This window comes from Micromonospora sp. WMMC250 (assembly GCF_027460215.1).
Classification (GTDB): Bacteria; Actinomycetota; Actinomycetes; order Mycobacteriales; family Micromonosporaceae; genus Micromonospora; species Micromonospora taraxaci.
Genome location: NZ_JAPZBJ010000002.1, coordinates 6,462,564 through 6,575,720, shown reverse-complemented (window position 1 = coordinate 6,575,720; position 113,157 = coordinate 6,462,564). Strand labels below are relative to the sequence as shown.

The following is a 113,157-nucleotide window of genomic DNA, read 5'->3' as shown; positions in this document are numbered from 1 at the left end:
GGTGGCCGACCCGGAGCGGATCGCGTACCTGGACGGACACCTACGGGCGGTACGGGCCGCCATCGCCGACGGAGTCGACGTGCGCGGATACTTCGTCTGGTCGCTGCTGGACAACTGGGAGTGGGCCGAGGGGTTCACCAAACGCTTCGGTCTCGTGCACGTCGACTACGCCACCCAGACCCGTACGCCGAAGTCGTCGTACACCTGGCTGCGGGACGTCATCGCGGCCAGCCGGCCGGGGTCGGCGCGGTGACCACCCTCGACCCGACGCCGGCGTCGCTGCCGGCGGCGCTCGCCGAGCCGACAGTGCCGGTGCGGCGCGGCTGGATCGGGCTGATCTTCGCCGCCAACCTCGGCGTCTGGATGGCGTTCTTCACGCCGATCCAGGTGCTGCTGCCCCAGCAGATCGAGCAGATCGCGCCCGGCGACAAGGAGAACATGCTGGCCGTGGTCACCGGCCTCGGCGCCCTGGCGGCGGTGCTCGCCAACCCCCTGGCCGGCGCGCTCTCCGACCGGACCTGTCTGCGCGTGGCCGGCCGCGAGTTCGGTCGCCGGCACGTCTGGACCGCTGGCGGAGCCGTGCTCGGCGCGGCAGCCCTGGTGCTGCTGGCCCAGCAGCGGACCATCCTGGGGGTCGCCCTCGGCTGGGTCGCCGCCCAGGTCTGCTTCAACGCGATGCTGGCCAGCCTCACCGCCGCCATCCCGGACCGGGTGCCGGTGGCGCAGCGTGGCGGCGTCTCGGGATGGGTGGGCATCCCGCAGGCGCTGGGGTTGGTGCTCGGCGCGGTGCTGGTCACCGCCCTGGTCACCGGCAACGCGGCCGGCTACCTGGCCATCGCCGTGGCCATCCTGCTGCTGTCGCTGCCGTTCGCGCTGCTCACCCCCGACGAGCCGCTGCCGCGTACGCATCAACCGGCGCTGCGCGCACGGGCGCTGCTGGCCTCGATGTGGATCGACCCGCGTCGGCACCCGGACTTCGCCTGGGCCTGGATCACCCGGTTCCTGGTCCAGCTCGGCAACGCCCTGGGCACCCTCTACCTGCTGTACTTCCTCACCGACGGGGTACGCCACCCCGACCCCGAGGGCTCCCTGCTGGTGCTGATCCTGCTCTACACGCTCGGCATGATGCTGACGGCGGTGGTCGCCGGCCGGATGTCGGACCGCTCCGGGCGCCGCAAGATCTACGTCATCGCGTCCGGGCTGATCATGGCGGTGGCAGCGCTGCTGCTCGCTGTCGCGCCAACCTGGCCGATGGCGATCGTCGCGGCGTTGCTGCTCGGCGCGGGCTACGGCGTCTACCTCTCGGTGGACGCCGCGTTGATCACGCAGGTGCTGCCCCGGGCCACCGACCGGGCCAAGGACCTGGGCGTCATCAACATCGCGAACTCGGCGCCGCAGGTGCTCGGCCCGGCGCTCTCCGCACCGCTCGTGGTGTACCTGGGCGGTTACCCCACGCTCTACGCGGTCACCGCCGTGGTCACCCTGATCGGCAGCGTGCTGGTGGTCAAGATCCGCTCGGTGCCCTGAGTCAGGGGGCCGTGGCGGAATCCCGTCGACGGTCGCCGTAGGCTGGAGGCGTGACGGTACGTGTGCGCTTCGCCCCTTCCCCGACCGGTATGTTCCACGTCGGCGGCGCCCGCTCGGCGCTGCAGAACTGGATCTACGCCAAGCAGCAGGGCGGGGTGTTCGTGCTGCGTATCGAGGACACCGACGCGGCGCGCAACAAGCCCGAGTGGACCGAGGGCATCCTCTCCGCGCTGGACTGGATCGGCATCTCCCGGGGCAGCTACGAGGGCCCGTACTTCCAGTCGGAGAACGCCGGCGAGCACCGGGCCGCCGCGGCCCGCCTCTACGAGTCGGGTCGCGCCTACTACTGCGACTGCACCCGTGAGGACGTGCAGGCGCGCACCGGCTCGCAGTACCAGGGCTACGACGGCTACCACCGCGACCGTGGCCTCGGGCCGGGCCCGGGGCACGCCCTGCGCTTCCGTACGCCCGACGAGGGCGCCACGGTGGTGGTCGACCTGATCCGCGGCGAGCCCACCTTCGAGAACAAGCTCATCGAGGACTTCGTGATCGCCCGGGGCGACGGGTCGCCGGTCTTCCTGCTGGCCAACGTCGTCGACGACATGACCATGGGGATCACCCACGTGATCCGGGCCGAGGAGCACCTGCCCAACACCCCCAAGCAGCAGCTGCTCTGGGACGCCCTCGGGGTCAAGCCGCCGGTCTGGGCGCACGTGCCGGTGGTGGTCAACGAGAAGCGGCAGAAGCTCTCCAAGCGGCGCGACAAGGTCGCCCTTGAGGCGTACCGCGAGGAGGGCTACCTCGCCGGCGCGATGCGCAACTACCTGATGCTGCTCGGCTGGGCGCCCTCCGGGGATCGGGAGATCGTCCCATGGTCGGTCATCGAAGACGAGTTCCGGCTGGACGAGGTCAACCCCTCCCCCGCGTTCTTCGACGAGAAGAAGCTGCGCGCGTTCAACGGCGAATACATCCGCGCCCTGCCGGTTGCCGAGTTCGTCGACGCCTGCCAGCCGTGGCTGACCGGCACCGGGACGATCGCGCCACCGCCGTGGCAGCCCGAGGAGTTCGACGCCGACGCGTTCGCAGCGGTCGCCCCGCTGGCCCAGACGCGCATCGCGGTGCTCAGCGAGATCGTGTCGAACGTCGACTTCCTCTTCCTCGCCTCGCCGTTGATCGACGAGGCCGCGTGGACCAAGACGATGAAGGACGGCTCCGCCGAACTGCTGGACGACGCCGTCGCGGCCTTCGAGGCGTTGGAGTCCTGGGATGCAGAGTCGCTGAAGTCGACGCTGGAGGCGGTCGGTGCCGAGCGGGGCCTCAAGCTCGGCAAGACGCAGGCACCCGTTCGGGTCGCGGTCACCGGCCGCACCGTGGGTCTGCCGCTGTTCGAGTCGCTGGAGGTGCTCGGCCGCGAGCGCACCCTGACCCGAATCCGCGCCGCCCGCCTACGCCTGGTCTAACCCCGCGAGCCTCTCAGTCCCGCAGCCCGCAGCCCGCAGCCCCCGCAGCCCTGTCGATCATGGAGTTGTGGTGCCCGGACCGACCCCCTCCGGGGGCTTTGTCCGCCGCCACAAGTCCATGATCGACTCGGCGCTAGGCGCTGCGGCGTCGGCGGAACATCAGGCCGGCGGCGAGCGCACCGATCAGCACCAGACCGCCGAGCGCCCAGAGCCACCAGCGGCCCCCGGAGTCGGACGTCTCCGACGCCGCCGGCACCGCGGACGCCGTCGGGCTGCCGGGTGTGGCCGAAGCCGGCGCGGCCGACGCTGAGGCCGTGGCGACAGTTGACGGGTCCGCCGAGGGCGCTCCGGCCGACGGAGACGCGGACGGGTTGGCGGCGGTGCCGGTCGTGAGGGTGAACCGCACTTCGCCCTTGACCGGGTGCCCGTCGGAGGACGCGAGCTGGTAGCCCACGATGTAGAGACCCGCAGCCGCCGGCTTGAACGGCACCCGCACCCGGCTGCCGTCGAAGACCGGTGGGCCGCCGGCGACCACATTGTCCGGCCCGGTTATTGTGATCTTCGTCGTTGCCGGTGCCGGCTTGGCGAGGAAGCGCAGCTCGATCCGGGCAGGCGCCGTCGCGACTCGGGCACCGTCACGCGGATCGCTGCCGGTCAACGAGTTGTGCGCGACCGCTGGCGTCGGTGGCGCCAGAAACGACACACCGAACGCCACGCCGAGCACCACTGGCACTACCCGCGCCGCACGTGTAACCCTGCCCCCCATGAACCCCTCCGTAAGGGTACGATCCGCCCGCTGATCAAACGGCTCCTCATTAGTCGAGCCGAGATCGCAAATAGTTCCAATTACTGTTCCACAAGCTGCAACTCATCGACGTTCCCCGGAGTCTGTAAGGGTGACGCCGACCATCCGGTCGGTGTCGGCACCGGCAGACCGGTCCGGACGTCACAGCGATGCACTCCATCGAACGGGGCGAGGAGGCGGGATGGTCCGACAGATGAGGCGGTTGGCCGCCGTGCTGGCGGGCACGCTGGCGACGGCGCTGCTGTCACTCGGCACCACGGGCCCGGCTTCGGCCGCGCCGAAGCCCCCACCCCCCGGAGTGGACATCACCGGCGTGGGGCTGGCCGCACCGCTGCAGTTGCGCGCGGAGACGCAGCCCGCTCACGTGGGCGCGGTCATCGACCAGGTCAACTTCCTCGGCCGCACCGGCATGGCCAGCGGCCCGAAGCCCGCCGACCTCGGTCCGAAGTACACGGTCGTGGTGCTCGCCGGGGACACCCCGAAGCAGACGTACGACCTCTACCCGAAGGCGGTCGGAGGCCCTCGGGTCTTCCGGCCGGCCAAGCAGCCGGACGGCCGCAAGACCAGCGCCGGCTGGTTCCTGGGTCGACTCAGCATGTCCGAGACCCTGCGCACCGCGGGCGTGCCGCTGGAGCGGCAGTTCGACACGGTCAGCGGCGGCGTGGGTGGCGGGGAGCGGGTGCTCCCGGAAGACACTCTCGACCCCGCCAAGGATCTCGACGAGGCGCTCGGCGACCTGCAACGGCTGCTGCTGCTCAACGTCGGGGTGATGCTCACCATCACTGTGGGCCTCGCCGGGATCGCCCTGCTGATCCGCCGCCGTACGCGCTGAACGACCGCACCCGCCGGTCAGCGGCGGGTGGTGATCAGCACCAGCGGCGGGGTGGGCGTTCGCGGCGGGTGGCCCGCGGACGCGGCCGGACCGGGCCGTGCCGATGTGCCCCGGCCCAGCCGGGAAGTTCGCTGAGGCAACCAGCCGGGACGTCGACGTCGGGCTCACCGAGGGCGGTGGGCTCGCCGGAGCGCTGACGCGGAAGAGGGGTCTCGTCGTCGGCCCGACCGGCGAGCGGCTCCCCCGGGTGCGACGGCGCGCCGCCGACCGACCGGCGGTGCTTGGCGGGCGTCTGCGGGTCGTGGTGCCCCGGCCGGCCGGGCTCACCCTGGGCGCAGCCGTACTCGGCCTCCCCGTGCGCCATCCCCGGTCTCCTCACGTTCGTCTACCCCCGGGTGCTCCCCGACGTGCCCTGTCACCGTACTGGCCGGGACCGGCGGGCCGTGCACGGCGTACCCGGCCGCACGACCGGGCGGCCCACGACGACGACGGTGAGCGCGGGAACCGGTTGCGCAGTTCACAGCATCTTTTCGCACCGTTCACCCGAGGGCCGCGACCGGGCGGCACGGCGGTCAGTGGCGGTGACGGGCCTCCTCCAGGTCGGCCCGGGTGAAGAGCGCCCGCAGCGTCACACCGTGACCGGCGAGCGCCTGCGCCCCACCCTCGGCCCGGTCGATGACGCAGAGCGCGTGCTCCACCCGGGCACCCAGTTCGCGTAGGTGGCCTGTCGAGATGACCGCCTGACCGCCGGAGGTGACCACGTCGTTCGCTCATCGGGGCGCTGTCCGCGTACCCCTTTCGGCGCATGCCGGGGGCGGCGGCGTCCTCCCCCGGTCGGAGTCCGACCGGGTGCGGCTGTGGTGGGATCGGGGCATGCGTCTGCCACCGTGGCTCGGCTCCGGCACCCGCGGCCGGGATCTGGCGCTGGCCGGCGTCTCGTTGGCCGGCGGCCTGGTGCTGTGGACCCTCGGTTGGCAACCGCAGATCCGTCCGCACCCGGACGTGCCTGCGGTCCTGTTCCTGCCGCCGCTGCTGGCGATGTGCGTCGCCGTGGGCCTGCGCCTCGTCGCCCCGCGCGCCAGCCTCGCCGTCGGCACCGCGGCGGTGGTGGTGGACATCGCCCTCGGTGGGTCACTGGGAGCGATCCTGATCTACACCCAGGTGCTCTACGACGCGTGCGTCTACGGCCCGCCCCGGCTGTGGCGGTGGCTGCTGCGGGCGACCGTCGGGCTGAGCGTGGTCGGTGCGATCGTCGGCGTGGTCCTCACCGACCGGTGGAGCGGGGTGGCCATCGGGGTGCTGGTGGTGCTCGTCGGCCTGCTGCCGGTCCTGACCGGGATCAGCGTGCGGCAGTACCGCGACCAGGCTGCCGCCGAACGGGCCCGGGCCGAGCAGACCGCCCGTCTGGTCGAGTTGGATCGGCGGCAGGCGGTCAGCGCGGAGCGGGCCCGGATGGCCCGGGAGCTGCACGACGTGGTCGCCAACCATCTCAGCGCGGTGGCCATCCACGCCACCGCCGTGTTGTCCGTGCCCGGGCTGGATCGCGGCCAGGTCGAGTCGGCGTTGCGGGTGATCCGGGAGAGCAGCGTGCAGGGCCTGGCCGAGATGCGTCAGTTGATCGAGGTGCTCCGCGAGCCGGGGGGCGACGGCACGGCGGTGCCGGAGTTGGTCAGCGCGCGGCTCGCCGAGACGGACGAGCTGGTCGAGCGGGTCCGGGCCGCCGGCCTCGCGGTGCGGGTACGCACCGACGGCGCGCCCGGGCCGCTGCCGGTGGGGGTGGACCTCGCCGCGTACCGGATCGTGCAGGAGTCCCTCACCAACGCGCTCAAGCACGGCACTGGTGAGGCGGACCTGACGATCGCGTACCGACCGGCGGAGGTGGTGCTGACGGTGGAGAACCCGGTGCGCCGGGACGGGGCCGGGCTCGCCGGCGCCGGCGCCGGGCTGATCGGGATGCGGGAGCGGGCCACCCTGCTGGCCGGTCGGTTCAGCGCCGGACCGCACGACGGCCGCTGGCAGGTCCGCGCCGCACTGCCCATCGGGGAGGGCCGGTGAGCAGCACGGCGGGGGCGGCGACGGTGCGGGTGGTGCTCGCGGACGACCAGCCGGCGGTACGGGCCGGCCTGGTCCTGATCCTCGACGGGTCCCCGGGCGTGGAGGTGGTCGGCGAGGCGGCCGACGGCGAGGAAGCGGTGCGGTTGTGCCGGGAACTGCGCCCGGACGTGGCGGTGCTGGACGTCCGCATGCCTCGCCGGGACGGGATCTCCGCGACCCGGGAGATCGTCACCGACGCGCTCGCCGACGTGCTGGTGCTCACCACCTTCGACCTCGACGAGTACGTCTTCGGCGCGTTGCGGGCCGGAGCGGCCGGGTTTCTGCTCAAGGACACCGACGCTGACGGTCTGGTGGACGCGGTACGGACGGTGGCGCGTGGCGACGGGTTCATCGCTCCCGCCGTGACGCGCCGGTTGATCACCGCTTTCGCGGCCACCGCGCCGACGGCGTCGGCCGCCACCCGGGCCGCGCTGGGCACCCTCACCCCGCGTGAGCGGGACGTGCTGGCCTGCCTCGGCCTGGGTCTGTCCAACCAGCAGATCGCCGAGCGGCTGGTGCTGGCGGAGAGCACGGCCAAGACGCACGTGAGCCGGATCCTGGCGAAGCTGGACCTGCGCAGCCGGGTGCAGGCCGCGATCGTGGCCCAGGAGCTGGGCCTGCCCCCTCCCCCGCACGCGTGAGCGCGGGAGTCCACCCGGCACAGCCCCGAAGGGGCGCTGACGACGTCGGTCGAGGGTGCCGGCCGGAACGTCCTCGCCGCCACGGGCCGACCGGTGCCGACGTGGATGGCCTGCTCAGAACATGTCAGGCTAGGGCGGTGAGCACGCCGGGCGGTGGAGAGCTGTCGGCCACGCTGCGCCGGATCGAACGTTCGGCGGGGGCGCTGGCCACCTCCAGCGTGGCCCGGATGGACGAGACCCTGCCCTGGTTCCGGGCGCTGCCGGCCGACCAGCGCTCCTGGGTGATGTTGGTGGCCCAGGCCGGCGCGCGGTCGCTGGTGCAGTGGTTGCAGGACGGCGGCGGCACGGCGGACAGCACCCAGGAGGTCTCGGACGAGGTCTTCGCCGCCGCCCCGCAGGCGCTGGCCCGGTCTATCACCCTCCAGCAGACCGTGGCGTTGATCAAGGTGACCATCGACGTGGTCGAGGAGCAGGTGTCGCACCTGGCCGCCGAGGGCGAGGAGCAGCAACTACGCGAGGCGGTGCTGCGCTTCTCCCGGGAGATCGCGTTCGCCGCCGCCCGGGTGTACGCGCGGGCCGCCGAGTCCCGTGGCGCCTGGGACGCCCGGTTGCAGGCCCTGCTGGTCGACGCGCTGCTGCGCGGTGACTCGCCGGACGTGCTGGCCAGTCGGGCCGCCGCACTCGGCTGGGCGGACGCGCCGCCGGTGGCGGTGGCTGTCGGCCGGTCGCCCGGCGGGGAGGTCTCCGCGGTGCTGCACGTGGTCTACCGGCAGGCCCGCCGGATCGGCGTGGAGGTGATCGGTGGTGTCCACGGCGACCGGTTGGTGATCGTGCTGGGTGGCGCGGCGGACCCGATGACCGCCACGGCCAAGTTGCTGAGCGCGTTCGGGGACGGCCCGGTGGTGGTCGGGCCGGCGGTGCCGAGCCTGGACGAGGCGACCGAGTCGGCACGGGCGGCATTGTCCGGTTTCCGGGCGGCGCCGGCCTGGCCGAGCGCCCCACGGCCGGTGCCGGCCGCCGACCTGTTGCCGGAGCGGGCTCTCGCGGGCGACGCCGAGGCCCGCCGGCGGTTGCGGCACGACGTGTACGCGACGTTGGTGCGCGCCGGTGGGGAGCTGTTGGCGACCCTGGACGCGTTCCTGGCCGCCGGCGGCACGCTGGAGAGCGCGGCGCGGGCGTTGTTCGTGCACCCGAACACGGTGCGGTACCGGTTGCGGCGGATCGCCGAGGTGACCGGCTTCTCGCCGTTGTCTCCCCGGGACGCGTTCGCCCTGCAGGTCGCGCTGACCGTGGGCCGGTTGGATCCGGTCGCCCCGATCACCTCACCCGTCCCGACTCAGACAATGACCCCGGCCGCCCGGAAAACCGCCCAAAACGAGGATGATCTCCGCCGATCTTTGTAGGAAACCTCTAAAGGTCCTAGTGCGGTTTGGTCGGGGGCGGCACAGCGTTACCCGCGCGTATCCGGGAGAGTCATAGGCGTGCTCGCCGTACTTAGTCCCGGCCAGGGTTCTCAGAAACCCGGCTTCCTGACCCCCTGGCTCGACCTGACCGGCACTGAGGCGCGTCTGCGCGAGTGGTCGGCGCTGGCCGGGGTCGACCTCATGCATCTGGGCACCGACGCCGACGCCGACGAGATCAAGGACACCGCCCGCACCCAGCCGCTGCTGGTCGCCGCGGCGCTGCTCGCCGGCGAACACCTGCCGTTGGACGACGTCGCGCTCACCGCCGGTCACAGCGTCGGCGAGCTGGGTGCCGCCGTCCTGGCCGGCGTGCTGTCGGCCGAGGCCGCGATCAGCCTCGCCGGGGTTCGCGGCCGGGAGATGGCCGCCGCGTGCGCGCTGGAGCCGACCGGCATGGCCGCGGTGCTCGGCGGTGACCCCGACGAGGTGCTCGCCGCGATCGAGGCCAACGGGCTGTACCCGGGCAACCGCAACGGCGCCGGGCAGATCGTCGCCGCCGGTTCGCTGGACGGGCTCGACAAGCTCGCCGCCGAGCCGCCCGCGCGGGCGCGGATCATCCGACTCAAGGTGGCCGGCGCGTTCCACACCCCGTACATGGCCCCGGCCGAGGCCGCGCTCGCCGCGGTCGCCGCCGAGATCACCCCCGCCGACCCGGCCCGCCTCCTGCTGTCGAACCTCGACGGCACGGCGGTCGACAACGGTGCCGAGATGGTGCAGCGCCTCGTGCGTCAGGTCACCGCGCCGGTGCGGTGGGATCTGTGCATGCGTACGCTGGCCGACCTCGGGGTCACCGGCGTGATCGAGTTGCCACCGGCCGGCACTCTCGCCGGGTTGGTGAAGCGGGACCTCAAGGGCGACGGCGCCCCGGAGATCGTCACCCTGAACACCCCGGACGACCTGCCGGCCGCACGGGACCTGATCGCCCGCATCGGAGGTCGCTCATGACTGGCAGTCGCATCGTCTCGATGGGGCACTACCAACCCTCCCGGGTGGTGACCAACGACGACATCGCGCAGCTCGTCGACACCAACGACGAGTGGATCCGGGACCGGGTCGGCATCGTCAGCCGGCGGATCGCCGACAGTGAGACGGTGGCCGACATGGCCGCCGCCGCCGCCGGTAAGGCGCTGGCCAACTCGGGCCTGACCGCCGCCGACATCGACCTGGTCGTGGTGGCCACCTGCACCTCCATCGACCGCAGCCCGAACGTGGCCTGCCGGGTCGCCGCCAAGCTGGGCATCACCGCCCCGGGCGCGTTCGACGTCAACACCGCCTGCTCCGGCTTCGCGTACGCGCTGGGCACCGTCGACCACGCCATCCGGGCCGGCGCGTCCCGCAACGCGATCGTCATCGGCGCGGAGAAGTTGTCCGACTTCACCGACTGGACCGACCGCTCCACCTGCATCATCTTCGCCGACGGCGCCGGCGCCGCGGTGGTCTCCGCCACCGCCGACGACGAGCCGGCCGGGATCGGGCCGGTGGTCTGGGGCTCGGTGCCGGAGAAGAGCGACGCGGTACGCATCGAAGGCTGGCGCCCGTACGTCCAGCAGGAGGGGCAGGCGGTGTTCCGCTGGGCCACCACCGCGATCGCGCCACTCGCCCTGCAGGCCTGCGAGCGGGCCGGGGTCGACCCGTCGGAGCTGGCCGCGTTCGTGCCGCACCAGGCCAACGCCCGGATCATCGACGGCATCGCCAAGCGCCTCAACATCCCCAACGCGATCATCGCGAAGGACATCGTCGAGTCCGGCAACACGTCCGCGGCGAGCGTGCCGCTGGCCCTGTCCAAGCTGGTCGAGCGCCGGGAGGTGCCCTCGGGCGCGCCGGTGCTGCTGTTCGGTTTCGGCGGTGGCCTGACCTACGCCGGTCAGGTCGTCCGCTGCCCCTGATGCCCCCTCGGGCGCGTACGCGTCCAGGAGTGGCGGTCGGCGACGCCGTCCGCCGGAAACCCCGATGAAAGGAACCAACAGCAATGACCCGTGACGAGATCACCACCGGCCTCGCCGAGATCCTCGAAGAGGTTGCCGGGGTGAACCCGGACGACGTGGCCGAGGGGAAGTCCTTCACCGACGACCTCGACGTCGACTCGCTCTCCATGGTGGAGGTCGTGGTTGCCGCCGAGGAGAAGTTCGGCGTCAAGATCCCGGACAACGAGGTGCAGAACCTCAAGACCGTCGGTGACGCCGTCAGCTACATCGCGGCGCAGTCCTGATCATGAGTCGTCCTGACGTCGTCGTCACCGGGCTCGGCGCGACGACCCCGCTCGGCGGGGACGTCGCGTCGACCTGGGACGCCATGCTCGCCGGCCGCTCCGGGGTGAGTGCCCTCACCCAGGAGTGGGCCGCGCAACTGCCGGTCCGGATCGCCGCCCAGCTGGCCGTGGAGCCGTCCGAGGTGCTGGACCGGGTCCGACTGCGCCGACTGGACCGCTCCGAGGCGATCGCGATCATCGCGGCGCAGCAGGCCTGGGCGGACGCCGGCCTCGCCGGCTCCGACCTCGACGGGGAGCGGCTGGCCGTCAGCGTCGGCTCCGGTATCGGTGGCGCCACCACCCTGCTCGCCCAGGACGACATCCTGGAGGCTTCCGGGCCACGGCGGGTCTCCCCGCACACCATCCCGATGTTGATGCCGAACGGTCCGGCCGCATGGGTCGGTCTGGAGCTGGGCGCGAAGGCCGGTGTGCACTCGGTGGCCAGCGCCTGCGCCACCGGCGCCGAGGCGATCGCCCTCGGTCTGGACATCATCCGCTCCGGCCGGGCCGATGTGGTGGTGGCCGGTGGCACCGAGGCGGTCATCCACCCGCTGCCGATCGCCGGCTTCAGCTCGATGCGGGCCATGTCGACCCGCAACGACGAGCCGGAGCGCGCCTCCCGCCCGTGGGACCGGGGCCGTGACGGCTTCGTCCTCGGCGAGGGCGCCGGCATCGTGGTGCTGGAGCGGGCCGAGCACGCGGCCGCCCGGGGCGCCCGGGTGTACGCGCGCCTCGCCGGCGCAGGTATCACCTCCGACGCGTACGACATCGTGCAGCCGCACGCCGAGGGCGAGGGCGCCATCCGGGCCATCGCCAAGGCGATCGCGGACGCGGACGTGGCGAAGCAGGACATCGTGCACGTCAACGCGCACGCCACCTCGACCCCGGTCGGGGACATGCTGGAGATCAGCGGGCTGCACAAGGCGCTCGGTGACCATCCGGTGCTGTCCGCGACGAAGTCGATGACCGGTCACCTGCTCGGTGCGGCCGGCGCGCTGGAGTCGATCGCCACCATCCTGGCCATCCGCGACGGTGTCGTCCCTCCGACGATCAACCTCGACGACCCGGAGCCCGGCCTCACTCTGGACGTCGCCGCGCACAAGGCCCGCCACATGGAGATCCCGGCCGCGTTGAACAACGCGTTCGGTTTCGGCGGCCACAACGTGGCGTTGGTCTTCGCCCGGCCCTGAGCCTGCCCGTGGAACGGGCCACCTCCGATCGGAGGTGGCCCGTTCCGCTCGTTCAGCCCCGGTTACGGGGGTGCTGCTTGGCGGTGCGCTCGTTGCCGTGGCGGTAGTTGCCGGTCCAGCGGGCCATCACCAACTGTGGGTCGTCGTCGACCTCGGCGAGGAACTCCGCGGCCCGGCCGCCGCGCAGCGTGCCGGCCACCCGCCCGTGGTGGGTGATCACCACGGTGCCGTCGGCCCGTCGCACGTACCGAAATCCTTCTGCCGCTCCCATGCCTGGAGACTGTCAGGCACTCCGGGCCGGGGCGAGCCGTTTTCGCCGCCGAACTGTCCGCGCGAGGTTCAGGTGCCGCAGGTGGTGGCGGGTAGGCCCGGCACGGCCACCGGGGACCGGCCGCTCGGCTTGGCCTTGCCGGTCAGCACGGCGGCCAACGCGGTCATCGACGCCCGGCTGGACGAGTAGGTGGCCAGCAGCGTCGGCGACTTCGCGCCGCCCAGCACGTACGGGGTGTCCATGGCGACGGTGACGGCCGCGTCGGGCCGCAGGTCCTTGGCGCCGTCGCCGTAGCCGACCAGGTGCACGATCGTCCCGCCGCTGGGCTTCACCTGCGCTCCGGCGGCCGTCAGCGCGGCGGCGAGCGCGGCCCGGGTGCCGTCCCGACCGCCGGAGGAGGTGACGGTGATCGGCCCGGCCACCGTCTTGCCGCAGGTGCCCCGCAGCACGGTGACGGCGGCGGCGGCCAGCGCGTCGGCCGCCGCGCGGTGCTCCGGGGAGTTGAGCGTGGACATCTGCGCGGCCGGGGTCTCCGCGAGACGGAACTTCATGGTCAGCACGCGGGTGACCGCTTCGACCAGCCGGGTCCGGGGCAGTGAGCCGCCGCGCAGCGCGGCGAGCAGCCCGTCGTACGCCTGACCGACGTTCGGGGTCATCAGGATGAGGTCGTTACCGGCGTTCAACGCGCGGACCGCCGCCTCGCCGGGCGCCCAGCGCTTCGCGGGTGGCATGTTCATGCCGTCGGTGATCACCACGCCCTTGAAGCCGAGCTGACCGCGCAGGACGTCGGTGAGCAGCTTGTGCGAGAACGTCGCCGGGGTCCCCGGGTCGATCGCCTGCGCGTCCAGGTGGCCGGACATCACGGCCATCGCCCCGGCGTCCATGCCCGCGGTGAACGGCGGCCAGGCGCCGTTCCGCAACGCCTCGGCGGACTGGGTGAGCACCGGCAGATCCTGGTGCGAGTCGTCGGCGCTGTGACCGTGCCCGGGGAAGTGCTTCAGGGTGGCCGCGACCCCGACCGCCTGTAGGCCACGGACGGCGCCGCCCACCTGCGCGGCGGCCTGCTTGGGGTCGGAGCCGTACGACCGGGACCCGATCACGGTGCTGCGGGTGGCCAGCACGTCGGCCACCGGGGCGAAGTCGACGTTGATTCCCATCGCCGCGAGCTCGGCGCCGGCGGCCCGCCAGGCGGCCTCGGTCAGCTTCGGGTCGCCGGCCGCGCCCGCCGCGAGCGCGCTGGGCAGCAGTGTGACCCCGTCGGTCACGCGGGTGACGACGCCGTACTCCTGGTCGGTGCCGATCAGCAGGGGCGCGGGACCGGCGGCGAGCCGACCGGCGGCGGCGCGCAGCCCGGTGGTGAGGTCGTGCACCTGCTTGGGGTTGTCGACGTTCGTGGTCTCCTGGTTGCCCTTGGTCGGGTCGTCGGCGCTGAAGCCGACCAGGATCAGGCCACCGAGCCGGTACTTGCTGATCATGTCGGCCGGGGTGTCGACTCCGGCGAGGGCCTGGTTGCCGGCGGCCGAGCCGGCCGAGACTTTCGTCGCCGAGTCGCCGTAGGCGTACGGCATCAGCACCTGGCCGACCAGGTCTTCGTCGGACAGCGTCGCGACCAGCGCGGCGGCGCGGGCGGCGGGGTCGCTGGCCGGTGGCGCGGCGGAGGTGCTCGGCGCCGCCGAGGTGTCGGCCGGATTCGGCGTCGGGGCCGGGCGTTCGGCGGCACCCGAGCAGCCGGAGACGAGCAGGGCGGTCAGGGCGGTGGCTGCGACGGTGGCCCGCCACGGGCGATTCGACACGCGGCCTATCCCATCAGTTCCCCCTTATCGGGGCAACTTGACCTTTCCGCCCGCAGGTCTCACTGACCACGTGCGTGCAGGTTGCCCGACCCGCACGCGGTCGAGTCAGCCGACCCGGGTGAGCAACGTCACCGGCGCACCGTCTCCGGCGTAGCGGTAGGGCTCCAGGTCAGCGTCCCACGCGGTGCCCAGCGCCTTGTCCAGCGCGTGCGCCAACGCCTCCGGAGCCCGGGACGCGGCCATCAGCGTCCGTAGCCGGTCCTCGCCGAGCTGGATGTCACCGGCCACGCCGACGGTGGCTCGGAACAGGCCACGGGCCGGCACGTACATGAAGCGTTCACCGTCGGCGCCGGGACTCGGCTCCTCGGTGACCTCGAAACGGATCATGGGCCACTGCCGTAGGGCAGCAGCCAGCTCGGCGCCCGTCCCCGGACGACCGGTCCACCCGCACTCTGCCCGGCGTGCGCCGGGGTCGACGGGCTGAGCCGTCCACTGCAGGTTGACCGGCGCGGCTAGGACGCGCGCGATCGCCCACTCGACGTGTGAGCACACGGCGAGCGGGGTCGAGTGGACGTATACGACGCCACGCGTTGGCACGGTGACCTCCCGGAGAGCGAGGTGCGTCTTCCCCTACGACCTCGACCACCCAGGTGGCTCGTGCACCACATGATGACTCCTGTGACGCGTGGTGCGCCAGGGAATCGGAAAAAACGCCGGGTGGAATAGCCGGACGGGTGGCTGCCGTTGCCTCTCAGGACACCGCGACGACCAGCATGATGTCGTGGTCCTGTACAGTTCCACCGGCGGCTTATGCCGCGTTACACCTACGCGAGCCGGAGTCACGATCGGCCCGCACACAGCCCCCGGACGTTCAAGTCCTCCCGTACGTCTTGCAAGGAGTACCTCCGTGGCGAGCAACACCTCTAAGACCGCGCGCGCGTCAGTCCGGGCCGGCCAGGCTGGCCAGGGTGGCGCCCTCAGCGTGCTGGGCGAGTTCAAGTACCTCATCCCGCTCAACGGCGGCAAGCACGCCTACGTGCGGAACCTGACCAACGGCAAGACCGCGCACCTGCGCACCGACTCGGACGCCTTCGTCGAGGAGATCCGCGTGCTGGCCGCCGCCGGCCACGCCGCCAAGATCCGGGCGGAGATCAACAACCTGGCTGCCACCCACCCGGGTGACGGCTGGGAGGCCACCGAGAAGCGCCTCGTCGCTGCCGGTGTCTTCGAGGGCTGAGCCCCTCCCCCACCGCATCATCTGAAACCGCCCGCCGGGAGTTCCCGGCGGGCGGTTTCGCGTCCGGGCCCGGTCAGCCTGGGTCGAGTAGGGCTACCTCGCCGGTGGCCAGGTCGTAGAGGCCGCCGGTCACCGCCACCCGCCCGGTGGCCACCGGCCCGGCCAGCAGGTCGTCGTCGCGCAGCGTGCGCACCGTCCGCCGGACGTGCCGGCGAATCGCCAGCGGGTGCACCGCCGGGTCGTCGAGCCCGATCTCGGTCACCGCCGGGGCGATCTCATCCACCAGGTACGCAAGCGACCCCCCGGGACGCTCCCCGGTGCGCAGCGCGTCCACCGCCGCACCCACCGCGCCGCACCGCTCGTGGCCCAGAACCATCACCAGCGGTACGCCGAGCTGCCCGACCACGTACTCGATGGAGCCGCACACCGCCCGGTCGAGCACGTGCCCGCCGGTACGGATCACACAGATCGCCCCGAACGTCTGGTCGAAGATCGCCTCCAGCGGCACCCGCGAGTCGATGCAGCCGAGCACCACCGCGTACGGCTGCTGGTCGCCGGAGGCGGCTGCGGCGGCCGTGACGTCGTGCCCGTGGATCGGCTGGCCGCTGACGAACCGCCGGTTCCCGGCGAGCAGGTCGGCGAGCGCGGCGCGGGGCGTACCGCCGGCCTGCCGTCCCTGCCCCGGCGTACCACCCATGGGCGCTCCCGAGGACCCCATGCCGTTCAGCTTGGTCTCCCGCCGACGACCACGGGCGAGGTCGGGAATGTTCGCCCCGACGCGATTGGCGTGGTCTCATGACGGGTAGCCGGTGTTACCGCCGGGTATCCCGGTGCTGGTGGTGCTGGGCGGCCCTGGGGAGGTGGCGATGCCGGAGCGGTTCGAGGTGAGAATGCCGGACGGCGTACGGCTCAACGTCGAGGTGACGGGGCCGGCGGACGCCCAGGTGACAGTCGTCCTGCTGCACGGCTGGACGCTGGACGGGCGCGCCTGGCACCGGCAGGTGGCCGCACTCGGCACGGCGCCGGTCGGCGGGGCGGTGCGGGTGGTCACCTACGACGCGCGGGGGCACGGCCATTCCAGCTGCATGGCGCTGCCCACCGCCACAGTGGCCCAGCTCGGCGACGACCTGGCCACGGTGATCGACACGGTGGCGCCGACCGGGCCCGTCGTCCTGGTCGGGCACTCGATGGGCGGCATGACGATCATGGAGTACGCCCACCGCCACCCCGCGCACTTCGCCGCCCGTACCTGCGGGCTGGTCTTCGTCTCGACCACCGCGGAGGGGCACACGCACACCGTCTACGGCCTCTCGCCGCGGATCGCCCGACTGATCCGGCTGGCCGAGACGACGGGTGCCGGGGTGTTGGCCCGATGCGGCTCCTGGCGTGCGCCCCGGGCTCTGCTGAACGCGTTGCGACCGAGCATCCGCTGGATGCTCTTCGGCGACCGCTGCGACCCGTCCGATCTCCGCCTGGTGACCTCGGCGGTGGCTCGTGCCTCGCTGCGCTCGATCGGCGGGTTCCGCGCCTCCATCGGCGCCCAGCACCGCCTGGACACCCTCGCCGCGCTGGCTCACCTGCCGGCCGCCGCTCTGGTCGGCGACCGGGACCGGCTGACCCCACCGCCGTGCGCCGAGTCGATCGCGGCGGCCCTGCCGGCCACCGAGCTGACCATCTGCCCTGGTGCCGGGCACATGCTGATGATGGAGCGCCCGGACGAGGTCACCGCCGCGCTCACCGGTGTCCTGCGTCGGGTGCTCGCCGAACCGCCGCCCCACAGCCTCGACGCGACCCCCGCCGGGACCGGCGTCTGACCACGTTCTCGCACCTCGGGCGCGGCGGGCCGGGCGCGGGGCCGTACCCTTCTGCGGTTGGCCTGCGCGGTTCCCGCCGCCTGCCGGCGACAGTCGAAGGAGCGTGCGTTGACCGACCAGACCGGCCTGGAGCAGGAGATCGCCGTCGAGCAACGCCACCTCGACCGGGTGTACGCCCGGTTGGCCGAACTGCGGCGGTCGGCGGTCCGCGCCGAGCGCGACGGCTACCGGATGGCTCGGGTGGGCACGCACGGCGCGCTGGTGGAGCGCGACGCGATGGTCTTCCACGCGGCACAGCGGCGGCACACGCTGGACGCCGAGCACGAGGGGCTCGTCTTCGGCCGACTGGACCTACGCGACCGTCAGGTGCTGCACGTCGGGCGGCTCGGCATCCGGGACGAGGACGCCACCACGCTGGTCGTGGACTGGCGGGCGCCGGCGGCCGCCGCCTTCTACCAGGCCACCCCGGCGCAGCCGCTGGACGTGGTGCGTCGCCGCACGATCCAGTCCCGCGCCGAACGGGTCACCCGCATCGAGGACGACCTGCTGGATCCGACCGCCGCCCCGGAGGGGATGACGGTCGTCGGCGACGGAGCGCTGCTGGCCACCCTGTCCAAGGCCACCGGCCGGGGCATGCGGGACATCGTGGCGACCATCCAGCGCGAGCAGGACGAGGCGATCCGTTCGCCCGGTTCCGGGGTGACGATCGTCGCCGGCGGCCCCGGCACCGGCAAGACCGCCGTCGCCCTGCACCGAGCCGCGTTCCTGCTCTACTCCGACCGCAGCCGGTACGCGGGCGGCGGCATCCTGGTGGTGGGCCCGTCGTCGGTGTTCGTGGAGTACATCGGCTCGGTGCTGCCGTCGCTCGGCGAGGACACCGCGACCCTGCACTCGTTGGGCACCCTCTTCCCGGGGATGAGCGCCACCCGCACCGACCCACCCCAGGTGGCGGCGGTGAAGGGTTCGCTGCGGATGCGTCGGGTGCTGGAGCGGGCGGCCCGCGACGCGGTGCCGGGCGGCCCGGGTGAGCTGCGGCTGCTGTACCGGGGCACGCTGCTGCGGCTGGACCGGACGACGCTGGACCGGATCCGGGACCGCGCGCTGCACCGGGGCGCCCGACGCAACGAGGTGCGCCGGGCCGGCTTCGACGGGGTGTTCGCCGCGCTCTGGGCGCAGGCCCGAGAGGTGGGCGTCACCCGACTGCCGGAACAGCGGGCCTTCGAGGCGGAGATCGCCGAGCGGTCGGAGTTCCGGGAGTTCCTCAAGGCGTGGTGGCCTCGTCTGCACCCTCGGCACGTGCTCGGCTGGCTGGCTCAGCCGGACCGGCTGCGCCGGTACGCCGGGGGGATCCTCTCCAACGCGGAGATCCGGCTGCTCACCACCGCGTACCGGGATCTGGACTCGACCGGGCTGACCATCGCCGACATCGCGCTGCTGGACGAGTTGGACGCGCTGCTCGGCAAGCCGGTGCAGCCGGCCCGGGCCCGTCGCGACCCGTTCCAGCTGGCTGGCGGCGTACGCGAGCTGAGCACCGCCGCCGACCGGCAGCGGGCCGCCCGCGCGGCGGCCCGGGAGCGCCCGGAGGACTACCGGGACTACGCGCACGTGGTGGTCGACGAGGCGCAGGACGTCTCGCCGATGCAGTGGCGGATGATCGGCCGTCGTGGTCGGCTGGCCTCCTGGACGGTGGTGGGTGACCCGGCGCAGACCGCGTGGACCGGCGATCCCGACGAGTTGGACCGGGCCCGGGACCAGGCGTTGGGCCGGCGCAAGCGGCACGACTTCACGCTCACCACCAACTACCGCAACTCCTCGGAGATCTTCGCGGTGGCGGCGGCGGAGATCCGTCGGCTCTACCCGGACCTGCCGCTGCCGACCGCCGTCCGGTCCACCGGCGTCGATCCGGTCGAGCTGGTGGTGCCGGCGACGGGGTTGGAGACCGCGACCGTGAAGGCCGCCGCCGACCTGCTGGCCGAGGTGGAGGGCACGGTCGGCGTGATCACGCCGGTGCCGCGTCGCGACGAGGTCGCCGGCTGGCTGGACGCGCTGGACGCGCCGAGGTTGCAGGTGGTCACCAGCCTGGAGGCCAAGGGCATGGAGTACGACGGAGTCGTGCTGGTCGCCCCGAGCGAGATCCGGGCGGATCCGGGTGCCGGGGTACGCACCCTGTACGTGGCGCTGTCCCGGGCCACCCAGCGACTCACCACCATCGACCCGACCGGCTGATCTGCGCGAGCGACCGCCGGCGGGAGGCGCGACCCGCACACTTGCACACATTGCGATGTGAACATACATTGGACCGGACCTCGGACGGCGGCGGAAGGTAGTTCACGTGGGCGCAGGTCATGACCACCACCACGGATCCGTCGCCAATGCCGCACACCAACACCGGGGTCGACTCTGGGCGGCATTCGGGCTGCTCGCCACCCTGATGGTGGTCGAGGCGGTCACCGCCCTGCACACCGGGTCACTCGCCCTGCTCTCCGACGCCGGACACATGTTCACCGACGTGCTCGGCATCGGCATGGCGCTCGCCGCGATCACCGCGACCCGGCGCGCCACCGGCGACCCGCAGCGCACCTTCGGGCTCTACCGACTCGAGGTGCTCGCCGCACTGGCCAACGCCGTCCTGCTCTCCGGCGTCGCGGTCTACGTGGTGATCGAGGCGATCCGCCGCTTCGGCGACCCGCACGAGGTCATCACCGGTCCGATGCTCGTGGTGGCCGTCCTCGGCCTGCTCGCCAACATCGTCGCCTTCGCCCTCCTGCGCGCCGGCGCGCGGGAGAGCATCAACATCCAGGGTGCCTACCTGGAGGTCCTCGGCGACCTGCTCGGCTCGGTCGGCGTGATCGGCGCGGCACTGCTCATCACCGTCACCGACTGGTGGTGGGCCGACCCGCTGGTCGCCGTCGCCATCGGTGTGTTCATCCTGCCGCGCACCTGGCGGCTGGCCCGGGCAGCCATCCGCATCCTGGTGCAGGCCGCACCGGAACACCTCCAGGTGACCGCCGTGCACGACCGGCTGGCTGCGGTCCCCGGCGTGGTCGAGGTGCACGACCTGCACGTCTGGACGCTCACCTCGGGCATGGACGTGGCCTCCGCACACCTCACCATGGAGCCGGGCGCAGAGGTCGGCGCGGTGCTCACCGCCGCGCGTACGGCCCTGCACGACGACTTCCGGATCGAGCACGCGACGTTGCAGATCGAGCCGGGCGCCGCCTCCGGGGCGTGCGGCTCGATCGAGTGGTGAGGGTGAGTTCCCCGTGCTGACGTACTCACCGTCCGTCACATTCGCTGCAGCCGCCCCACCGGTACCGGTAGGCTCTGTCCCGGCCGCCACCAGGCGGCGCCTCCCGGCGCCGGTGGTGGTCGTCGCCTAATCGCCCACACGGGCGAACCGGGGAACCACGTTCCTGGGGTGCATCCGCGTCAGCGGTAGGGATCTTCCGTCCCGAACCCGTCAGCTAACCCGGTCGGCGGCTGACGGAAGGAATGCGCAGTGGCACCAGCACGACCACCTGCCGCCCGACTGGCGGCCCTGATCGTCGCGATGCTCGCTCTCGGCGTCGCGCTCCCGGCCGGCACCGCCTCGGCCGCTCCCCCAACCGGCCAGCGGGCCGCCGCACCCGACTCCGACGAAGAGGGCGGCACCCCGGCACTCCGCGCCCAGCTCGAGGCCGCCAGCAAGGGCTACCTGGACGCGAAACGCGCCCTGGACACCTCCGTGCAGCGGCAGCAGCAGCTCACCACCCAACTGAAGACCATCGAGGTCGAACTCGACCAGCGCAGCGGCAAGGTCGGCGAGATCGCCGGCGTCGCGTACCGCACCGGCCGCCTCAGCACCATCTCGGCGCTGCTCAACAGCAACACCCCGGAAGGCTTCATGGACCGGGCCGCCTCCCTGGACGCGGTGGCCGCCAACGAGGACCGGGTGCTGCGCGACCTCCTCACCACCAAGGACCAGGCCAACCGCACCCGCGCCGCCCTGGACGGTGAGATCAACGAGCAACGCAAACAGGTCGCGGTGATGGCCAAGCGCAAGGAGCAGGCCGAGCGGGCCCTGGCCGTCGCCACCACCCCGAAACCACAGACCACCGCCGACACGGGCTCCAACCGGGGCACCTCCACCAGCAACGCGAAGGCCGCGCCGCGCAACTCCGACGGCTCCTGGCCGAAGGAGTCGTGCAGCGTCGACGACCCCACGCCGGCCAGCGGCTGCATCACCCCGCGCACCCTGCACGCGCTCAACCAGGCCAAGGCCGCGGGCTTCACCCGGTACGTCTCCTGCCACCGCAACGGCGGCTCGGGCGAACACCCGAAGGGCCGAGCCTGCGACTTCGCCGCGCAGAAGGGCGGCTTCGGCGGGGACGCCACCGGCGGGGACAAGACGTACGGCAACAACCTGGCGGCGTACTTCATCCGCAACGCCGACCGGCTCGCCGTGCTGTACGTGATCTGGTACCGGCAGATCTGGCTGCCCAGCAGCGGGTGGAAGTCGTACAGCGGGGCGGGCGGCGACCCGTCCAGCGACCACACCAACCACGTACACCTGTCGGTCTACTGACCGCTCGTGGCCGGCGCCCCCGTCGAGGGGCACCGGCCACGGCTACGTCGCGGGACGTACACCCGATGTCGCCGGTCGTCGGACGACCCGGCAACGAGCGGCGGGCAGCATCGCGGTATGCCTCGGATCCCACCCACCGCCCGCAAGGCACTGCTCACCCTGCACCTGATCACCTCGCTGGGCTGGCTCGGCACGGACCTGGTGCTGCTCACCCTCGGCATCGCCGTACAGCGGGGCGCCGACCCGGCCGTCTTCTACCCGGTCGGCGCGCTGGTCGGCACCGTCCTGTTCGCACCGCTGAGCGTCCTGGTCTGGCTGATCGGTGTCGTCAGCGCGCTGCTCACCCCGTGGGGCCTCCTGCGCTACCGGTGGGTGCTGGTCAAACTCGTGATCACCACGGTGATGGTCGGGCTGGTGCTGTTCCTGCTCACCCCGAATCTGCGGCACGCCGGAGCGCTGGGCACCGCCCTGCCCGCACGCGATCGCGCCGACCTGGTGATCGCGCCCGCGGTGTCGACCACCCTCATGATCATCGCGACGGTGCTGTCCACCTACAAGCCGTGGGGCCGCCGGCAGGCCGCCCGAACGACCACCGCGAGCAGAGCGCGCACGTCGGTGCCCACGCCGCCATGATCGTCGCCCCCGGCCGGGACGACGCCCAACGGCGGCCACGCCGCCCATGATCGCGCTGCAACCACGATGTAGTGGTCTCCTGCGCGCCGTCAGACCACTACATCCATGATCGAGCGTGACCTTGCGAGCTCTGGGCGCGGCGCGGGGTGCCGGGTCAGGCGGCGGGTGGGGGGTCGTCGGCGCGTTCCAGGGCCGGCCCCAGTCGGGTGGCCAGGGCGAGGTGGGCGGCACGGGCCTGACGGAACGCGTAGCGGAACAGGGGGGCCGGCGCGGTCAGGGTGATCTCGACGTCGATCCGGACCAGGCCGTCCGGCTCGGGGCGCAGTCGGGTGTGGTTTCGCACGGTGGTGGCCGGCCACTGACGGGCCACCATGACGATCTCGTCATCCTCGTTGATCAGCACGTCCGCGTGGTACGTGGTCGTGAAGCGCAGCGGGCCGACCGCCAGACGGTCGTTGATCGTGTAACTCGCCTGCGCACCAGGTCGGGGCGGCAGTCGACGGACCTGGACGATCAGCGGGTGCAGTTCGCCCTGCCGGGTCAGGTCGCTGAGCATCGCCGCCGCGTGGGCCGGTGAACACCGGGCCTGGACGGTGTAGCTGAAGGTATCGCTCTTGAGCACACCGTCTCCCGCCGTCGATGGTCGCACGATCGTCCCGTACCGATGTCTGGCTGGCAACGCCCGGCGGAGGAACCCGGGGACGACAGGACAGGAGGCTACTATTTGTCGCATTAGTGATGAATTACCCAAACATGTTGGGGGCGGACATCATGAACGGCGACGATCCGGTGAACGGGCACGTGATGGTCTTCGCGCCCACACCACAGCTGACTGTGACCCTGGACCAGCCCAACGAGCACCCCGAGTTGCACCTGCACCCCGGCGGGCAGGGCGTCTGGCAGGCCCGGATGGTGATGTCGCTCGGTGTCGACGTGGTGCTCTGCGCCGCCCTCGGCGGCGAGATCGGCCAGGTGCTGGAGCCCCTGCTGGTCAGTGAGGGCGTCGACCTGAAGGTGGTGGTCCGTGACTCCGGCAACGGCGGGTACGTGCACGACCGCCGGGGCGGGTCCCGGCAGGAGATCGCCGACGTACCCGGGCAGCCGTTGAGCCGACACGAGCTCGACGAGCTGTACAACCTGGCCCTCGGCGAGGGCCTGAGGGCCGCTGTGAGCATTCTGAGCGGGCCGAACGCGCCGTGGCTCGTCCCCGCCGACCTGTACCGGCGTTTCGCGGCGGACCTTGGCGCCAACGGTGGTCGGGTCGTGGTCGACCTCTCCGGCGATCATCTCGGCGCGGTGCTGGAGAGCGGCGTGTTCTTCCTCAAGGTGAGCCACGAGGAGTTGATCCGCGACGGCCGCGCGCGCACCGACGATAGCGTCGAACTGACCCGGGCCATGTACGAGCTGCACGCGGCCGGCGCAGAGACGGTGGTGGTGAGCCGGGCCGACCAGCCGGCGCTCGCGCTCATCGACGGAGAGTTGTTCGAGGTCGAGATGCCCCGACTGGAGGCCGCCGACCCGCGTGGCGCGGGCGACTCGATGACCGCCGGGGTGGCCGCCATCGTGGCCGGCGGCGGAGACATCCGGACCGCCATCCGGACCGGTGCCGCGGCCGGCGCGCTCAACGTGACCCGGCACGGCCTGGGCACCGGACGGCTCGACTCGATCACCGGCCTGGTGGACCGGGTCCGACTGGTGCCTGCGGACAGCCGGCCACAGGAGCGGACCACCCCCGACGAACTGGCCGACCGGGTGGTCGACCGATGACAGTGCGGGTCTTGATCACCAACGACGACGGGATAGCCGCGCCCGGCATCCAGGCCCTGGCCTGGGAGGCCGTGCAGCGGGGCCTGGACGTGGTGGTCGCCGCGCCGCTGGAGGAGGCGAGCGGCACGAGCGCCGCGATGAGTGCCATGGAACGGGACGGGAGGGTCGTCGTGAACGACCACCCGCTACCGGACCTGGCGGGAGTGCCGGCGTACGGAGTCGGCGGCTCCCCCGGCTTCATCACGCTGATCGCCCTGCACGGCGCGTTCGGCCCACCGCCGTCGGTGGTGCTCTCCGGCATCAACAGGGGCGCCAACGCCGGCCGGGCCGTGCTGCACTCGGGGACGGTGGGGGCCGCGTTCACCGCCGCCACGAACGGGTGCCGCGCGATGGCGGTCTCCCTCGACGTGCTCTCCGCTGGTGAGGCGACGGCGGCGAGCGGCGGCGCCGCAGTGGATGCCGCAGCCCGGGTACGGGATGCCGAGCGGCACTGGAGCACCGCCGCGCGGGTCGCCCTTGATCTTCTTCCCCGGTTGCGATCGGCGCCGTTGGAGAGCGTGCTGAACGTGAACGCGCCGGACCTGCCGCACGGGCGGTTGCGCGGAGTGCGTCGCGGCGCGCTGGCCAGCTTCGGCCAGGTGCAGATGACGGTGGCCGAATCCGGTCACGGCTTCGTGCGTACCTCGTTGGAGGAGCCGGGGCAGGCCGCGCAGCCCGGCACGGACGTGGCGTTACTGGCCGCCGGGTACGCGTCGGTGACGGCCATCCGGGCGGTCACCGAAGCGACCGACGTCGACCTGACCGGGCTGGACGAGCAGACCTGACGTGGTGTCGGGCCCGCTCAGGCGCCGGGCAGCACCTCGGGGGTGGCGGCACCGGCGAAGTAGGGCTCGGGGGCACCGAACAGGCCGAGCAGGCCGGTCACCCACAGCTGCCGGTGCACGAACCGGCTCGGCTCGGTGACCACCAGCTTGACGTCGCTGACCTCGGCCGTCTGGAAGCCGGCGACCATGGCGCTGATGCCGACGGAGTCGATGAAGGTGACCAGCCTCATGTTGAGCTCGATGCGCAGGGGCCGACCTTTGGCCAGCACCTCCGCGATCGCTTCGCGCACCTCGTACGCTGTGTCGACGTCGATCTCGCCCCGCGGGGCGATCTCCACGACACCACCGGACAGAACCGACTTCACGATCGACAGGCTCACGCGAGCACCTCCACCCGCCCGTCCCCCGGGCGCCTCATCAGTACGCGGGCCGCGACCGAGAGTATTCCTCCAACGGCCTCGGTCGCCACCCCTCGGGATGAGCAATTCGCGGATCCGAGCCAACAAAGCGGCCCATATCCGTACTTTTCAGTATCTGATTACTCAACACTTTTCGTTATCTGCGCCTCGTTGATCAGTCATGACCGACGCGTCGCCGGACCAGGGTAGCCGTCCGGGCCCGGCACGCCGGACAACCGCCCCATGACGTACGCCCGTCCCGCGTGCCACCGGCGTGTCGTCCGCACCCGACCACCCCGATCGGCGCCCGTGGTTGCCGTTCCGTCCTAGCATCAGGCCGGGACACCCACCGTGACGGAGAGGACCTTCAATGATCAAGCGGCTTGCGGGGTTGGCCGGCGTCGGCATACTGCTCGCCCTCGTACTGGCCTGCGGTTTCGGCGGAGGCGACGACGATGACGACGATGACGACGACTTCGCGCGGGGCGTTGCCGCAGTGGCGGTGCGATGAGGTTCCGGTGTGCCGGGTTTGCGCTCGGACGACCGTGGGCACTGGCGGTGTAGGCGAACCGTGACGCGCTGAACAGACGCCGAAGTCCGAAGTGGCCGGCGGCTTCGGCACCCGAGGAGGTAACCACGATGTTCGGAACCAACCTGCTGGACCGCCGCAGCAAGCCGGAGCGAATCGCGGACCAGGCCTGGGAGCACCTGCTCTCGGCCGTCAGCTCCGCCGGAGACAGTGTGCGGGACACCGCACGGTCGGCCCGTCGCAACAGCGGCGACCTCGCCGACGGTGCCGGTGACCTGGTGGGCTCCGCCGCCGAAGAGGCGCGACGCCGCGCCTCGCTGGCCTTCGACGCGCTGGCCGGTCGCCAGCCGGCTCTGCCCTGGACACTGCTGATCGGCGCAGCGCTCGTCGGCGCGGCGGTCGGCTGGGCCGTGGGTTCCGCCGCGCGGGCCGCCGGCAGCCGGGACAACTCATCCGTCGACGACGTGGAGTTCGTCGACGTCGACCGTCCCAACTCGCCTGCGGTCTGAGCACACGCTTCCGTACCCCCGGGCCCCGTTCGACGTCTGTCGAACGGGGCCCGTACCGCTGGGGCGGTACGGGGTGGGGCCGGTCCGCCGGGTGCCGGACCCCTCAGGCGGCCCGGCGGACCGGTGCTCGGGTGGTGGTGATGGTGGTGGTGGGGCATACCCCGGGGGACGGGGTCGACCGGCCGGGAGCGTCGTGGCCCGGGGGACGAGCACGACGACGGGGACGGAGCTGCCCTGGCTCCACCACCCGACGCGACGGCTTCCGCGATCGAGGAACGCGATTACCGTAACCGAAATGCACTCGTGATGGAAGCGCTCCCACGGATGAAACAGTCATCATGTCACCCCGTCCGGGCGAGGACGGTTCACCCGGAGCTGCGGCAGGTTCGACGTCGGCGGGCCTCCGGCTGCACGTCGCCGCCCGGTTAGTCACCGAAGCGCTGCACGTCGCCGCCCGGTTCGCCACCGGAGCACGGGAGGAGGACAGATGGCCATCGCGGAGATCAGCCGCACCGACCAGGACATCCAGTCCGCCGTACTCGACGAGCTGACCTGGGAACCGCGGGTGCAGCCGCACGAGATCGGCGTGACCGTCGCCGAAGGCGTCGTCACGCTGACCGGCCGGGTGGACAGCTACGCGAAGAAGTGGGCCGCCGAACGCGCCGCGCACCGGGTCGCCCAGGTTCGGGCTGTCGCCAACGACGTGGCCGTGCAACTGGCCACCGGCGCGGAGCGCACCGACCCCGACCTGGCCGCCGCCGCCAGCCACGCCTTGGAGTGGGACGCGTTCGTACCCGTCGAGAAACTCCAGGTCACCGTCTCGAGCGGCTGGGTGACGCTGCACGGCGACGTCGAGTGGGAGTACCAGCGCCGCGCTGCCGAACGGGCGGTCGGCCGACTGACCGGCGTACGCGGGGTGAGCAACGGCATCGCCGTCCAACCGGCCGCCGCGCCGGACGGTCGGAACCTGGCCGACCGGATCGTCGACGCCCTCGCCCGAGCCGGGGCGACCGAAGCCGAACGGATCACCGTCCGGGTGCACGGCGACACGGCGGTGCTCGCCGGGTTGGTGCACTCGATGCCCGAGCGGGCCGAGGTCGAGCAGGTGGCGTGGTCCGCACCAGGTATCCGTGAGGTGCAGAACCACATCGCCGTCGCCCCGGGGCTGCGGTGAGCGAGCGCCACGCGCGGCGCTGAGCACGCTGCCTCAGCGCCGCGCCGAGCGGACACGGAACCACCCGGGGCGGGTGAGTCCGCCTCACCCACCCCGGGAGCAGGCTGGGGGCATGAGTGATCCGAACGGGCTGATCCAACCGGGGCACGCCGCGCCCGACTTCACCCTTCCGGCCACCCCGGCCGGGGACCCGACGGGGCCCGAGCAGTTCCGCGGCCGACCGGTGGTGCTCGCCTTCTACCCCGCCGACTGGAGCCCGGTCTGCGGTGACCAGATGTCGCTCTACCAGTCGGCGGCACCCGTCTTCGCGCAGTACGAGGCTGTCGTGCTCGGCATCTCGGTGGACAGCATCTGGTCGCACCGAGCTTTCGCGGAGAGCCGGGGCATCGAGTTCCCCCTGCTGGCCGACTTCGAGCCCAAGGGCGAGGTGGCCCGTGCCTACGGCGCGTACCAACCGCGCGGCGAGGCCGCCCGCGCGCTCGTGGTGCTCGACCCGGCCGGCACGGTGACCTGGAGCCACCTCTCGCCGCCCGACGTGAACCCGGGCGCGGACGGCATCTTCGACGCGCTGGACCAACTCGCCGCCGACCGGAAGGTGACGACCGGATGACCACGCCACTGCAGGTCACCGCCCGACTTCGGGACCCGGTGACCACCGAGGACCACATCCGCGGGCCGGCCGACGCGGCGGTCACCGTCGTCGAGTACGGCGACTTCCAGTGCCAGTTCTGCGGTGCCGCGTACCCGAACCTGCACGAGTTGCTGCGGCAACGGGCCGACACCGTCCGGCTGGTCTACCGGTACTTCCCGATCGCCAACGTGCACCCGTACGCCGAACGGGCCGCCGAGACGGCCGAGGCCGCCGGGGTGCGGGGCCGGTTCTGGGAGATGCACGACTGGCTCTACGAGCACCAGGACCAGCTCGACCCGGTGCACCTCTCGCTCGGTGTCGAGCAGGTCGGGTTGCCACCGGACGAGTTGAACGCCGAGGTGGAGAGCCGTGCGCACGCGGACCGTGTACGCCGCGACTTCGTGGGCGGCATCCGGAGCGGGGTGAACGGCACCCCGACCCTGTTCGTCAACGGTGTCCGACACGACGGCGGCTACGACCTGGCCGACCTGTTGACGGCCGTGGACTCCGCCGGCGACGCCTGACCACCGAACCGCTCAGATCAGCCGCAGCTCGCGCGCCCGCCGGACCGCTTCACGCCGGCGGGTCGCGTCGAGTTTGCGGTAGATGTTGCGGACGTGGGTCTTCACCGTATTGACGGAGAGCGACAGTTCGCTGGCGATCTCCACGTTGGACAGGATGCTCTGTAGATAGCGCAGGATGGTCAGCTCACGCTCGGTGAGCGGCTCGTCGAGAACGCCCCGGGGGGCCGCGCTCGGCCGGGCAATGCTCGTGTTGGCCCCCCGGACCAGGTCGCTGACCAGCGTGAAGTGCGCGGTGCCCGCGTCCAGGTGGGCGGCGAGCAGGTCCCGTACGGGTGGTGCGGCGCGGGTGAAGACCCGCCGGCAGCCCTGGGGGCCGGCGAGGTCCAGCACCTGTTCCAGGATCCGGCCGGCCCGACGCCCGTCCCCGGCCCGCTCGGCGAGCACCGCGTCCAGCAGCCCCGCGTCCAGGCGTACCGGAAGGGGCCAGGCCGTGGCCGTCGGCGACTGCCAATCCGGCAGGGCCCGCCCGGCGTCGGCGGTGTCGCCGGCCAGCAGTTCCACCTTCGCCACCGTCACCGCCAGCACCGGATCGGTCCCGTCGTCGGTGTTTCCGGCCAGCAGGTCACGGGCGGCGTCGAGGTCGCCCCTATCGGCGCGTAGTTCGGCCTCGGCGGCCCGCAGGAGGCTGGTCAGTTCGGTGGCGGAGGGACGGTCGGCCAGTGCCGCACCGGCCCGGACGAGCAGCCGCTGGCCGGCCGCCGGGTCGCCGGCGTCGCGGTGCAACTGCGCCCGGCAGAGGGCCGCCACCGCCGCCGCCACCGGTTCGCCGGGAGCGGCGGCGAGCCAGTCCTCACCGGTACCGGCCTCGGCGCCCCACCCGTCCGCGACCCCGAACGCCGGGCCGGCGAGGGCGAGGTTCGCAGCTGCCTCCTCCGGCTGGTCACGCAGCAGCGCCACCAGGGCCAACGCCAGGTACGCGTAGGCGCAGTCGAGCCGACCCGACCAACCCCGGCAGGGCGGCATGCCCAGCGCGTCCCGGGCCGCCTGCTCGGCCGCCCGCAACTCACCGCGGACCGCGAGCAGCAGTGCGGCACGGCTGGCACCGACCAACTCGGTACGCGGCCGACCGGCCTCCCGGGCCGCCGCCCGGGCCCGGACGAAACGGGCGGCCGGCAACGCGCCGTCAGCCAACTCGACCAGCCCCAGGGCGGTGCCGGTGAACGCCCTCAGGTCCGCGTCGTCGGCCGCGGCGCCCCCACCAGTGGTGGGAGCGGAGCTGGACGGTGCGGTCGGCGCGGAGTCCGGCAGCCGGGTCGGTGTGGCGCCCTCTGGGCGGGTTCGCAGCAGTCGGGCGGCGGCGGCGCGCACCTCCGTCTGGTCGTCGGCGAGTCGGGCCACGCTCACCTCCAACGCGGTGACCAACCGCAGGAACCGGTCGCGTCGGGGCACGGGAAGGCCCGCGGCGTGTTCGGCCGCCACGCCCAGGTGGGCACTCGCGGCGGGCAGGTCACCGGCGCACACGCGCTCGGCGGCACAGGCCAACGCCACCTCCGGGTCGGCGCGCACCACCTCCGCCGGTGGGGCCACGGGGGCCGGGGCGTGCACCGGTTCGCGGTCGTAGCGGGTCAGCTCCGGCCAGTGGGCGACGAACAGGTCGCCGGCCAGGTCCCACCGGCCGGCGGCCAACGCGTGCCGCAGGCCGTCGGTCGGCCGTCCGTCGCCCGCGTACCAGTCGGCGGCCCGGGCGTGCAGCCCGCGCAGCTCGTCTGCGGGCAACCGGGCCAGGTCGGCGCGGAGCAGGTCGGCGAGCAGGGGCTCGCACCGGTACCAGGCTGGGCGGGTGTCCTCCCGGTGCAGCAGACCACCGGCCCCGGCCAGGTCGGCGAGCGCCTGCCCGGCGTCGGCGCGCCCGGTCAGCGCCTCGGCCAGGTCGGCGCACACCGTGTCGACGACTGCGGTACGACGCAGCAGGTCCTCCTCGGCCCTGTCGAGCGTCGCGAGCACCTCCTCGTGCAGGTAACCGGCGATCTCCGGTTGGTCACCGCCGAACTGTCCCGCCCAGCGCTCCGGGTCGGCCTGACCGCGTACCGCAAGGGCCGCGATGCGCAGTGCGGCCGGCCACCCGCCGGTCCGCTCCCGCAGGCGGTGCACGGCAGCCGCCGGCAGCGCGGCGCCGTGCGCGGTGAGCAGGTCGGCAACCTCGTCGTCGGTGAACGCCAACTCGTCCGGACCGATCTCGGTCAGCTCGCCGGCGAGGCGGAGCCGGTGCAGCGGCAGGTGCAGCCCGGCCCGCGCGCCGATCACCAGACGCAACCGCTGCTCGGCGTGGCGCAGCAGGAACTCCAACCCGGTCAACGCGGCCGGGTCGGCGACCCGGTGCAGGTCGTCCAGGATCAGCAGCACCGGCCGGTCCGCGGCGGCGAGCGACGCGGCCAGCGCCTCCAGGTGCTCGGGGCGCGGCGACCGTTCCGGCACCCGCCCACTCTCCGTCGAGCCGGTGGCCGCCCGCAGCGCCGCCGCGAGGTACGACCAGAGGCGGTCACCGTCGTCGCCGACCTCCACGGACACCCACGCCGGAACCGGGCCGGACTCGGGCGGGGCCGCCAGTTCGCCGGAGTCGGGCACGACAGCACCCGGCTCGACCTCGGCCGGGGCACCACCCAGCCGTACCCAGGACGCGAGCAACGTGGTCTTACCCCAGCCGGCCGGAGCAGCGATCCGGGTGACCGGCCCCGCGCTGCCCTCGTCCAACCGGCGCAGCAGTCGGGGTCGGGCCACCACCGGTTCCGGCGGCACCGCCGGAGTCAGCCGGGACGCCAGCAGCGGCGGCCCCGCTGTCGACTCGACCCGCACGCGATCCTGTTCCGACACCCAGCCCCACCCCCACCGCACGTTCCGCCCCCGGTCGGCGAGCGGTTACCCGGCGGAAGGCGGTTCACCCCTTCCGGGCGAGCCCGCTTCACCCGACCGGGACCGAGGATCGGGGGACGTGGCAGCCGCCCTGGTGGCGGCGACCGCGGTGTACGGACGGAGAGGCGGGTGGGACCGATGGGACGGCTGGCGCGGGCGGGACCCGCCCTCGGCAGCGGTGCGCTGGCCCGGGCGGTGCGCCTGCTGCGCGTACCCCGGTGGGTGGGTGGGCCGGGCGCGGGCGGCGCTGCGACCACGCGGGGTTGGCCGGGCGCGGACGGCCATGCCGTCGCGCGGGGCCGGACCGGCGCGGACGGCGACCCTGGCGCGTCGGCCCGGTGGGAGGTGGTGACTGTCGACCGACCGCCCGAGCAGGTGCTTCCGGACGGGCGCTGGCCCGAGCCACTGCACCGGCTGGGTGGCGCGATCGAGGTACGGGTACGGCCGGCGCCCGGCGACCGGGGCACGGAGCTGGCCGCCCGGCCACTCGCCGGCGGACCACCGCCCGTCGGGTTGGCCGCGCACCTGGTCGGCGACGACCCGGCACTGCTGGTGCGCCGGACGTTACGCCAGGTCAAGCAGCGCGTGGAGGCCGGTGAGGTGCTGCGCGCGGACCGGTCCGCGCTGGACCGCACCGAGGTGCGCGGGTGAGGGCCCTGTGCTGGGTGGCGGCCGACGAGGTGGCGGTACGCGAGGTGCCCGACCCGGAGCTGCGCAACGAGCGGGACGTCATCGTCCGGGTTCGGCGCAGCGCCACCTGCGGCGGTGACCTGCCGCTGCTGGCCGGCCGGGACCCGTTGCTGCGGGCCGGTGACGTGCTCGGGGCCGAGTTCCTGGGTGAGGTGGTCGAGGTCGGGCCCGCGGTCCGCCGGCACCGCACCGGCGACCGGGTGGTCGTCGGCGCCAGCGTCGCCTGCGGGGGCTGCTGGTACTGCCGGCAGGGCCTGCACTCCTGCTGCGACAACGGCAGCGCCGAGCTGGCGAGCGCGGACCCCGACTGCTGGCGCTCCGACGCCGGCTGCTTCGGCCGGCCCCGGGCGGCGGGCGGGTTCGCCGGCGGTCACGCCGAGTACGTGCGGGTGCCGTACGCCGACGTGGGCGCGTTCGGAGTGCCGGACGGGGTCGACGACGACCGGGCGGTGTTCGCCGCCGACGCGGCACCGACCGGGTGGCTGGCGGCGGAGTTGGGGGCGGTACGTGCCGGCGACGTGGTGGCGATCTGGGGCGCCGGGGCGGTGGGCCAGCTGACCGCCCGGGCGGCGGTGCTGCGCGGCGCCGCCCGGGTGCTGGTGGTCGACCGCCACGAGGAGCGGTTGCGGATGGCCGAGCGGCACTGCGGCGCGGAGCCGCTGGACTACCGTCGCACCGACGTCGCGGCGGAGCTGCGCGACCGCAGCGGTGGACGTGGCCCGGACGTGTGCGTGGTGGCGGTCGGCACGCCGCCGGCCCGATCGCTGATCGACCGGTTCGGTGGCCACACCGCCGACCGGCCGGACGCGCTGCGGGAGGCCGTGCACGCCTGCCGCAAGGGCGGTGTGGTGGTGGTGCTCGGCGCGACCGACGGCTTCGTCGACGCGTTCCCGCTGGGCACGGTGACCGACCGGCGGCTCACGCTGCACGGGGTACGTCGCCCGGACCTACGTGACGTGCCGATGCTGCTGGACCGGATGGCCCGCGACGATCTGCGTACCGAGCATCTGGCCACCCACCGGCTCCCGTTGGAGCAGGCCGCCCACGGGTACGCGTTGTTCCGGGACCGGGCCGACGGTTGTGTACGGGCCGTGTTCACGCCCTGACGGCCTCGTCGTGATCTGCCATCGGGGGCCACGAATGGCAGACTCCGGGGATGACTGGGGAGCGGACGTACGACGTGGTGCTGTTCGGGGCGACCGGGTTCACCGGCGGTCTGACCGCTGAGTACCTGGCCCGGCACGCGCCGGCCGGGCTGCGCTGGGCGCTGGCCGGGCGCAACCAGCAGCGTCTCGCCGCTGTCCGGGACCGGCTCGCCGCGATCGACCCGACACTGGCCGAGCTGCCGTTACTGACCGCCGACGTGACCGACGCGGACTCGCTGCGCGCGGTGGCGGAGAGCACCCGGGTGGTGGCCAGCACGGTCGGCCCGTACATCCATCACGGGGAGCCGCTGGTCGGGGCCTGCGCCCGGGCCGGCACCGACTACCTGGACATCACCGGCGAGCCGGAGTTCGTCGACCTGATGTACGTGCGCCACCACGACGAGGCGACCCGCACCGGGGCCCGGCTGGTGCACGCCTGCGGGTTCGACTCGATCCCGCACGACCTGGGGGCCTGGTTCACCGTCAAACACCTGCCCGCCGACGTGCCGATCAGCGTGGACGGTTACGTGCGCGCCGGTGGTCGGTTCTCCGCCGGCACGTACCATTCCGCGCTCACCGCGTTCTCCCGCACGGCGCAGGCCAGCCGGGCTGCCCGGGACCGCCGTGCGGTCGAGCCGCGCCCCACCGACCGCCGGGTCCGGGCGGTACCCGGCCGGCTGGCCCGCTCCGCCGAGCTGGGCATCTGGACCGTCCCGCTGCCGACCATCGACCCGCAGGTCGTCCGCCGAACGGCCGCGGCCCGTCCGGAGTACGGCCCGGACTTCCGTTACCGGCACTTCGCGGCGGTGAAGCGGCTGCCCACCGTGCTGGCCGGCGCGGCCGGGCTCGGCGCGCTGATCGGGCTGGTGAAGCTGCCGCCCAGTCGACGGTGGCTGCTCGGTCGACTCGCCTCCGGGCAGGGGCCGACCGCCCAGCAGCGGGCCGCGTCCTGGTTCCGGGTGCGGTTCGTCGGCACCGGAGGTGGGCAGCGGGTGGTCACCGAGGTGGCCGGCGGCGACCCGGGCTACGACGAGACGGCGAAGATGCTCGGTGAGTCGGCGCTCTGCCTGGCGCTCGACGACCTGCCGCCGACCGCCGGTCAGGTCACCCCCGTCGCCGCGATGGGTGACGCGCTGCTCGACCGGCTCGTCCGGGCCGGGCTCACCTTCCGGGTGTTGGACCGCTCGGCTTGACCCTCGACCGGGTCGAGGGGGCAGGATGCCCAGCGTGAGCGACCTGCACAGCATCGGTGAGCTGGCCCGGGCCAGTGGCCTGACCGTCAGCGCCCTGCGCTTCTACGACTCGGCCGGAGTGCTGGAACCGGCCCTGGTCGACCCGGTGACCGGCTACCGCTGGTACACCGACGAGCAGATCGCGCCAGCCCGCCTGGTGGCCGGGCTGCGCCGGATCGGCATGCCGGTGCCGGAGATCGCCGCCGCGGTACGCGCCGAGCCGGCCGCCGTGCACCTGTTGCTCGACGCGCACCTGCGTCGGCTGGTCGACGGGCTCGCCGACGCCCGCCGTGAGGTGACCCGGCTCCGGACGCTCGTCGAGCCGGCCCCGGAGACCAGCACGACTGTGCTCCTCTCCCCCGCCGACCTGGCCGCCGCGCTCGACGCGGTGCGCTTCGCCGTCGGCGCCGACCCGGAGCTGCCGATGCTCTCCGGCGTGCTGCTCGACGTGGAGTCCGACGGCGTGCGGCTGGTCGCCACCGACCGGTACCGGCTCGCGCTGGCCCGGGCCCGGGCCGACGTCGACGGTCCCCCGGTGCGGGTGTTCGCACCCGTCGACCTCGTCGACCGAATCCGGGCGCTGCTCACCGCCGCCGACGCCCGGCCGGTGCGGCTGACCGTGGCGGGCACGGCCCTGCGGGTGCTGGTGGCCGGGCGGACCCTGACCGGCAGCGCCCTGCCGTACGACTTCCCGGACTACCGCAGGCTGGTCCGCAAGGCCGTCGGCGAGCGGCCCACCGCCCGTCGCATCCCGGTGGACGTGGCGGCGCTGCGCGCCGCGCTGGCCGACCCGGCGGCGCCCACTGTCGCCCGCGACCACGACGGCACGCCCCGGGCGGTCACCGTGCTGGGTGTGGACGACACCGGCGACCTGCGGCTGCTCCCGGACACCGAGCTGACCTCGGAGGCGCTGCTGGTCGGGGTGGACGGCGGCTACCTGCTGGACGCGTTGAACGCGGCTGGCGGGCCGCAACTGGTGCTGGAGTTGGACGGGCCGATCGGCCCGCTGGCCGTACGCCGTCCGGACGACGCGGACACCTACTCGGTGCTGATGCCGATCCGGCTGTAGACCAGCTGTCATCACTCCCCGTCCCGGGCCGAGGGGGTCGCGACGGTAGCATCTGGTGGTTCACCTGTGACCCCGGACGGAGGCGTACGGAGCAGCATGCTCGACATGGAGTTGATCCGGAAGGATCGCGAGGCGGTAGCGACCGCGTTGGCGAAGCGACTGGATCCCGCCGAGGTCACCCGATCCCTGGACGAGATCCAGCGGCTCGACCAGGAACGACGCGCGCTGATCACGGAGATCGACGCCGAGCGGCAGCGCCGTAAGGCGGAGGCCCGGGCGTACGCGCTGGCGTTGCGTGCCGGCGAGGAGCCGCAGGTCGTCGCGCCCGACGCCGAGCGTCGACAGCTCGCCGACCTGGAGTCCCAGCTGGACGAGGTGCAGGCCCGGCTGCGCGACGCGATGAGCGAGCTGCCCAACCTGCCCAGCGACGACGTCGTGGCCGGCGGCAAGGAAGCCAACCGGGTCGTGAAGACCTTCGGCGAGCCGCCGGTGATCGAGAAGGTCCGCGACCACGTGGAGCTGAGCCGGGCGCTGGGCCTGGTCGACTACGAGCGCGGAGTCAAGCTCGGTGGGTCCGGTTTCTGGATCTACACCGGCATCGGCGCCCGGCTGGAGTGGGCGCTGCTCAACTACTTCGTCGACCAGCACATCAGGGCCGGCTACGAGTTCCTGCTCCCGCCGCACCTGTTGCTGGACTCGGCCGGCTTCGCCGCCGGGCAGTTCCCCAAGTTCTACGACGACGTCTACCACCTCGACCCGGCGTCCGCCCCGCGCGGGCAGTTCCTGCTGCCGACGTCGGAGACGGCGATCCTCGGCGCGTACCAGGACGAGATCCTGGAGACGCCGAAGCTGCCGTTGAAGGCGTTCGCGTACACCCCCTGCTACCGGCGGGAGTCGGCCGGCTCGCACTCGGACGAGCGCGGCACCGTGCGCGGGCACCAGTTCAACAAGGTGGAGATCTTCCAGTTCACTCTCCCGGAGCAGGCCGACGCCGCTCTGGAGGAGATGCTCGCCCACGCGGAGAGCCTGGTCGAGGGGTTGGGCCTGCACTACCAGCGCACCCTGCTCTCGGCCGGTGACGCCAGCGCCTCGATGAAGAAGACCCTCGACATCGAGGTGTGGATGCCGAGCACCGGCAAGTACAAGGAGGTGTCGTCGGTCTCCTGGGCCGGCGACTACCAGGCGCGTCGGGCCGCCATCCGCTATCGCGAGCCGGGCGGCAAGCAGACCCGTTTCGTGCACACGCTCAACGGCTCGGCGTTGGCCACCAGCCGGCTCTTCCCGGCCATCCTGGAGCAGTACCAGCAGGCCGACGGCAGTGTCCTGGTCCCGAAGGTCCTCCAGGAGCGCCTGGGCACCGACCGTCTGACCCCCCGCTGACCGACCCGTTCGACGGCGGCGGGCCCGGTGCTGACGCACCAGGCCCGCCGCCGTCTGTTCGCGCCACGGGTGTCAGTCCGCGGTCAGTCCCGACGGTTCAGGCACCGAACACCTCCACGGAGGTCAGCCGGGCGTCACCGGGCTGCCAGTCGGCGACCGCGATCGCCACGTACCGCCCGGAGGCCCTGGCCGGGACGGTGGTCTCGGGTTTCGGCTTCGGCACCGAGGCGATCGCCGCGTAGCCGAGTCCGTCGGCCGAGGTGGATACGCTGATCGGTCGCCGACGACCGGGAGTCCAGGTCAGGCGGACCGATGCGAACTCCCGCAGCGATCCGAGGTCGATCACCATTCGGCCGCTCGGGCCGGGTTGCCAGGCGGTCCCCGGGTCGCCGTCGACGGCGGCCGACGGGTCGGTCATGCCGGCCGGGAGCGGTGACGTCGGGTAGGTCGTCCGGGACCGGGCCAGGTCGCTGGTCGGCGTCACCGTCCCACCCGCGAACGCGACGTCCTTGCGGTGTCCGGCGGGAACCGTCACGCGCTGCCGGGCGCCGCCGGCCGCGGACTCCACCTGCACCTTCACGATGTGCCCAGCGGGCGCGGTGATTCGGAGGTGGTGCGAGTCGGTGACGTCGAACCGGGTACCGGCGGGAATCGCCTTCTCCGGCTGCGCGGCGGCGACGGTGAACCGGGGCGGCTCGACGCGTGCGGTGGCGGCGGCAAGGTCGACCTGGTAGCTGGTGGTGTCCGAACCGGTGACCTGGCTTCCGCGGTACAGCCGCAGCGTGGCGCGCTGCGACAGCGTGACGGTCGCCGTCGTGACGTCGCCGTCGGACAGGTTGAACAGGCTCAGGTATCCGTCCGCGTCACTCACCCGCAACGCCTCCGGACCGCCGCTGGGCAGGGTTCGCGACGCGGCGGCGGCCAGGGCAGACCTGCTCGCGCCCGCGTACCCCTCGATGATCAGCCGGGTGCTGCCGGTGGCCGGTCCGCTGGACAGGGTGACGGTGGTGGCGGTCACGGTGATCGGGTTCTGGGCGTTGTGGACCACCAGGCCCGCTCGTCCGTCGACGTCCAGCCAGGAGCCGGCGATGGTCGGGCTGTCCGGCACGACCGCCGCGTCGCTCCAGTCGGTGCCGTCGAGCGAGGTCTGGATGACGTAGCGGGTGCCGTACGCGGCCTCCCAGTCCAGGCGTACGCCGCTGATGTCGACGGCCTCGCCGAGGTCGACGGCGAGCCAACTGTCCGCGCGGGCGCGTTCCTCACGGGCGACCGCCCAGCGGGTGGAGGGGTTGCCGTCGGTCGCGCGGGCCGCCGGGTAGGCGGGGTCGGCGGACGAGGCAGTGGTGGGCCGGCCGGTGGCGCGGTCGACCCCGCTGGCATCGAGCACGGCGAAGGCGAACAGCGAGTAGCCGTACTGGGTGGCGGCGGAACGGCCGAGCATCCGTACGTGCCTGGCCGCACGCGGCGCGAAGCTGATCTGGTCGGTCCCGCCGTCGCCGATGCCCGACTGTCCGGCCAGGGTGACGGACCCCTGTTCGCCGGTGAAGGTGCGGGTGCCGGTGAGCCCGGGTACGCCGGGCATGTTCAGGTTGAACAGTGTGAACACGCCCTCGTCGGCGCCGGTGCCGGTGGTGGCGTACACGACAGTGCCGGTGGGCAGCGTGACGAATCCGGCGGTGCCGCCGGCGACGCGCAGAACGGTCGCCGTGGCGTCGACACCGTCCCGGGCCACTGTGTACGCGGCGGAGGCGCGGCCGAGGACCGGCGCGGACTGCCTCGGCAGCAGCGAGGCCGCCCGGGTGTCGAACAACCAGTTGTCGTGGGCGGGGGCCCACTGGAACGACACGAATCCGGTCTTGCTGACCGCCGCGGCGAAGGCGGCCGGGGTTTGGTGGGCGGTCAGCCCGGCCTGCTCCCCGAAGTCCCGGGTGCCCGCCGCCGCCGTGAAGAACGTGGTGCTGGCGACCGGCTGGACCACGCCGCCGTGGGCCGCCCGCCAGGCATGGAAGAGGTAACTGATGGCGATCTCGGCCCGGGCTTCGGGCTCGTACTTCGGCTCGCCGCTGAACTTGGTGAGCCGATTCTCCGGCGGGTAGTTCAGGTAAGGCATGAGCCGCTCGGCGAGGTCCGCCTCGGCCCGGGCGGCGTGCCGGTCGCCCTGGACCTGCGCGAGGAAGGCGAGCGGCAGGACGTCCCGGCCGTACAGGTGGTAGCGGTCCGCGACCATCGGCATGAAGGGCTCGCCGGCATCGCTGGCCAGCAGCCGCATGGTCCGCCACAGTTGGTCGCCGTTGGGCTGCCGGGAAAGCGCCTCGGGGAGCGGTTGTCCGGCGGTCAGGAAGTGCGCCGCGGTACGACCCGCGGTGCGCCACAGTTCTTCCTGGTAGTGCGGGCCGAAGGAGCCGTGGTTCTCCACGAGGAACGTGTCGTGGATGTTGTGGGCGGTGTTCCAGTCGGCGACCGCCCGCCCGTCGACGAGGGCGGGGTTGGCCCGGTCGGCCGCCGGTAGTCCACTTGCGTTGAGCGTCCACATCGAGAACCGCTCGCGCCACGCCACGGCGGCGGGGTCGTCCGACGCCCAGGCCAGGCCGGGCGCGATCGCCTGGGCGTAGACGCCCATCTCCTCGAGCTTGGTGTCACCGATCCAGCCACCGGTGCGGCCGTTCGGCGTCCAACTGCCGCTCAGCGGGTCGTTACCGGTGCCGAGGGAATGGGCGTACGCGGCCTGCCCGCGGGCGATGCGGTCGACGTTGGTGCGGGTCACCTCGTCCAGGTCGGACCAGAGCAGTCGGGCGGCCAGGACGAAGTACAGCTCGAAGGTGCTGTCCCAGAACAGCTGTCGGCCCCACTCGGTGCCGCCGGTGAGTCGGTTGGTGGCCGCGAACCGGCGGATGGTGGCGATGGTACGGGCGTGCAGCGTGTCCCGGTCGACACCGGCTGCCGCCGGGTCGTACCCGGGCGAGGTGAGCAGGACCGCGTTACCGAGGACGACAGCGAACCTGAAGTCCGCGAGGCGGTACGCGTTGATCGCCGGATCCCACTGCTCCTCGGCCCATCGGGTGTGGGCGAGCAGCAGCGCGTGGTACGTCTTGGCAACCGGGCCGGTGGCCGCGGTCGGTGACGTGGTGGCGGCCGGCGCGGCCTGTGCGGCGGCGGGTCGAGCGATGGCGAGTCCGGCGCCGACGGCGCTGCCCAGGATGAGGAGCCGCCGCCTGCTCAACTCGAATTCGGATATACGCATGGTGGTCCTTCGGTGTGACAACGTTGTCAGACAGACTCCGACGATCTTTTCCCGATGTCAAGACCATCATCGCCACCCCGGGCCGCCGCGCCCCGGGCAGTTGATCATGGGGTTAACGACCCTGTCCCGGGCGCGTCGGGACGACAACGTCATGATCAACGGAGGCTGGGGTGGGGCGGTGGGCGCGCTTGAGCAGGAGCGCGGTTACGAGGAGCAGGGCCAGGGCGGCCAGCAGCAGCACCGGGCCGGCCCGATCCACAGTGTCGGCCAGGGCTCGCTGGACCTGGGCGGCCGCTCGGATGATCGGGTCGTGCAGGGCGTCGCGGCGTCCGGCGGCCAGCCGTAGCTCGTACCAGCCGTACCAGGCGACGTAACCCCCGGCCACCAGCAGCATCAGACCGCTGAGGCGGGGAACCAGCGCGCCGGCGACGCGCAGTCGGGCCACCAGCCCGTCGCGCAGCAGCGCCACACCGAGCGCGGCGACCGCGACCACCAGACCCATCCCGAGCGCGTACGCCCCGAACAGCGCCAGCCCACGCCCGGTCGAGCCGGCCTGGAGGCTGGTCACCACGATCGCCAGGAACGGGGCGATCGCGCAGCCGAGCGACGCCAACGCGTACGCCGCGCCGAACAGGACCATCGACGGCCAGGAACGGGTCAGCCGGGGCGCTCGCGCCGACCAGCCGGGGCTGGGCAGTCGCCGTCCGGCGAGCAGCCAACAACCGACCAGCGCCAGCAGCACACCGAGCGTCACCGTCAGCCACGGCAGGCGGGGCCGCAGCCAGCCGGCCAGCGGCGCGAGCGCCAGGCCGAACGCGCCGAAGACCACCACGTACCCCACTGTCAGCCCGGCCGCCGCGGTGAGCGCGCGGCCGACCGCGCCGCGGGTGTCCGACGCTCCGGCCACCAACAGCGAGAGGTACGCGGGCAGCAACGCGAAGCCGCACGGGTTGACCGCGCCGAGCATGCCGGCGGTCAGCGCGAGCAGCAGCGCGGCGGTCACGCCCCGGCCAGGGCGGCGACGCGGGCGCTGAGCGCCTCACCGTCCAGGAATCCCCGGTGGACCACGGCGCCGGTCCGGTCGATGATCACGAAGATGCTCTGTTCGGTGACCTTGAACCGCTTCCAGAGCGCGCCCTTGCGGTCGTCGACCTGGGTCGTCCCGGCCAGCTCGAACTCGGTGACGAAGTCCTTCATGGCCCGCTGCTCGCCCAGCCCGGCGACGCCGACGATCGGCACCGTGTCCCGGTACTTCGGCGCGATCTCGGCCACCGTCCACGCCTGACTGGCGCAGGTGGCGCACCACGGTGCCCAGAACCACAGCACCACCGGCTTGCCGGCGAACCGCGCCGCGTCGAACGCGGCGCCGGTGAGGGTGGTCCCGGTGAAGCGTAGGACGTCCGGGACCTGCGCCGGAGCGGCGGGTGGTCCGCCGCTCGGCGTGGCCAGCGTCGCGGTCGGCGTGCCTGGTGTGGCCGGCGAACCGGCCGAGGCCGGAGGCGAGCCGGCGGCGGCGGGCCCACCCGGCGCGGTGCCGGTACAGGCGGCGACGCCGAACAGCGCCGTGACGAGCGCGCCGGCGGTGACGGCGCGGCGCAGCTGCCCGGCCCCTGCCCGGCGACGCACACGCCCGACCGTTCCCCACGCCATGCCGATCCGCATCCGCTTCTCCGTTCTCGTCCGCAAGGGACCTTCCGGTGCCGGCGGCTGCCCTACTCGGCCTTGGCCAGGCGCAGAGCCAGCTCCGGACACACCTTGACCGCCTTCAGCGCGCCCTCCCGCAACCAGGTCGGCACGGGGGTGGCCGGGAAGGCCGGGAATCCGTTCGCGTCCAGCCGGATGAAGTCCGGTACGACGTGCGCGCACAGGCCATGCCCGTCACAGCGCGACCAGTCCAGGGTGAGCTTCTGCGGGTTCGCGTCCGGCGCGCCCGGCAGCCCCATCACGCCCTTGACCCGTCGGCCACAGCCGTCGCCGGTGCTGTGCAGCCGCAGATCCTCGGCGAAGACCTCGATCGCGGAGAGCGCGAAGCGGGCGGTGCCGTCCGGGTGGCTGCACGCGCCCCGGCCCCTCACCTCGCCCGCGGCGGCCCGCACCACGTCCGCCGGTTGGCTGCCGGCCACTGCCAGGTCCACCGCGCGGGCGAGGTCCGGCAGGCCCATCTTGCAGGGTCCGCACTGACCGGCGGACTCCCCGGCCAGGTAACGCACCACCTGCGCGGCCTCACCGAGCGGGCAGGTGTCGACCCCGACCGGGACGATGATGCCCGCGCCGAGGGTGCCGCCGACCGCGGCCAGACCCTTGCGGGACACCTCGGCCTTCTCCGCCGCCTCCGGGGTGATCCACTTGCCGTGGTAGCCGCCCATCAGGATGCCCTGCACGTCCGGGACCTCGCACAGGTCGAGGACGTCACGCAGCGGCATCCCGGCGGTGCACTCCACCACGGCCGGTCGGCCGGCCGCGCCGGTCACGGTGAGCAGCACGGTGCCCGGCTCGTCGTCGGTGCCGAGCGCCGCGTACTCGTACGGGCCCAGTCGGGCGCCGACAGCGAGTTGGGCGTAGGTCTCGGCGTTGGACAGCAGGGTGGGCAGGCCGCTGACCCCGGAGTCGCTGGAGCGCTTCTTGGTGCCGGGCGGGATGTGCGGCAGCCCGTTGATTCCGTTGACGAGCGCACCGCCCTCACCGGAGATGAACCGGTGCGGCACCGTGACGATCGTCGTCATCACCGGCATCCGGCGCTCTTCGAGGGCCTCCATCAGCGAGTCCTTGCCGACCCCGTCGTCGGCCACGCCGATGACGATCTCGTCGGCGTCCAGCGCGTACGCGGCCAGCGCCGCGCCGTCCAGGATCAGGTGCGGTGCGCGGGTCAGCAGCACCTTGTCCTTCCAACTGGCCGGCTCACCCTCGGTGGCATTGACCACCACGACGGCGGCGAGGTCCTGCCGTTCGCAGGACTCCAGCACCGCGCGCATCTTGCGGGCGAACGGGAAGCCGGCACCGCCCTTGCCCTTGAGCTGCATGCCTTCGGCGAGCCGGAGCAGTTGCGCCGGCTCCATCGGCCCGATCGGCCCGTGCACCTCCTCGTGCGCCGCCAGGTCGAGTCGTCCGTACTCGGCGAAGCCCGCGGTGAGCCGCGGCTCGCCCACACAGGCGACCGGTGGCACAGCCGTCCGCATCACTTGGCCTCACCCCGCAGTCCCGCCCAGTACGCCCCGTCCACCGCGTCGGCGCTGGCCTTGCGGCGCTTGGCCGAGCGGCCCTCGCCGGCGGCGCGCTTGGCGCGGCGCGAGGCCAGGTCGACAAGGGTCGGCGTGTCGTCGACCGGTGGTGCCTCGTCCGGCACGTACCGGGCCGGCGGACGCCAGTAGTCCGGCTCCTCCGGCAGGTCGTCCTCCGCGCTGTGCCGGCCGCTGCCGCTGCGCGGCGTCGCCGAGATCGGGCTGCTGGAGATCGGTTCGGCGGAGACCGGGCCGGCGGAGATCGGCTCGGCGGCCTGCCACCGGCGCGGGCTGTCCCACGGCTCCTCGGGCTCGGCCGTCGGCAGCGGCGGGGCCGAGTACCTGCTGTCCTCGTCCTCGCGGCGGGAGCGGCGGCTGGGCCGCTCGGCGTCCGACTCCTCGGCGCGGCGCCGGCCGGTCGGAACCTCCTCGTCCCGGGTACGCGAGCCGCGCCGCCGGGCCACCGGCTCCAACTCCTCCTCGTCGCGTCGGCGGGTGGCGGTCTCCTCCACGGTGCGGCGGGTCGACCGGCGGGTGGTGGGCTCCGCCTCGTCGCGCCGGCTGCGGGACGACCGTTCGGTGTCGCGGCGGGCGGCCGGTTCCTCTTCGCGTCGACGTCGGCTGGGCCGGGTGGGCTCCACGAGGGAGCCGGGCTCGGGCACCACCGGGACGGTGAACCGTTCGGGGTCACGCCGCGCCGCCGGCGCGGCCCAGGTGGCGGTGGTGGTGTCCGCCCAGGCGGGACGCTTGTCGGCGGGCTTGCTGCGGCGCCCCAACCCGGCGAGCAGCGTTCGGGCGGTCTTCGCCTCCTCGGCCCGCCCGGCCATCACCGCGTTGCGCACCGCCGCCTGGTGCTGTTCGCGGCTGCGCCGACCGATGTTGACCGAGAGCCGCACGAGCAGGGCCAGCACCACCAGCAGGATGCAGCCCAGGTAGCTGAACATCACCCAGGGCGCCGCGGCCCGACCGGCGTTGAGGCCGTGCAGCACGGCGAAGGGCCAGGCCAGGTACGCGACGGAGTGCAGGGCGCGCCACAGCCACTTCGGACCGACGTCGGCGAAGCGGGCCCGGATGATTCCGGTCCAGATCACGCTGACCATGAGCAGCGCGGCCACCGTGCCGAGGCCGACGTAGAGCCCTCGGCCACCGACGAACGGCACCATCGCGTCGGTCGCCGCCGCCCGACCTGTGGCGATCTTGGTGAGAACGTGGAATCCGAGCCCGGCCACGCCGAGCACGCCGGTGGCGCGGTGCGCGGACTGCATCAGCACCCGGTGCGGGATGCGCAGCACCAGCCGGTCGGTGGCGAGCAGACCGAGCATCACGGTCAGGCTCAACGCCACCAGGGAGATCACCCCGGCGAAGAACTCGGTGAAGAAGAAGCCGTACGCGTACGCCTTCTGTCCGGCGCCGGTCAGCATGATCGCCGCCCAGAGCGCGGCGAGCGCCGACGCGATCAGCATGCCGACCGCCGGCCGCGAGGGGGTTCGCACCCCCCGACTGCTGGCGCTGGTCCGGACGGTCGCCGCCTTCTTGTCCTGCTGTGCCCGGGCCATCTGCTCCTCGATCGTCTCGCGGCGGCGTACCACCGGCCGACCCCTGCTCCCCCATCCAGTACGGACTGACGGGGCGCGCGGATCACCCGCTGCGGAAAATTTCTGGGTCGGGATCGAACCGAGTGGTGCCGCCGTGCGTTGCGGCCCTCCATCGACCGACCATGAACAGCGACGATCATCCATGCATAGACAGCGCCCGCAACAGGCTTGTAACCTTTCAGCAAATTTCAGTGATACCTGCAAGATTCGAGCAGGCCGGCTTCCTCGCCCCACCACCCCCACCCCGCGCTCGTCAGGAGTCCCGATGCACCGACGTCGACGCCTCTCGGCGGTCCTCGCCCTCGGCCTGGTCGCCACACTGCTGTCCCCCGCCACCGCACCCCCGGCCGCCGCCGCCCCCTCCGGCGCCAAGAAGGTCATCGTCCAGCTCTTCGAGTGGAACTGGCCCTCGGTGGCCGCGGAGTGTCAGAGCACCCTCGGCCCGAAGGGCTACGGCTTCGTCCAGGTGTCGCCCCCGCAGGAACACGTGCGGGGCAACCAGTGGTGGCTGGCGTACCAGCCGGTCAGCTACCGGATCGAGTCCCGCAAGGGCACCCGGGCCCAGTTCCAGGCCATGGTGAACACCTGCCACGCGGCCGGGGTCAAGGTGATCGTCGACGCGGTGGTCAACCACATGTCCGGTCAGGCCAACGGGGGCACGGGCTGGGCCGGATCGTCCTACTCGCACTACGACTACCCGGGCATCTACCAGACCCAGGACTTCCACCACTGTGGGCGCAACAACGGCGACGACATCGTCAACTACAACGACCGGTGGGAGGTGCAGAACTGCGAGTTGGTCAACCTCTCGGACCTGAAGACCGAGTCCGACTACGTCCGTACGAAGATCGCCTCGTACCTCAACGACCTGCTCTCGCTCGGTGTGGACGGCTTCCGGCTGGACGCCAGCAAGCACATGCCGGCCGCCGACATCGCCGCGATCAGGGGCAAGCTCTCCCACTCGGCGTACGTGGTGCAGGAGGTCATCTACGGCGCGGGCGAGCCCATCCAGCCGACCGAGTACACCGGCAACGGCGATGTGCACGAGTTCCGCTACGGCAAGGACCTGGCCCGGGTGTTCCGTTCGGAGCGCCTGGCCTACCTGCGCAACTTCGGCGAGGGGTGGGGGCACCTGCCCACCGGCTCGGCTTCGGTGTTCGTCGACAACCACGACACCCAGCGCGACGCGGGCGGGGTGCTGACCTACTCCGACCGGGGCATCTACGCGCTGGCGAACGCGTTCATGCTGGCCTGGCCGTACGGGTCGCCGACGGTGATGTCCAGCTACACCTTCAGCAGCCGGGACGCCGGCCCGCCCTCGGACGGGAACAACAAGACACTCAACACCGCCTGCTACTCCGGCTGGGAGTGTGAACACCGCTGGCCGGTGATCGCCAACATGGTGGGCTTCCGCAATGCCACCGAGGGCGCCGGCGTGGCCAACTGGTACGACAACGGCAACAACCACATCGCGTTCAGCCGCAGCGGCAAGGGCTTCGTCACCATCAACGACGAGGATTCCGCCGTCAACGGTCGGTCCTACTTCTCGGGGCTGCCCGCCGGGCGGTACTGCGACGTCATCCACGGCACGTACGCCGGCGGCACGTGCAGCGGACCGGTGATCACGGTGGACGGCAACGGCTGGTTCGCGGCGAACGTACCGGCACACGACGCGGTAGCCATCCACCTCGGCGCCCGCCTCTGACCACCCCCCTGTCATCGATATTTGTGCAGGAAGGACCCCTTCTCGGCAGGCCTTTGTCCGATACAGTCGTTTGGTGTCGTTTGACGGAAAGAATCCGTACCGTCGTCGTGGCGTCTGGGTGACCGCCGCCATCGCCGTCCCCGTGCTGCTGGTGACAGCGCTGCTGGTCGGGCAGGCCCTCACTCCCGACCCGGCGGCCCCCGAACGGGTCGTCGCGAAAGCCGACCCGACGCCGAGCAGTGTGGAGCAGAACGCGGAGGAGTCGATCCCACCGGCCGCGCCCGCCCCGGCGGGGTTGCCGGTGGTCGACTACGACCCAGCCCCCGGTGGGTTCCCCGCCGATCCGGCCACCATGGACACCACGCCGCTGACCGAGGGCGCGCACCCGACGAGGAGGATCGCCGCCTACGACGCCCCCGGCGGTCGTCCGCGAGCCTTCCTCGAACCGACGATCCGGGGCGTCGAGCTGACCATGCCGATCTCCGACCGGCATGCCGGCTGGACCGCAGTCCTGCTGCCCTCGGCCAATCGGCGACTCGCCTGGCTGCCCCCCGGCGGCTTCGACACCGTGCCGCTGCGCGACCAGATCGTCGTGGAACGCAAGGTGCACCGGCTCACCTGGTACCGGGCCGGCAAGGCGGTGCGCTCCTGGGAGGTCAGCCTCGGCCAGTCCGGGCAGGACACCCCACTCGGGCGGACCTTCATCCTGGGCCGCACCCCACCGCCGGAGTCGGTCTACGGCGGTGTGGACATCTACGCGCTCGGGTCGGTGCCCGACGACCCGGAGTCGGTGCCGGCCGGGCTGCGCGGCGCGCACATCGGGGTACACACCTGGCACAACGACGACGAGTTGGGCGAGAACGTCACCAACGGCTGCATCCGGTTGACCCGCTCCGGTCAACGCGAGCTGCTCGCCGAGGTCCGCCCCGGCAGCAGCGTGGTGGTGGTCGACCAGTTGCCCGCGCCACCGCCGACCGCCTGAGCGCCGGCACCGTCGTTCAATCGCCGAGCAGCCAACCGTTCTGCTCGGCGACCCGGATCGCGTCGGCGCGGTTACGCGCGCCGGTCTTACCGATCGCCGCCGAGAGATGGTTGCGTACCGTCCCCTCCGACAGGTGCAGCGCCCCGGCCAGGTCGGCGACCGTGCCACCGCCCCGGGCCGTCCGCAGCACCTCGGTCTCCCGTTCGGTCAGCGGGCTGACCCCGGTGGCGAGGGTCTCCGCCGCCAGCGTCGGGTCGACGACCCGCAGGCCGGCGTGCACCCGGCGGACCGCGTCGGCGAGTTGTCGGGCCGGGGTGTCCTTGACCACGAAGCCGCTCGCGCCGGCCTCCATCGCCCGACGCAGGTAGCCGGGCCGGCCGAAGGTGGTCACCACCAGCACCCGGCAGGTCGGGATCGCGGCCCGCAACGCGGTGGTGGCCGCGATCCCGTCCAGGCCGGGCATCTCCACGTCCAGCAGGGCCACGTCGGGGATGCTGCGCAGGGCTTCGGGCACCACCTCGTCGCCCCGCCCGACCTCGGCCACCACCGTCAGGTCCGGCTCCAACGAGAGCAGCGCTGCCAACGCGCCCCGGACCAGCGCCTGGTCGTCGGCCAGCAGCAACCGGATCGGCGCCGACCCGCCGCTCACCGGGCCTCCCCCGGCGCGTGCACCCGCAGCAGGAAGCCGTCGCCGCCCGGTCGGCGGCCGACGGTCACCGCCGCGTCCAGCCGTCCCGCCCGTTCCCGCAGACCGACGAGACCGGAGCCGGTGGCGTCGGGAGTGGACGGGCCACGCCCGTCGTCACTCACCTCGACCCGGTTCGCGTACACCCGGACCGTGCAGCACCGCGCCCCGCTGTGCCGGACCACGTTCGTCACCCCTTCCCGTACCGCCCAACCGAACAACCGGTCCCACTCCTTAGGCAGCTCGGGCACCTCGGCCGGCAGATCCGCCGCGATGCCCGCCGCGGCCAGCGCGGAGCGGGCGCCGGCCAGCTCCGCGGCGAGAGTGACATCGCGGTACGCCCCGGCGGTCTGCCGCACGTCCGCGAGCGCCGCCCGGGCCAGCGCCTCCACCTCGGCGATCTCGACGGCGGCCCGGTCGGTGTCCATCTCGATCAGTCGGCCGGCCAGCTCTGCCTTGATCGCCACCACCGTCAGCGAGTGCCCGAGGATGTCGTGCAGGTCGCGGGCGGCGCGAGCTCGTTCCTCGGCGATGGCGAGCCGGGCGATCTCCTGTTGGGCGGCCTGGAGCTGGCTGTTGCGCTGGGCCAACTGGGCCACCCCGAACATGGCGAACGAGGCGAGCAGCACCGCGAAGACGATGCCGCTCTCCGCATCCCATCCGGGCACCAGCCACGAGGCCAGCGCGGGGGTCACGGCGCAGACCACCACCACCGCCAACGCCTCCCACGGCGGCAACAGGAACACCGCCGCCGCCGCCACGTAGACCAGGGTGGCCAGCCAGTCCCCGGCGGTGCCCGGCATGCTGGCCAGGCCCACCGCGAGCAGCAGCGCCAACCCGACCCGCGCCCGACCCGCCGGGATCGGCCGCAGGGCCTGCCGCAGCCCTCGGGCCCACTGGAACAGCAGCACGTAACCGACGCTGAAGGCGACCAGCGCCGCCACGCCGAGGATCCGCCGCCACAGCTCCGGCTGGTGCAGCGCCGTGGCGAGCGGCACGTTGAGGAAGAACAACCACACGGCGGCCAACAGCCAGCCGGTGAACCGCCAGTGGCGGCTCACCGGCCGGGGCTGCCCGGTCGCGACGTTCATCGGGTTCACGCTATCCGTCGCTGTGGTCAGACCCGCGCGGTGTCCCGACGGAACAGCCGGGTCGCGCCGACGCCGAAGACCAGCGCCCAGACCACCAGGTTGGCCACCGCCGCCATGCTCACCCCGTCGCCGGTCAGCGGGGCGCGGGCCAGCACCCCCACGCCGTACACCGGGGTGAACGTGGCGACGTGCTGGAGCACCTCCGGCAGCACCTCGACCGGCACGAACAGCCCGCCGAACATGGCCAGCACGGCCAGGATCGGGCCGATGAACTGCATGACGTTCTCGGCCGGCGCCAGGTAGCCGACGAACAGGCCGAACGCGGCGAAGACCAGCGAGCCGATCCAGGCGGCGAGCCCGGACAGCAACCAGACGTACGCCGGGACCCGGACGCCCGCCGCCGCACCCACCAGGAACTCGACGACGACGGCGAGCAGGCCGAGGGCCATCGCGGTGGCCAGCTTGGTGGCCACGTACGCGCTCGGGCGCAGCGGGGTGAGCCGCAGCTGACGGCTCCAGCCCAGCGCCCGCTCGGTGGCCACCGCGCCACCGGCGCTGGTGGTCGCCACCATTGCCGCGTACACGGCGAGGCTGATCATGATGTACGCCGTCACCGGGCGACCGTTGTCCAGCTTCTGCCCGCCCTGCGGCAGACCGAAGATGAGGAAGAAGACCCCCGGCATGATCAGCGTGAACGCGAGGGTACGGCGGTTACGCAGCACCCGGCGCAACTCGATGCGCAGGACGCCCGGGGAGAACCCGCCCAGGGCGGGCAGCCGACGGTCCGGCTCGGCGGTGCGGTTCGGGGTGGCCAACACTGTGGTCATCTCAGGCTCCGGTCTGCGCGGTGGTCAGGGCGAGGAAGGCGTCCTCGAGGTTGCGGGAGGTGATCTCCACGTCCCGGGCGGCGGTCCGGGTGAGCAGGTGCCGGGCGACGGCGTCCGAGTCTCCGGTGCGCACCAGCACACTGTCGCCGCGTACCTCCACGGCGTCCACGTCGGGCAGCGCGGCGAGCGCGGCCTGGTCGGCGCCGGGCAGGGTCGCCCGCACCGTCCGACCGGCGGCCAGGTTCTTGATCTCCGCGGTGGTGCCGTCGGCGACGACGCGCCCCTGCCGGACCAGCACGATCCGGTCGGCGTACGCGTCCGCCTCGTCCAGGTAGTGGGTGGCGAAGATGACGGTCCGTCCGGCCCGGGCGTCGCGGCGCAGCGCCTGCCAGAACTCCCGGCGGCCCTCGACGTCCATACCGGTGGTCGGCTCGTCGAGCACCATCAGGTCCGGGTCGGGCAGCAGGGCCAACGCGAAGCGCAGCCGCTGCTGCTGGCCGCCGGAGCAGCGCCCCACCACCCGCCCCGCGATGTCGGCGATGCCGGCCCGCTCCAGCACCTCGGCAGCCGGACGGGTGTGCCGGTAGAAGTGGGCGGTCATCTCCACCGTCTCGCCCACGGTGAGGTCCTTGAGCAACCCTCCGGTCTGGAGGACAGCGGCGACCCGACCCTGGGCCACCGCGTCGTCCGGGGTGCCCCCGAGGAGGCGGACGGTGCCCGCGTCCGGGCGGGCCAACCCGAGCAGCATGTCGATGGTCGTGGTCTTGCCCGCGCCGTTCGGGCCGAGGAAGGCCACCACCTCGCCGGGCTGAACCCGCAGGCTCAACCCGTCGACAGCGGTGACCGCGCCGAAGGACTTGGTGAGGCCGTCCAACTCGACAGCCGGATGCGTACTGGTCATGTCAGTCATGCTCCGGCGGCGCGTACCCCGATGCCTGGAGCGACCGTCACGTCCCGGCCGTGACATTTGTCAGGGGCCGCCCAGCGCGGCCCGGCGCGGAGTCGACACGCCGGTGCAGGCATTCCGGGCACGACAGCGGGTAACCGCCGGGCCGGACACCGCCACACCGGGAGGACGCGATGGGTGCCACGCCGCAGGGCCAGGTCGACACGGTCGTGCTCATTCACGGGCTCTGGATGACGTCGCGCAGCTGGGAGGGGTGGGTCGAGCGGTACACCACGCGCGGCATGCACGTCATCGCCCCCGCCTGGCCCGGGATGGACCGGTCCGTGGAGCAGCTGCGCGACGACCCCGGCCCGATCGCCGAGCAGAGCATGGCCACCATCGTCGCGCACTACGACAAGATCATCCGGGCGCTGCCCCGGCCGCCGATCATCATGGGCCACTCCTTCGGCGGTCTGTTCGCCCAGGTCCTCGCCGACCGGGGTCTCGGCGCGGCGGTGGTGGGGGTGCACCCGGCGGCGGTGAAGGGTGTGCTCAAGGTGCCGCTGAGCCAGCTGCGCTCCGGCTTCCCGATCCTCCGCAGCCCCGCCAACCGGGGCAAGGCCGTCCCGTTCACCCCGGACGACTTCGCCTACACCTTCGGCAACGCCATGAGCCGCGAGGACTCCGACCGGGCCTGGCAGCGCTACGCCGTCCCCGGTGCCGGCCGGGTGTTCTTCGAAGGCGCCTTCGCCAACGTCGACCCCCGCTCGCCAGCCCGGGTCGACGTCGGCCGCAACGACCGGCCTCCGCTGCTGCTGATGGCCGGCGACAACGACCACGTGGTGCCGGCGTCGGTGGTTCGCGCCAACGCGGGGCTCTACCAGAAGTCCCGGGCCCTGACCGCGTACCAGGAGTTTCCCGGCCGAACACACTTCACGGTCGGGCAGGACGGCTGGGAGAAGGTCGCCGACTACGCGTTGGACTGGGCGCTGCGCGCGGCAGCCCTACCCCGGGAGGCGACCATCGCCAGCGAAACGCCCCGCCGCTGAGCAGCCGAGCCCTCAGCCCCGCCCCGACATGATCATGTGATGAGAAATAGCTGCCAGAGGCGTGCCTGACCTGTTTTTCATCACCTGACTCGCCGGCATGTCGGGGGCGGGCGGGGGTATCCCGGCGGGATGAGGGCGAGTTTCCGGATCGGCCGTGTCGCGGGAGTGCCGGTCGGCGTCAACTGGAGCGTTCTGGTCATCTTCGCGCTTATCGCGTGGGGGTTGGCCGCCAACCAGTTCCCGCGTTCGTACCCGGACCGCTCGCCGGTGGCGTACACCCTCGCCGGCCTGGCGGCGGCGGTGGTCTTCTTCGTCGGTCTGCTCGCCCACGAGGTGTCGCACGCGGTGGTGGCCAAGCGCAACGGGCTCACCGTCGACGGCATCACGCTGTGGCTGTTCGGCGGGGTGGCCGAGTTGCGGGGCGAGCCGCGCGACCCGGGCGCGGAGCTGCGGATCGCCGGGGTCGGCCCGTTGGTCAGCCTCCTGATCGGAGCGTTCTTCGGTGTCGTGGCCGCGCTGCTCGCACTGGCCGGGCAGGGTGGGTTGCTGCTCGGGGCGGTGGCGTGGCTGGCCGGAATCAACGTGCTGCTGGCCGTCTTCAACGTGCTGCCCGCCGCGCCGCTGGACGGCGGTCGGTTGCTCCGTGCGGCGGTGTGGAAGGCCACCGGCGACCGGACCAGGGCGTCGGTGGTCGCCGCCCGCGCGGGCTGGGTGCTGGGTGTGCTGCTGATCGGCCTCGGGTTGTGGCAGTTCCTGTCCGGGGTCGGTTTCGGTGGACTCTGGCTGGCCCTGATCGGTTGGTTCCTGATCGGCGCGGCCGGCGCGGAGGAGCGGCAGGCCCGCACCGGAAGCGCGCTGCGCGGCATCCGCGTCGGCGACGTGATGACGCCGCAGCCGCAGACCGTCTCGGCGGAGGTGACGGTCGCCGACTTCGTCGACCACTACCTCTTCGCGTACCGGCATTCGGCGTTGCCGCTGACCGAGGACGGCCGACCGACCGGTCTGGTGACCGTCGACCGGGTACGGGGCGTGCCGTCCGACCGGCGGGCGTCGACCACCCTCGCGGAGGTGGCCTGCCGGGCCGAGAACCTGGTGCTCGCCCGACCGGGTGAACAGCTCAACGACCTGCTCCCCCGGCTCAGCGAGTGCGCCGACGGCAGAGCGCTGGTGGTCGGTGACGACGGTCGGCTGACCGGCATCGTCTCCCCCAGCGACATCGCCCGCGCGGTCCAACGCAACACCCTCGCCGGCGCCCGCTGACGGGTCCGGCCACACACCTCCCGTCGATCATGGAGTTGCGGTGGGGACAAAACGCCTGCCACGTCCCGAACCGGTCACCACAACTCCGTGATCGACGGGGTGCGGGGCGGGGTTAGCGAGGGAAGTAGCGGTTCAGGAGGTCGGTCTGGAACTTGTTCTTGGGGTCCAGGTCGGCCAGGAGCGCGGCGAAGTCGGCGTAGCGCGGGTAGCGGACGGCCAGCTCCGCCGGGTCGGTGACGAAGACCTTGCCCCAGTGCGGGCGGGGCGCGAACGGCGCCAGGCGCTCCTCCACGGCGGCCACCACGGGCAGCACGGCGGCGGTGTCGTCGATCCAGGTGAAGTGCACGACGAAGCTGTCCCGCCGGTGGTTCGGGCTGAGCCACAGCTCGTCCGCAGCCACCGTACGCAGCTCGCACACCAGCAGCACCGGGGCGATCAGGTGGGCCACGTCGTCCAGGGCGGCCAGCGCGTCGGCCGCGGCGGTACGCGGCACGTGGTACTCGGACTGCAACTCGTCACCGCTGCTCGGGGTGAAGCCGAGCTTGAAGTGCGGCAGCCGCTCGTGCCACGGGCCCGGCTCGCCGAGTTGCGGGGTGCAGTTCTCCGGCGGCATGCCGAGCACCGGGTGCCGCGGCTGCTCGGCGGCGGTGGTGCCGAGCCAGTCCGCCGGGGGTGGCGGTTGGTCGGCTGCCTGCTTGCGCCACACCTCGCGCAGTCGGGGCGTACGCCAGTCGGTGAAGACACTCACGCTGTACGCCGAGCCGAGCGCCTCGTCCAGCGCCTCCCGGTCGAGGTCGAGCCGCACGTACTGGCGCAGCTCGAAGGCCGGCACCACGTCCAGTGTGACCCGGGTGACCAGGCCGAGCGCGCCGAGCCCGACGACCATGCCGGCGAACCTGTCGGTGTCGCGGTCGACAGGCAGCAGGTCGCCGTCGGCGGTGACCAACTCCAGGGCGGCGACCGCGCTGGCCAGGTTGCCGTGGGTCTGACCGGACCCGTGGGTGGCGGTGGCCACCGCGCCGGCGACCGAGATGTGCGGCAGCGAGGCGAGGTTCGCCAGCGCGTACCCCTGGGTGTGCAGCTGTCGGGCGAGGTCGCCGTAGCGCATCGCGCCGCTCACGGTGACCTGCCCGCGCTCGTGGTCCACCTCGACGGTCTGCGGCAGCCCGGCGAGGCTGACCAGGTCACCGTCGGTGTCGCCGAAGCGGTTGAACGAGTGCCCGCTGCCCACCGCGCGGAGCCGGGTGCTGCCGGCGACCAGTCGGCGCAGTTCGTCGGTGGTGGTCGGTCGGTGGAACGCCCGGGCGGCGTACCGCACATTGCCGGCCCAGTTGCGGCGCGGCACCTCGGGAGCTGCGGCCTGCGGTACCTGCTCGGTCATGTGGCGGTCTCCCGATCGGTGGGCTGGTGGTCGGCCAACGCGGTGGCGAGGGCGTCCAGAACCGTATCCGTCTGGGACGTGTTATAACCACGTTGGGCGATCGGCAGACCGGCGGCGGTGGCGCGTTCGATCTCCCCCCGGGCCGCCTGCCGGGCCGACGTGTCCCCGGACATCAGGGCGTCCTGCCCGCGTCGGATCAACCGGTCGACCCGGCCCATCTGGTAGCCGCGCAGCCCGACCGTGAGATCCGGGGTGGCGAAGGCCTCGCGACGCAGCGCGAGCAGGTCGACGAAGCGGTCCCCGGCGTGGCGGGCGAGAACGGCCGACACCTGCTCGGGCTGCTCGCGGACCTGGTCGAGGACGAGCAGCTCGATGGCCGGACGACCGTCGACCGGGTGCCGGGCGGTGACCAGCTCACGCGGCACACCCTGCACAGGAACCAACACCAGTCGCGGCGGTACCGCGTAGCCGTCGCGGCGGGGCGGCTCGTCGAGGACCAGCGTGTCGACCTCGTCCCACCGGATCTCCCGGCGCAGGCCGGGCCGCCGGATGCTGAGCCCTTCCGCATGGATCCCGAACCGGAACGGCCGCACCGCGCTGACCAGCGCGACCGCGCCCAGCCCGATCGCACCCACCGCGATGACCGTCCGGAGGAGGTGGCCGTCGCTGGGATAGACCAACAGAAGCACCCCACCGAGTACGCACACCAGGGCGAGCGCACGGGCCCCCCGATTCCGGCGCAATTCCACGCTCGGACCCCCGTTCCATGACCGTGGCGTCGGTCCCGACATCTTCCGCCAGACCGGGCACCAGGGACACCGGTCGATCGGGCACGGTTGTTCTCGTCGCCGTCGGGGAACCCTACGCCCATGAGCAGCTACCGCGATCCGGCCGCACGAGGTGACGTTTTCCCCTCCGAGGAGGAGCTGGACCCGACCGGCACGGGCATCGAGCAGGCCAGCGCGCCGCCGGCCGGGTTGCCGAGCCACCCGGCGCCCACCCCCGGTCCCCGGCCCACACCGGCACCCGCGCCGGCGCCGACGCCGGTGCCGGCGCCCGGGCCGCCACCCCGCGCGCCCGGTGCCCAGTCGATCGTGACCCGCCACCTGGACGGTTCGGTGGAGGTGGTCACCGACCTCGACGGCGACGGCGTCGCCGACGTCGTCCAGATCGACGTGGACGGCGACGGCATCCCGGACATCACCTATGTGGACAGTGACCGGGACGGGCGCCTGGACACCGTGCTGGGCGACCCGAACGCGGTCGGGACGGGCGCCCACCGCGCCTGACCGGGTGTCAGAGTTTCGCCATCACCTCGCCGGCGACCAGTTCCAGGTGTTCCAGGTCGCCGAGGTCCAGCACCTGGAGGTAGATCCGCTCGCTGCCGATGTCGGCGTACCGGCCGATGGTGTCCAGGACCTCGGCGGGGGTCCCGGCCAGACCGTTGGCCCGCAGCTCGTCGGGCTCGCGACCGATCGCGGCAGCTCGACGGGCCACCTCGGCGTCGTCGCGCCCGCAGCAGAGCACCAGGGCGTTGGACCAGACCATCTCGTCCGGGTTCCGGCCGATCTCGGCGCAGGCCGCGCGGACCCGGTCGAACTGGGCTGCCGTGTCCGGCACCGAGGCGAACGGCAGGTTGAACTCGTCGGCGTAACGGGCGGCCAACCGAGGGGTGCGCTTCGGGCCCATGCCGCCGAGCAGGATCGGTGGGCGCGGCTGCTGCACGGGTTTCGGCAACGCCGGCGAACCGCTGACCGGGTAGTACCGGCCGGGGTGGTCGAACCGCTCACCGACCGGCGTGGACCAGAGACCGGTGATGACAGCGAGCTGCTCCTCCAACCGGTCGAACCGCTCGGCCAACGGTGGGAACGGGATGCCGTACGCGGTGTGCTCCTCGGCGTACCAGCCGGTGCCGATGCCCAACTCCACCCGACCGCCGCTCATCTGGTCGACCTGCGCCACGGTGATCGCCAGTGGGCCGGGCAGTCGGAAGGTCGCTGCGGTCATCAACGTGCCGAGCCGGATCCGGCTGGTGTCCCGGGCCAGCCCGGCCAGGGTGGCCCACGCGTCGGTGGGGCCGGGCTCGCCGGACCCGTCGCCCATCCTGAGGTAGTGGTCGGACCGGAAGAACGCGCCGTAGCCGGCGTCCTCGGCGCAGCGTGCGACGGCGAGCAACTGGTCGTAGCTGGCACCCTGCTGGGGTTCGGTGAAGATCCGCAGTTCCATGATCCGAGCATAGGGTTCCCCGGTCGGCCCGGCCGGCAGTCGTGCCGACCGGGCCGCCGGCGTCACTCAGACGTACGGCCGCTTGGCGTACGCCTCGCGCAGCGCCGTCAACCCGGCGGCCTTCGGGACCAGCGTGCCCCAGCCCGAGTTGAAGTAGTTGGTGCGCACGATCCGTGGCCCGCGCTCGGCGTTGAGCTGGGCGATCGCCGCCGGCACGGTGGCGATCCAGGCGGCCTGGTTGGGGATCTCGGCCACCCGCACCCCCCACTCCGCGATGATCACGGGCCGGGACAGCGCCACCGGGCCGAGATCGGCCACCGCCCAGTCCTTGGTGCGGCGGAACCGGGCCAGCGCGGTGTGGCTGGCGTCGGTGCCGTACGCGTTCCACTGGAGGTAGTCGAGGCGGGCCATCAGCGACTCCGGGTGGGTGCGCTGGAAGCAGGCCCGGTCGAAACCGGCCAGCCCCACGGAGAACGTGGTGTTGGCGGGCAGCGACCGCGCCTTGAACCAGGTGATGATGTAGTTGACCGCCTGTACCGCCCGGGCGTCCGACTCGGCCCAGGTGTACGCCTTGCCGCCCTCGGTGGTGCCGAACTCGTGGTCGGTGTCCAGCTCGGAGGCGAGCTGGATGTTCACCCCGAAACCGAGCGCCCGGTACTGCGACAGGGCACGGGCGAACAACCCGTCGCACTGCCCCTTGATCACCTGTTCGTAGCCGTACGCCTTCGGGAAGGTCGTGCCGGGTCGCTGCTGGATGGTCATCGACGGTGCCGGGACGGTGTAGCTGACACCGTCCACGGTGAAGCTCTGCGGCCCCTGGTTGGGCGCGCCGTAGTGCTTCAACTCCAGGACCATGTTCATCTGCACACCGGCCTTGCCCAGGTTGACCAGCCAGGGCCGGTTGTAGCCGGGGAAGGTGAAGCCGTCGGCGAAGCTGCGGTACTGGGTGAGTGACCGGAAGTTGCCGCCGGTCATGTCGGCGGTCGGGTCCGCGCCCCCGGACAGGTAGTAGCCCCCGAGTACGGGTTGCTGTTGGGCCAGGCTGTAGTCGACGCCGGCCGTCGCGGTGTTCCCACCGGCGTCGCGGACCTGGACGGTGACCCGGGGCATCACGCCACCGACCGGTACACGGCCACGGAGCCGTTGTCGGAGACGCGGGTCCAGGTACGCCCGGAGTTGTCGGTGACGGTCACGGTGAGCGGGTCGATGACCGCGGTGACCTTGACCGGCGCGCTGCTGTTGCCCTGCGCGTCGGTGACCACGATGGTGACGGTCAGCGGCTTGGTGTCGGCGTCCGAGTAGGTGACGGTCAGCAGCATCTGGTCGCCCGGCGCGAAGACGGTGGCGTTCAGGGCTGCGGTTGCGGTGGGAGCGGCCATGTCGGGCCCTTTCTGGCTCGGTCGCCAGGCTTCGGCGCGCGCGGTCGAGCGACGCCGGACCCGGCGGGGTCCACAGTGCGAAAGGCCGGCGGGGCACGGGGACGGCAGGCACGACCGGTGCGAGGCGTCGCCTGACTACCGGCGGTGCTGACGTCCCTGTCCCGGTGGGCGGAGGCACCGCTGCGGGCGCCCGCAGGGGTGTCAGTGGCAGCCCGGGCCCGTCGTGCACGTGACCGGCACGGCATCTGTGCCGTGACCGCCTCGGCATCGAGGCCGGGCTGGGTGGGGGCGGCGCCGGTACGGGACGATGGTGTCCCGCCGGGGCCGGAGGATCAGGATGTGGCCCGCCACCCGTCTACCTCCACCTGCTCCAAGGGTGCTCTACCAGGGGCTTTACCGTCTTGTCCGGTTTGTGACAAGGCCGCTGGCAGGACCGGCACGTGCCGCGTGGAGCGCCCAGGGGGCGCGACAGCGCGGCTTGGGCTACTGGCACACTGACCAAGTGGAACCATGTTCCGCCAACCGGCGAACGAAGCGCTGCCCGTTTGCCACACGGTGTGATGGAGGTTGTAGCGGATCATGGCGGACTGGAAGATCAGGCCGGCGTCGATGGCCGACCTCGAGGCCGTGGCCGAGTTGCGGGCGGTGGTGCTGCGCGCCGACCTGGAACGACTGGGGCGGTACGACGAGCAGCGGGTCCGGCAGCGCCTGCGGGACGGGTTCGCACCGGCGTACACCTGGGTTGTCGAGGTGGGCGGGGTGTTCGCCGGCTGCGTGGCGCTGCGGCCCGCGGCGGACGCCCACTGGCTGGAGCACTTCTACCTGGCCCCGCATCTGCAGGGCAGCGGCATCGGGACGGCCGTGCTGCGCACGGTGCTGCGACGGTGCGACCGCGCCGGCAGCCCGGTCCGGCTGAACGTACTCCAGGGCAGCCCGGCCCGACGACTGTACGAGCGGCACGGCTTCACCCTCGACAGCGAGGACGCCGTGGACGTGTTCATGCGGCGCGCGCCTGTCACCGAGCCGGTGATGTCAATGTAGCGTTGACACGTGGCATCGGAGCTGGCCCGCCTGGCGAACGTTCGGATCACTCGCGCCCGTCTGGACGAGGAGGAGCTGGACCTCATCGACCGGGCGCGCCACGAGGGCGCGACGTGGGGGCAGATCGCCGCAGCCCTGGGCCTCGGCAGTCGCCAGGCCGCCGAACAGCGTCGACAGCGCCTGGTGACCGCGCGGCGGTCCCGACGTCAGCAGCACGACCTCCACGTCACGCCGCAGATCGTGGCACTGCGCAACGCCGTGGCGGACCTGGGAAGGTGGATCGCCGCGGATCGCCGCTGGGACGCGCGGTTCGGCCGGGCGGCGCTCGTCCGGCGCACTGCGGAGGCAGCCCTGGACGCCACTCCCGGCGCGCTGTACGAACTGGCCCGGCATCTCGTCACGGACCTCGCCGAAACGGGCGAGCCGCTGCCGCCACCCGCTCGAACCGCCGCGGCGAAGATCCATACCGCACTGTCAACCAAAAATTGACGGTGTTGCCTGGCTTGCACTCAAGAAGCAGGATCTGAGTCGTCTCGACTCAACCTGGAGGGCTGATGCGGCGCAACCCCGGACTGTTCGTGGGGATCTCGTTGTTGTCCGGCTTCGGCAGCAGCGCCATGTCCCTGGTGGCCGGCATCTGGATCCTCGACCTCACCGGCTCGACGAGCCTCGCGGCCCTCGCCGGGCTCTGCGTGTACGCCCCGGTGCTCGCCGGCCCGTGGCTGGGCGGTCTGCTCGACCGGGCGCCCCGGCGGCCCCTGGTCATCGCCGTCAACCTTCTGCTGGCCGCCGCGCTGCTGACGCTCCTCGCGGTACGACGGCCGGAACAGACCTGGCTGATCTTCGTCGTCTCGTGCGCCTACGGCATCAGCTACGTGCTGATCGACGCGGGTGAGACGGCGCTGCTGCCGTCCGCGCTGTCGCCGACCGAGCTCGGCGACGTCAACGGGTGGCGTTCCAGCGCGCAGGAGGGCATGAAGCTCGTCGCTCCCCTCGTCGGCGCGGGCCTCTATGCCTGGCGCGGCGGTCACGCCGTCGTCGTCCTCAGCGCGGTCATGCCCGTCCTGGTCGCCCTCCTGTACGCGGTGCTCCGCCTGCACCGGACACCTCCCGCCCGGCCCGCGCGGCACGGCAGTGGCCCGCGTACCGGACTGGTGGTCCTGTTCGGACAGCGGGCGACGCGTCTGCCGATCGTGCTCGCGGCCGTCTCGATCGCCATGTCCGGCTTCACGACCGCGGCGATCTACGCGATGGTCGTCACGGAACTGCGCCTACCGGCGACGTTCCTGGGGGTGCTGGCCAGCGCCCAGGGGGCCGGCTCCATCGCCGGTGGGCTGTTCGTCGGTCGGCTCATCGCCCGGCTCGGACCGGTCGCCGTCGGCGTCGCCGGGACGGTGCTGTTCGCCGTCGGTTGTCTGGCCCGCTGCCTGCCGTGGTGGCCGGCCACTGTCGCCGGAGCGGTGGTCGCCGGAGTGGGCCTGCCCTGGACCCTGGTCGCGGCGGTGACCGCCGTGCAGACGCACACGCCGCCGGCTCTGCTGGGTCGGGTCTCCGCGACGGCGAACACGGCGATGTTCGGGCCGCTTGTCGCCGCGATCCCCCTCGGCTCGGCGGCCGTGCACCTCGGTGCCCGCCCGCCGCTCGTCGCCGCCGTGCTGCTCTGCCTGACGGCGGCAACCACGACGAAGCCAACGGTGATCAAGAGGTTTGCGTCACGAACGGGGTCCTCGGCGACGCAAACCTCTTGATCACCGCAGGCCGATTCGGAGGGCCCGGCCTCGCGGTCTGTGGATACTGTCTAGCCATGCCGCTGAGTCCGGACGAGGTCGAGCTGTTCGAGCGCTCCCGGGCTCGTCTGGAGGCGATCGCCTATCGCCTGCTGGGCTCGGCGAGCGACGCCGAGGACGCCGTACAGGACACCTTCCTGCGCTGGCAGGCCGCCGATCGGGGGCACGTCGAGACCCCCGCAGCGTGGCTGACGAAGGTGCTCACCAACGTGTGCCTCAACCAGCTCACGTCGGCGCGGGCCAGGCGCGAGACCTACGTGGGAAGTTGGCTACCCGAACCGGTCCTCGCCGGAGACCGGATGCTCGGCCCGCTCGACACCGCCGAGCAGCGTGAATCGGTCTCGATGGCGGTGCTCACCCTGCTGGAGCGGCTCTCCCCCAACGAGCGCGTGGTGTACGTGTTGCGGGAGGCCTTCGGCTACTCGCATGCTGAGATCGCCGAGATCGTCGGCCGCACCGAGTCGAACTGCCAGCAGACCTACCGGCGGGCCAAACAGCACGTCGCCGCGGAGCGGGCCCGCACGGAGGTCGACCGCGCCACCGCCCAGAAGATCATCGCGGAGTTCCTGACGGCGGCCAACAACGGCGAGATCCAGCGGCTGGTGGAGCTGCTTACCGACGACGTCCGGAGCACCGCCGACGGCGGTGGCAAGATCCCGGCCCGGTCCTCGATCACCGGTGCGATGGCGGTGGCGAAGTTCCTGCGTGGCCTGTTCAAGCCCACCGACGTCAAGCGGGACCTGGTCGGAGGCCGTCCCACGGTGCACATCACCGCCGCGAACGGCGGTCCGGCCGTGGTGGTGGTGATCGACGACCGGGTCATCGGCGTCATGTCCCTGGACGTGACGCCCGACGGCGTCAGAGCCATCCACAACCAGGTCAACCCCGACAAGCTTGCCCGCGCCAGTCGCCAGTGGGCCGCGGCCCCGCACGGGGAAGCCCTCTTCCGCGTCTGGTGACCCAGCTCATAGCCAGCTCCTGTCAGGAAACGCGTCGCTGCCCGGTTCAGGAAGCGACCACCGCCGAGACAGGAGCGCCACCATGAGACACCGCATCGTCGTCCTCGGAGCCGGCTACACCGGAGCCATCGCCGCGGGACGCCTCGCCAGGCGACTGCACCCCGACGACACCGAGATCACCGTCGTCAACGCCGACGCCGACTTCGTCGAGCGGGTCCGCATGCACCAGCTCGCCACCGGGCAGGACCTCGCACACCACCCGCTACGCGAGGTCTACGCCGGCACCGGCGTCACCCTCCGACAGGCGCGGGTCACCGCCGTCGACGTCGACAGCCGGACCGTCGCGCTGGCCGACGAGCACGGCAACGACGAGATCGCGTACGACACGCTCGTCTACGCCCTGGGCAGCAACGCCGCCGACCACGGCGTCCCCGGCGTCGCGGAGCACGCGTACGACATCGCGGGCAGGCCGGCGGCGCTGCGGTTGCGTGACCGCCTCGCCCACCTCGCGGCCGGTGGAACCGTGCTCGTCGTCGGCGGAGGCCTCACCGGCCTCGAAGCGGTCACCGAGATCGCCGAGGCCCGGCCGGACCTCGACGTCGCGCTCGCGACCCGGGGCGGCCTCGGCGACTGGCTCAACGACAGAGCGCAGCGGCACCTGCGCGGCGTCTGCGACCGGCTCGGCGTCACCGTGCACGAGCACGCCGACATCGCCCGGGTCGACGCGACCGACGTGGTCACCGGCGACGGCCGGGTGATCCCGGCCCAGGTGACGGTGTGGACGACCGGCTTCGCCGTTCACCCGATCGCCGCCGCCACGACCCTGACGGTCGCGGCGAACGGGCAGATCGTGGTGGACGACACGATGCGGTCGGTCTCCCACCCCGACGTGTACGCCGTCGGCGACGCCGGCCTCGCCGCCGGACCGGGCGGCAAGCCGCTGCGGATGTCCTGCGCCTCGGGAATTCCGATGGCGTGGCAGGCCGCCGATGCCATCGCCGCACGGCTGACCGGCGGGTCGACGTTCCCGAAGGCTCCGCTGCGCTACTTCAACCAGTGCATCAGCCTCGGCCGCCACGACGGCATCATCCAGTACGTGACCGCCGACGACCGGGCCAAGCCGTCCCTCCTCACGGGGAAGCTGGCGGCCCGCTACAAGGAGTTCGTCTGCAAGGGCGCGGCCTGGAGCATCTCCCACCCGATGCTGTACCCGGTGCGTCGCCACCGCATCACCGCGAACCGGCCGGAGAGCGTCACCACCACGTCGTGACACGCCGTGCGGGGCGGGCCGGAGTCCCCCCGAGACACCGGCCCGCCCGCATTCCCCCGCGGTGTCAGCCGCCGTGCTCCCAACCCATCGTGGTCACGGTGGGCTCCTCCGAGACGCCACCGGCCTGGGCCGGTGCCGCCATCGCACCGATCGCCAGCAGCGCTCCGATCGCCATTGCGTACACGACACGACGAATTCGCATGGATTCTCCTCACTCGAACAGGTGGGCTGTCAGGTGGACAGCGGAACGTGCTCGGGGCCCCCGTAGCAGGCGGAACTCGTCACCCAATCTCGCGTGGCCGGCGCCAGAGGTGACCGGATCCCAGCGTATTGACGTCGGCTCGGCGACCGCCACCGTCGACGCCTGTTCCGAACTGAGGTACACCTGTCCGGCCTGCTCACGGGCTTGTTCGGGCTTGTTCGGAGGTCGGCTCGGCCCGCTCGCGGCGCGTCAGGGGGTCAGCCGCGTGGCTGGACGGTCCCCGGGCAGGCCCGACATGTCGGTCTCACCCGGCGGCAACGGGGTGACACCGAGGACGCTGCCGTCCGGGGCGTACGCGGTGAGCGTCGCCGGCTGGTCCGGGGGCACGGAGGCGCTGCCGGCGTTCGACGCGTCGAGGGTCACCGGGGCCGGGGGCGCGCCGCCTACCGTGACCGTGACGCGGGCCGCGCCCGGCGGGGCGATCACCCGTACCTGACCGGTCGGCGTGCGGGTACCGTCGTCGCCCCGAACCCGCCAGCCGAGCGGCCGACTGTCGACACCCTCGGCCGGCAGCAGCAGCCGCAGATCAATCCACCAGCCGGTCCGTTCGGCGCCGTGCATCGCGTACGCGATCACTCCCCCGCCGGCCGGCTGCACGGTGAGCAGAGCGGCGGCCTGGCCGTGCGCGCTGCCCGACCACCGCACCCGTACGGTCGTGCCGGCGGCCCGGAGGCGACTGTCCTGTAGTGCCGTCTCCACGAAGGTGCGCAGGCTGGCGTCGTCGAGCGAAACACCTCGCCGGGCGGCGGTCAGCAGGGCGTCCATCTCCGGCCCGGTGGGGTCGATCGCGGCGTACGGGCCACCGCCCAGGCCGCCCTGGTAGAACACCCGGTCGCTTCGGCTGACCCGGACCACCGGCTCGTTCGGAAGCGGCGTGGCGGGCAGGACGGCGAGCCCGACGCCGGTGTCGTCAGCCGTGGCGAGGTTCTCGTACTCCAGCGTGCCCCTCGCCGTGTACCGGGGTTCGCCGCTGATGGACACGGTGGAGTCGGCCGGTCCGACGACGACAGCGAATCCGCCGGGACCGGTCTGCATCAGTGTCATCACCGGGTCGTCGGCGCTCTCACTGTGGCCGCCGTAGCGCATCTCGTCGGCGCTGCCGCCGGCCGGACCCACGTACCAGACCAGGGTCTCCCTGGTCAGCAGACCCAGCCGCAGTGGCACCGCGACCAGCGCGACCCGGTGGCCCGGCTGGTCGCTGCCGTAGACCATGCGGATCCGGTCGCTGTCGATCCTCCACCTGCCCACCGGGGTATCGGTCCGCACCGGCGGCTCGGCGCCGATGCGCTTGCGCAGCGCGTCCAGCCAGGCGTGGTCGCCGGCCAGCGCGCCCCGTGGCGGCGCGTCGAGAAGCGCGGTCGGGGCGGCGGCGACCGCGATGCCCGGCACCCACCCGGGCAGCGGCACCACGTTGGCCTGGACCCCGACGAGCGCGACCCCGACCGCGGCGGCCACCGCCGTCCGGATCAACCGCGTCCGCTGGTGGCGTCGCTCGCGGCGCGCGAACGTCGGCCACGGATCTTCGGGTACGTCGACTCCGTGCGCCGCCTGCCGAAGCGCGGGACCGAGCGTCGAGTTCGCGAAGTCCTCGGTCATGCCAGTTCCTCCTCGAGCCGTACCGGGGGCTGTGCCGCGGGCGGGACGAAATCGACCCGCAGTCGGGCCAACCCGCGCGACGCCTGACTCTTGACCGAGCCGACGGAGCAACCGAGGACCGCTGCGGTGTCGGCCTCGCTGAGGTCCTCGAAGTAGCGCAGCACGAGCACCGCCTGGGTCCTGGGCGGCAACCGTCGCAGCGCGGCCAGGAGCAGCTGACGCTGCTCCACCTGCGCGTACGCGTCGTGCGCCGGCGTGCTGTCGGAGGTCAGCAGGGGCACCTCCAACGGCCGCCGTCGACGTCGCCAGGAGATCGCCGTGTTGACCATCACCCGGCGTACGTAGACCTCGGGGGCGTCTTTGCGCAGCACCCGCCCCCAGCGCCGATGGGTCTTCTCCAACGCCGACTGCGTCAGGTCCTCGGCTGTCCCCCGGTCGCCGGTGAGCAGGTAGGCCGTTCGGAGCAACGATCCCCACTGCCGTTGGACGAACAGCCGGAACTGTTCGTCGTCCTCGTGCCGACTCACGCCACCTCCAGGTCGCGTCCGCTCTCGCGTTCGCGTGCGGATGCACTGTCAGACGACGCCGACGACGCCCAGGGTTGAGTGGAGTGGCCCACTCTGTCCAGCCCGTGTTTGACGGTGCGACTTGCGCATGCCAATAATAGTTGGCATGAGCCAAGGCGAGCTATGGGAGACGTGAGTGGCGACCGGCTGATCGAGGTCCTCGCCACCCTGGCCAGCCCGCACCGACTACGCGTCCTCGCGGCACTGACCGGCGGCCGGGCCTACGTATCCCAGCTCGCCCGCGACCTGGGCATCAGCCGCGCGCTGCTGCAGGTGCACCTCAAGAAGCTGGAGAAGGCCGGGCTCGTCACCGCGCATCTGGAGTTGTCCGAGGACGGCAAGGCACTCAAGTACTACGAGGTCAGCCCGTTCTCGTTGCACCTCACGCCCGACGTGGTGGCAGTCGCCGTCACGACCCTGAGCAACGCCGGTGACGGCGAAGCCGACCCGAAAGGAAACAGTTAGATGGACTACACCGCCTCGGTCTTCCTCGTCGTCATCGCCGCCCTGCTCATCGCGGGCGTCTGGTATGCCGCTGTCCGCGCGCGGGTCACCGTGTCCGGCGACACCCAGCGGCAGTACGCCGAACAGGCCGCCGAGACGCAGCGCCTGCTCACCGACATGAGCGCGCAGTTGGCCGAGCTGAACCGGCGCACCGCGGACATGCACCGCATCCTCAAGGACGCGGAATGACCGCCATCGGCCTCAGTCCGCCGGTCCCGCTGCTCAACGCCCCCAACGCCATCACCGCGGTACGGACGGCCACCTCCGTCGGGCTCGCCGTGGCAGCCCTGACCCACCGCAGCGTCCACCTGCTCGTCGCCGCGTACCTGATCTACTGGATCGGCGACATCCTCGACGGCGTCACGGCCCGGGCCCTGGGGCAGGAGACCCGCAACGGCGCGGTGTTCGACATCGTCGCCGACCGCGCCTGCACGTCGGCCTGCGCCGCCGCGCTGGTCGTGCTGCGACCCGACACCGCCCTGCCGATCGGTGTCTTCCTCGTCCAGTTCATGGTCGTCGACCAGTTGCTGAGTCTGATGTTCCTGCGCTGGCCCCTGCTCAGCCCGAACTACTTCGCCCGCGTCGACCGCCGCATCTACCTGTGGAACTGGTCGCCGCCGGCGAAGGCCCTGAACACCGCCGCGGTGGTGATCCTGGCGATCTGCACGCCGACGGCCGTGGCCGTCACCTTCGCCCTCGCCGTCGCCGTGGTGAAGGTCGTCTCGCTGATCCGCGCCGCCAGGCTGCCGGTCGGCCTGCCGCACACCCAGCCATGATCACCGTCCTGGCGGCTGCGGCCGTCGGACTCCTCTCGGCGTTCCTGCCGTTCACCCCGGCCGAGCCGTACCTGATCGCGGCCGTGACGACGACCGGCACGCCACCGGTGGCGCTCGGCGTGGCCGCCGCGGCCGGTCAGACCGCCGGCAAGGTCCTGATCTTCCTCGGTGCGCGTGGCGCGATCCGCTCGCAGTGGCTGCAACGCCGACTCCGCCGACGTCCCGCCACTGCGCAGCCGCCGGGTCGGCTCGTCGCGATGTTCGCGCGTCCGAAGGCGGCGGGGGCCCGGCTCGTCGAGGTGCTGGAACGCCCCCGTCACACGGCCGGGATGCTGCTGGTCAGTGCCGTCACCGGATTTCCACCGCTGCTGGCCACCAGCGTCTACCTCGGTCGTACACCCATGCCCCCGGCCGCCTTCGCGGCAGCGTGCCTGCTGGGCCGAACGATCCGCTTCGTCATGATCGCCCTGGTGCCACAACTCGCCGGACACTGAACGGGTGGGCCGCCGACCCACCCGGTCGGAGGCTTTCGAACACGGCGAGGCCCTCCGACCGGATGGTGCCGGTGGTGTCAGCCCCGGGCGGCCGTCTCGTGGAGCATCCCGTCGACCTCAGGGTCCGTCATGATCTCGCGGACCTCCTGTGCGCACCGGCACGCGGCGGCCATCTTGGCAGCCCACTCGAGAGCCTCCTCGCGGGTGGCCACGTCGACGATCGTGAGACCGCCGATGACCTCCTTGGTCTCCGGGAAGAGGCCGTCGGTGACAGTGCCGTCGGTGGCCACGATGCTCGCCTGCTGCCGTTGGAGGCCGCCGCCGTACACCCACACGCCGGCGGTCACGGCCTCCTGGCTCACTGCGTGCGCGGCCTTGCCCACGTCGGGGAGATCCTCGGCGGGGATGTGGTCCATCGCGCCGTCGTTGAACGAGATCAGATACCGCGCCATCGCATGACTCCCTTTGTTACGGCGGCGCCCTTCGGCCGCCTCCCGTCTGGTCTACGAACGGCTCGTCGCGGATTCGACGGAGTGCCGGAAGAATTCTTACCCGGATCGTCGTCCCCCGGGTCGGCGCGACCCGACACCGTCCGGACCCCGCACGGCAGGGCCCGGACGGAGGTGGGCGTCCTACCGCTAGAACCCGTCCCACTGGCGGGCGGAGCACTTCCACGTCTTCCCGCCATCCTGCGAGATGCAGACCGCGAGGAACTTCCCGAGGAAGGGAAGGGTGAAGGTGAAGATGTGGGCCTTGGTCTTCGCGTACGGCACGCCGGACTTCTCGGCGATGTCGGCCAACGCCCACCCCGGGTCCGGCCGGTCCAGCGTCGCCACCCGGCGCAGCGACGGAATGTCCCCGCCGTCCAGGAGGGTCTGGATCTCGTCCGCCGACGGCTCGCCGTCACCGGTCAGGGTCTCCACTGTGGATGGCCCGTCGACCGCCACGCCGTTGACCTTCTCGAAGGCCGCCTTCGTGCCACCCACCGTGGTCTCGCCGGCCAGGTCGAGGGTGAAGGTCTGTTGGCCTCCCCGGCTCGCCAACAGGCATTCCCAGACGGACTTGCCGCTGGCGACGCACATGGTCAGGCACCAGTTCCGGCCACCGGGCACCGACGAGGCGAAGATCAGCGACGTCGCCGTCCCGCTGTCACCACTGCCGTCGTACGTGCCGTCGGCGAGGTCGGCCATGGTCGTGCCGAGGATGTCCCGGCTGCCCGGCATCGTGCCGACGACCTTGACGCCGTCGACCTCCCTACCGGCGACGAGCGCTTCGAGCTGGTCGTCGGTGAGGTTCCGGCCGCCGGTGTCGACGGCCAGCACCTTGTCCAGGTCACCCACGGGTCGACCGGTCAGGTCCTCAAGCTGGTGGAGCATCGTCCCCGGAGCACCGGGGTGGTCGGTGACCGTCGTCCGGGCCTCGTCCCCGGCGGCGTGTGACGGGGCGTACGAAGTTGTCAGCCCGACGATCAGGGCGGTCGTGACGATGGTGGCGCGCCTGGTGACGGTCCGCAGAGCTGTCATCGTGTCCTCATTCCGCTGTCTCGGTGATCGCTGTCGGCCGGGCTACCAGCGACACGTGACCAGGTCGCCCGTCGTGTTCGGGGAACCCCACTCGCAGTGGTCGTCGATCCACTCGCCGATCTCGCCGATCGTGTCGACGATCCAGGCGAACACCGACTTGATCGCGCCCCAGAGGCTGAAGTAGACGACGGTCGTCTCCGGTGTGCCGCCGACCTCGTCGACGATGTCCTTCACCGACATGGCGGGATCCGGCTTGTCGAGGGTGCCCAGCACGCGTACACCGGTGTCGTCCTTGCCGGCCAGCAGCGCCGCGACCTGCTCCGGGGTCCGCTCCTTGCCGTCGTCGACCGCCACGACCGCGCGGTCGATCAGCACCTCTGGGCTGCCGCTGACGGCTCGGGCGATGCCGGCGATCTCGCCCAGCGTGAGGTCGTTTCCGAGCGCGGGACCGGTGAACCGCCGGACCGAGACGGCACCGGACGGGTCGATCTGTATCTCGGCGGCCCTGATCAGGTCGTCCGGGCCGAACGGCTCCCAGGCGAACGTCCACTGCCCGCCGAGGCAGCGAAACACGCCGTGCACCCGACCCTCGGGCTCGGTCTCGGTGCGGTCGACTCCACCGCGTTCGTCGACGTACCGGACCACACAGTCGGTGCCCTTGCGCGGCGGCTTGTCGGTCTGGGCCACGGCGGCGGAGGACGCGGTCAGCACCATCGCGCTGACCACCCCGACCACCGCGAGGCAGCGTGCCAAGCGACTCATCGAACACTCCATTCCTGGCGAGGGAAACTGGTGCCCGAAGGGTGCCGGCGCCCGCTGAAACGGCCCGGAAAGCCCGCTGAAAGCGGGTGCGTCAGTGCAGCTGGGCGGCGTCGAGCTGGGCGAGGTCGACGCGGATCGCCTCGGCGTCGGCATCGCCGAGGTCGTCGAGGATGGTCAGGGCCCGACGCCACGCGGCACGGGCGGCGCCGAAGTCGGCGAGAGCGCGGTGGCTGCGACCGAGATTGGCGTACGTGCCGGCTTCGGCGTAGCGGTCCTGGACCTGCGTGAAGAGGTCGAGGGCCTGCTCGTAGCAGGCGACCGCCCGCCGGTCGTCGCCGAGCTGGTGATGGGCGTGGCCGAGACTGTCCCAGGTGTCGGCCTGCCCCTGGACGTCGTCCACCTCCCGCAACATCGCCAGCGCCGCACCGCACGACTCCAGGGCGCGGTGGTAGTTGCCGAGCAACGCCTCCTGCCAACCGACCGCGTTCAGCGTGTACCCCTGCCCGGCCCGGTTGTCGATCCCCCGGAACAGGGTCAGCGCCCGCCGGGAATGGGTGAGTGCCTGCTGGTGCCGCCCCTGGCGCTCCGCGAGCTGACCGAGGTTCAAACACGTGTGTGCCCGCCCGGCGTCGTCGCCGACGACGGTGAACAGGTCGAACGCCCGCCGCAGATGGTCGACGGCCTCGTCGTACCGGCGGAGCCGGGAACAGGCGAGCCCGAGACTGCGGTGCGCGTGGCCCTGCCCGGCCTGGTCTCCGATGCGGGACGCGGCGGCGAGAGCGATCCGCTGCGTGCCGAGCCAGTCCTGCCAGTGCCCCTGCCGGTGCAGGAAGCCGGCCATGGTCCACGCGAGCCGCCAGGCGTGACCTTCGAAGCCGGATCGCGCCGCGAGCGGTACCGCGGCGAGCAGGACGGGGAGTTCGGCGGTGAACCACGCCGTGGCGGCCGCCTTGCTCCGGGGTCGTTCCGGCGTCACGCCCTCCCTCGGCGGCGCGAGGCTGATCTCGCTGAAGTGCGGGTGCAGCACGAGGTCGGCGGCGTGGGCGGTGTGCAGGCAGTGGTCGAGCAGCCGGTGGACGGCGGCAGCACGTTCGGCAGGTGGTTCGGCCTCGTCGGCGAGGCCGGCGGCGTACGCACGCAGCAGGTCGTGGAACGCATAACGCCCGTAGGTGTGCTCGGTGAAGAGGTTCGCCCGGGTCAGTTCGGTGAGCACCGGACCACTCGCTGGCGGGGCGACGCCGGCCAGGCTGGCCACGGCCGGGGCGGAGACGTCCGGGCCGGGGTGCAGGCTCAGCAGCCGGAACAGCCGGGCCGCTGGTGGAGTGAGCGTCCTGCACGACCAGGAGAACACGGCCCGGACGTCGGTGGCCTCGTCTCCCCCGTCGAAGGCGTCCAGGTCGCTCAGCTCGCCGGCGACGGCGTCCAGGTTGCGCAGCTCGCCGGCGACAGCGGCCAACGAGAAGTGCCGGTTGGTGGCGGCTCTGGCCGCGACGACGGCCAGGGCGATGGGCAGCCGCGCGCACCGTTCGGCGATGTCGTCCGCCGCGGCGGGTTCGGCGGCGACCTGGCGCTCCCCGAGTCGACGGACCAGCAGGTCGCGGGCTTCGCCGGGGCTCAGCAGGTCCAGGGGCACCGGTTGGGCGCTCTCGGTGACGACCAGCGGGACGAGCTGGTCGCGGCTGGTGACGACCGCGAGGCAGTCCGGTGAGCCGGGCAGCAGGGGCCGGACCTGTTCCGCGTCGCGCGCGTTGTCCAGCACGACGAGGAGACGCCGGCCCGCGACTGTCGTTCGGTACAGGCTCACCATCGCGTCCGGGTCGCTCGGCATCCGGGCCGCCGGCACGCCGAGCGCCTCCAGGAACCCGTGCAGCGCCCGCGCCGGCGCGGTCGGTGCGGCCCCCGGGTCGAAGCCGCGCAGGTTCACGTAGAGCTGCCCGTCCGGGAAACGCTCGGACGAACGGTGCGCCCAGTGCACGGCGAGGGCGGTCTTGCCCACCCCCGCGGTACCGGAGATCACGACGGCGCCACCCCTGTCGACGAGCGTGTCGAGGGCGGCCAGTTCCGCGTCTCGTCCGGTGAACGTCGGCACGGGAGGCGGCAGCTGCGCCGCCACCGGCACCTGGGGCGGCACGGTCGGGGCGGGCGCGGCGATCGTCGTGTCCTGGCGCAGGATGGCGCACTCCAGATCGCGCAGCCGCAGACTCGGGTCGATGCCGAGGTTCTCCCGGAGCGTGTCGCGCAGCCGCCGGTACGTGGCGACCGCTTCCCCCTGGCGGCCGTCGCGGTACAGGGCGAGCATCAACTGCGCGTGCAGCTGCTCGTCGAACGGGTGCTCCCGGACGAGCCGTTCCAACCCGGGGACGAGTCGAGCGTGCTCGCCGACGGACAGCCGGGCCTCGGCGAGCGCCCGCTCGGCCTCCAACCGCAGGCGTGCCAGGTGTTCGGCCTGCTCCTCGAGCCAGGGCGACCCGGCCACGTCGGCCAACGGCGGTCCACGCCACAGCGCCACAGCTGCGGTCAGCTGCTCCACCCGCTCGTTACGGTCCGTCGTCCGCCGGGCCAGGTCGAGGAGACGCTCGGCGGCCTGCACGTCGGTGGACTCCGGCCCGGTGTCGAGCAGGTAACCGGGCTGGCGTGCCACGATCGATCCAGGCTCGCCGAGCACTCCGCGTAGGTAGGAGACGTGACGTTGCAACGTGTTCGCGGCCGTGGCCGGCAGGTCGTCGCCCCAGACCACGTCGAGCAGCCGGTCGACGCTCACCACCCGGCCCGCGTGCAGCGCCAACGTCGCCAGCACCGCCCTGCGGCGCAGGCCGTTGACCGCCTGCGGCCCGTCGCCGACGACCACCTCCACCGGCCCGAGCAGCCGGACCCGTACGCCCGCGCCAGCCATCGAGATCACCGAATCAGGCTAGTTCCGGAGCCCGGCCCGCTCGATCTGTTCGTCGCGCAATGGACACGATCAACGGCTGACCTGGTTCATCAGCCGGTGTACTTGCCGTTGCGGGTGTCCCCCCACGTCCCGTCGTAGTGCACCTTGCGGTAACGGTGCACCGAACCCTTCTTGACCGCCTGCCAGTGGGCGTACGCCACCTCGTAGTCGTGGTGCTTGTAGTACTCGCCGAACGACTTGTAGTAGATCCGGTGTCGGGCGTACCCGCCGCAGTTGGCGAGGTAGCTGTAGGAGTACATCTTCATCCCGCCGAAGTCGGACGCGTAGTACGTCTTGGCCGGGTGCCACACCGACGACGGATTCGGGTAACCGGGCAACTCGGCCCAGTTGTACGAGTTCCAGTACAGGTCCCAGCAGGTCATCGTCGCCGCTGTGGACATTCCGCTCGGCGTCGGCGCCACGAGGTCGTCGGCGACGACCGGGGACGCCACGATGGTCCGGTAGGCCAGCTCCGGTGGGGTCGGCGTACCGGCCGGCGGTTCCGACAGCAGCACTCGGGGCACCGGCACCGACCTTGGCGTGATGGTCAGGTACGTCTGCAACAAGCTCTGCTTGTCGTCGTACGCCAGGGGCGCGTTGCGGCCCATCTCGCCGTCCTGACGAAGGCCCCAGTCGCCGGACAGTTCGTCGCGGGAGAACACCACCCGCACACCGTTTCGGTAGCCCAGCCGCGCCAGCTCGACGTCGCGGTCCACGGGCTCCTCGTCGTACACCAGTGGGGCCGCTCCGCTGGCGGCGCTGGCCGGCGTGGCGTTCCACGCGGCCAGCGTCGGCAGGACGACCAGCACCGCGAGCAGTGCGCGTCCCGACAGCACTCTTGCCATCACAACTCCTCACCCGATCGATTGCGAGACGCGGACCCGGACGGTGCGCGCCTCGGTGTGTCCGGGACATCCTTCGAGGCGAGGTTCAGAGCGTCGTCAAGGTGGCGTCAAAAGCGCTGGGTTTCGGTGTCGTAACGGCGACGCTCCCGTATGCGTGGCCGCCCGAACAGCGCCCAATGAAACGATGAACGCCCCGACGGATCGCGAATGGAGCCGGCGGTGCACCGTCGTGGTCGCCGCAGCCGGCTACGGCAAGACCTTCGCCGTGCGAGGCTGGCTGGGCGACCGCTCGGTGCGGTGGTGCGACGGCCCGGATGTGGCCGCCCTGGCGACGGCGGGACCGGAGTGGCTCACCTCCATCGGCGACCGATCCGCGATCGACCTGCCCGCCGACGAACCGAGCTGGCTCATCCTCGACGACGTTCCGCGACTCTCCCGCCGACGGCTACAGACGCTGCTGGACACCCTCGAACAGCTTCCCCCGCAACTCAGGGTCGTCCTGGTGACCCGCCACCCGCCGACACTGCCCCAGCGGCAGTCGGGGCTGCTCGCCGAGCACGGTCCGACGGATCTCCGGCTCACGCCCGATCAGGTGGCGTCCGTACTCGCCGCCGACCACAGCCTCACCGACCCGGCGCTCGCGACCCGGATCCACGCCGCGACCGGTGGCTGGCCGGCGCTGGTCACCCTGGCCGCCCGAACGGCCGCCGCCGGCGGGGGCTGGGACGGCCCGGGATCAGCGCTGGAGTCCTACCTCATGCGGGAGGTGTTCGCGGAGCTGCCGCCCGAAGTCCGCCGACTGCTGCGGGACGCGGCGCACCTCGACCCGATCCACCCCGACCTGGCCGGCGTCCTCGGGCACCGGCACGGTGTTCATCGACTCGACCACCTGGCCCGCGCCGGCATTCTCGTCCCGGTGGCCGCGGGCGGACACACGTACCGGATGGTGCCGGTCGTCGCCGGCGTCGCCCGCCGCCATCTGCCCCTGGGCCCGGCCGCGACGCAACACCTGTACGCGAAAGCCGCAGCGTGGTACGCCGAGCACGGGCACCTCGTCCCGGCCCTCCACTCGTACGGCAGATCTGGTGTCGCCGAGGCTGCGGCGCTGGTCCTCGACGGCCACGGCGCGGAGCTGATCGCCTCGGGCGGCGCCGAGGCCGTCGTCGACGCCTACCAGGCCCTACCCGAGCACGCCCGGTCCGACGGGCTGCGGCTGCTCTACGGGGAGGCGCTTCAGATGCGTGGCGACTTCGACGCCGCACTCGCCGTGTACGCCACGTTGGACGATCGGCGGAAGGCCCTCCCGGCCGGACTCGCCTGGCAGTACGGCCTCGTGCACTACCTGCGCGGCGAACCGCAGACCGCGCTCGACGTCTTCCAGCGCGGTCAGCTCGACCCCCACCCGTCCACCGACAACGTGCGGCTGCTCGCCTGGACCGCCTCGGCGCAGTGGACGACCGGGAACGCCGAGGCGTGCCGGCACAACGCCGAACGCGCGCTCGCGGCAGCGACAGCCGTCGGCGGCGACGCCGCACTCGCGGCCGCGCACACCGCCCTCGCCCTCGACGCCAAACTGCGTGGTGATCGGCCGGCCGCCGACGAGCACCACGAGAAGGCGCTGCGGGCCGCCGAGGCGGCGCGGGACACCATCCAGGTGACCCGCATCCGCGCCAACCGCGCGTCCGCCCTGGTCGGCGAGGGCCAATACCTCGAAGCGCTGGCCGAGGTACGGCCCGCTGTGGAGTTGGCCCACCGCAACGGGCACGCCGCGATGCTCGCGTTGGCGCTCTGCAACGAGGGCTCGGCCTACTTCCGCCTCGGTCAGCTCGCCGAGGCCGCCGAGTGCTACGAACGCGCCGTGCCGCTGTTGCAGCGCATGGGCTCCCGCAAGGTGGCGTACCCCCTGGTGGGGATCGGCGACGTGCACGCGCTGCGGGGCCGCACCAACCTGGCGCGTGCGGCGTACGAGGAGGCGCTACGTGCCAGCGAGCCCGTCGACGACCACCAGATCCAGGTGCCGGCGCTCGCCGGCCTGGCCCGGGTGTTGGCCGCCGAGGACGGCGCCACGGCGTTCGCCCTGGCCCAACGCGCCGTCGAGCTGGAACGCGGCCCCGATTCGGCGACCGCCCGACTCGCGCTCGGCTGGGTGGCGCTGGAGATCGGCGACCACGAGCGGGCCGCCACTGTGGCGCTGATGGCGTCCACCGCCGCCCGGCTGCACCGGGACCGCGCGGCGCTCGCCGAGGCGTTGGAGCTTCGCGGGGCCGCCGCCGTGGACGCCGACGACACCCGCCAGGCTTGGCGGGAGGCGGCGGCGACCCTGCGCGACATCAGGTCGGCCGTGGCCGCGGACCGACTCGTGGTGCTGCTCAGCCGGCTGCCCGGCGCCGATCCCCAGGAACGCGTCGACGCCCTGCTCGCCGCCGAGCGGCTGACCGCTGCCGGCGTACCGCCTCCGACTCTCAGCCGTCATGGCCCGTGCCGCGTCGCACAGGTCACCGTCCGCACCCTCGGACGCTTCGAGGTGTACGTGGACGGCTCGCAGGTGCTGGCCACCGCATGGCAGTCACGTAAGGCACGGGACCTGCTGCGGATCCTCGCCTCCCGGCGGGGTCGCGCGGTGCCCCGGGAGCAGCTCGGCGAGATGCTCTGGCCCGCCCAGGACCCGGAGCGGGTCAGCCACCGGCTGTCCGTGGCCCTGTCCACCCTCCGCGGCGTCCTCGACCCGGAGCGCCGTACGTCGACTGACCACTTCATCATCGCCGCGCACCCCAGCCTGGCGCTCGACGTCGATCACGTCGAGCTGGATGTCGAGGAGTTCCTCACCGAAGCCGCACACGGCTTCCGGCTGGCAGAGCATGGTGAGACCGATGACGCGCGCGCCACGCTCCTTTTCGCCGAGCAGCGCTACCGGGGTGACTTCCTGGAGGACGAGCCGTACGACGACTGGTCCCGTCCGACCCGCGAGGAGGCACGTCGGGTCTACCTGCGCGTCGTACGCAAGCTGGCCTCGCTGGCCCACGGTGTCGACGAGACCGTCCGCCACCTCGGTCGCGCCCTGGAATTGGAGCCCTACGACGAGGGTGTGCACGGCGAGTTCGTCCGGACGTTGACGGCCGCGGGACGGCACGGCGAGGCCGCCCAGGCGTACCGACGCTACGTGGAGGCGATGTCCTCGATCGGCGTACCGGCTCAGGCGCGAAGCAGACTCTGCGGCGCACAGCCATGAAGGGTGGCGGTAGCTCTCAGTTCCGGCGCAAGATCCGTTCCCACCTACCAGCCTGCGTGCTCGCGTATTCACTTAGAGTAGCCGAGCGGCGCAGCCACGCGCCTCGGCGTCGGCAACAGATGCCCCTCGCTCGACGTGCCGGTAGCATGACTTTGGGGAGTATTGCCAGGTAAAGCGCTTGATCGCTGATCAAGACCCAATATTGTGGACGGTCAGACATCTACATTCGCCCCTCGCCACGGATAGTAATTAGCTAGCCGGGGACGACGAGGGGAAACGATGAACGAAACGGTGGCGACGGCCATCTCCGATCACGGAGCGTTGGCCTTGGTGCTGGCCATCGCCGGGACGACGGCAGGGTTGGTACGCGCATACGTCTCGCACCGAACACGCCTGCACGAGGAACGTGAGGCGTCGGCACGAACCGCCGCCCGGGCCACCTGGCTGACCAGGTTGGCGGAGGCCGACCACGACGTCGTGCGGATCGTGGAGCGCGACCGGGACGGGCATCGCGAGGTGGAGCTGGGCAGCCGCGACTCGGCGCGACGCGACGCGACCAGGGAGGCCGCGTGACCGGGGTGGAGGGCACCGCGGCCCTGACACCTGAGCCGGTCGACGGTCAGGCGGCGCGCAGGGCGGAGGCCGCGCGCCTCAAGGCCGATCACGACCAGGAGTTCGCCACCTTCGCCGAGGGCAGCTACCACACTGTGGAGCGGATTCTCCGAGCGGCGTGCTGGGACCGCGAGGTGGTCCAGGACGCTCTCAACGAGGCGTACCTGCACGGGCACGTCCAGTGGTCCAAGATCCGCACCTACACCGAGCCGATCGGCTGGGTGATCATCACGGCCCGCAACAAGATCCGTAAGGAGCTGCATCGCCGCCAGCGTGAAGCCGCGTTCGCGCCGGAGGACCTGCCGCCGGCACCGCACACGGACATCGCCGACGCGTGGGAAGCCCAGGAGACGCTGCGCACCTGGTTGCACCACCTGCCGTCGCGCCAGGCCGAGGTGTTCCAGATGTCTCGCGAGGGGTTCTCCAACCAGGACATCGCGCGCATTCTCGGCCTGGCCGAGAACAGTGTCCGCTCCTACAAGCTCGCTGCCCGCAAACGCCTGCGGGAGCTGGCCGAGGAGGCCGGCTACACGAACTCGGAAGGCCGACGGCGTCAGGGAGGCAGCCGTGGACCTCGATGACATTCTGGCGTTGGCCGAGACCAGCCAACCCAGTCCGCTGGAACTCGCCCGTGCCCGCCGCGTGGCACGGGCCGCGCAGAGCGAGTACGACCTGGCCGTCGCCAACGGATACGAGATCATCGTCGATTCCGACCTCGTCGACCCGCTGACCTCGGCCGTCGACGAGGCGACCAGAGTCGCTCGCGCCGCGCAGCTCGCACAGCTCGGCACGATCACCTGGACGATCGGCGACTCCGGGCGTCTCTCCTGGTCGGACGAGATGGCGATGATTTTCGGGCACGCGCCGGGGACCCTGCGCCTCACCCCCGAAACACTCGCCCACCTCGTCCACCATGCGGACGTGGACCGCGTTCGCGAGGTCGTGCGAACGGCATGGCAACGCCGCCACCCCGACGAGGTCACCTTCAGGGTGATCCAGCCGAGCGGCGCTGTGCGCCACGTGCACTGCCACATCGAAATCCTCACCGCCGATGGCGCACCGTCGGGAATCATCGCCACCGGCGCGGACACCACAGCGCTCGAACTCGCCCGGCAGGAACGTCGCCGGCTCGCCACCCGTACCGACATGCTGTGTGCCGACCTGGGGGCGCTGGACGTCGTCAGCGGGCTGCCGACCCGCAGCTACCTGACCGACGAGGTCGACCGCGCCCGCCGCACCACTGGCGGCGCACTCATCGTCGTGGCAACCGAACCCACCACCCGGCTGCCCGAGGCGCTCACCGACGAGAACCGCGACCAACTGACGGCGGACGTCGCACGACACCTGCGAACGATCGTCGGCGACGAGGTGACCTGTGGCCTGGTCGGCTCTGGTCTCTGGGGCGTACTCCTCGCTCCGACCGCAGCGCACGCCGAGCCTCCCGAGACCCTGGCGGCCCGGGTCGTCGACACCTTCCGACGCCACCTGTTCAGCGTTCAGCAGCGGACGGTGCGGCTCAACACGTGGGCGGGCCTCGTACTCTTCGGAAGCGACATCGCGGCGACCGGGTTCGACCTGCTCATCGACGGCGAACACGCGGCGCGCGAGGCGCGCCGCAACGGCGTCCCGACCCGCGTCCTGACCGAACCCGCGGCGACCGACGACCGGACAGACAGATGCCGTTCGCAGGTACGGCAGGCAGTGTCCACCAACAGGTTCGCCCTCTACGCCCAGCCCATCGTCGACCTACGACTCAACGAGGTCACCCGCCACGAGATCCTGCTGCGAGTCCGCAGCGACACGGGCGAGTCCGTGGCACCGTGGGCCTTCCTCGACATGGCCGAGCGCGTCGGCGAGATCCTCACCGTGGACAAGTGGGTCATCGACCACGCCCTCGAACTGATCGGCCGAGGGGCGCAGACCTCCCACTACCAGGTCAACATCTCCGGCAAGTCGCTCGCCGACCCGGGCCTGCTCACCTACGTGACCGAGGCGATCCGCCGACACGGGGTGAAGCCGGAATGCCTGACCTTCGAGATCACCGAAACCGCCCTCATCGAGAACGGCAACGAAGCCCTCGCCTTCGCAACCGGGATCAGAGAGATCGGCTGTCACCTCGCCCTTGACGACTTCGGTACGGGCTACGGCGCGCTCGCTCACCTGAAGTACCTTCCGGTGGACCTGGTGAAGATCGACGGCGTGTTCATCGTCGATCTTTGCCGGTCGCCGGCCGACCAGGCCGTCGTCTCGATGCTGGTGAAACTCTGCCAGACGCTCGGCATCCGCGTTGCCGCCGAATACGTCCAGGACGAGGAGACGCTGGACTTTCTGAAGAGCTGCGGGGTCGACTTCGCCCAGGGCTACAAGACCGGACGACCCGAACCACTCGACATCAGCCCCGAGAAGGCGGTGCGGACGATCGAGTTCGAACTGCGACTCCCGCCGCAGCACAGCGCCATGGGCTGACCAGCGGACCGCCTACGCCCCCTGGCGGACCGGCTGGTCAGCGGTTGGTGAAGCCGGGATAGGCATCAACCACCCCGTTGGCCCTCTGCACCAGGAGGTTGTCGTCCTCGACCCAGATGATCTCGCCAGGGTGCACGAGGACTGGTTGGTCCAGGACGAAGTGATGCCACCGATCGAGCAGTGTGAGGCGGTCAGCTAGTTCACGGCGGACGGGAGGACGCTTGAACGTGACCGACTCGGCGGGCGACCGCGTCAACGTCTTCAGATTGTCGTACGCCGCCGACAGCCGCGCCAGGTCGCGACTCGACTCCAGGAACAGCTCGCCCGCCAGGGTTCCGATGTAGCCCAGTGGCGGCTCGTCCTGCTCGAAGCTGAGCAGGACGAAGCCACTGCTGTCGGCCAGGTGAGCACCGGCTTCGAAGCGCAGCACCTGGATCGTCACGTTCGGCAGCCGACTCTGCGCCACCAGGTGGTCGCGCTGCTCACGCAGAACGTCCGGCCCGCCGACCTCGGTACGCAGCGACGCCTCTGGCCGTCACCAGGCACCAAAGCGCCACCAGCGGTAAGGCCTGGCAATAGTTGCCGGAAGGGCAGACAGGCTCACACATGCCTGCCCTTCCGGTGCGCGCCGAGCCAATCCATCGACGTACGCGATTGAGGCCTTCTCGATCAGTGTCATACCGGGTTGATGGACCAGTTTCCATCGGCGGTAACCTGCACCAGAGCTGGCGCTTCCAATGGACGGGTGCCCGAATACCCGCCGATTTCATTGACGAGTAGCCCACCCTCCCCCGTCTCCAAGTTGTAGGCGTGAACCGCGAAGTTCCCCTGCCCCTTCGAATGGGTGATCTTGGCCGTCTCGGCGTCGCCACCCAACACAATCACGTCGTCGCCCCGGCCCGACGCCTTCCCGCTGGCAGCCTGTGTCGCCATCTGCCCAACCGAACCGATCGTCAGGGTCCACTTACCGCTGGTCTCCACCTCGAACTGGGTGGTGAGCGAGTCTTCCTCAAGATTGATCCAGCGCTTGCCTGTGTAGGCGCCGATCTCATTCACGAGCAGGCCGTCCGGTCCGTCCGACTTGAGAACTGTGTTGCTAGTACATCTAGGGCAGGAGAATTTGACGACCGCGAGGTCAGTGAGATTGCCGACCTTGATGACGTCGTCGCCGCGGCCGGTATAGACCTTCGGCTTCGGCGCCGGCGGGGACGGGGACGGGGGCGGTGGGGCGGCGCTTGTGGGCGGCGGCGCTGGACTGGTCGTGGGCGCGACGGCCGGTGCGGCGACGGCCGAACTGGATACGCTGGGCCGAGGCGTCGCGCTGGCGCTGCTATCGACCGGCTTCTCACCTCCCTGCGAGGTCAGCGCGCCGACGATTCCTATCCCACAGCAAAGGACGAGGACGGCGGCAATTCCGCTGAGGATCCACAGCAGCGGCTTTGTCTTCCGAGACGCCGCGACGGGCGGGCCAAGCGCTGGCCCCGTCTGCGACGCCCCTCCTGGCTGGTAATACTGCTGCGCAGTTGCGTCGTCGGGCCCAGGTTGCTGCGGATATGTCAATGGTGGCTCCCTGACTCATCGGGGTTTCGTCGATCGTGATCGCTGCAATCGCCCCAGTCAGCGCGTTGTCGATTTGGTGACAGGTGTTCCATCTGCTCGGTGAGCGAGCGGTGGCACGATGGCCGAATCAGCCCGACCGGTTGGCTCGCTGGCCGCCAGTGGCGAAGTGCGGCACGGGCCCGAATGGTCACTTGGAAGCGGTCACTTAGTGGCGACGCATCGGACGTGCGATGGCCCGACCACCGTAAAGTCGACCGATCTGGGTGATGACAGAGTGCGCGTACGCCAGCACGGCGTGTTTTTCGCTGGCCTCTGCGTCCCACCGACCTGCCCTGCGTCGAACCAGAGGTGGAAAGGCCACGGACCGCTGGCCAACCGGAGGGACGACCTGGTTCCCGCGATAGCTGGCAGTCGGTCGTCGCAGGACGTCAGCTCGCCGTGCCGGGCCAGACCGTCACGCGGATCTTCCACCCGCCACTCATGGGTTCGACGAACTCGACGAGGGCGACATGCAGGTCACCTCGCGTGCGGACGCAGTACCGACTCCCCTTGATGTATCGGGAGTCGGTCGTCGCGAAGCTGCTCAGTAACGAGGTGCAGTCCTGCCGTTGCGGTGTGCCGGGCCGATCCCACTTCGCCAGACCCGACCAGACCGGGTAACTCTGCACCGAGTTGCCGCCGTCGTAGATGTCGATGCTCGGGTCCGGGCCCGTGGCGACCGTCGGTGGATCCGTGTCGAGGTCGACACCGTTGTTGTTGAACAGCACCTCGTAGGGGCCCGCGCTTGTGCTCTGCTCCGGACCGGCCTGCGTCGGCGTTGTCGGGGCAACAGCCGTGCCCGCCGAACTGGGCGCCGTGCTTGGCGCAGCGGCACCCTGCTGACCGTCGGCCGCGCCGAAGCCGCCGACCTGATAGACGAAGGCTGCGACGCCTACGATCGCGGTGACCAGGCCCGCGATGGCGGTGAGCATGCCGACCATCGATTCCCAGAACGGTGCGCGCAGTCCGGAGCGGTGCTGCGGATCGCTCACACTCTTCCTCCCGCCACGGGCTTTCGGGCTGATCATCGCACGACCCGACCACTCGGCACCGACCACTCAGCCCGACCCTGTGAGCGACACCTTCGGTGTGCCGGACATCGACGGTCGTAGACTGCCCGCCGTGGGATATTCGGTGTGGCCCTCCGGCCGTCTGCACCTACCGGAGTCGGACGACCTCGCGGCGGCCGCCGCTGCCAAAGCCGCCATGGCCGAACGGGGTGGTTGGTACAAACCCGATGAGTCCCGATCGGATGAGACGCTTGTCGATCTGGCGTGCGAGGCACGAGCGTCCATCACCCGCGACGGAGACTGGATCGAGTTCGATCATGACGACGAGGGTGACCCCAAGTGGTCGAAACAGGCCATCGCCTTCTACGTCGCGATCGCGCCGTTCGTCCGCTCCGGGGTCGTCCACCTCGAAGGCGAAGACGGCGCTCGCTGGTCCTACGCCTATGAAGCTGGGCAGATGACTCAACAGGGTTGGAGCGGTTGGGACGGATCTGTCGAGCCGTTCGGCACATACGTGGATCTCCCTGATCAGGACCACCCATAGGTGCCGCTACTCCGGCGTATACCGGAGAGTCATATTCATACCTCTGAGGTATATCCCTCAGCGGAGCGGCACCGTCCGCCTGGACACGGAGCGGTGACGAGGACGGCGGTGGACAGGTCGGCCCTATGCTTCCGGCATGGCATTGGGGCATGGGTTCATCGACCTGGATCAGAGAGAGGGTGACCCCGCCGGATCGGATGCGAGTTCAGGTGAGCGCATGCCGTCCAGACAACGTGTGGCGTTGTGCTCGCCGCTACCTTCGCTCTCGGTGCGGCGCTGGCGGTGTCGGTGTTGCCACGTTCCAGGAACGCCGCCAACAAACAGGCAGAGTCGCCCACGATCGCGCTCAGCGCTCTGTAACGCCTCGACCATGGCGACGGGGGTGACAGGCGGCACCCAGGAAGTAGGAGAAAAGGTTGGTGGGGCGGGCGGGACTCGAACCCGCGACCGAGGGATTATGAGTCCCCTGCTCTAACCGGCTGAGCTACCGCCCCTCACACCGCGCCGGATCTTATCCCGACCGGTGGATCACGGGCCAGCAGCGTTCCGGCCCCACCTCATCACCGCCGTCGTCGCTTCAGCAGCACGATGGGCAACGCGAGGATAACAGTGAGCACCCACCCGACCACGATGACGCCCCAGAACCACGTGTCCTCCTCCGAGCCTTCCTCGGCGACGAACATGCCGATGGTGAGCAGCAGGAAGACACCGCCCATGAGCAGGGTGCCGAGCCCGCTGAGCACCATCACCGGGACCTCCCACCAGGAGCGCCTGGCGGGTTCGGGCTGGCGCTCGATGGGCCTGGGCTGCGGGATCTGGTCGGCGCTGCGGGCCGGCATGGTGACGTGCCGGTCGGCCGGCACACCGGCGTCGATGGCCTGGATCGTTCCCGGGGGCAGGCCGAGCATGGTCGGCTCGATGTGCAGCACGATGGCGTCCGCGCCGATGAGTTGGCGCGCTCCGTCGGGCCAGGCGAGCATGGCGGCGCAGTCGGCGTAGCGGACGGTCAGGGGCCCGTCCGTCTGGAGGTACGTGACACCGTCGACGCCGAGGCGGATGCCACCGGCACCTTCCCGGGCGCGGTAGGTGGGGCCGTCGACGGTGTCGGCGGAGTGGGTGGGTGCGGCGGTGAAGCCGGCCCAGTCGGCGGTGTGACCGCCGGGCACCATGAGCAGCGCCGAGGCCATCACCTCGCCGGCCACGTCGTGCAGGTCGGCGATGCTCACGGCCTTCAGCTCGGCCCGGTACTCGTCGAGGGTGAGGTTCGGCTGCCCGGTCAGCAGGTTGAGGGCGTACCCGGGTAGTCGTGCGGCGTCCACCTCGGTGGTGGCCAGGAGGTCTTCCCGCTTGGCGATGGTGGCGTCCAGGTCCGCCTGTTCGATCCGGCCGACCCGCATCTTCGCGAGTACGTCGATGAAGCCGCCGAGCACGGCGTCCTGCTTCTCCGCCAGCGCGTCGGCGAGCGCCCGCAGTGTGGCGTACCCGTCGCCGCGCGGCTCGTACCCGGTGGTGGTGGTGTAGGACAGGCCGGCGTCCTGGCGCAGCGACCGGTACAGCTCCCGTTCCAGTACGCCGGCGAAGGTGCTGGCGGCGGTGGTGCGGCGTACCACCGAGTCGAGCACCACGGCGCGGGCGCCGCTGACGAAGTACGCGGGGGTGGTCGGCAGCGCCGACGACGCCACCGGCACCGGCTGGCGGACCCCGCTGGGCAGGGTGAGCCGCAGCCCGGCGGGCACCCGGTCACCGGCGATCCAGAGCACGGCGTTCTCCGTGGTGAACCAGCGGGCCACCCATTGCCGCAGGTCATCGGCGGTGAGAGCGCTCAGGCCCCATTCCGGGTAGCTGCTCAGGCCGAAGTCGCGGGCCCCGTAGCGCCACAGCGGGATGTCGTCGACGGCGGCGGAGCCTCGGCTGCTCCATTCGGTGCGCAGGATCTCCTTCTCGACGTCGAGCCGCGCGACCGGCAGGTCGGAGAGGTGCCCGCAGACGGCGGTGAGGAACGCCGCGATGTCCGCCTCGGAGCCCTGCGTGTGGAACGTGGTGTACGCGGGGGCTGTCGCGCCGTTGACGTGGTAGTCGGCCAGGCCGAGCGGGGCGAGCGCGAGGTGTTCGATGAGGTGGGTGATACCGGCGCGGGCGAGCGTCTCGTCCGCGGTGCCGACCCGGAAGGTCAGCCCGGCGTGCATCGGCCCGCCGGTGGGGGCGAGCAGCGTGGGCACCCCGTCCACGTCCAGGTGCTGGATCACGAACGACCACCCTTCGCGTACGCCTTGGCGCGGTACTTGGTGAAGCCCTCTGCGTCGTCCACATAGGCCCAGGGGTATTCGCTGCCGAGGTTGCCGAGGGCGGTGAACTGGCTCGCGGCGGCGGGCCACTGCTCGGTCAGGCTGAACATCAGCGCGAACGTCGAACGGACCCAGACCCAGTCCGCCTTGTCGACGTAGTCGGGGTGCAGCACCGACCGTTGGCCGCACCGCATGATCTCGTCCACGACGGGGGTGCTTCGCAGGTACTCCGTGCGCTCCCGTTCGGTGTCGAAGTCCAGCCAGCGTTCCAGGTGCGCCTCGGCGACGAGCGCGGCGTTGGGTGCCCCGTCCGGCGCGGCCTGGGCGCATTCGCGGGCGAAGCCGAAGGCCCGGTCCCAGTCGCCGCTCCACTTCGGGCAGAGCTGTTGGAGCAGGCTGGCCTGCGCGGGCAGGTGGTGGGGTTCGTGCCGGGCGAGCCGGTCGTAGCGGCGACGCGCCTCGTTCTGGCCGAGTTGCAGGCCCCGGGCGAGGGTGATCCGCTGTGTCCAGGCCGCCGCGTCGTCCTCGTGCCGGGCGGTGACATCGATCAACACCTGCTCAGCTCGCCGCAGGTGGTCGTGGAACTGGTCGAACTGGCTGCGGCTGACGTGCTGGGCCCGGGCGGCACTGCGGATCCGCCAGCCGGTGCGGATGAGGCAGTTGCCGAGCAACGTGCCGGCGAGGGCGTCGGTGGGGTCGTCGTCGTACACCCGCCGTAGGAACGGCTCGGTCCCTTCCTGGTCCCCGGCGGCGGAGACCAGCAGCGTCCGATGGGCGGGCTCGCGGTCGGCGAACAGCGCGCGGACGGCGGGCCAGTCGGCGGCGTCGAGCGCCTTGCGGAGATCGTTGACCTCGGGGTACGCGGCACCAGCATCGAAGGTGGGGGCTGGCAGAGGGGCGGGCATGGCGGGGATCATAGGTGATCAACAAGGGCGGCGTGGCCCCCGTTTCGAGCCGGGCTCAGCCCGCGCGCAACTCCTTCAGCACCGCTCCGGCGGCACGCCAGCCGCTGGCGAGGGCACCCTGGATGGACGGGCTGTCCCGGTGGTCACCGGCCACGAACAGCCCCTCCCCCATCGACACGGGTTTGCGCAGCCGACCCTGCGGTGGTGGCGCGGCGGGTAGCGCCTGCGGCACGGCGACAGTGGTGAGGTGTGTCCAGTCGGCGGTGGACTGACCGTACAGCCGGGTCAACTCGGCCCGGATGGTCGGCTCGGGCGGGGCGGTCGGGCCGACCACGGAGGTGGCGATCAGGTGCCGTCCGGCCGGCGCGTACGTCGGTGCGGCGTTGCTGAGCACGACAGTGTTCGCCACGATCTCGCGCCGGTCGCCGTCGACGAGCAGGATCGGTTCGGCGAGCGGCGGCTCGGGAGCGCTGTGGTAGTAGGTGGTGTAGCTGTGCATGCGTACCGCCGTCAGGGCCGGCACCAGCGCGGGCGCGGCGGGTGGGTCGACGGCGACCACGACGGCCCGGCAGCGGATGTCACCGGCCTGGGTGCGCACCCGGCCGGGGGCGACCTCGGCGACCGGGGTGTCCAGGTCGAGCAGGTCGGCGGGGAGCGGGTCGGCGACGGCCCGGGGCAGCGCGGCCATGCCCTCGGCGGGCAGGCCGATGCGGCCGCGGGCGAAGGAGCGCACCACCATCGCGAGTACGTGGCTGGAGGTGGCCAACTCCCGGTCGATGAACACACCGGACAGGAACGGCCGCAGCAACTCCTCGATGATCGCGTCGGAGAGGCCCGCCCGCCGTAGTGCCGTCTCGGCGCTGGTCTCCGGTGCGGCGAGGAGCCGGGCCACGGGCAGCGTGGCGCAGCCGGCGGCGAGCGCGGCGAACCGCAGCCGGTCGCGCAGCGAGCCGACGCCGGCGAGCGCGGTACCCGGGGCGCCGGCCGGTTCGCGCAGCGGGTTGACCAGCCGCAACAGGTCGTCGCCCTTGCGGACCAGCACGCCGGAGGTGAAGTAGCGCAGGTCGAGGCGGTCGGTGTCGAGCAGCGTGCCGAGCCGTGGGTACGCGGTGTTGAGCACCTGGAAGCCCCGGTCGATGAGGTAGCCGTCGACGACGTCGGTGGCGACCCGGCCGCCGAGCCGACCGCTGGCCTCCAGCAACCGCCAGGGCACCCCGGCGCGGTGCAGCCGGCGGGCGGCGGCGAGCCCGGCCAGGCCTCCGCCGACGACGACCACGTCGGTCTCAGCCAGCATCGCGTGCCTCCCGCTCACCGTTCGTCCGGGACAACCGGCCCGGCCACCAGATCTTCGGCCCGATGTCGTACGCCAGTGCGGGCACCAGCAACGACCGGACGACGATGGTGTCGATCAGTACCCCGATCGCGACCGCCGTACCCAACTCGACCAACACCACGAGCGGCAGGACGGCGAGGGCGGAGAACGTCGCGGCGAGCACGATGCCGGCGGAGGTGATCACCCCGCCGGTGACGGCGAGGCCGGCGAGCACACCGGCGCGGGTGCCCCGCCGGACCGACTCCTCGCGGACCCGGCTCATGAGGAAGATGTTGTAGTCGATCCCCAGGGCGACCAGGAACACGAACGCGAACAGCGGGAACGACGAATCCACGCCTGGGAAGTCGAAGACGTGGCGGAACAGCAGCGCGCAGAGGCCGAGGGTCGCGGCGAAGCTGAGCAGCACTGTGGCGATCAGCAGCACCGGGGCGAGCAGCGCCCGCAGCAGCAGGGCCAGGATCACCGCGATGACCACCAGCACCACCGGGATGATGACGTTCTGGTCGCGCTTCGCGGCGTCCGAGGTGTCCACGTTGATCGCGGTGAATCCACCGACCACGGCGTCCGCGCCGGGCACCTGGTGTACGGCGACGCGCAGCTCGCGGATGGTCCGCTCGGCGCCGTCGCTGTCGGGTGGGTCGGTGAGGGTGGCCTCCAGCTGTACCCGCCCGTCGACGACCTTCGGTGCGGCGTTCGGGTCCGGCGGGCCGGTCTGCGGGCCGGCGGTAAGGGGGCGGACGTCGGCGACGCCCCGCACGCCCTGTGCCACCTGGGCGACCTGCCGGGCGGTCTGTTCGGTGGTGAAGATGGTGGCCGGGCTGCCCGTGCCCGCCGGGTAGTGCCGGGAGATCACCTCCTGGCCGTCGACCGAGTCGACGCGTTGGGTGAACAGGTCGGACTGGCCGAGGGTGGTCGCGCCGAGCTGGGTGAGCCCGAGCGTGAGGAGAGCCAGCACCACTGCGGTGCTCAGCCAGATCGGTCGGGCGTGCCGGGCCACGAAGCCGGCGATGCGACTCCAGATGCCGTGCTCCAGGCGTGGGTCGGCCTGGTCCTCGCGGGGTCGCCGGGGCCAGAACGCCCACCGACCGCCGAGCACCAGCAGCGCGGGCAGGAAGGTGAGCATCACCAGCAGGGTGGCGGCGATGCCGATGGCGGCGACCGGACCGAGCGCCCGGTTGGAGTTGAGGCTGGACAGCAGCAGGCAGAGCAGGCTGACGATGACAGTGCCGCCGGACGCGATGATGGCCGGCGCGGCACCCTTCCAGGCGGCGCGCATAGCGGCCCACGTCCGGTCGTGGCGGTGCAGCTCCTCGCGATAGCGGGCGATGAGCAGCAACGCGTAGTCGGTGCCGGCGCCGAAGACCAGCACGGTGAGGATGCCCTGGGCCTGCCCGTTGAGCTTGAGCACGTCAGCGTCGGCCAGCAGGTAGACGAAGACCGAGGCCAGGGCGTACGACATCCCGGCGGCCAGCAGCGGGAAGATCCAGAGCACCGGGCTGCGGTAGACGACCAACAGGATGATCAGCACCACGACCAGGGTGACCAGCAGCAGTGGCCCGTCGATGGCGGAGAACACCTCGATCAGGTCGGCGAGCAGACCGGCCGGGCCGGAGACGTCGACGGCGAGGCCGTCCCGGTCCCCGCCGGCGATGTCGCGCAGTCGTTCGACGACGGTGCCGATCTCCTCCCCCTCGGCGTCGTCCACGGGTACGACGACCTGGAGGGCCTGACCGTCCGCGCTGGGGATGGGCGGTGGTAGCGGCGTGACCACCCCGGGCACCTGGGCGAACCGGGCCGCGTCGGCGCCCACCCGCTGCCGGTCCGCGTCGGTGATCCCGGAAGGGCGCTCGTAAACGACCAGAGCCGGGATGGTCTGCCTGTCGACGAACTGGCCGACGAGGTCCTGGGCCCGGGTCGCCTCGGCGTCGGCGGGCAGGAAGGCGGCGTTGTCGTTGGTGGCGACCTCGCTGAGCCGTCCGGCGTACGGGCCGGCCACACCACCGATCACCAGCCAGGCCAGCACGACCGCCACCGCGACCAGCGTGGCCCTGCCACCTCGTCCGGACATGCGTACCCACCCCAAGGATCAGCGCGTCGATCGACGCAGCGGAAGCCTGGGTCGACATCGACCATCCTGCCGGCCGGGCAGCCACAAAGCAGCCTAAAACTCACATTCCGCCGCGCCCCGCGCCCCGCGCCCCGCGCCCCGCGCCCCGCGCCCCGCGCCCCGCGCCCCGCGCCCCGCGCCCCGCGCCCCGCGCCCCGCGCCCCGCGCCCAAGATCGTCACAACATCGGGGATGTTGCGGCCTCCGACACGCAGGAAGCAGCAACTTCGGGGATGTTGCGGCCTCAGGCACTCGGGTGACAGCAATATCCCCGACGTTGCTGTCACGGGGCGCCAGGCGCGGCGGGCGGCGGGCGGCTACACACCGGGCGCACGAAAACGCCCGCCGGCATCAGGCCGACGGGCGCTTGGTGGAGAAGCTCCCCCGATTGGACTCGAACCAATAACCTGCCGGTTAACAGCCGGCTGCTCTGCCAATTGAGCTACAGGGGATCGTGCACCGCCCGGAATCGGATCTCGCCGACGCCGTGCGACGGGACAAGAGTACAGGACTTTCCCCGGTGGCGGTCCAGTGGGTTCCACCCCGACAGCTGATGATCAAGACGCGCAGGTCAGCATCCCTGACGCATCGACAAACGGGGTAAATCGCCATCCCGGCCCAGACATGCTTGAGCGGGGAGCAGGATGGGTAGTTAGCTGCGGACAGAGGACGCAGGCGCGAACAGGTCGCCTTCCGACGGGGCAACTCGCCGGAGGCGACGGCGCGTCAGGTACGGAAGGAGCCGCCATGCGCGGAAAGATCATGTTTCTTGGCGGGCTGGCTGCGGGATTCGTCCTGGGCGCCCGTGCCGGCCGGGAGAAGTACGAAGAGCTGGTGGTTCGGGGCCGCAAGGTGCTCGACCACCCGACCGTCCAGGAGGCGGCCGGGGTCGCGCAGGCCCAGGCGAACAAGCTCTACAGCGAGGGCAAGGACAAGCTCGGCCAGACCAAGCTGGGCGAGAAGCTGGGCAACGGCAACGGCAGCACCGGCAAGCAGGAGCTGACCGCCGCCGACGACGCGTTCGCCGGCACGCCCGCCACGGTGGGTGCCAAGGCGGGCACCAGCACGGTCGGCACGACCTCCGGGTCGCCGTCGTCCACGAACCCCCGCACCAAGCCGTCCGGCTCGGGCACGAACGCCAGCACGCTCTGACCCACCGCACCTCGACGGGCCGGTCGCCGCAGGGCGACCGGCCCGTGGTCTGTCCGAGGTGTGATCAGTCCTTGCTGCTGAACGCCGCGTCGAAGGCGGCGCTCGGAGCGTCGAAGGCGAGCCGGCGGACGAACTGCAACGCCTCCGGGGCACCGACGAGCCGGTCCATCCCGGCGTCCTCCCACTCGACCGAGATCGGGCCGTCGTAGCCGATCGCGTTCAACGCCCGGAAGCAGTCCTCCCAGGGCACGTCGCCGTGCCCGGTGGAGACGAAGTCCCACCCGCGGCGCAGGTCGGCCCAGGGCAGGTGCGAGGCGAGACGGCCACGCCGGCCGTCCCCAGTGCGCACCTTCGCGTCCTTGCAGTCCACGTGGTAGATCCGGTCGGCGAAGTCGAAGATGAAGTTCACCGGGTCGAGCTCCTGCCACACGAAGTGCGACGGGTCCCAGTTCAGCCCGAACGCGGGCCGGTTGCCGATGGCCTCCAGCGTCCGCTTCGTCGTCCAGTAGTCGTACGCGATCTCGCTCGGGTGCACCTCGTGCGCGAACCGCACCCCGACCTCGTCGAACACGTCGAGGATCGGGTTCCACCGGTCGGCGAAGTCCTGGTAGCCGCGCTCGATCATCGACGGCGGCACCGGCGGGAACATCGCCAGGGTGTGCCAGATCGACGAGCCGGTGAAGCCGACGACGGTGTTCACCCCGAGCTTCGCGGCCGCCCGCGCAGTGTCCTTGATCTCCTCGGCGGCCCGCTGACGGACCCCCTCGGGCTCGCCGTCGCCCCAGATCCGGGCGGGCAGGATGTCCTGGTGCCGCTCGTCGATCGGGTGGTCACAGACCGCCTGACCGACCAGGTGGTTGGAGATCGTGAAGACCTGGAGGTTGTGCTTCGCCAGGGTCTCCTTCTTGCGCTCGACGTAGGAGTCGTCGGCGAGTGCCTTGTCGACCTCGAAGTGGTCGCCCCAGCAGGCGATCTCCAGACCGTCGTAGCCCCACTCGGAGGCGAGTCGGCAAACCTCCTCGAAAGGAAGGTCGGCCCACTGGCCGGTGAAGAGCGTGATGGGTCGCGCCATTGTTCTTCTCCCCTGATGTGATGGGGATTCCTTGTGCGGACCGGGGCGAGGTGACCGGACGTACGTGACGCCGGGCGGTCACCGGTGGGTGCGGTACACACCTGAGCCCGGCGGGTTGCGCCTCCCACCGGGTCACCGGCCACCAGCACGGTCGCCGACCCCACCCTATTTCCGCAGTGCCTCATCGGGGAAGCCCCGCAGTCGGCCGATCATCCGATCATTTCCTCGGGCGCGGGCAGGACAACCCGTACAGTGAAGCCGCCACCGGCACGCGGACCGGCGGAGAACGTGCCGCCGAGCCGCTCGGCGCGTCTGCGTACCCCGAGCAGGCCCTGCCCGGTGGGGTGGGCGCTCGCTGCGGACGGCGCCGGTGCGGCGCCCTCGTCGCGTACCTCGATGGTGATGCCCGTGGCGTCGTAGCGCAGGCGGACCGCGACCGGCGCGCCCGGAGCGTGCCGGCAGGCGTTCGTCAGCGCCTCCTCGATGATCCGGTACGCCACGACGTCGACCGGGCCGGGCAGCGGCCGAGGGTATCCGGCGAGGCTCCAGCGCACCGGCTGGCCTGCGGCGAAGCCCTCCACCAGCGCGTCGAGACGGTTCAGGCTGGGCGCCGGCCCGGTCGACGGATCGGGCGCCTCGGCCCCGTGCAGCAGCCGGTGCCCGTGCTCCTGCACCATCCGGCGCCACTGCGCCATACGCCCCATGCTGGTCAAGGTACGGCAGTGCGCTGGGAGCCCGGCCCCGGGCGGTGCCCGCCGGGAGGGGTGTAACGGCGTGAGCGTCACACCTGCCCGTCGTGGGTGTGACGAGCAGGTGTGACGCTCACCGGGGCACTGCCTCGGGGGAGGCCGCCGTCAGGTCGGGACGGCGGCTCCTCCCGGCTCAGTCGGTCAGGGCAGGGTCCACTTCTGGTTGGCCGCGTTCAGGCAGGTCCAGAGGTGCACGACGGTGCTGTCCGCCGAGTTGTTGCCGGAGACGTCCAGGCACTTGCCCGACGACGGGTTGCGCAGGGTGCCGTCGGACGCCGCCGCCCAGTTCTGCGCCCCGCTGCCGTTGCAGGTCCAGAGCTGGATCTTGGTGCCGTTGGCGGTGCCGCTGCCGTTGACGTCCAGGCACTTACCGAGTGCCTTGATCGTCGAGTTCGGCGTCACGGTCCAGGTCTGCGCCGCGCTGCCGTTGCAGGTGTAGATCTGGATCTGGGTGCCGTCGGCGGTGGCGCCGTTGCGCACGTCCAGGCACTTACCGGCGAGGCCCTTGATCGGGCCCACCCCGTTCGTGCCTCCGCTGCCCTTGACGAGCGTGAAGTCGTCCAGGTCGAAGAGCCCTGTGCCGCTACCGGTGAAGGTGAGGTAGAGGTTCTGGGTGCTGGACGGGACGTTCGACAACGCGGTGGTGACGTTGGCGTAGGTGTCCCAGCTACCGGTGTTGGGCACCGCGACCGAGCCGAGCACCGGGCCGGTGGCCGAGCCGGTGCGCACCTGGATGGTGCCGCCCGCTCCGCCGGAGACGACCCGGGCGGTGAACGAGGTGATCCCGGCCAGGTTGACCCCGTTGTACGCGGCCCAGTCGCCCGGCTCGATGTAGCCGAGGGTCTGCCCACCGTTGGCGCCCGCCTTGGTGAACGCGGAGACCCCGTTGGCCGAGCTGAACGCCTCGGCCTGGATCGTGGTGTTCCCGGTCGGCGGTGGCGTGGTGCCCAACTCCTTGATCCGGATGTTGCGGAAGTAGGCGTCGTCACCGGTGCCGTGGTTCTGGATGCCGATGTGGCCGGCCAGGGAGCGGACCGGGTTGGTGTTGGTGAAGTCGTTGATCTTCACCCCGTTGAGGAAGATCTGTAGCCGCTCACCCTCGACCAACAGCTCGTAGGTGTTCCACTCCCCCGGCGCGTTCAACGCCGCGTCACGGGCGGCGATGTCGGCCGACTTGAACGTGTAGACCGCCCCGGTGGTGCGGTCGGTCGCGTCGGTCGCGTCGATCTGGATCTCGTAGCCGTTGTCCACCGCCGACCACGGATCACTGGACGGTGGGAAGCCGATGAAGATGCCGGAGTTGTCGTCCCCGGCCAGCTTCCAGTCCAGCTTCAGCGAGTAGTTGGTGAACTGCTTGGCGTTGTACCAGAACAGGCCCATGCCACCGACCGAGGTCAGGGTGGCGTCGGAGTTGGTGAAGTTGCCCGGACCGGCCTGCGACCAACCGGTCGTCGAGCCGTTGTAGATCGGGGTGTAGCCCGTTTCGGGCCGGCAGTCGGCCTTGCTCCGGCCGGAGGCGTACCGGATGCCGCCGAGCAGGTGGTTGCGGAAACCCGACTCGGCGTACGACGCCTGGGTGTGCCCGGCGCCGGTGTAGAAGGACCGGCCGCCGTTGTAGCTCTTGCACCAGCTCAGCGGGTGGTCCGCGCCCATTCCGCCACCGGAGTACGACGACTCGTCGAGGGTGGCGAGCACGTGCGCGGTGGACCGGGGGTTGGTGCGGTAGTTGTACCACTCGTCGGTGCGGGTCCAGGTTTGCGGCAGGTGTCCGGTAGCGGCGTGCCCGCGGTCCTCCACCTTGATGTTGGCCTGCTGGATCGCCGGGTGCGAGTTGAACCACGCGCCCACCAGGTTGCCGTAGAACGGCCAGTCGTACTCGGTGTCGGCGGCCGCGTGCACACCGACATAGCCGCGCCCGGAGGCGATGTACGACTCGAAGGCGGTCTGCTGGCTGGCGTTGAGCACGTCGCCGGTGGTGTTGAGGAAGACGACCGCCTCGTACTGGTTGAGGTTGCTGGTGGTGAACGCGGCGGCGTCCTCGGTGGCGGTGACTGTGAAGTTGTTCGCCGCGCCCAGGTCGCGGATGGTCTGGATGCCGACCGGGATCGCGTCGTGCCGGAAGCCGGCGGTCTTGGAGAACACCAGGACGTCGTAGGGGGCGTCGGCGGCGCTGGCCGGGGTGGCCGGTGTCGTACAGGCGATGACGGCGAGTGCGGCCATGGCCGCACTCAGGACGGGTCGTAGGCGTCTGCGCATATCGCTCTCCTAATCGCGGTTAGGAGGGGCCCCAAGCCCAAGACTAGGCGTTGGCCGGGGGCCCCTCCCGCCAGCTCAGGGCAGGGTCCACTTTTGGTTGGCGGCACCGCTGACGCAGGTCCACAGGTGGACCGCGGTGCTGTCGGCGGAGTTGTTGCCGGAGACGTCGAGGCACTTGCCGGACGCCGGGCTGCGCAGCGTGCCGTCGGCCTGGGCCGACCAGTTCTGCGCGGCGGTCCCGTTGCAGGTGTAGAGCTGGATCTTGGTGCCGTCCGCGGTGCCGGCACCCGAGACGTCCAGGCACTTACCCAACGACTTGATCGTCGAGTTCGGGGTGACCGCCCAGGTCTGCGCCGCGCTGCCGTTGCAGGTGTAGATCTGGATCTGCGTGCCGTCGGCGGTGGCGCCGTTGCGCACGTCCAGACACTTGCCGCCCAGACCCTTGATCGCCCCGGTCCCGCCGCCACCGCTGGAGGTGCCGGTGACGAAGGTGAAGGCGTCCAGGTCGAAGAGCGCCCCGGTGCCCGACCCGGCGAAGGTCAGGTAGAGCGTGGTCGTGCCGGTCGGCGGGTTGGTGATCGTCCCGTTCACCGTGGTGAAGGTTTCCCAGCCGCCGGTCACCGGGACCGTGGCCGAGCCCAGCACCGTGCCGGTGGCCGAGCCGGCCCGGACCTGGAGGGTGCCACCGGCCCCCGCCGAGGAGACCCGGGCGTTGAACGAGGTCACGTTGCCCAGGCGGTACGGCTGGAACGCGATCCAGTCACCGTTGTTGATGTCGCCGACGGTCTTGCCGCCTTCGGCCGGGGTCTTGCTGAACACGTTGATCCCGGACGAGGTGGCGTAGAACTCGGCCTGCCGGTGGCGCGGGGGCAGCGTGTGCTGGGTGTGCGTGGTCAGGCCACCGGCGTCGGTGTACTCGGCGTCGAAGATCGCGAAGATGTTCGCCGCGTCGTCGTGCTCACCGTCGACCGGGATGGTGATCGTGCCCGAGCACCCGTTCTGCGAGGTGATCTGGTGCCCGTGCTGGTCGTGGCCGAGCACGTAGGTCATCTTGACCTTCGAGCAGTCGATCGTGCCGTCCTCCGGGTCGGTCACCGTGATGCTGAACGGCACGGTGTCGCCGAAGCTGAACAGCTGACCGTTGCCCGGGTTGTTGATCGTCACCGTGGGCGCGGTGTTGCCGACGTTGATCTGCACGCTGCTGCTGCCGGTGGCGCCCTGCGGGTCCCGTACCGTCAGCGTGGCGGTGTAGGTGCCGTTGGCGCTGTAGGTCTTCGTCGGGTTGGCAGCGGTCGAGGTGGTGCCGTCGCCGAAGGCCCACGAGTAGGTCAACGTGCCACCCTCGGGGTCGGACGAGCCGGCCGAGGAGAAGGTCACCGCGAGCGGGGCCGCGCCGGAGGTGCGGTTGGCACTTGCCTTCGCGGTGGGCGCCCGGTTGCCGCTGCCGACGTAGTCGAAGCGGTAGAGCGCCGAGTTGGCGTCACCGTTGAAGTAGCCGGTGCCGTAGTCGAGCACGTAGTACGCGCCGTCCGGACCGAACGCCGAATCCATCACCTGCTTGCCGACCCAGGGGAAGGTGTCGATGGCACCCCGGGAGCCGTCGGAGTTGACGTGGATCGGCTTGATCCAGCCGCGGCCGAACTCGGTGGCGAAGAACTGCCCGTCGAAGGACTGCGGGAACTTCGTGGTGGAGGTCGACGACGCGTTGTACCGGTAGACCGGGCCGCCCATGGGCGACTCGGAGCCACCGCCGAACTCGGTCGGGGTGCCGGCGTCGCCGGCGTACCGGATCCAGGCCGGCTGGGCCGGCGGCAGGGTGGTCCGGCCGGTGTTGCGGAACGAGTTGTTGGTCGGCCCGCCGGCGCAGTTGTACTTCGCTCCGCTGGCGTTGGTGGCGAAGTCCCACTCGTTGTACGTCTCGGTGGTGGTGTTGGTGCCGGTGCAGTACGGCCAGCCGTAGTTGCCCGGCGCGGCGACCCGGTTGAACTCCACCTGGCCGGACGGCCCCCGGGTGGAGCTGGTGGAGCCGGCGTCCGGCCCGTAGTCACCGACGTAGACGACACCGGTGGCCTTGTCCACGCTGATCCGGAACGGGTTGCGGAAGCCCATCGCGTAGATCTCCGGGCGCGTCTGGGCCGTGCCGGGCGCGAACAGGTTGCCCGACGGGATGGAGTACGTGCCGTTCGCGTTCACCTTGATCCGCAGGATCTTGCCCCGCAGGTCGTTGGTGTTGCCGGCGCTGCGCTGGGCGTCGTACGCCGGGTTGCGGTTGGTCCGCTCGTCCAGCGGCGAGTAGCCGGCGGACTCGAACGGGTTGGTGTCGTCACCGGTCGACAGGTAGAGGTTGCCGGCCGCGTCGAAGTCGATGTCCCCACCGACGTGGCAGCACATGCCCCGGTTGGCCGGGACGTCGAGCACGTCGACCTTGCTGGACTGGTTGAGCGTGAAGTCGGAGTTGAGCGTGAACCGGGAGAGGCGGTTCACACCGTTCCAGGCGGAGAAGTCGGTGGCGGTGGCCGGCGCGTCGCCGGCGGGGGTGGAGAGCGGCGGGGCGTAGTAGAGGTAGATCTGCCGGTTGCTGGCGAAGCCCGGGTCGACGCCGACGCCCTGCAACCCCTCCTCGTCGTGGGTGTAGACCGACAGGGTGCCGATCACCGAGGTGGTGCCGTTCGCGTCGGTGCGGCGGAGGGTGCCGTTGCGGGCGGTGTGCAGGACGGAACGGTCCGGCAGCACCGCCAGCGACATCGGCTCGCCCATGTCGCTCACCCCTCGGGCGAGTTCGACCTGCTGGAAGTCGGTGGCGACGATCGTGTGCGCCTGCGCAGGGGCCGTGCCGACGGCGAGGGAGACGGCGCCGGTGGTGGCCGCCAACAGCAGCGCCGATCCGGCGGAGAACCATCGTCGGGACCGTTGTCGTGGAGCGTCCTTCATGGACATGGGTGCTGCCCCTTCCTGACGAGTGACTGCCAGGCCGGGCGCGCGCCGTCGCGCCGGATGCCGTAGCGGTGGTGGGGGGTCGATGGGTTACCGCGCCGCCGGTTCACCTCGACGAAACATTGTCGTGTTGGTCACGACACTAAGTTGAAGGTGTCGATGTGTCCATACCTTCCGGCGGTTCAGCATCAACTTTTGTCGATCTCGCCGAAAGTTGTGGGTCAGGCGCGGCGATCGATCACCTGGCCGGCGAGCGCGACGAGCGCCGAGCGCGCCTCGTCGGCCACCGCGGCGGCCCGCAGGGCCACGAGCGCGGCCTCGGTCCGCACCCGGATCATCTGCTCGATCCGCTCCCGGGCACCCGTCGTCTCGATGATGGCGCGAAGCTCCGCGGCGCCGTCGGCGTCCAACGCCGGATTGCCGAACAGCTCCCGCAGCCGGGCGGTCTGTGACCGGTCCGCCTCGCTGCGGGCCAGCGCCATCATCACGGTGGGCTTGCCCTCACGCAGGTCGTCCAGGATGGACTTTCCGGTCACCGCCGGGTCTCCGAAGACGCCCAGCACGTCGTCGCGGAGCTGGAACGCGTCGCCCAGCGGGTCACCGAACTCCTCCAGCGCGGCGAGCAGCTCCGGGCCCGCGCCGGCCAGGGCCGCGCCGATCTGCAACGGCCGGGTGACCGTGTACCGGGCCGCCTTCATCCGGATCACGGTGAGCGCGCTCGCCACCGAGCCGTCACCCACGCCCGAGACCAGGTCCAGGTACTCCCCCGCGATCACCTCGGTACGCATCAGCGCGAACACGCCGTACCCCCGGTGCACCTGCTCGGTGCTCAGCCCGCACTCGTGGAACATCTGGTCCGACCAGGCCGCGCAGAGGTCCCCGCAGAGCAGCGCGGTGTTGCGACCGTACGCCTCCGGGTCACCGCGCCACGACGACCGGGCGTGCAGGTCGGCGAAGAGGCGGTGCACCGACGGCTCACCCCGGCGGCGGTCACTGCCGTCCAGGATGTCGTCGTGGATCAGCGCGAACGCGTGGAACAGCTCCAGGGCAGCCGCGGCCACCACGATCGGGGTGCCGTCGGCGGCGCCCGCGCCACGCCAACCCCAGTAGCAGAAGAGCGGACGCAGTCGCTTCCCACCGGCGAGCACGAACCGTTGCAGCGCGGTGAACACACCGCGTGGCGCGCCGTCGGGCCAGTCCGGGCCCTGCCGTTCCAGGAACCCGGCCAGCTCCGCGTCGAACCGGGCCCGCAGTCCGCTCGTGTCGGTGGGCGCGACGGTGACGGTCACGTCCCCTCCCCCGACCCGTCGACACGCAACCCGGCCAACTCCAGTAACAGGGCCTTGACCTCGGTGGCCGCGATCCGGTCCCGGGCCGCCGTCGGGTCGGAGCAGAGCAGCACCGGGGCGTCGGCCGGGTCGTCCGGCAGCCGCCCGTGCGAGCCGCGCACCGCCCGCGCACCGGCGTCCAGGCCGACAGCGCTCATCAGGTAACGCATGCCGAGCTTCTTGCGGGCCAGCGCCACCCCGGCGCGGGCCTTCGCGGCACCGGGGTTGGCCGGGTCGAAGAACAGCTCCGCCGGGTCGTACCCCGGCTTGCGGTGGATTTCCACGAGCCGGGCGAAGTCCGGCGCCCGGTCGTCGTCCAGCCAGTAGTAGTACGTGAACCAGGCGTCCGGCTCGGCCACCAGCACCAGCTCACCCGCGCGCGGATGGTCCAGCCCGTGCGCGGCCTTGCCCTCGGCGTCGAGCACCTCGGCCACCCCGGGCAGGTTGGCGCAGAGCTTCGCGACCGCCGGCACGTCGGCCGGGTCCTTGACGTAGACGTGGGCGACCTGGTGGTCGGCGACCGCGAACGCCTTCGACGTCCACGGGTCGAGGTACTCCATGCCCGCCTGGGTGTGCACCCGCAGCAGCCCCTCGGAGCGCAGCAGCCGGTTGACGTCCACCGGCCGGGACACGTCGGTGATGCCGTATTCCGACAGGACCACCACTGTCGCGTCCCGGGCCCGGGCGGCGTCCAACAGTGGGCCGAGCACCGCGTCCAACTCGGCCGCCGCGGCGGCGGCCTGGGCGGACGACGGGCCGAACCGTTGCAGGTCGTAGTCCAGGTGCGGCACGTAGACCAGGGTCAGGTCGGGTGACACGTCGGCGAGGATCTGCTCGGCCGCCTGGCAGATCCACTTCGACGACGGCAGGCCCGCCGTCGGCCCCCAGTAGGTGAACAGCGGGAACGTGCCCAGCCGGCCGGTGAGCGCGTCGTGCAGCTCCGGCGGGTCGGTGTAGCAGTCGGGTTCCTTGCGCCCGTCGGCGTAGTAGACGGGACGCGGGGTGACCGTCCAGTCGACGTCGGCGCCCATGGCGTACCACCAGCAGACGTTGGCGACGGTGTAGCCGGGCTCGGCCCGGCGGGCCGCCTGCCAGAGCTTCTCCCCGCCGACCAGCGCGTTGTGCTGCCGCCACAGCAGCACCTCACCCAGCTCCCGGAAATACCACCCGTTGCCGACGATCCCGTGCCCGCTGGGTGGTTCGCCGGTGAGGAAGGTGGACTGCACCGAGCAGGTCACCGCGGGCAGCACGGTGCCCAGCTCGGCCCGGAAGCCGCCGTCGGCGACCTCTCTCAGTCGGGGCATGTGCGCCAGCAGTCGGGGGGTCAGCCCCACGACGTCGAGCACCACCAGTCGGCGGCTCATCGCGTTCCTCCCATCGTCACGGATCGCTGCGCGGTCAGACCGAGGCCGACCAGTTCGTCCCGGGCGAAGGCCAGCTCCGCGGCGATGCCGGCGGCCAGCTCCGCGTCGGTGCGGGGCCGCCGTGCTGCCGGCAGCACCCCCCAGGTGTACGTTTCGACGTCCAGGTGGTCGCAGCCGGCGGTCGGGCCGTCGAAGAGCGCTCTCAGGGCTGCGCGCAGAACCGGCAGGGTCGAGCCGAGCGGCTCCTCGGGTGGGGCGTGCAGGGGCACGTGGTAGTGCACCCGCCACGGTCCGGGCAGCGCCCGGTCCAACGCCTCGTCGAGGTCGTCCGCCGCGTACGACGGGTCGGCCGGGTCGGGCAGGCCCGCACAGCCGGCGCCCCGGGTCTGGTGCAGGAAGCGCGGCTCCACCCAGCGGCGCAACGCGTCGGCCCCGCCGGCCGGGTCGGCCGCCTCGACGGCGGCGGAGACCTGCACCTTCACCACGGGCAACCCGGCCGCCCGCAGTCGTCCGAGTGCCTCGGCCGGGTCCTCCCAGGCGCACGCCAGGTGGGCCAGGTCGAGGCAGACGCCCATCCGGTCGGTGTCCATCCCGGACAGCAGCGCGGCGGCCTGGCTGCTGCTCTCCACCACGCAGCCGGGCTCCGGCTCGAAGGCGACCCGTACCTCGCGGCCGGTGTCGCGCTGCACCTCGGCCAGGCCGGCGGCGAGCTGGTCCAGCCGGCGGCGGGCCGCGTCGGCCCGTCCGAAGTCCCACGGCTGCCGCCAGGCCAGCGGCAGGGTGGAGATCGACCCCCGGGCGGCGTCGTCGGGCAGCAGGTCGGCGAGCACCCGGGCCAGGTTCAACGTGTACGTCAGACGCTGCTCGGTGGTCCAGTCGGGGTGGTACACGTCCTGCTTCACCACCGGGGCCTGGAAGGCCGCGTACGGGAAGCCGTTGAGGGTGACGACCTCCAGCCCTCGCGCGTCCAGCTCGGCGCGCAGCCGACGACGCAACCCCGCGTCCGCGGCCAGCTCGGCGGCGACCGGGGCGGCCAGCCACAGGCCCAGCCCGAGCAGGTCACTGCCGAGCGCCGCACGGACCGGCAGGGCGTACGTGTCCAGTTGACCGAGGATGCCGGCGAGATCCTCGGCGGGGTGCACGTTCGTGCAGTAGCCCAGGTGGACGGTCTCGCCGCCGGCATGTCGCAGACGCATCAGCTGCCGCCGCGCAGGATCGAGTTGCCGGTCTCCGGGTCCACGGCGGCGGGGTCCTCCAGGTCGCTGAGGTCGAGTCGCCCCGACTGCCCGTAGAACTCCACCGGGTTGCGCCACAGCACCCTGTCGACGTCGTCGTCGCTGAACCCGGCCTCCAGCATCGCCTCGCCGGTGGCCCGGGTCAGCAGCGGGTCGGAACGCCCCCAGTCGGCGGCCGAGTTGACCAGCATCCGTTCCGTGCCGTACTCGCGCAGCAGCTCGACCATCCGCGACGGCGTCATCTTCGTGTCCGGGTAGATGGAGAAACCCAGCCAGCAGCCACTGTCCCGGACCAGCTTGACGGTCACCTCGTTGAGGTGGTCGACCACCACGCGACCGGCGTCGATGCCGGATTCGGCGACCACCGCCAGGGTGCGTTCGCAGCCGCGCGCCTTGTCCCGGTGCGGGGTGTGCACCAGCGCCGGCAGCTCGTACGCCACGGCGAGGGCGAGCTGCGCCGCGAACGCCTCGTCCTCCTCCGGCGTCATCGAGTCGTACCCGATCTCGCCGACCGCCACCACCGCGTCCTTGTCCAGGTAGCGGGGCAGCAGGTCCAGCACCGGGCGGCACCGCGGGTCGTTGGCCTCCTTGGGGTTGAGCGCGATCGTGGCGAAGTGGCGCACCCCGAACTGACCGGCCCGGAAGGGCTCCCACCCGATCAGCGAGTCGAAGTAGTCGGTGAACGACGCGGGGCTGGTCCGCGGTTGGCCCAACCAGAACGCCGGCTCGACCAGCGCGCGTACCCCGGCGGCGGCCATCCGTTCGTAGTCGTCGGTGGTGCGCGAGGTCATGTGGATGTGTGGGTCGAAGATGCGCATTCACGCCTCCCGGGGCAGTGCGGCGGTGAGCCGGTCGAGCAGGTCGGTGGCGTCGGCGGGCAGGTCCCGGCCGGCGGCGTGCCGTTCGGCGGCGAGCGCGGCCAGCATGGCGGCGAGTTCCCCGTCGGCCCGGGCGTCCAGGTCGGCGACCGCGGCGAGGGGAACACCGCTGAACACGCACTTGAGCACCGCCTGCCGCCACGCGGCCGGGTCGAGGTGCCGGGCGTACGGGCCGAGCGCGGCGGCGACCAGGCGGGTGTCGTTGGTGCGGATCGCGTCGTGCAGCAGCGGCACGCCGGCGGCGTCGATCGGCAGCAGCGGCAGCGCCCGCAGCACCGCTCGCCGTTCGGCCGCGTCACCGTGCCGGTAGAGGCTCTCGGCGTACGCGGCGTGGTCGCGCGGCAGCGCGGTGAGCAGCAGCACCCGGGCCGCGTCGTCGGCGGTCCAGTCGGGTGCGTCGGGCAGCGCGCCTCGACCGCAGCGCCGGCCGGCGGCGGGGAAGAGCCGGGTGATATCGGTGGGCTCGGCCGCGACCCGGCGCAGCGCCGTGTCCAACCAATCGGGATCGGGTACGCCTCGCAGCGCGGCCCGTAGTGAATCCGGTGTCATCCCGTCTCCTCCCCTTGTAGCTACGCCGGCACCCCGGTGCCCTTTGCTCTGCACCTACATGTGCACCGGGGTGTCGTCGGCGGATGCCGCCTCGGCAGGTTTTGCCTCGACGGATGCCGCGTCGGCTGGTGTCGCCTCGGCGGGTGCAGAGCAAAGGGTGCGAGCACTGTCACTGGCGCTGGCCGCGGCGGCCCGCAGGAACTCGATCGACCGGGCGGCCACGGCGGGTGCGGCGTGCGAGTCGCGGGGCAGCTCCACGGCGACCAGCCCGCGATAGCCGGCCGCCGCCAGGGCCGCCAGCACCGGCGGGAAGTCGATCTCGCCGACGCCGAACTCCAGGTGTTCGTGCACACCCCGGCGCATGTCGTCGATCTGCACGTTGACCAGGTGCGCCGCCACCTCGGCGACGCACTGCGGCACCGGCCAGGGCTCCAGGCAGCGGCAGTGGCCGATGTCGAGGGTGATGCCGAACCGGGCCGGGTCACCGAGCGCGGCGCGCAGCCGACGCCAGTCGGCGATGTCCTGCACCAGCATGCCCGGTTCCGGTTCGAAGCCGAGGGTGACGCCGGCGGTGTCGGCCGCGTCGACCACCGTGGCGCAGCCGGCCACCAGCCGGTCCCAGGCACACTGCGGCGACACCGTCTCGGGCCGGACGCCGGCCCAGAACGAGACCGCCTCGGCGCCCAGGTCGGCGCCGATCCGGACGGCCCGGCGCAGAAACTCGATCCGTCGGGTCGGGTCGTCGTGCAGCAACGTCGGCGCGTGTTTGTGCCACGGGTCGAGCAGGTACCGGGCCCCGGTCTCGATCACCACGGCGAGCCCCAGCTCGTCCAGCCGTCGACTGACGGCGGCGACCCGACGGGTGAGGCCGGGCGCGAACGGGTCCAGGTAGTCGTGGTCGAGGGTGAGCGCCACCCCGTCGTAGCCGAGGTCGGCGATGACGGCCAGCGCGTCGTCGAGGCGGTGGTTGTTGAAGCCGTTCGTGCCGTACCCGAGTCGCAGCGTCGTGGCGTCACCGGCCGGTGACGCGGGTCGGGGCTGGGGCACTGTCATGTCGGGGAGACCTTCCGGGCCAACCGTCGACCCAGCGGCGCCGCCGCCGCGACGGCCAACCCGAGCAGGCCGGCTCCAGCGCGAGCGGTCAGTGCGCCCTGGAGGGCGGGCAGGCCGGTGATCCCGGCGCCGACGGCGGCGCGGACCCGCCCGGCCGACGGGTCGCGGACGACCTCGACCTGGGCCGCCCCGTAGCGGGCCGCGTACCACCCGGCCAGCGCGGCGGGCAGGACGGCCGCGACGGCGGCCCTCCGAGAACGGTCGGGGTGCGCACCGCTCGGGGCCTCCGGACGGGTGATCGCGCGTCGGACGCCGGGGACGGCGGCGCTGGCGGCCACCACCGCGGTGCCGGCGAGGGTGCGCACCGGCAGGGTGGCCTCCGCGCCGGTGACCTCCCGGCGGGACAGCGCGGTCACCGTCCAGGTGTGCGCGGCGACGGTCGCCGCCGCCGGCAACGCCCGGGTCAACCGGCCACCGGACGCGCCGAGCAGCACGTCCAGCCCTCGACAGGCGGCCATCACGGCCGGGCCGGCGGCCGTGTTCTTGGCCAGCAGGTCGTACCCCCAGATGGTGGCGGCCAGCGGCACGGCGAGCGCGGCGGCGCGGCGACCGCCCACGGCGGCGGCCAGGCCGACGCCGGCGGCCGTGAGGCCCGCCGCGAGACCGACAGCGGCGGCCGGGGTGATCCGCCCGCTGGGGATGGGCCGCTCGGGCCGTTCCTCGGCGTCCAGGCCGCGGTCGGCCCAGTCGTTGGCGGCCATGCCGGCCCAGTAGAGCAGCACCGAGGCGCCGGCCAGCGCAGGGGTACGCGGGCCGAGCGCACCGGCGGCGGCCGCTCCGGCGACCACGTCACCGGGCACCGAGAGCGCGGCCGGCGCCCGAACCAACTCGGCGAGGTCAGCCAACGTTGTCATGATCACCGTCCCCGCCGGCGTGCAGGTGTCGGGTGAAGTCGCTCAACCGGGCCCACTGCTCGCCGAGCGAGTGGGTGGGCGCGCCGATCGGGTCCTTGAAGAAGAAGCCCAGCTCGGTCAGCGGTCCCACCAACCCGGCGGCGTGCGCGGCGGCGGTGAGCCGGGCCAGGTCGAGCACCAGCGGCGCGGCCAACGCGGAGTCGCAGCCGTGCCAGGTGAACTCCATCCTCATGCCGGTGCCGAGGAACCCGGCGAAGGTGATCAGGTCCCAGGCGGTCTTGAAGTCGCCCAGCTCCTCGACGTACTCGATGCGCGTGCCGCCCTGCGGGACGTAGCCCAGCGTCTCGCCGAGCACCCGCTGCTTGCTCTGCACCTTCGCCGCGTTGGCGGCCGGATCGGCCAGGGTGGCGCCGTCACCACCACCGAGCAGGTTGAACCCGGACCAGGAGCGCACGTCCAGGTTGCGCATCGCGAACATCGGCGCGAGCACCGACTTGACCAGGGTTTCCCCGGTCTTGCCGTCGTGCCCGGCGTACGGCAGGCGGGCCTCCTCGGCCAGCGCCGCCAGGGCCGGCAACCGCAGCCCGGTCGACGGGGTGAAGTCGACGTACGGGCAGCCGGCGAGCACTGCCGCGTACGCGTAGAGGGAGCTGACCGGCAGCACCTCGTCGGGCCCGGTGAGAGCGGCGCTCAGGGCGGCCGGGTCGGCGTGCCCGGGGTGCGGTTGCGGGGCCGGCTCGGTGGCGGAGACGTTGACCACCACCACCCGGTCCAGGTCGTGCCGCTCGCGGAAGGCGGTGAGGTCACGGACCACGGCGGCGGCACGATCGGCCTGGGTCGCACCGACCGGTGCGGGGCGCAGCTCCTGCTCGACCACGCCCAGCTCGTCGCGGAGCGCGGCGACCAGCCGCCAGGGGATGACACCGGCGTCGGCGAGCGCCTCGGCGCGCTTGCACAGCGGGGTGGTGGCCACGTCGTGTCCGCCGAAGACCAGGTCGGCGAAGGCCGGTAGGGCCGGGCCGCGCAGTTCGGGAAGCTCGGTGACGCAGCCGGTCGGCCCGGCCAGGCCGGCCCGCAGCGCGAGCCCCCCGACGATGCTGGTGGTCGCGACGGATCCGCGCGCTCCTACCAGCCAGACACCTGTACGCATGGTGCTCCTTCCCCGTTCACGAGGAACCGTCGGTACCGCTAAATATAGGAATATCAGAATATGTTTCGGAAAGATACGGCCTTGGTCGAGGGGCCCCGTCCGCCCTCCCCGCACCGGATCGGCACCGGATTCCGACGTCGGCGTCGGCGGCGACGACGCCGGACCGGATCCCGGCCCGGGTACAGGCAGACGGGGCTTGGTAGACAGGGTCGGGTCGGCGTCTCGACCCTGTCTCCCCCGCATCCGACCAGTCGGGGCGTTGGCATGCCCCGGCCGGGCGTCTCAGGCCGCCGCGCCCACCAGGTCACCGAACGGAGCACCACCCGGCGGACGTCGGCGAGTGCATGCGGTACGGGTGGGGGCAACGGCGGGCGGTCTGGTCAGGTCCTGCGGTGTCCACCGATGGTGGCGGTCCTCCGGTGCGGCCGGGGAATCCCGGTCCGGTCGCACCGGACGACCGTCCTGCTCGTGCGCCACCGGGCCGTCAGGCCCGGCCGCACGCTCTCCGACGCCGACCTCGTCCCGGCCGCGGGGCGCAATCCGCGGCCGGTCCTCGCCGGTCGGCTTCGGGAAGCCGGTCAGGCGACGGCGGTGCGAACACCGCCGTCGCGGATGGTCGATGGTCAGACGGTCGCCGCGGTCAGCGCCGGTTCGACCTCGGTCCAGGAGGAGCCGAGTTCCGCCGAACGGGCCACCGCGTCCAGCACCAGCTGGACCTGCAACGCGTCGGCGAACGAGGGAGTCGGGTCGACACCGGTGGCGACCGCCTCGATGAAGTCGCGCATCTCGTGCGTGAACGAGTGCTCGTAGCCGATGATGTGGCCCGGGGGCCACCACGCCGACATGTACGGGTGCTCGCCCTCGGTCACCAGGATGCGGCTGAAACCCTGCTCCGCGGTGGGCCTGGTGGCGTCGTAGAACTCCAGCTCGTTGAGCCGCTCCAGGTCGAAGACCACGCTGCCCAACGAACCGTTGATCTCGACGCGCAGCGCGTTCTTGCGACCGGTGGCGAACCGGCTCGCCTCGTACGTGGCCAGCGCGCCACCGTCGAGCCGGGCCACGAACACGGCGGCGTCGTCGACGGTCACCGGCCCGGTGGGCGCCGTACCGCCGTCCACGGTGGCCGCGAGACCACTCGACTCGGCCGGCAACGGACGCTCCTTGACGAAGGTCTCGGTGACCGCGCTGACCCCACTGATCCGCTGACCCGTGACGAACTGGGTCAGGTCGATGATGTGGGCACCGATGTCACCGAGCGCGCCGGAGCCCGCCCTGTCTTTCTGCAACCGCCAGACCAGCGGGAACTGCGGGTCCACGATCCAGTCCTGCAGGTACGTCGCACGGACGTGTCGAATCACCCCGAGCCGTCCGTCGGCGACCAACTGCCGCATCATCGTGACCGCGGGGACCCGGCGGTAGTTGAACCCGCACATGGACCGCACTCCGGCGGCCCGGGCGACCTCCGCCGCAGCGGTCATCGCCCGCGCCTCCTCCACCGAGTTGGCCAGCGGCTTCTCGCACAGGACGTGCTTGCCGGCGGCCAACGCGGCGAGGGCGATCTCGGCGTGGCTGTCGCCCGGGGTGCACACATCGATCACGTCGATGTCGTCCCGGTTGATCAGATCACGCCAGTCCGTGGTGTACGCCTCCCAGCCGAGTCGGTCGGCGGCGTCGGCCACCTTCCCTGTGTCTCGACCGCAGATCAGCGCCATCCGGGCCCGCGTCGGCAGGTCGAACACGCGGTTCACGGTGCGCCACGCCTGTGAGTGCGCGGCGCCCATGAACGCGTAGCCGACCATGCCGACCCGCAGTTCTTTGTCTGTCGTGGACAAGGTGGGTCTCCCCCCGGTATGTCAGAACCCGAGCTTGTCGTAGCTGCTCGCGTTCTCCTTGGTGATCGTCTCGGAGGCCAGGGTCACTTCCTTGGGCACCTGGAGCTCCGTCAGGTCGCCCAGGCCACGCCCCTGCGCGATGAGCCGCGCCAGCGAGACGGCCGAGGAGGCCATCGACGGGTTGTAGGTGACCGTCGCCTTGAGCACGGTGTTGTCGGCCTTGATCGCGTCGATCGCGAGCTTGGAGCCGGCGCCGCCGACCATGAAGAACTCGGAACGGTTGGCCTGCTTGATGGCGGCCAGCACGCCGATGCCCTGGTCGTCGTCGTGGTTCCAGATCGCGTCGATCTTCGGCAGCGCCTGGAGCAGCTGGGACGCCTCGCGCTGACCGCTGTCCGAGGTGAACTCGGCCGAGCGACGGTTGCGCACCGTGAAGCCGTAGGTCGCCAGGGCTGCCTTGAAGCCCTCGCTGCGCTCGACGGTCAGCGGGATCTCCAGACCGGCGATCTCACCGATGACCGGGTTGGCGACGCCCTTGTCCTTGAGCATCTTGCCGATGAAGTGCCCGGCCGAGACGCCCATGCCGTAGTTGTCACCCTTGATGACCAGCCGCGACGCGAGCGCGTCGGGGAAGGCACGGTCCAGGTTGACGATCGGGATGCCGGCCTGCATGGCCTGGAGGGCAACGGCGTTGACCTCCTTGCCGTCGTGCGGCAGCACGACGATGATGTCCGGCTTCTGGGCGATCAGGGTGCCGAGCGTGGAGCGCTGGGCCTCGGAGTTCGACCCACCGTCGACCTCCTTGAACTCGACGTCCGAGTAGGCCGCCGCCTGGGCCTTGGCGTTGGCGTGGATGGCGCCCATCCAGCCGTGGTCGGCGGCCGGCGCGGAGAAGCCGATGACGACCTTCTTGCCGGGGGCGTTGTTGCCCTCGCCGCCGCCCGCGGCCTTGGTCTGGGTGCTGGCGGCCGGAGTCTCGTTGCTGGTGCAGGCGGTCAGCAGGGTGGCAGCGCCGACTGCGGCTCCGCCGAAGAGCAACCGGCGGCGCGACAGGTCGCGACTGTGCTGGGTCATGAACGACCTCCTGGAAGCGGTATCTGACTGAATGAGGGTGTGCGGGGCCCTGCCCACGTCGAAAGTTTCGACGTGGCCAGGGACAACGGTGCGGTGCGTCAGGCGGTGGTGACCCTGTTCCGCGCGAGGAGCCGAGTGACTGACTTGTACTGGAACTGCTGGATCAGGACGGCGGCGACGATGATGCCGCCCTTGACCATGTTCTGCGCCTCGATGGAGAGGCCGTTGATGGCGAAGAGGTTCGTGATCGTGGCGAAGATGATGACGCCGAGCAGCGAGCCGACGATCGTGCCGCGACCCCCGCTGAGCAGCGTCCCACCGATGATCGCCGCGGCGATCGCGTCCAGCTCGTACAGGTTGGCCATCGCCGCCTGCGCCGAGGTGGCCTGCGAGGTGAGCATGATGGCGGCGATGCCGCAGCAGAGACCGGAGAGCGCGTAGAGGAGCATGGTGTGCCGCCGGACGTTGATGCCGGCCAGCCGTGCCGCCTCCGGGTTGCCGCCGACGGCGATGGTCCGCCGGCCGAAGGTCGTCCGGTTGAGCAGCACCCACCCGGCCAGGACCACCGCGCCGAGGATGTAGACGAGGATCGGGATCCCGATCACCTTGCGAGCCGCGATGTCGTTGATGAAGGTGCTGCTCGACACCTGGGTCTGCTTGTTGGAGATCGACGCCGCGAGCCCTCGCGCGGCCACCAGCATCGCGAGCGTCGCGATGAAGGGGACCAACCGGCCGTACGAGATGAGCACACCGTTGACCAGGCCGACGCAGATGCCGACCACCAGGGCGGTGAAGATCATGCCGCCGGCGCCGAAGTTCTGGGTGGCGACGGTGGTGCACCAGACGCCGGCCAGCGCGACGATCGCGCCTACCGACAGGTCGATGCCGCCACCGATGATCACGAAGGTCATCCCGACGGTGACCACACCGACGACCGAGGCGAGCTGGAGGATGGCCAGGACGTTGTTCCACACCCAGTTCGGGTCGCCGTACAGGTCCGGCTTCGTGATCGCGCCGACCACGATGAGCGCCACCAGCACCCCGATCAGACCGAGGTTGCGCTTGGCGCCGTCGCCGCCGTCCCCCCGCCACCAGGACAGCCGGCCCGAAGTTGCTTTATCGCTGGCCACCGCCGTCTCCGCCGGGTCCACCGGCGGCGACTGTGCCGGAAGCTGCGGGCGCTCCGGTGTCGCGGTGGGAGTGGGAGTCGCGTCGCTCATGCCGGTGCGCCTTCCATCAAGGACCCCGCCATCACGAGGTCGAGCACAGTGTTCTCGTCGAGTTCGCCGGCCGCGGCTTCGCGGACGACACGCCCTTCCCGCATCACCAGCACGCGGTCGGCCAGACCCAGCACCTCGGGCACCTCGCTGGAGACCAGCAACACCCCGACGCCCTGCGCGGCCAACGACCGGATGACCTGGTAGAGCTCAGCCCGGGCGCCCACGTCCACGCCCCGGGTGGGCTCGTCGAGCAGCAACAGCTTGGTGCCGCCGAGCAACCACCGCCCGACCACCACCTTCTGCTGGTTGCCGCCGGACAGCGTGCGTACCGGCCGGTCGACGTCCCGGGGCCGCAGCTCCAGGGTCTCGGCGATCCGGTCCGCCTCGGCGCGTTCCTTGGCGGCGTCGGTGAAACCGAGCCGCGCGTACCGGCCGAAGGTGGCCAGCGTGACGTTGCGGTAAATCGGTTCACCGAGCAGCAGAGCCTGGCTCTTGCGCTCCTCCGGCGCCATCCCCATGCCGGCCCGAACCGCCGAGCCGACGCCGGGACGCAGCACCTGCCCGTTCATCCGGACCTGACCGGCCTCGGGAAGGCGGGCACCGTAGATCGTCTCCAGCAGCTCGGACCGACCGGAGCCGACCAGCCCCGCGATGCCGACGATCTCCCCGGCCCGCACGCTCAGCGAGACGTCGGCGAACTCGCCGGTGCGGGTCAGCCCCTCCACCTGGAGCAGGTCGTCGCCGACGCCGTCGTCGGTCGGCCGGTCCGGGAAGACGTACTCGATGGTCCGGCCGGTCATCCGGCTGACCAGGTCGCGGGTCGGGGTGTCGCGCGCGGGCAGGTTCGCCGCCGTGGTCCGACCGTCCTTGAGTACGGTGACCCGGTCGCCGATCTCGCGGATCTCCTCGAGCCGGTGCGAGATGTAGATGACGGCGATGCCCTGCGCGGTCAGCTCCCGGATGATCCGGAACAGGTTGCCGACCTCGTCGTGGGCGAGCACCGCGCTCGGCTCGTCCATGATGATCAGTCGGGCCTCGTGCGACAGCGCACGGGCCATGCTGACGATCTGCTTGCCCGCCGCCGGCAGCGACCGGACCATCCGTCCGGGCGGAATCTCGGCGTGGCCGAGCCGGCCGAGGATCTGCCGGGTGTGCCGGGCCATCCGACCGCGCTGGACGAACCCGAAGTTGCGGTACTCGTGGCCGAGGAAGGCGTTCTCCGCCACCGACAGGTCCTCGACGAGGTCGAGCTCCTGGTAGATGGTGGCGATGCCGGCCTTCATGGCGGCCTGCGGGTTGGCGAAGGTCGCCGGTTCACCGCGCCACTCCACCTGCCCCGAATCCGGCTGGTGCACGCCGGCGAGCACCTTGATCAGGGTGGACTTGCCAGCGCCGTTCTGCCCGAGCAGGCAGTGCACCTCGCCGGCACGCACCTCCAGCTGCACACCGTCCAGTGCGCGTACGCCGGGAAAGGTCTTGACCAGATCGGTGAGGCGCAGGACCACCTCGCCCGCGACGGTGTCGGCGGGAGCCTCGACCAGCGGTGCCTCGGCGACGGCCTCGGCCGACACGGTGCCGGCTGCGGCGGCCTCGGCCGACGCGGTGGCGGGGTCATCCTCGGGCAGAGCCACAGTCTCCTCCTCGCTCACGACAGGATCTCGGTCAACTTCATGCGGCTTCCGCGAAGGCGACGTCGCTTGCCAGCACTGCCGCTCCGGCGACGCCGGCTCGGCCACCGAGCTCGGACAGCACGACGGGCAGGTTGCCGGTGGCCAACGGCAGCGAACGGCGGTAGACCACGCTGCGGATCTCGGCGAGCAGGATGTGCCCGAGCTGGGCGAGCCCGCCGCCGATCACGATCATCGACGGATTGGTGAAGCTGACCAGGCCGGCGAGCACGCCGCCGACCCGCCGTCCGCCGTCACGGATCAGCTGGATGCAGGTCACGTCCCCCTCGACGGCACCCTCGGCGACGTCGAGGGCGGTCACCACACCGCGCAGGGACATCCGCTCGGCCAGCGCCGGCGACGCCCCACTGCGGGCCGCGGCGGTGGCGTCCTTGGCCAACGCGGCACCGCTGAACAGAGCTTCCAGGCAGCCGATGTTGCCGCA

104 protein-coding genes, 2 tRNA genes, 1 pseudogene and 1 riboswitch (2 of these 108 running past the window's edge) are annotated in these 113,157 nt (G+C 71.9%); of the genes and pseudogenes, 49 read left to right on the top strand and 58 right to left on the bottom strand.

What is annotated here, in order from left to right:
- The 3 genes in view from O3438_RS29965 to gltX are tightly spaced (at most 50 nt apart) and all read left to right on the top strand, a layout consistent with a single transcriptional unit that may run on beyond the window.
- Positions 1-253 carry the 3' end of a GH1 family beta-glucosidase gene (locus O3438_RS29965; protein ID WP_269682908.1) on the top strand. 1,097 nt of this gene lie to the left of the window's left edge, so only the last 253 of its 1,350 coding nucleotides appear in the window; the start codon falls outside the window, past its left edge; it ends in the stop codon at positions 251-253.
- Complete coding sequence (locus tag O3438_RS29960) at positions 250-1,527, top strand: MFS transporter (protein WP_269682907.1); 1,278 nt, start codon at positions 250-252, stop codon at positions 1,525-1,527. The genes O3438_RS29965 and O3438_RS29960 overlap by 4 nt, the downstream gene beginning before the upstream one ends.
- 50 nt (positions 1,528-1,577) lie before the next feature.
- Positions 1,578-2,987, top strand: coding sequence for a glutamate--tRNA ligase (gltX, locus tag O3438_RS29955; RefSeq protein ID WP_269682906.1), 1,410 nt, complete (start codon positions 1,578-1,580; stop codon positions 2,985-2,987).
- A 133-nt stretch (positions 2,988-3,120) separates the two neighbouring features.
- Here the strand turns inward: gltX and O3438_RS29950 are convergent, their stop codons facing one another.
- Positions 3,121-3,753, bottom strand: coding sequence for a copper resistance CopC family protein (locus O3438_RS29950; RefSeq protein WP_269682905.1), 633 nt, complete (start codon positions 3,751-3,753; stop codon positions 3,121-3,123).
- Between the two features lie 220 nt (positions 3,754-3,973).
- Here O3438_RS29950 and O3438_RS29945 point away from each other — a divergent pair, with 220 nt between their 5' ends.
- Complete coding sequence (locus O3438_RS29945) at positions 3,974-4,624, top strand: hypothetical protein (RefSeq protein WP_269682904.1); 651 nt, start codon at positions 3,974-3,976, stop codon at positions 4,622-4,624.
- Between the two features lie 34 nt (positions 4,625-4,658).
- Here the strand turns inward: O3438_RS29945 and O3438_RS29940 are convergent, their stop codons facing one another.
- Positions 4,659-4,988: a hypothetical protein gene (locus O3438_RS29940; protein ID WP_269682903.1), complete on the bottom strand. Its 330-nt coding sequence runs from the start codon at positions 4,986-4,988 to the stop codon at positions 4,659-4,661.
- A 208-nt stretch (positions 4,989-5,196) separates the two neighbouring features.
- Complete coding sequence (locus O3438_RS29935) at positions 5,197-5,385, bottom strand: hypothetical protein (protein WP_269682902.1); 189 nt, start codon at positions 5,383-5,385, stop codon at positions 5,197-5,199.
- 112 nt (positions 5,386-5,497) lie between these two features.
- Between O3438_RS29935 and O3438_RS29930 the strand changes: the two genes are divergently transcribed.
- The 7 genes and pseudogenes from O3438_RS29930 to fabF all read left to right on the top strand — a co-directional run bounded on the left by O3438_RS29930 (position 5,498) and on the right by fabF (position 12,260).
- Positions 5,498-6,679, top strand: coding sequence for a sensor histidine kinase (locus O3438_RS29930; protein ID WP_269682901.1), 1,182 nt, complete (start codon positions 5,498-5,500; stop codon positions 6,677-6,679).
- The gene (locus O3438_RS29925; RefSeq protein ID WP_269682900.1) at positions 6,676-7,359 is read left to right on the top strand and encodes a response regulator; all 684 of its coding nucleotides are present in this window, start codon (positions 6,676-6,678) and stop codon (positions 7,357-7,359) included. Before O3438_RS29930 ends, O3438_RS29925 begins: the two co-directional genes overlap by 4 nt.
- Entirely contained in the window at positions 7,356-8,762 is a 1,407-nt protein-coding gene (locus O3438_RS29920) for a PucR family transcriptional regulator (RefSeq protein WP_442929676.1), read from the top strand. Before O3438_RS29925 ends, O3438_RS29920 begins: the two co-directional genes overlap by 4 nt.
- Positions 8,763-8,840: 78 nt before the next feature.
- Positions 8,841-9,758, top strand: a pseudogene (locus tag O3438_RS29915) (ACP S-malonyltransferase); the annotation flags it as partial.
- 5 nt (positions 9,759-9,763) lie between these two features.
- Entirely contained in the window at positions 9,764-10,708 is a 945-nt protein-coding gene (locus tag O3438_RS29910; protein WP_145779539.1) for a beta-ketoacyl-ACP synthase III, read from the top strand.
- An 83-nt stretch (positions 10,709-10,791) separates the two neighbouring features.
- Complete coding sequence (locus O3438_RS29905) at positions 10,792-11,031, top strand: acyl carrier protein (RefSeq protein ID WP_030330276.1); 240 nt, start codon at positions 10,792-10,794, stop codon at positions 11,029-11,031.
- A 2-nt stretch (positions 11,032-11,033) separates the two neighbouring features.
- On the top strand, positions 11,034-12,260 hold the full coding sequence (gene fabF / locus O3438_RS29900) for a beta-ketoacyl-ACP synthase II (protein WP_088988219.1): 1,227 nt from the start codon (positions 11,034-11,036) through the stop codon (positions 12,258-12,260).
- 52 nt (positions 12,261-12,312) lie between these two features.
- Here fabF and O3438_RS29895 read toward each other — a convergent pair whose 3' ends face one another.
- From O3438_RS29895 to O3438_RS29885, 3 genes are all read right to left on the bottom strand, one after another.
- Entirely contained in the window at positions 12,313-12,504 is a 192-nt protein-coding gene (locus O3438_RS29895; protein WP_244311591.1) for a hypothetical protein, read from the bottom strand.
- 95 nt (positions 12,505-12,599) lie between these two features.
- Complete coding sequence (locus O3438_RS29890; RefSeq protein WP_269683800.1) at positions 12,600-14,333, bottom strand: glycoside hydrolase family 3 protein; 1,734 nt, start codon at positions 14,331-14,333, stop codon at positions 12,600-12,602.
- 96 nt (positions 14,334-14,429) lie between these two features.
- Positions 14,430-14,921: a DUF3145 domain-containing protein gene (locus O3438_RS29885; RefSeq protein WP_030330284.1), complete on the bottom strand. Its 492-nt coding sequence runs from the start codon at positions 14,919-14,921 to the stop codon at positions 14,430-14,432.
- A 310-nt stretch (positions 14,922-15,231) separates the two neighbouring features.
- Between O3438_RS29885 and O3438_RS29880 the strand changes: the two genes are divergently transcribed.
- On the top strand, positions 15,232-15,561 hold the full coding sequence (locus O3438_RS29880) for a hypothetical protein (protein WP_030330285.1): 330 nt from the start codon (positions 15,232-15,234) through the stop codon (positions 15,559-15,561).
- A gap of 73 nt (positions 15,562-15,634) precedes the next feature.
- Here the strand turns inward: O3438_RS29880 and O3438_RS29875 are convergent, their stop codons facing one another.
- The gene (locus O3438_RS29875) at positions 15,635-16,258 is read right to left on the bottom strand and encodes a carbonic anhydrase (protein ID WP_269682899.1); all 624 of its coding nucleotides are present in this window, start codon (positions 16,256-16,258) and stop codon (positions 15,635-15,637) included.
- Between the two features lie 169 nt (positions 16,259-16,427).
- Between O3438_RS29875 and O3438_RS29870 the strand changes: the two genes are divergently transcribed.
- The 5 genes from O3438_RS29870 to O3438_RS29850 all read left to right on the top strand — a co-directional run bounded on the left by O3438_RS29870 (position 16,428) and on the right by O3438_RS29850 (position 22,572).
- Positions 16,428-17,375 carry an alpha/beta fold hydrolase gene (locus tag O3438_RS29870; RefSeq protein WP_269682898.1) on the top strand — a complete coding sequence of 316 codons (948 nt, stop codon included), beginning with the start codon at positions 16,428-16,430 and terminating at the stop codon, positions 17,373-17,375.
- Between the two features lie 108 nt (positions 17,376-17,483).
- Positions 17,484-19,601: a HelD family protein gene (locus O3438_RS29865; protein ID WP_269682897.1), complete on the top strand. Its 2,118-nt coding sequence runs from the start codon at positions 17,484-17,486 to the stop codon at positions 19,599-19,601.
- Between the two features lie 106 nt (positions 19,602-19,707).
- Entirely contained in the window at positions 19,708-20,625 is a 918-nt protein-coding gene (locus O3438_RS29860; protein ID WP_269682896.1) for a cation diffusion facilitator family transporter, read from the top strand.
- A gap of 113 nt (positions 20,626-20,738) precedes the next feature.
- Positions 20,739-20,870: riboswitch (cyclic di-AMP (ydaO/yuaA leader) on the top strand.
- A 4-nt stretch (positions 20,871-20,874) separates the two neighbouring features.
- Positions 20,875-21,939: a coiled-coil domain-containing protein gene (locus O3438_RS29855; RefSeq protein WP_442929675.1), complete on the top strand. Its 1,065-nt coding sequence runs from the start codon at positions 20,875-20,877 to the stop codon at positions 21,937-21,939.
- A 117-nt stretch (positions 21,940-22,056) separates the two neighbouring features.
- Positions 22,057-22,572 (top strand): hypothetical protein, encoded by a 516-nt coding sequence (locus tag O3438_RS29850; protein WP_269682895.1) that lies wholly within the window; start codon positions 22,057-22,059, stop codon positions 22,570-22,572.
- 154 nt (positions 22,573-22,726) lie between these two features.
- Here O3438_RS29850 and O3438_RS29845 read toward each other — a convergent pair whose 3' ends face one another.
- Complete coding sequence (locus O3438_RS29845; protein WP_269682894.1) at positions 22,727-23,194, bottom strand: SRPBCC family protein; 468 nt, start codon at positions 23,192-23,194, stop codon at positions 22,727-22,729.
- A 182-nt stretch (positions 23,195-23,376) separates the two neighbouring features.
- On the opposite strand from O3438_RS29845, the gene O3438_RS29840 reads away from it, so the two are divergent.
- Positions 23,377-24,339: a PfkB family carbohydrate kinase gene (locus tag O3438_RS29840; protein WP_269683798.1), complete on the top strand. Its 963-nt coding sequence runs from the start codon at positions 23,377-23,379 to the stop codon at positions 24,337-24,339.
- A complete protein-coding gene (gene surE, locus O3438_RS29835) occupies positions 24,336-25,163 on the top strand; it encodes a 5'/3'-nucleotidase SurE (protein WP_269682893.1) in 828 nt (275 codons plus the stop codon). The genes O3438_RS29840 and surE overlap by 4 nt, the downstream gene beginning before the upstream one ends.
- A 17-nt stretch (positions 25,164-25,180) precedes the next feature.
- On the opposite strand, the gene O3438_RS29830 is transcribed toward surE, so the two are convergent.
- Positions 25,181-25,543, bottom strand: a complete 363-nt coding sequence (locus O3438_RS29830) for an STAS domain-containing protein (RefSeq protein ID WP_030330302.1) — start codon at positions 25,541-25,543, stop codon at positions 25,181-25,183.
- A 388-nt stretch (positions 25,544-25,931) separates the two neighbouring features.
- On the opposite strand from O3438_RS29830, the gene O3438_RS29825 reads away from it, so the two are divergent.
- The 5 genes from O3438_RS29825 to O3438_RS29805 all read left to right on the top strand — a co-directional run bounded on the left by O3438_RS29825 (position 25,932) and on the right by O3438_RS29805 (position 28,928).
- Entirely contained in the window at positions 25,932-26,072 is a 141-nt protein-coding gene (locus O3438_RS29825; protein WP_269682892.1) for a hypothetical protein, read from the top strand.
- A 128-nt stretch (positions 26,073-26,200) separates the two neighbouring features.
- Positions 26,201-26,599, top strand: a complete 399-nt coding sequence (locus tag O3438_RS29820) for a hypothetical protein (protein WP_269682891.1) — start codon at positions 26,201-26,203, stop codon at positions 26,597-26,599.
- A gap of 487 nt (positions 26,600-27,086) precedes the next feature.
- A complete protein-coding gene (locus tag O3438_RS29815; RefSeq protein WP_269682890.1) occupies positions 27,087-27,773 on the top strand; it encodes a BON domain-containing protein in 687 nt (228 codons plus the stop codon).
- A 112-nt stretch (positions 27,774-27,885) separates the two neighbouring features.
- Positions 27,886-28,383 carry a redoxin domain-containing protein gene (locus O3438_RS29810; RefSeq protein WP_269682889.1) on the top strand — a complete coding sequence of 166 codons (498 nt, stop codon included), beginning with the start codon at positions 27,886-27,888 and terminating at the stop codon, positions 28,381-28,383.
- Positions 28,380-28,928 (top strand): DsbA family protein, encoded by a 549-nt coding sequence (locus O3438_RS29805; RefSeq protein WP_269682888.1) that lies wholly within the window; start codon positions 28,380-28,382, stop codon positions 28,926-28,928. The genes O3438_RS29810 and O3438_RS29805 overlap by 4 nt, the downstream gene beginning before the upstream one ends.
- A 12-nt stretch (positions 28,929-28,940) precedes the next feature.
- Here O3438_RS29805 and O3438_RS29800 read toward each other — a convergent pair whose 3' ends face one another.
- On the bottom strand, positions 28,941-31,799 hold the full coding sequence (locus tag O3438_RS29800; protein ID WP_269682887.1) for a helix-turn-helix transcriptional regulator: 2,859 nt from the start codon (positions 31,797-31,799) through the stop codon (positions 28,941-28,943).
- Between the two features lie 177 nt (positions 31,800-31,976).
- Here O3438_RS29800 and O3438_RS29795 point away from each other — a divergent pair, with 177 nt between their 5' ends.
- From O3438_RS29795 to serS, 5 genes are all read left to right on the top strand, one after another.
- Complete coding sequence (locus tag O3438_RS29795; RefSeq protein ID WP_442929674.1) at positions 31,977-32,489, top strand: hypothetical protein; 513 nt, start codon at positions 31,977-31,979, stop codon at positions 32,487-32,489.
- A complete protein-coding gene (locus tag O3438_RS29790; protein WP_269682885.1) occupies positions 32,486-33,634 on the top strand; it encodes an alcohol dehydrogenase catalytic domain-containing protein in 1,149 nt (382 codons plus the stop codon). The genes O3438_RS29795 and O3438_RS29790 overlap by 4 nt, the downstream gene beginning before the upstream one ends.
- 50 nt (positions 33,635-33,684) lie before the next feature.
- Positions 33,685-34,866 carry a saccharopine dehydrogenase family protein gene (locus O3438_RS29785; RefSeq protein WP_269682884.1) on the top strand — a complete coding sequence of 394 codons (1,182 nt, stop codon included), beginning with the start codon at positions 33,685-33,687 and terminating at the stop codon, positions 34,864-34,866.
- A gap of 25 nt (positions 34,867-34,891) precedes the next feature.
- Complete coding sequence (locus O3438_RS29780; RefSeq protein WP_269682883.1) at positions 34,892-35,974, top strand: DNA polymerase III subunit beta family protein; 1,083 nt, start codon at positions 34,892-34,894, stop codon at positions 35,972-35,974.
- 96 nt (positions 35,975-36,070) lie between these two features.
- The gene (gene serS, locus O3438_RS29775) at positions 36,071-37,354 is read left to right on the top strand and encodes a serine--tRNA ligase (protein WP_269683797.1); all 1,284 of its coding nucleotides are present in this window, start codon (positions 36,071-36,073) and stop codon (positions 37,352-37,354) included.
- A gap of 97 nt (positions 37,355-37,451) precedes the next feature.
- Here serS and O3438_RS29770 read toward each other — a convergent pair whose 3' ends face one another.
- The 5 genes from O3438_RS29770 to O3438_RS29750 all read right to left on the bottom strand — a co-directional run bounded on the left by O3438_RS29770 (position 37,452) and on the right by O3438_RS29750 (position 45,402).
- A complete protein-coding gene (locus O3438_RS29770) occupies positions 37,452-40,595 on the bottom strand; it encodes a discoidin domain-containing protein (RefSeq protein WP_269682882.1) in 3,144 nt (1,047 codons plus the stop codon).
- 112 nt (positions 40,596-40,707) lie between these two features.
- Entirely contained in the window at positions 40,708-41,598 is an 891-nt protein-coding gene (locus O3438_RS29765; protein ID WP_269682881.1) for a cytochrome c biogenesis CcdA family protein, read from the bottom strand.
- Entirely contained in the window at positions 41,595-42,257 is a 663-nt protein-coding gene (locus O3438_RS29760) for a TlpA family protein disulfide reductase (protein ID WP_269682880.1), read from the bottom strand. Before O3438_RS29760 ends, O3438_RS29765 begins: the two co-directional genes overlap by 4 nt.
- A gap of 50 nt (positions 42,258-42,307) precedes the next feature.
- A complete protein-coding gene (locus tag O3438_RS29755; RefSeq protein WP_269682879.1) occupies positions 42,308-43,771 on the bottom strand; it encodes an NADH-quinone oxidoreductase subunit NuoF family protein in 1,464 nt (487 codons plus the stop codon).
- Entirely contained in the window at positions 43,771-45,402 is a 1,632-nt protein-coding gene (locus O3438_RS29750; protein WP_269682878.1) for a ferric reductase-like transmembrane domain-containing protein, read from the bottom strand. Before O3438_RS29750 ends, O3438_RS29755 begins: the two co-directional genes overlap by 1 nt.
- A 271-nt stretch (positions 45,403-45,673) precedes the next feature.
- On the opposite strand from O3438_RS29750, the gene O3438_RS29745 reads away from it, so the two are divergent.
- A complete protein-coding gene (locus O3438_RS29745) occupies positions 45,674-47,113 on the top strand; it encodes an alpha-amylase (protein ID WP_269682877.1) in 1,440 nt (479 codons plus the stop codon).
- Positions 47,114-47,186: 73 nt separating this feature from the next.
- On the top strand, positions 47,187-48,095 hold the full coding sequence (locus tag O3438_RS29740) for a L,D-transpeptidase (protein ID WP_269682876.1): 909 nt from the start codon (positions 47,187-47,189) through the stop codon (positions 48,093-48,095).
- A 16-nt stretch (positions 48,096-48,111) separates the two neighbouring features.
- Here the strand turns inward: O3438_RS29740 and O3438_RS29735 are convergent, their stop codons facing one another.
- The 4 genes from O3438_RS29735 to O3438_RS29720 are packed head-to-tail and all read right to left on the bottom strand — an operon-like array spanning position 48,112 to position 51,599.
- Positions 48,112-48,744: a response regulator transcription factor gene (locus O3438_RS29735; RefSeq protein WP_269682875.1), complete on the bottom strand. Its 633-nt coding sequence runs from the start codon at positions 48,742-48,744 to the stop codon at positions 48,112-48,114.
- Positions 48,741-49,871, bottom strand: a complete 1,131-nt coding sequence (locus O3438_RS29730; protein ID WP_269682874.1) for a sensor histidine kinase — start codon at positions 49,869-49,871, stop codon at positions 48,741-48,743. Before O3438_RS29730 ends, O3438_RS29735 begins: the two co-directional genes overlap by 4 nt.
- Positions 49,872-49,897: 26 nt before the next feature.
- On the bottom strand, positions 49,898-50,698 hold the full coding sequence (locus O3438_RS29725) for an ABC transporter permease (RefSeq protein ID WP_269682873.1): 801 nt from the start codon (positions 50,696-50,698) through the stop codon (positions 49,898-49,900).
- A gap of 1 nt (position 50,699) precedes the next feature.
- Positions 50,700-51,599: an ABC transporter ATP-binding protein gene (locus O3438_RS29720; RefSeq protein ID WP_269682872.1), complete on the bottom strand. Its 900-nt coding sequence runs from the start codon at positions 51,597-51,599 to the stop codon at positions 50,700-50,702.
- A gap of 179 nt (positions 51,600-51,778) precedes the next feature.
- Between O3438_RS29720 and O3438_RS29715 the strand changes: the two genes are divergently transcribed.
- Positions 51,779-52,633 (top strand): alpha/beta hydrolase, encoded by an 855-nt coding sequence (locus O3438_RS29715; protein ID WP_269682871.1) that lies wholly within the window; start codon positions 51,779-51,781, stop codon positions 52,631-52,633.
- A 129-nt stretch (positions 52,634-52,762) separates the two neighbouring features.
- Complete coding sequence (locus O3438_RS29710; RefSeq protein ID WP_269682870.1) at positions 52,763-53,893, top strand: site-2 protease family protein; 1,131 nt, start codon at positions 52,763-52,765, stop codon at positions 53,891-53,893.
- Positions 53,894-54,005: 112 nt separating this feature from the next.
- Here O3438_RS29710 and O3438_RS29705 read toward each other — a convergent pair whose 3' ends face one another.
- Both O3438_RS29705 and O3438_RS29700 read right to left on the bottom strand, forming a co-directional pair.
- Positions 54,006-55,274: an FAD-binding protein gene (locus O3438_RS29705; RefSeq protein WP_269682869.1), complete on the bottom strand. Its 1,269-nt coding sequence runs from the start codon at positions 55,272-55,274 to the stop codon at positions 54,006-54,008.
- Entirely contained in the window at positions 55,271-56,023 is a 753-nt protein-coding gene (locus O3438_RS29700; RefSeq protein WP_269682868.1) for a hypothetical protein, read from the bottom strand. The genes O3438_RS29705 and O3438_RS29700 overlap by 4 nt, the downstream gene beginning before the upstream one ends.
- Positions 56,024-56,143: 120 nt before the next feature.
- Here O3438_RS29700 and O3438_RS29695 point away from each other — a divergent pair, with 120 nt between their 5' ends.
- Positions 56,144-56,563, top strand: coding sequence for a hypothetical protein (locus O3438_RS29695; RefSeq protein WP_269682867.1), 420 nt, complete (start codon positions 56,144-56,146; stop codon positions 56,561-56,563).
- A gap of 7 nt (positions 56,564-56,570) precedes the next feature.
- Here O3438_RS29695 and O3438_RS29690 read toward each other — a convergent pair whose 3' ends face one another.
- From O3438_RS29690 to O3438_RS29680, 3 genes are all read right to left on the bottom strand, one after another.
- Complete coding sequence (locus O3438_RS29690) at positions 56,571-57,500, bottom strand: LLM class F420-dependent oxidoreductase (RefSeq protein ID WP_269682866.1); 930 nt, start codon at positions 57,498-57,500, stop codon at positions 56,571-56,573.
- 66 nt (positions 57,501-57,566) lie between these two features.
- Positions 57,567-58,610 carry a hypothetical protein gene (locus O3438_RS29685; RefSeq protein ID WP_269682865.1) on the bottom strand — a complete coding sequence of 348 codons (1,044 nt, stop codon included), beginning with the start codon at positions 58,608-58,610 and terminating at the stop codon, positions 57,567-57,569.
- Positions 58,610-58,879 (bottom strand): hypothetical protein, encoded by a 270-nt coding sequence (locus tag O3438_RS29680; RefSeq protein WP_088988188.1) that lies wholly within the window; start codon positions 58,877-58,879, stop codon positions 58,610-58,612. Before O3438_RS29680 ends, O3438_RS29685 begins: the two co-directional genes overlap by 1 nt.
- Positions 58,880-59,458: 579 nt before the next feature.
- On the opposite strand from O3438_RS29680, the gene O3438_RS29675 reads away from it, so the two are divergent.
- The 5 genes from O3438_RS29675 (at position 59,459) to O3438_RS29655 (ending at position 63,936) form a co-directional block, all read left to right on the top strand.
- A complete protein-coding gene (locus O3438_RS29675; RefSeq protein WP_269682864.1) occupies positions 59,459-59,920 on the top strand; it encodes a GNAT family N-acetyltransferase in 462 nt (153 codons plus the stop codon).
- A 9-nt stretch (positions 59,921-59,929) separates the two neighbouring features.
- Positions 59,930-60,409, top strand: a complete 480-nt coding sequence (locus O3438_RS29670) for a hypothetical protein (RefSeq protein WP_269682863.1) — start codon at positions 59,930-59,932, stop codon at positions 60,407-60,409.
- A 65-nt stretch (positions 60,410-60,474) separates the two neighbouring features.
- On the top strand, positions 60,475-61,668 hold the full coding sequence (locus tag O3438_RS29665; protein WP_269682862.1) for an MFS transporter: 1,194 nt from the start codon (positions 60,475-60,477) through the stop codon (positions 61,666-61,668).
- Positions 61,669-61,724: 56 nt separating this feature from the next.
- A complete protein-coding gene (locus tag O3438_RS29660) occupies positions 61,725-62,666 on the top strand; it encodes an RNA polymerase sigma-70 factor (protein ID WP_269682861.1) in 942 nt (313 codons plus the stop codon).
- An 82-nt stretch (positions 62,667-62,748) separates the two neighbouring features.
- Entirely contained in the window at positions 62,749-63,936 is a 1,188-nt protein-coding gene (locus O3438_RS29655) for an NAD(P)/FAD-dependent oxidoreductase (protein WP_269682860.1), read from the top strand.
- 64 nt (positions 63,937-64,000) lie between these two features.
- On the opposite strand, the gene O3438_RS29650 is transcribed toward O3438_RS29655, so the two are convergent.
- From O3438_RS29650 to O3438_RS29640, 3 genes are all read right to left on the bottom strand, one after another.
- Complete coding sequence (locus O3438_RS29650) at positions 64,001-64,138, bottom strand: hypothetical protein (protein WP_269682859.1); 138 nt, start codon at positions 64,136-64,138, stop codon at positions 64,001-64,003.
- A 249-nt stretch (positions 64,139-64,387) separates the two neighbouring features.
- The gene (locus O3438_RS29645; RefSeq protein ID WP_269682858.1) at positions 64,388-65,794 is read right to left on the bottom strand and encodes a hypothetical protein; all 1,407 of its coding nucleotides are present in this window, start codon (positions 65,792-65,794) and stop codon (positions 64,388-64,390) included.
- Positions 65,791-66,321 (bottom strand): SigE family RNA polymerase sigma factor, encoded by a 531-nt coding sequence (locus O3438_RS29640; protein WP_269682857.1) that lies wholly within the window; start codon positions 66,319-66,321, stop codon positions 65,791-65,793. The genes O3438_RS29645 and O3438_RS29640 overlap by 4 nt, the downstream gene beginning before the upstream one ends.
- 162 nt (positions 66,322-66,483) lie before the next feature.
- On the opposite strand from O3438_RS29640, the gene O3438_RS29635 reads away from it, so the two are divergent.
- The 4 genes from O3438_RS29635 to O3438_RS29620 are packed head-to-tail and all read left to right on the top strand — an operon-like array spanning position 66,484 to position 68,134.
- Positions 66,484-66,825 (top strand): ArsR/SmtB family transcription factor, encoded by a 342-nt coding sequence (locus tag O3438_RS29635; RefSeq protein ID WP_269682856.1) that lies wholly within the window; start codon positions 66,484-66,486, stop codon positions 66,823-66,825.
- Positions 66,826-67,053 carry a hypothetical protein gene (locus tag O3438_RS29630; RefSeq protein ID WP_269682855.1) on the top strand — a complete coding sequence of 76 codons (228 nt, stop codon included), beginning with the start codon at positions 66,826-66,828 and terminating at the stop codon, positions 67,051-67,053.
- Positions 67,050-67,640, top strand: a complete 591-nt coding sequence (locus tag O3438_RS29625) for a CDP-alcohol phosphatidyltransferase family protein (RefSeq protein ID WP_269682854.1) — start codon at positions 67,050-67,052, stop codon at positions 67,638-67,640. The genes O3438_RS29630 and O3438_RS29625 overlap by 4 nt, the downstream gene beginning before the upstream one ends.
- Positions 67,637-68,134, top strand: a complete 498-nt coding sequence (locus O3438_RS29620; protein ID WP_269682853.1) for a hypothetical protein — start codon at positions 67,637-67,639, stop codon at positions 68,132-68,134. Before O3438_RS29625 ends, O3438_RS29620 begins: the two co-directional genes overlap by 4 nt.
- Positions 68,135-68,211: 77 nt before the next feature.
- Here the strand turns inward: O3438_RS29620 and O3438_RS29615 are convergent, their stop codons facing one another.
- The 5 genes from O3438_RS29615 to O3438_RS29595 form a co-directional block, all read right to left on the bottom strand.
- A complete protein-coding gene (locus O3438_RS29615) occupies positions 68,212-68,586 on the bottom strand; it encodes a YciI family protein (protein ID WP_269682852.1) in 375 nt (124 codons plus the stop codon).
- A 186-nt stretch (positions 68,587-68,772) separates the two neighbouring features.
- Positions 68,773-69,657: a hypothetical protein gene (locus O3438_RS29610; RefSeq protein ID WP_269682851.1), complete on the bottom strand. Its 885-nt coding sequence runs from the start codon at positions 69,655-69,657 to the stop codon at positions 68,773-68,775.
- A gap of 42 nt (positions 69,658-69,699) precedes the next feature.
- Positions 69,700-70,419: a hypothetical protein gene (locus tag O3438_RS29605; RefSeq protein WP_269682850.1), complete on the bottom strand. Its 720-nt coding sequence runs from the start codon at positions 70,417-70,419 to the stop codon at positions 69,700-69,702.
- Positions 70,420-70,510: 91 nt separating this feature from the next.
- A complete protein-coding gene (locus O3438_RS29600; RefSeq protein ID WP_269683796.1) occupies positions 70,511-73,312 on the bottom strand; it encodes an AfsR/SARP family transcriptional regulator in 2,802 nt (933 codons plus the stop codon).
- Positions 73,313-73,401: 89 nt separating this feature from the next.
- A complete protein-coding gene (locus O3438_RS29595; protein ID WP_269682849.1) occupies positions 73,402-74,196 on the bottom strand; it encodes a hypothetical protein in 795 nt (264 codons plus the stop codon).
- A 184-nt stretch (positions 74,197-74,380) separates the two neighbouring features.
- On the opposite strand from O3438_RS29595, the gene O3438_RS29590 reads away from it, so the two are divergent.
- From O3438_RS29590 to O3438_RS29575, 4 genes are all read left to right on the top strand, one after another.
- On the top strand, positions 74,381-77,425 hold the full coding sequence (locus O3438_RS29590) for a BTAD domain-containing putative transcriptional regulator (RefSeq protein ID WP_269682848.1): 3,045 nt from the start codon (positions 74,381-74,383) through the stop codon (positions 77,423-77,425).
- 279 nt (positions 77,426-77,704) lie between these two features.
- Entirely contained in the window at positions 77,705-77,998 is a 294-nt protein-coding gene (locus O3438_RS29585) for a hypothetical protein (protein ID WP_269682847.1), read from the top strand.
- Complete coding sequence (locus O3438_RS29580) at positions 77,995-78,618, top strand: RNA polymerase sigma factor (RefSeq protein ID WP_269682846.1); 624 nt, start codon at positions 77,995-77,997, stop codon at positions 78,616-78,618. The genes O3438_RS29585 and O3438_RS29580 overlap by 4 nt, the downstream gene beginning before the upstream one ends.
- Positions 78,605-80,503: a GGDEF domain-containing phosphodiesterase gene (locus O3438_RS29575; protein WP_269682845.1), complete on the top strand. Its 1,899-nt coding sequence runs from the start codon at positions 78,605-78,607 to the stop codon at positions 80,501-80,503. Before O3438_RS29580 ends, O3438_RS29575 begins: the two co-directional genes overlap by 14 nt.
- Before the next feature lie 37 nt (positions 80,504-80,540).
- Here the strand turns inward: O3438_RS29575 and O3438_RS29570 are convergent, their stop codons facing one another.
- The 3 genes from O3438_RS29570 to O3438_RS29560 form a co-directional block, all read right to left on the bottom strand.
- Complete coding sequence (locus O3438_RS29570; protein WP_269683795.1) at positions 80,541-81,023, bottom strand: Scr1 family TA system antitoxin-like transcriptional regulator; 483 nt, start codon at positions 81,021-81,023, stop codon at positions 80,541-80,543.
- A gap of 155 nt (positions 81,024-81,178) precedes the next feature.
- Positions 81,179-82,063 carry a hypothetical protein gene (locus O3438_RS29565; RefSeq protein WP_269682844.1) on the bottom strand — a complete coding sequence of 295 codons (885 nt, stop codon included), beginning with the start codon at positions 82,061-82,063 and terminating at the stop codon, positions 81,179-81,181.
- A gap of 428 nt (positions 82,064-82,491) precedes the next feature.
- A complete protein-coding gene (locus tag O3438_RS29560; protein ID WP_269682843.1) occupies positions 82,492-83,094 on the bottom strand; it encodes a hypothetical protein in 603 nt (200 codons plus the stop codon).
- Between the two features lie 79 nt (positions 83,095-83,173).
- On the opposite strand from O3438_RS29560, the gene O3438_RS29555 reads away from it, so the two are divergent.
- Positions 83,174-83,656 carry a hypothetical protein gene (locus O3438_RS29555; RefSeq protein ID WP_269682842.1) on the top strand — a complete coding sequence of 161 codons (483 nt, stop codon included), beginning with the start codon at positions 83,174-83,176 and terminating at the stop codon, positions 83,654-83,656.
- A 417-nt stretch (positions 83,657-84,073) separates the two neighbouring features.
- Here O3438_RS29555 and O3438_RS29550 read toward each other — a convergent pair.
- The 6 genes from O3438_RS29550 to O3438_RS29525 form a co-directional block, all read right to left on the bottom strand.
- Positions 84,074-84,150, bottom strand: a tRNA-Ile gene (locus O3438_RS29550).
- 66 nt (positions 84,151-84,216) lie between these two features.
- A complete protein-coding gene (locus tag O3438_RS29545; RefSeq protein WP_269682841.1) occupies positions 84,217-85,902 on the bottom strand; it encodes a M16 family metallopeptidase in 1,686 nt (561 codons plus the stop codon).
- Positions 85,899-86,846, bottom strand: coding sequence for a hypothetical protein (locus tag O3438_RS29540; RefSeq protein ID WP_269682840.1), 948 nt, complete (start codon positions 86,844-86,846; stop codon positions 85,899-85,901). The genes O3438_RS29545 and O3438_RS29540 overlap by 4 nt, the downstream gene beginning before the upstream one ends.
- 55 nt (positions 86,847-86,901) lie before the next feature.
- Positions 86,902-88,140 carry an NAD(P)/FAD-dependent oxidoreductase gene (locus O3438_RS29535; RefSeq protein ID WP_269682839.1) on the bottom strand — a complete coding sequence of 413 codons (1,239 nt, stop codon included), beginning with the start codon at positions 88,138-88,140 and terminating at the stop codon, positions 86,902-86,904.
- Entirely contained in the window at positions 88,130-90,247 is a 2,118-nt protein-coding gene (locus O3438_RS29530; protein WP_269682838.1) for an MMPL family transporter, read from the bottom strand. The genes O3438_RS29535 and O3438_RS29530 overlap by 11 nt, the downstream gene beginning before the upstream one ends.
- Positions 90,248-90,664: 417 nt before the next feature.
- Positions 90,665-90,737: transfer RNA gene (locus O3438_RS29525), tRNA-Asn, on the bottom strand.
- Positions 90,738-91,032: 295 nt separating this feature from the next.
- On the opposite strand from O3438_RS29525, the gene O3438_RS29520 reads away from it, so the two are divergent.
- A complete protein-coding gene (locus O3438_RS29520; protein ID WP_269682837.1) occupies positions 91,033-91,437 on the top strand; it encodes a hypothetical protein in 405 nt (134 codons plus the stop codon).
- A gap of 64 nt (positions 91,438-91,501) precedes the next feature.
- On the opposite strand, the gene O3438_RS29515 is transcribed toward O3438_RS29520, so the two are convergent.
- From O3438_RS29515 to O3438_RS29435, 17 genes are all read right to left on the bottom strand, one after another.
- A complete protein-coding gene (locus O3438_RS29515; protein ID WP_088988140.1) occupies positions 91,502-92,509 on the bottom strand; it encodes a sugar phosphate isomerase/epimerase family protein in 1,008 nt (335 codons plus the stop codon).
- A gap of 209 nt (positions 92,510-92,718) precedes the next feature.
- Entirely contained in the window at positions 92,719-93,204 is a 486-nt protein-coding gene (locus tag O3438_RS29510) for a sensor histidine kinase (RefSeq protein WP_269682836.1), read from the bottom strand.
- A gap of 195 nt (positions 93,205-93,399) precedes the next feature.
- Entirely contained in the window at positions 93,400-95,514 is a 2,115-nt protein-coding gene (locus O3438_RS29505) for a ThuA domain-containing protein (RefSeq protein WP_269682835.1), read from the bottom strand.
- Between the two features lie 75 nt (positions 95,515-95,589).
- Complete coding sequence (locus O3438_RS29500; RefSeq protein ID WP_269682834.1) at positions 95,590-98,451, bottom strand: PQQ-dependent sugar dehydrogenase; 2,862 nt, start codon at positions 98,449-98,451, stop codon at positions 95,590-95,592.
- 218 nt (positions 98,452-98,669) lie between these two features.
- Positions 98,670-99,737 (bottom strand): polyprenyl synthetase family protein, encoded by a 1,068-nt coding sequence (locus tag O3438_RS29495; protein ID WP_269682833.1) that lies wholly within the window; start codon positions 99,735-99,737, stop codon positions 98,670-98,672.
- On the bottom strand, positions 99,734-101,140 hold the full coding sequence (locus O3438_RS29490) for an alkaline phosphatase family protein (RefSeq protein WP_269682832.1): 1,407 nt from the start codon (positions 101,138-101,140) through the stop codon (positions 99,734-99,736). The genes O3438_RS29495 and O3438_RS29490 overlap by 4 nt, the downstream gene beginning before the upstream one ends.
- Positions 101,137-102,336 (bottom strand): metabolite traffic protein EboE, encoded by a 1,200-nt coding sequence (eboE, locus tag O3438_RS29485; protein WP_269682831.1) that lies wholly within the window; start codon positions 102,334-102,336, stop codon positions 101,137-101,139. Before eboE ends, O3438_RS29490 begins: the two co-directional genes overlap by 4 nt.
- Positions 102,336-103,193, bottom strand: a complete 858-nt coding sequence (locus O3438_RS29480) for a TatD family hydrolase (protein ID WP_269682830.1) — start codon at positions 103,191-103,193, stop codon at positions 102,336-102,338. Before O3438_RS29480 ends, eboE begins: the two co-directional genes overlap by 1 nt.
- Positions 103,194-103,802, bottom strand: coding sequence for an EboA domain-containing protein (locus O3438_RS29475; RefSeq protein WP_269682829.1), 609 nt, complete (start codon positions 103,800-103,802; stop codon positions 103,194-103,196).
- 54 nt (positions 103,803-103,856) lie between these two features.
- A complete protein-coding gene (locus O3438_RS29470; protein ID WP_269682828.1) occupies positions 103,857-104,855 on the bottom strand; it encodes a sugar phosphate isomerase/epimerase family protein in 999 nt (332 codons plus the stop codon).
- Positions 104,852-105,769 (bottom strand): SCO3242 family prenyltransferase, encoded by a 918-nt coding sequence (locus O3438_RS29465; RefSeq protein WP_269682827.1) that lies wholly within the window; start codon positions 105,767-105,769, stop codon positions 104,852-104,854. The genes O3438_RS29470 and O3438_RS29465 overlap by 4 nt, the downstream gene beginning before the upstream one ends.
- Positions 105,753-106,919, bottom strand: coding sequence for an inositol-3-phosphate synthase (locus O3438_RS29460; protein ID WP_269682826.1), 1,167 nt, complete (start codon positions 106,917-106,919; stop codon positions 105,753-105,755). Before O3438_RS29460 ends, O3438_RS29465 begins: the two co-directional genes overlap by 17 nt.
- Positions 106,920-107,542: 623 nt before the next feature.
- A complete protein-coding gene (locus tag O3438_RS29455; RefSeq protein ID WP_442929748.1) occupies positions 107,543-108,718 on the bottom strand; it encodes a Gfo/Idh/MocA family protein in 1,176 nt (391 codons plus the stop codon).
- A 54-nt stretch (positions 108,719-108,772) separates the two neighbouring features.
- Positions 108,773-109,825 (bottom strand): substrate-binding domain-containing protein, encoded by a 1,053-nt coding sequence (locus O3438_RS29450; protein ID WP_145779464.1) that lies wholly within the window; start codon positions 109,823-109,825, stop codon positions 108,773-108,775.
- Positions 109,826-109,923: 98 nt separating this feature from the next.
- Entirely contained in the window at positions 109,924-111,045 is a 1,122-nt protein-coding gene (locus O3438_RS29445) for an ABC transporter permease (protein WP_269682824.1), read from the bottom strand.
- On the bottom strand, positions 111,042-112,550 hold the full coding sequence (locus O3438_RS29440) for a sugar ABC transporter ATP-binding protein (protein WP_269683794.1): 1,509 nt from the start codon (positions 112,548-112,550) through the stop codon (positions 111,042-111,044). Before O3438_RS29440 ends, O3438_RS29445 begins: the two co-directional genes overlap by 4 nt.
- 163 nt (positions 112,551-112,713) lie before the next feature.
- Positions 112,714-113,157, bottom strand: partial view of an ROK family protein gene (locus O3438_RS29435; protein WP_145779462.1) — the 3' portion only. Its footprint extends 735 nt past the window's final position; only the last 444 of its 1,179 coding nucleotides appear in the window; its start codon lies beyond the right edge, outside the window; its stop codon occupies positions 112,714-112,716.

Excerpts from the sequence above, each read along its gene's own strand:
- O3438_RS29950 (WP_269682905.1), bottom strand. The coding sequence starts at position 3,753 with ATGGGGGGCAGGGTTACACGTGCGGCGCGGGTAGTGCCAGTGGTGCTC.
- O3438_RS29945 (WP_269682904.1), top strand. The coding sequence starts at position 3,974 with ATGGTCCGACAGATGAGGCGGTTGGCCGCCGTGCTGGCGGGCACGCTG.
- O3438_RS29940 (WP_269682903.1), bottom strand. The coding sequence starts at position 4,988 with ATGGCGCACGGGGAGGCCGAGTACGGCTGCGCCCAGGGTGAGCCCGGC.
- O3438_RS29930 (WP_269682901.1), top strand. The coding sequence starts at position 5,498 with ATGCGTCTGCCACCGTGGCTCGGCTCCGGCACCCGCGGCCGGGATCTG.
- O3438_RS29910 (WP_145779539.1), top strand. The coding sequence starts at position 9,764 with ATGACTGGCAGTCGCATCGTCTCGATGGGGCACTACCAACCCTCCCGG.
- O3438_RS29905 (WP_030330276.1), top strand. The coding sequence starts at position 10,792 with ATGACCCGTGACGAGATCACCACCGGCCTCGCCGAGATCCTCGAAGAG.
- fabF (WP_088988219.1), top strand. The coding sequence starts at position 11,034 with ATGAGTCGTCCTGACGTCGTCGTCACCGGGCTCGGCGCGACGACCCCG.
- O3438_RS29875 (WP_269682899.1), bottom strand. The coding sequence starts at position 16,258 with ATGGGTGGTACGCCGGGGCAGGGACGGCAGGCCGGCGGTACGCCCCGC.
- O3438_RS29870 (WP_269682898.1), top strand. The coding sequence starts at position 16,428 with ATGCCGGAGCGGTTCGAGGTGAGAATGCCGGACGGCGTACGGCTCAAC.
- O3438_RS29850 (WP_269682895.1), top strand. The coding sequence starts at position 22,057 with ATGCCTCGGATCCCACCCACCGCCCGCAAGGCACTGCTCACCCTGCAC.
- O3438_RS29840 (WP_269683798.1), top strand. The coding sequence starts at position 23,377 with ATGGTCTTCGCGCCCACACCACAGCTGACTGTGACCCTGGACCAGCCC.
- surE (WP_269682893.1), top strand. The coding sequence starts at position 24,336 with ATGACAGTGCGGGTCTTGATCACCAACGACGACGGGATAGCCGCGCCC.
- O3438_RS29825 (WP_269682892.1), top strand. The coding sequence starts at position 25,932 with ATGATCAAGCGGCTTGCGGGGTTGGCCGGCGTCGGCATACTGCTCGCC.
- O3438_RS29820 (WP_269682891.1), top strand. The coding sequence starts at position 26,201 with ATGTTCGGAACCAACCTGCTGGACCGCCGCAGCAAGCCGGAGCGAATC.
- O3438_RS29815 (WP_269682890.1), top strand. The coding sequence starts at position 27,087 with ATGGCCATCGCGGAGATCAGCCGCACCGACCAGGACATCCAGTCCGCC.
- O3438_RS29810 (WP_269682889.1), top strand. The coding sequence starts at position 27,886 with ATGAGTGATCCGAACGGGCTGATCCAACCGGGGCACGCCGCGCCCGAC.
- O3438_RS29805 (WP_269682888.1), top strand. The coding sequence starts at position 28,380 with ATGACCACGCCACTGCAGGTCACCGCCCGACTTCGGGACCCGGTGACC.
- O3438_RS29795 (WP_442929674.1), top strand. The coding sequence starts at position 31,977 with ATGGGACGGCTGGCGCGGGCGGGACCCGCCCTCGGCAGCGGTGCGCTG.
- O3438_RS29785 (WP_269682884.1), top strand. The coding sequence starts at position 33,685 with ATGACTGGGGAGCGGACGTACGACGTGGTGCTGTTCGGGGCGACCGGG.
- O3438_RS29780 (WP_269682883.1), top strand. The coding sequence starts at position 34,892 with ATGCCCAGCGTGAGCGACCTGCACAGCATCGGTGAGCTGGCCCGGGCC.
- serS (WP_269683797.1), top strand. The coding sequence starts at position 36,071 with ATGCTCGACATGGAGTTGATCCGGAAGGATCGCGAGGCGGTAGCGACC.
- O3438_RS29770 (WP_269682882.1), bottom strand. The coding sequence starts at position 40,595 with ATGCGTATATCCGAATTCGAGTTGAGCAGGCGGCGGCTCCTCATCCTG.
- O3438_RS29760 (WP_269682880.1), bottom strand. The coding sequence starts at position 42,257 with ATGCGGATCGGCATGGCGTGGGGAACGGTCGGGCGTGTGCGTCGCCGG.
- O3438_RS29755 (WP_269682879.1), bottom strand. The coding sequence starts at position 43,771 with ATGCGGACGGCTGTGCCACCGGTCGCCTGTGTGGGCGAGCCGCGGCTC.
- O3438_RS29745 (WP_269682877.1), top strand. The coding sequence starts at position 45,674 with ATGCACCGACGTCGACGCCTCTCGGCGGTCCTCGCCCTCGGCCTGGTC.
- O3438_RS29730 (WP_269682874.1), bottom strand. The coding sequence starts at position 49,871 with ATGAACGTCGCGACCGGGCAGCCCCGGCCGGTGAGCCGCCACTGGCGG.
- O3438_RS29725 (WP_269682873.1), bottom strand. The coding sequence starts at position 50,698 with ATGACCACAGTGTTGGCCACCCCGAACCGCACCGCCGAGCCGGACCGT.
- O3438_RS29720 (WP_269682872.1), bottom strand. The coding sequence starts at position 51,599 with ATGACCAGTACGCATCCGGCTGTCGAGTTGGACGGCCTCACCAAGTCC.
- O3438_RS29715 (WP_269682871.1), top strand. The coding sequence starts at position 51,779 with ATGGGTGCCACGCCGCAGGGCCAGGTCGACACGGTCGTGCTCATTCAC.
- O3438_RS29710 (WP_269682870.1), top strand. The coding sequence starts at position 52,763 with ATGAGGGCGAGTTTCCGGATCGGCCGTGTCGCGGGAGTGCCGGTCGGC.
- O3438_RS29705 (WP_269682869.1), bottom strand. The coding sequence starts at position 55,274 with ATGACCGAGCAGGTACCGCAGGCCGCAGCTCCCGAGGTGCCGCGCCGC.
- O3438_RS29695 (WP_269682867.1), top strand. The coding sequence starts at position 56,144 with ATGAGCAGCTACCGCGATCCGGCCGCACGAGGTGACGTTTTCCCCTCC.
- O3438_RS29690 (WP_269682866.1), bottom strand. The coding sequence starts at position 57,500 with ATGGAACTGCGGATCTTCACCGAACCCCAGCAGGGTGCCAGCTACGAC.
- O3438_RS29685 (WP_269682865.1), bottom strand. The coding sequence starts at position 58,610 with ATGCCCCGGGTCACCGTCCAGGTCCGCGACGCCGGTGGGAACACCGCG.
- O3438_RS29680 (WP_088988188.1), bottom strand. The coding sequence starts at position 58,879 with ATGGCCGCTCCCACCGCAACCGCAGCCCTGAACGCCACCGTCTTCGCG.
- O3438_RS29675 (WP_269682864.1), top strand. The coding sequence starts at position 59,459 with ATGGCGGACTGGAAGATCAGGCCGGCGTCGATGGCCGACCTCGAGGCC.
- O3438_RS29665 (WP_269682862.1), top strand. The coding sequence starts at position 60,475 with ATGCGGCGCAACCCCGGACTGTTCGTGGGGATCTCGTTGTTGTCCGGC.
- O3438_RS29660 (WP_269682861.1), top strand. The coding sequence starts at position 61,725 with ATGCCGCTGAGTCCGGACGAGGTCGAGCTGTTCGAGCGCTCCCGGGCT.
- O3438_RS29655 (WP_269682860.1), top strand. The coding sequence starts at position 62,749 with ATGAGACACCGCATCGTCGTCCTCGGAGCCGGCTACACCGGAGCCATC.
- O3438_RS29650 (WP_269682859.1), bottom strand. The coding sequence starts at position 64,138 with ATGCGAATTCGTCGTGTCGTGTACGCAATGGCGATCGGAGCGCTGCTG.
- O3438_RS29645 (WP_269682858.1), bottom strand. The coding sequence starts at position 65,794 with ATGACCGAGGACTTCGCGAACTCGACGCTCGGTCCCGCGCTTCGGCAG.
- O3438_RS29635 (WP_269682856.1), top strand. The coding sequence starts at position 66,484 with ATGGGAGACGTGAGTGGCGACCGGCTGATCGAGGTCCTCGCCACCCTG.
- O3438_RS29630 (WP_269682855.1), top strand. The coding sequence starts at position 66,826 with ATGGACTACACCGCCTCGGTCTTCCTCGTCGTCATCGCCGCCCTGCTC.
- O3438_RS29625 (WP_269682854.1), top strand. The coding sequence starts at position 67,050 with ATGACCGCCATCGGCCTCAGTCCGCCGGTCCCGCTGCTCAACGCCCCC.
- O3438_RS29620 (WP_269682853.1), top strand. The coding sequence starts at position 67,637 with ATGATCACCGTCCTGGCGGCTGCGGCCGTCGGACTCCTCTCGGCGTTC.
- O3438_RS29615 (WP_269682852.1), bottom strand. The coding sequence starts at position 68,586 with ATGGCGCGGTATCTGATCTCGTTCAACGACGGCGCGATGGACCACATC.
- O3438_RS29610 (WP_269682851.1), bottom strand. The coding sequence starts at position 69,657 with ATGACAGCTCTGCGGACCGTCACCAGGCGCGCCACCATCGTCACGACC.
- O3438_RS29605 (WP_269682850.1), bottom strand. The coding sequence starts at position 70,419 with ATGAGTCGCTTGGCACGCTGCCTCGCGGTGGTCGGGGTGGTCAGCGCG.
- O3438_RS29600 (WP_269683796.1), bottom strand. The coding sequence starts at position 73,312 with ATGGCTGGCGCGGGCGTACGGGTCCGGCTGCTCGGGCCGGTGGAGGTG.
- O3438_RS29595 (WP_269682849.1), bottom strand. The coding sequence starts at position 74,196 with ATGGCAAGAGTGCTGTCGGGACGCGCACTGCTCGCGGTGCTGGTCGTC.
- O3438_RS29590 (WP_269682848.1), top strand. The coding sequence starts at position 74,381 with ATGAACGCCCCGACGGATCGCGAATGGAGCCGGCGGTGCACCGTCGTG.
- O3438_RS29585 (WP_269682847.1), top strand. The coding sequence starts at position 77,705 with ATGAACGAAACGGTGGCGACGGCCATCTCCGATCACGGAGCGTTGGCC.
- O3438_RS29540 (WP_269682840.1), bottom strand. The coding sequence starts at position 86,846 with ATGCCCGCCCCTCTGCCAGCCCCCACCTTCGATGCTGGTGCCGCGTAC.
- O3438_RS29535 (WP_269682839.1), bottom strand. The coding sequence starts at position 88,140 with ATGCTGGCTGAGACCGACGTGGTCGTCGTCGGCGGAGGCCTGGCCGGG.
- O3438_RS29530 (WP_269682838.1), bottom strand. The coding sequence starts at position 90,247 with ATGTCCGGACGAGGTGGCAGGGCCACGCTGGTCGCGGTGGCGGTCGTG.
- O3438_RS29520 (WP_269682837.1), top strand. The coding sequence starts at position 91,033 with ATGCGCGGAAAGATCATGTTTCTTGGCGGGCTGGCTGCGGGATTCGTC.
- O3438_RS29515 (WP_088988140.1), bottom strand. The coding sequence starts at position 92,509 with ATGGCGCGACCCATCACGCTCTTCACCGGCCAGTGGGCCGACCTTCCT.
- O3438_RS29510 (WP_269682836.1), bottom strand. The coding sequence starts at position 93,204 with ATGGCGCAGTGGCGCCGGATGGTGCAGGAGCACGGGCACCGGCTGCTG.
- O3438_RS29505 (WP_269682835.1), bottom strand. The coding sequence starts at position 95,514 with ATGCGCAGACGCCTACGACCCGTCCTGAGTGCGGCCATGGCCGCACTC.
- O3438_RS29500 (WP_269682834.1), bottom strand. The coding sequence starts at position 98,451 with ATGTCCATGAAGGACGCTCCACGACAACGGTCCCGACGATGGTTCTCC.
- O3438_RS29490 (WP_269682832.1), bottom strand. The coding sequence starts at position 101,140 with ATGAGCCGCCGACTGGTGGTGCTCGACGTCGTGGGGCTGACCCCCCGA.
- eboE (WP_269682831.1), bottom strand. The coding sequence starts at position 102,336 with ATGCGTCTGCGACATGCCGGCGGCGAGACCGTCCACCTGGGCTACTGC.
- O3438_RS29480 (WP_269682830.1), bottom strand. The coding sequence starts at position 103,193 with ATGCGCATCTTCGACCCACACATCCACATGACCTCGCGCACCACCGAC.
- O3438_RS29475 (WP_269682829.1), bottom strand. The coding sequence starts at position 103,802 with ATGACACCGGATTCACTACGGGCCGCGCTGCGAGGCGTACCCGATCCC.
- O3438_RS29470 (WP_269682828.1), bottom strand. The coding sequence starts at position 104,855 with ATGACAGTGCCCCAGCCCCGACCCGCGTCACCGGCCGGTGACGCCACG.
- O3438_RS29465 (WP_269682827.1), bottom strand. The coding sequence starts at position 105,769 with ATGACAACGTTGGCTGACCTCGCCGAGTTGGTTCGGGCGCCGGCCGCG.
- O3438_RS29460 (WP_269682826.1), bottom strand. The coding sequence starts at position 106,919 with ATGCGTACAGGTGTCTGGCTGGTAGGAGCGCGCGGATCCGTCGCGACC.
- O3438_RS29455 (WP_442929748.1), bottom strand. The coding sequence starts at position 108,718 with ATGGTCGGCTACGCGTTCATGGGCGCCGCGCACTCACAGGCGTGGCGC.
- O3438_RS29450 (WP_145779464.1), bottom strand. The coding sequence starts at position 109,825 with ATGACCCAGCACAGTCGCGACCTGTCGCGCCGCCGGTTGCTCTTCGGC.
- O3438_RS29445 (WP_269682824.1), bottom strand. The coding sequence starts at position 111,045 with ATGAGCGACGCGACTCCCACTCCCACCGCGACACCGGAGCGCCCGCAG.